The organism is Streptomyces sp. NPDC027962 (assembly GCF_055566095.1).
This window is the reverse complement of sequence record NZ_JBVHTA010000009.1, coordinates 79,255-191,594: the sequence shown is the minus strand read 5'-3', so window position 1 is coordinate 191,594 and position 112,340 is coordinate 79,255. Positions and strand designations below refer to the sequence as shown.

Below are 112,340 nucleotides of genomic sequence, written 5' to 3'. Positions count from 1 at the left end.
AAGTTTCCTTCAACTCCCTTGTGCAACTCCCCTGTCGAGCAAGGCCGGAAGGAGCACCACGTGCACGACCGGAACCTCTCCAGACGCACCCTTCTCACCGCGGCCGCCGTCGCCGCGGGCGCAGTCGCCAGTGCGGCGCCCGCCCTCGCCGCGCCCGCCGCCTCCCGCGGCACACGGGCCCGGCTCGAACGGCTCATCTCGAGGATGAGCCTCGAGGAGAAGGTCGGCCAGCTCTTCGTGATGCGGGTCTACGGGCACTCCGCCACCGATCCCGACCAGGCCGACGTCGACCTGAACCTCGAAGAGATGGGCGTGCGCAACGCCGCGGAGCTCGTCGCCGAGTACCACGTCGGCGGCATCATCTACTTCGCCTGGGCGCACAACACCCGCGAACCGCACCAGATCGCCGGCCTGTCCAACGGCATCCAGCGGGCCGGGCTCGCCCAGCCCACTCCCGTGCCGCTGCTGATCTCCACCGACCAGGAACACGGCATCGTCGCCCGCGTCGGCAAGCCGGCCACGCTCATGCCGGGCGCGATGGCGCTCGGCGCGGGCGGCTCCACGGCGTCCGCCCGCAAGGCCGCGCAGATCGCGGGCAGCGAGCTCGCCGCCATGGGCATCGTCCAGAACTACGCCCCCGTCGCCGACGTGAACGTCGATCCCGCCAACCCGGTCATCGGCGTACGGTCCTTCGGCGCGGACCCGGCAGCGGTCGCGGGACTGGTCGCCGCCCAGGTCAAGGGCTACCGACGCGCCGGCATCGCGGCGACGTCCAAGCACTTCCCCGGGCACGGCGACACCACCGTCGACAGCCACACCGGCATCCCGGTCATCACCCACACCCGCCAGGAGTGGGAGGAGATCGACGCACCGCCGTTCATGGCCGCGATCGCCGCCGGCATCGACTCGATCATGACGGCGCACATCCAGTTCCCCGCCCTGGACCCGAGCGACGACCCGGCGACGCTGTCCCGCCCGATCCTCACCGGCATCCTGCGCGAGGAGCTGGGCTACGACGGCGTGGTGGTCACCGACGCGCTCAACATGCAGGGCGTACGGGACAAGTACGGCGACCACCGTGTCCCCGTGCTCGCGCTGCTCGCGGGTGTGGACCAGCTGCTCAATCCGCCGGACCTGCCGGTCGCGTGGAACGCGGTGCTCGAAGCGGTCAAGAACGGCGAGCTGAGCGTGGCGCGTATCGAGGAATCGATCCTGCGCATCCTGCTGCTCAAGGAGAAACTCGGCCTGTTCCGTGACCCGTTCGTCTCGCACCGGGGAGTGGACCGCACCGTCGGCACCCCCGCGCATCTCGCCGCGGCCGACCGGATCGCCGAGCAGACGACGACGCTGCTCGCCAACCCGGACGGGCTGCTGCCACTGAGCCGCCGCAGCCACCGCGAGGTCCTGGTGGTGGGCGCGGACCCGGCATCACCCAGCGGTACGACCGGTCCGCCGACTTCCGTACTGGCGTGCGCGCTGGGCGAGTTGGGCTTCCGGACGACCGCGCTGTCGACCGGGACCGCGCCGAACAGCGCCGGGATCGCGGAGGCGGTGGCGGCGGCGGAGGGCAAGGACGTGGTCGTCGTCGGCACGTACAACGTCACCGCGACCAGCTCGCAACGCACGCTCGTCGCGGCGCTGGTGGCGACCGGCGTCCCGGTGGTGGCGCTCGCCATCCGCAACCCGTACGACATCGCCCGGCTGGACGGGGTCGCGGCGGCGGTGGCGAGCTACGCGTGGACGGACGTCGAACTGCGCGCCGCCGCCCGGGTGATCGCGGGCAGGGCGGAGCCGCGGGGGCACCTGCCGGTGCCGGTGCAGCGGGCGGACGACCCGTCACAGGTGCTGTTCCCGATCGGCCACGGGCTGTCGTACCGGTAGCGGATTCGGTAGCGGTCGAAGGGGCCGTGTCCGCCGTTGGTACGAACGGCGGACACGGCCCCTGAGCCGAGCGGTGAGCGGCGACTACGGACGCAGCAGCGGCTCGCGCTCCAGGTCGCGCTTGTCGAGCTTCGCGTCGGCCTTCGCCAGCGGCCTGGCCTTCGCCGGGTCCTCCTGGACCGCGGCCGGGGCGACGCCCGCCCAGCGCAGGATCGCGGCGGTCGCCTCGGCCTTCTCGTCCGCCACCAGGCCGGCGACGTTCGCGCCGTGGTTGGCGCCGGGCGCGGTGAAGACGTGGCTGTCGCGGGTGCCCTTGCCGACCCGGAACGGTTCGGCGCCCCACGGGTCGTTCTGGCCGTAGACGAACATCATTTGGTCGGCGTTGCGCCGCACCCAGCTGTCGACGTCCCTCATCGCCTGCGGCTTGAAGCGCATCGGGATGTCGCGCGGTACGAAGTTGCGCGGGGGCTGGTATCCGTAGCGGCTCAGGCCGTCCAGGTGGGGCTGCCGGATGTCCGGCGAGCCGAGCTCGGTGCCCGCCTGGTAGTAGTACGGCGTGTAGGTGGAAAGCCCCTGGTCGGCGTAGGCGGAGAAGCCGGAGATGGCATCGACCGTGTCGAAGATCTCCTGGTCGGACGCGGTGGCCGCGGCCGGGATCGCGTCGCAGTCGGAGAGGAGGCTGTACTGCCAGAACGCCCAGACGAAGTCGAGGACGACGGCCTCGTACGCCTTGTCCATGCTGCCGACGGTGTCGAAGGTGTAGCCGCCGTCCGCCGCGTACTTCTCGAAGAGCGCCGTCAGCGGCTCACGCCGCACGAGCGCCTCGCGCTGGACCGCGTTCAGCTTGGCGCGGCACTCGGCGGTGCCGACGTTCGCAAGGAAGCGGTCGTACGCCCGGTCCTCGTTGTTCACGACGTCGTTCGGCGCGACGTAGGCGACGACGCCGTCCATGTCGCGCGGGTGGAACCGCTCGTAGTAGGTGGCGGTCATGCCGCCCTTGGAGCCGCCGGTCGCGATCCACTTCCTCGTGTAGATCTTCTTCAGCGCCTTGAAGACCCGGTGCTGGTCGGCGGCGGCCTGCCGGATGTCCAGCTTGGACCAGTCGGCGGGCGCGGGCCGCGACGGCGTGAAGAAGCGGTACTCCAGGGAGACCTGGTTGCCGTCGACGATGGCCGTCGGCTCACTGCGGCGGGGCGTGGTGGACACGTTGTAGCCGGAGGTGAAGAAGACGGTGGGACGGGCCGTGTCCTTGTGCAGCAGGGTGATCCGCTGCTGGAACGTGCCGCGCCAGGGGTGCCGGTGGTCGACCGGCTGTGTGTAGTTGAGGACGAAGAACCGGTAACCCGGGTAGGGCTTCTCCTCGATGAGGCTCATTCCCGGGATCGACAGGACCCGGTCCTTGATGTCCGTGCCCGTAGCGGAGTCGGAACCGGAGTCCGTGCTGGAGACCGAACCGACGTGCGTGGCGATGTCCGTGCCGGTCTCCGGTCCGGCGGCGGTAGCCGCCTCGGCCGTCGCGCCGGCTGCGCTCACCGTGCCTATGAGCACCGCGAGCGACAGCAGCCATCTGAGCGCCTTGCGCATTCACCCTCCCCTTGATCTCAAGCGGTCGCGGTGAACCTAGCGGTGGTAACACCGGCCCCGCCAGACCCGGTTGGGACTCAGGGGCGCATCAGCACAGAATCCACCCGGTGGCCCGCGAGGTGCCCGAGACCGAACCCGAGGCGCGCACACAGCGGTTGCGGGCGTGCACCGTGACGGGCCCAGCCTGCCGGGTGAACCGCCCGCTGTCCGTCTCCGCCCAGCCGCCGCGGGGCTGGAGCGAGACGGACATGGAGCGCCTGGCGCCGGGGCGTTTGGCGAGGGTGACGGCACAGACGGAGTTGCCCTGCTTGTAGACGCGCAGTTCGCCGGTGGAGAAGGCGAGCTTCTTCACCAGCCGCCCGGGGCAGGGGGCGGCGGCCTCCGCACCGCCGACCGCCGGGCCGGCGACGGTGAGCACCGCGGCCGTCATGACCATGACCAGCAGGCGCCTCGCCAACCGCGCGGGCCGTCCTGTGCCCTTGTTCCCCACCACTTCGAACACGCCTGCTCCCCACTGCCTCGCACACATGCGTACGCCCCGTACACGCGTACGACGCATACGGGGCGTGCATGGTTGCGGCCCCTGCTGCCCCTCCGCTCCCACCTGCCACCGGCTTGCCGCCCGGCGGCGACGCACCGCGACGGCGCCGGCGCGCCCGCGACCACAGCAGATGCCGCGGCCGCGGCATCTGCGAGAGGAAGCGCCGAACCGGAGCCGCTGGAGGGCAGGTTGTCCCCGGCTGCGGCCAGGTTGCCGCCCGTGGAGGCCTTTGCACGCCGCCCGGCGGCCGTCACACGGCCGCGGGCTCGTCCTCCCCCAGGCCCTCTATGCCCTCCCCGACGAACGTGCGCCACAGCGCGGCGTACCGGCCGTCCCGGGCGAGCAGTTCGTCGTGTGTGCCGTCCTCCGCGACGCGCCCCTGGTCCATCACGACCACCCGGTCGGCGCGGGCCGCGGTGGTGAGGCGGTGGGCGACCACCAGGGTGGTGCGCCGGCCGGTCAGCCGGTCCGTCGCCTGGTTGACCTGTGCCTCCGTGGCCAGGTCCAGGGAAGCGGTCGCCTCGTCGAGCAGCAGCACGTCCGGGTCGACGAGTTCGGCACGGGCCAGGGCGATCAGCTGGCGCTGGCCGGCGGAAAGGTTGCGTCCGCGTTCGGAGACCTCGTGGAGGTAGCCGCCGTCGAGCGTGGCGATCATTTCGTGTGCGCCGACGGCACGGGCTGCGGCCTCCACCTCGGCGTCGCTCGCGCCGGGGCGGCCGTAGGCGATGGCGTCGCGGACCGTGCCGACGAACAGGTACGCCTCCTGGGGGACGACCCCGAGGCGGTGCCGGTAGGCGGTGAGGTCCAGATCCCGCAGGTCCCGTCCGTCCACGGTGACCCGGCCGCTCGTCGGGTCGTAGAACCGCGCCACCAGCTTCACCAGAGTCGACTTGCCGGCGCCGGTCTCGCCGACGAACGCGACGGTCTGTCCCGCCGGGATCCGCAGGTCGACACCGGTCAGGGCCTCCTCGTCGTCGCCGTACGCGAACGACACGTCCTCGAAGGCGATCTCCCCGGCTAGAGCGCTCACCTCGTGCGGCTCACGCGCCGGGGCCGTCGAGGTCGGCTCCCGCAGCAGTTCCTGCACGCGGCGCAGCGAGACAGCCGCCTGCTGGTAGCCGTCGAAGACCTGGGAGAGCTGCTGCACGGGCGCGAAGAACAGATCGATGTAGAGCAGGTAGGCCACGAGCGCGCCGGTGGTCAGCGTGCCCGCCTCGACCCTCGCCCCGCCCACGATCAGCACGGCGGCCGCGGCCACCGACGACAGCAGCTGCACGAAGGGGAAGTAGACCGAGATCAGCCACTGGCCGCGCACCCGGGCCTCGCGGTATCTGTCGCTGCGGGAGGAGAAGTTGCGCAGACCGTCGCGCTCGCGGCGGAACGCCTGCACGATCCGCAGCCCGGAGACCGACTCCTGGAGGTCGGCGTTGACGACGCTGATCCGGTCGCGGGCCAGCTCGTACGCCTTCACGCTCTGCTTGCGGAAGAAGTACGTGCCCAGGATCAGGACGGGCAGTGTCGCGAAGACCACGAGCGCCAGCTGCACGTCGATGACGAGCAGGGCGACCATGATGCCGAGGAACGTGACCACGGAGACGAACGCGGTGACGAGGCCGGTCTGCAGGAACGTGGACAGCGCGTCGACGTCCGTCGTCATCCGGGTCATGATCCGGCCGGTCAGCTCGCGCTCGTAGTAGTCGAGGCCGAGCCGCTGGAGCTGCGCGAAGATCTTCAGCCGCAGCGAGTACAGGACACGCTCGCCGGTACGGCCGGTCATCCGGATCTCGCCGGTCTGCGCAATCCACTGCACGACCACGGTCACCAGCGCGAGCAGCGAGGCCGCCCACACGGCGCCGAGCGCCGCCTGCTCGACGCCCTCGTCGATACCGTGCCGGATCAGTACGGGCAGCAGCAGGCCCATGCCCGCGTCGACCGCCACCAGCGCCAGGCTGACCAGCAGCGGCAGCCCGAAGCCGCTCAGCACGGCCCGAAGCCGGCCGCCCTCGCCCGCGCGCTCCGTGGCGGGTTCGGGGCGCGTGGCCCGTGCCTCGTCGATGTCGGGGGTGCCGGTCGCCGGGGGCAGCGCCTCGACCTGCGCGAGCAGTTCGGGTGTGGCGCCGGGCTCCTCCTTGGCCTCCTCTGCGTGCTCGTCGCGCACCCACAGGTGAGGGGTGATGCCACGCTCGACGTCGAACTCGGCGTCCAGCTCGTCCCGTACGGTGCGGTCCTCGACCGGCTCGCGCACCGCCTGCTGCAGGACGTGGCCGGGCGAGACGCCGCCCAGCTCGTCCGGGTCTGTCAACAGCCGCCGGTACAGGGCGGAGCGCTGCTCCAGCTCCTCGTGCGTGCCGATGTCGGCGAGCCGCCCGCCGTCGAGGACGGCGATGCGGTCGGCGAGGTTGAGGGTCGAGCGCCGGTGGGCGATGAGCAGCGTCGTACGGCCCGCCATCACGTGCTTGAGAGCCTCGTGGATCTCGTGCTCGACGCGGGCGTCGACGGCGGAGGTGGCGTCGTCGAGGAGCAGCAGCCGGGGGTCGGCGAGGATGGCCCGGGCGAGCGCGACGCGCTGGCGCTGGCCGCCGGAGAGGGTGAGGCCGTGCTCGCCGACCTTCGTGCCGTAGCCGTCGGGCAGCTCTGCGATGAAACGGTCCGCCTGGGCGGCGCGGGCCGCCTTATCGATCTCCTCGTCACTCGCCTCGGGATACCCGAACGCGATATTGGCGCGCACAGTGTCCGAGAACAGGAAGCTGTCCTCAGGTACGAGTCCGATCGCGGACCTCAGCGAGTCGAAGGTCAGCTCCCGCACATCGTGGCCGCCGACCAGGACGGCCCCGCGAGTGGCGTCGTAGAAGCGGGGCAGCAGCAGCGAAACGGTGGACTTGCCGCTGCCGGACGCGCCGACGACGGCGACGGTCTCACCGGCAGCGATCTCCAGCGAGAAGCCGTCGAGGACCGGCTTGCCGTCCGCGTACTGGAAGCTCACGTCGTCGAACTCGACCGTGGCCGGGGCATCCGCCGGCAGTTCCTTCGTCCCGTCCTTGATCGTCGGCTCTGTGTCGATGAGGTCAAGGACCCGCTCCACGCCGGCCCTGGCCTGTTGCCCGACGGTCAGCACCATGGCGAGCATCCGGACCGGGCCGACGAGCTGCGCGAGATACGTGGAGAACGCGACGAACGTACCGAGCGTGATCTCGCCCTTCGTCGCCAGCCAGCCGCCCAGCGCGAGCATGGCCACCTGCCCCAGCGCGGGGACGGCCTGCAGGGCGGGCGTGTACCGGGCATTGAACTTGATCGTCCGCAACCGGCCCGCGAAGAGCTTCCTGCTCACCTCGCGGAGCTTGCCGGTCTCCTGCTCCTCCTGCCCGAAGCCCTTCACGACCCGCACACCGCTGACCGCCCCGTCGACGACCCCGGCGACGGCCGCGGCCTGACTCTGCGCGTACCAGGTGGCGGGGTGCAGCCGGGTGCGGCTGCGCCTGGCGATGACCCACAGGGCGGGGGCGACGGCGAGCGCGATCAGGGTCAGAGGCAGTGACAGCCACGCCATGACGCCGAGGGAGATGCCGAACAGCAGAAAGTTGCCGATGGTCATCGGGAGCATGAAGAGCAGCCCCTGGATCAGCTGCAGATCGCTGGTGGCGCGCCCGACGACCTGCCCGGTGGACAGCTCGTCCTGCCGCCGCCCGTCGAGCCGGCTGATCGTCGCGTACATATCGGTCCGCAGATCGTGCTGCACATCGAGGGCGAGACGCCCGCCGTAGTAGCGGCGGATGTACGTCAGCACGTACACGGCCACGGCGGCCGCGATCAGCAGCCCGGTCCAGGTGGAGAGCGACCGCGTCTTCGTGCCGATGACATCGTCGATGACGACCTTGGTGATCAGCGGCACGAGCGCCATGACGGCCATGCCGCCCAGCGACGACCCGAGCGCGAGCACGACATTCCGCCGGTACCGCCAGGCGTACCCGGACAGCCGCCGCGCCCATCCTTGCGCTGCTGGTGCCGCCTCCACGCGATGCCTCCCCGTTGATTCTGCCCCGGCTCTCGGGGCCTGATCTTCCGGAATGCACCAACGCGGGGGACGGCGGTTTTCATCCCGCGCAACAAGGATCCGCCGCGGTACGGGTTCGGTGGTGACCTGGCGGCGGGCCCAGATGGTGCTGCTGTCTGCGCAGGGCATGCCGGTGGCGAAAATCGCCGAGGTGCCGTTGCACCGGCGACGACCGGGTCCGGGATGTGATCCACAACTTCAACGCCGACGGCTTCGAGTCGTTGTGTCCGAAGTACAAGGGTGGCCGGCCCAAGACGTTCACGCTGCCCGAGCGGCGCGAGATCAAGAAGATCGCGAAGTCCAAGCCGACCGAGCACGACCTGCCGTTTCTCGGCCTGGAGCCTGACCAGGCCGGCGAACTTCATGGTCGCCGAGGGGGTGGTCGACGACATCAGCCACGAGGGCCTGCGCATCCTGCTCCGCGAGGATGGCGCCTCCTTTCAACGCGTGAAGACCTGAAAGACCTCCCGCGACCCCGACTGCCCGGCCAAGAAGGCGCGGGTCGAGCACCTGTATGCGATCGCTGACGGAGAGGTCCTGCCCGAGGACGGCGAGCCCGAAGTCATCTTCAACATGGACGAGTTCGGCCCGCTCAACCTGATGCCCACCCGGGCCGGCAGCGGGCCGAGCGCGGCGGCAACCACAAGGACCCCGACCGCGAACCGCGCCGCCACCTACAACCGCGACGGCGGAGTACGGCACCTGCTCGCCGGAGCAGCCGTCGGCCGCCTCCCCGTCGCCGTGGCACCACTCGCGATCCTTCTGTCCGTCCGCGCCGAAGGCGGCTCCATGTTGGCCGGGCCGCACGGCGGGGGTGTCCCGTTCCGACAGGTGGTGCGTCAGGCCCGGCGGCCGGGTCCCTGGGAACCGGGGACCCGGGCCTGTGCCGGCAGAGGCGTTACCACCACACGACGACGTACGGGCCGCCGCCCGGTCCGCCCGGGCTACCGGCGGAGCCGACTGCTCCGCCCGCACCCCCGGTACCGCCTGAGGCACCGATGCCCGGCGGGGCGACGATGCCATCCGCCGGTTCGCCGCCCGCGCCGCCGGTCTGGCTGCCGGCGATCCCTGCGGAGCCGTTGTCGCCCGGCCGGGTCACGCCGTCCCCTGCGCAGGTTCCGCTGCCGCCTGCGCCGCCGGCACCGGGGGTACCATCGCCTGGGCCGCCGGCGCCTCCCCCGCCGCCGCCCTGCCCCCCGGTAGCGCTGACCAGGACGGTGGCATCGGGTGCGGTCAGGGTCGCATCGTCCCCCGGATTGCCGTCATCGCCGTCCTCACCAACTCCACCGCCGACGCCGCCGGCGCCGCCGAGGCCCCCATCGACCGTGTAGACGTCTCCGGGGGTGACCGGCACCAGGCACCAGGCAAAGCCCCCGGCTCCGCCTCCTCCGCCCCCTCCGCCGTTGCCTGGCTGCGGGGCGGCGGCGCCTCCGCCTCCGCCGCCCGCGCCTCCACCTCCTCCCCAGGCCTGGACGAAGACCGACGTGACGCCCTCGGGTGGGACGAAGGTTTCCTCGAAGGCGGTGAACTCCTCCAGCCCGTGCAGGTCGAGGCCGGCCGGACCCGTGGGACCGGTGGCGCCGGTGGGCCCAGCCGGGCCCGTGGGTCCGGTGTCCCCAGACGGGCCCGTGGGTCCGGTGTCCCCAGACGGGCCCGTGGGTCCGGTGTCCCCTGTAGGACCGGTGGGCCCGGTCGGACCCGTGGCCCCGGTCGGCCCCCGCCTGCACCCGTCGCGGTCGGGCGGCTCGTACAGCCCGGCCGCGGCGGATCCCACCCTGGGGTCCGGCTGGGCCGGCTCGCACTCCCCGCCGGTCAGATGCGCTGCCGCTCTCACACCCGTGGCCTGCGAGCCGGCCGCCAATGCGAACCCGGGACCTGCGATCCCGAAAAGTACGAGGGCCATGGAGGCCATGGCACCGCGGGCGGCCCACCGTCGCCGTCCGGGCAGTGGGCCCAGTGGCGACTTCGCCTTGCGCTCAAGACTCATACACAGCTCCCTTGTAAACCGATTCGACTGCTGCTCCGGAAGCCGGTACGAGCTTCCGTCGGAAACATCGGCATGCAGATGCGGCCGCTTGAGAAGCCGGCGCTGATATCAACGCATCGGCTTATCAAGAGCTGGTCATCTCGAGTGGCCTTCTCATCCTGGACGACTTCACCCAGCGCTGGGGCGTCGCGCACGAGCACCACTCCTTCGCCGGCACGACCGTCGGGGGTGGTGCCTGACGGGCGTTCCACGGCCGGCGGCCGTGGGTAGTGACTCACGGCAGTCGTCGGACGGACCGACGAGAAGGGGGACTCCCATGGCCGATGCCAAGCCCACGCCCGCGCACCTCTGCGGACAGCTGTACGCGACCTTGGAGGCGCTCTGCGCCATCGGCACCGGCAACCGCAAGCTCGCGGACCTGCAGCCCCGCGAGGAGGCGCAGCGCAGTCCGTCCAAGAAGATCCCGGGCCTGCTCCAGGACGCGGCAGAGCACCTGCTCCGGGCTCGAGCGCGGGGGCGGGATCATGTGAAGGTCGCCGAGGAGCTGTTCCGCTCCATACCGGATTTCCTGCCGGCGAACGGCAGGCACCTCCACAGCCTCGACGCGGCGCAGGTGACGCAGTTCCTCGAGGGCTACCACCAGCAGATGGTCAAGTACGCGCCCACGCACACCCTGCAGAAGAGGTGAGGAGCGGATCTCCATGGCGCCCCGGCGTGACCCGGCCCCGCCGCCCCAGGGGGGAAGGGGGTGGCGAGGCCGGGTGGCACACAGGTCCGTCACATGTGCGTCGGGGCGAACATCCGCAGCAGCGCCGGAAGGACCACCACCGACGGGCCCCGCCCGGCGAACGCCTTCGCCAGGTCTTCGCTCAGCGTCTCCGCGGACGTCCGTACCGCCGGGACGCCGAAGGACTCGGCGAGGGCGACGAAGTCCGGGCGTGCCAGCTCGGTCGCCGTGGCCTCGCCGAACGCGTCCGTCATGTACTCGCGCAGGATGCCGTAGCCCCCGTCGTCCACGATCAGCCAGGTGACCGGCAGGTCGTACTGCCGGGCGGTCGCCAGTTCGGCGATGGAGTACATCGCACCGCCGTCGCCAGAGACGGCGAGCACCGGACGCGTACGGTCGGCGGCTGCCGCGCCGAGCGCCGCCGGGAAGCCGTAGCCGAGTCCGCCCGCGCCCTGCGCGGAGTGCATGGTGTTGGGGCGGCGCGCGTCGAAGGCCGACCATGCCCAGTACGTCAGGATCGTCATGTCCCAGAAGCTGGGCGAGTCGTCCGGCAGAGCCGCCCGCACGGACTCGAGGATCTGCTGCTCCAGGGTCAGTTCCTGGGAGGCGATCCGGGTGCGGACCGCCGTGAGCACGTCCCGTACGGCGTCGGCGGCCGACGGGTCCGTACTCCCCCGTAGCCCTTCGGGCACGGGAGGTGCCCCCGCCTCGAGGGTCTCCAGCAGGGCGGACAGGGCCAGGCGGGCGTCCGCGTGGATGCCGAGTCCCGCGTGGTTCGACTCCAGCTTGCCGAGGTCCGCCTCGATCTGGATCACCCGGCCGCGAGGCGCGAAGGTGTGGTAGTTCGAGGACAGTTCGCCGAGCCCCGAGCCGACGACGAGCAGCACGTCGGCCGACTCCAGGAAGTCGGTGGTGTGCCGGTCCTCCAGCCAGGACTGGAGGGACAGCGGATGCTCCCAGGGGAAGGCGCCCTTGCCGCCGAAGGTGGTGACGACCGGCGCGTCGAGCTTCTCGGCGAGGGCGAGCAGCTTGCCCGAGGCGTCGGAGCGTACGACCCCGCCACCAGCGATGATCACCGGCCGCGCGGCGGACGACAGCAGACCGGCTGCCACGGCGGTCAGTTCGGGGCGGGGGACGACCTCGTCCGGGGTGGCGTCCATGGCGGTGACGACCGGCAGCGTGGTCTCGGCGAGGAGCACGTCCTGCGGGATCTCGACCCATACCGGGCCGTGCGGCGCGGTCAGTGCCGACTTCCACGCCGCGGCGAGGGCGGACGGGATCTGGGACGCGGTGCGCACGACGTGCACGGACTTGACGATGTCACGGAACGACGCCTGCTGGTCGCGCAGTTCGTGCAGGTAGCCGTGACGGCCGCCGCCGAGCCCGGCGGTGGGCACCTGGCTGCCGATCGCGAGCACGGGCGCCGACGCCGCGGCCGCCTCCTGCAGCGCGGCCAGGGACATCAGGGCGCCCGGGCCGGTCGACAGCAGCAGCGGCGCCGCCTCGCCGGTGACCCGGCCGTACGCGTCGGCGGCGAAGCCGGCGTTGTTCTCGACCCGCAGGCCGACATACGTCAGCGACGAGCGGCGCAATGCGTCGAACATGCCGAGCGCGTGCTGGCCGGGCAGGCCGAAGACCGTCGTGGCGCCGAGCCCGGAGAGGGTCTCGACGACCAGGTCGCCGCCGTTGCGGCCGGGCGGGGGGTTGAGGGCCGCGGCGGTCTGCGCGGGCGTGGGGCGAAGCACCAGGTCGTGGTCGTGGGTCACCTGGCGGCCCTCGCGGCTGCGATCTGCCGGGACATGATCGTCGTCAGCTCGTACGCGGTGTGCGACGCGGCGACCGACGTGATCTCGGCGTGGTCGTAGGCCGGGGCGACCTCGACGACGTCGGCGGAGACGAGGTTGCACGAGGCCAGGCCGCGGATGATCTCGAGCAGTTCGCGGGAGGTGAGGCCGCCCGCCTCGGGCGTGCCGGTGCCGGGCGCGTGCGCCGGGTCGAGCACGTCGATGTCGATGGAGATGTACAGCGGGCGGTCGCCGATGCGCTGGCGCAGCTGGTCGGCGACCTCGTCCACGCCGCGTCGCATGACGTCGGCGGAGGTGACGATGCCGAAGCCCATCTTCTCGTCGTCGTCGAGGTCCTGCTTGCCGTACAGCGGGCCGCGCGTGCCCACGTGGGAGAGGGCGGAGGTGTCGAGGATGCCTTCCTCGACGGCCCGTCGGAACGGCGTGCCGTGCGTGTACTCCGCGCCGAAGTACGTGTCCCAGGTGTCGAGGTGCGCGTCGAAGTGCAGCAGCGCGACCGGACCGTGCTTCTTGGCGACGGAGCGCAGCAGCGGCAGGGCGATGGTGTGGTCGCCGCCGAGCGTCATCATGCGGGCGCCGGTGCCGAGGAGGTCGTCCGCGGCGGCTTCGATGGTGTCGACGGCCTCGTTGATGTTGAACGGGTTGGCCGCGATGTCGCCCGCGTCGGCGACCTGGGCGAGGGCGAAGGGCGAGGCGTCCTGTGCCGGGTTGTACGGGCGCAGGAGCCTCGACGCCTCGCGGATGGCGTTGCCGCCGAAGCGCGCACCGGGGCGGTAGGAGACTCCGGTGTCGAAGGGAACGCCGACCACGGCGACGTCGGCGGTGCCGACCTCGTCGAGCCTGGGCAGCCGGGCGAACGTCGCGGGCCCGGCATACCGCGGGATGCGGGAGGAGTCGACGGGGCCGCGCGGCTGCTCGTTGCTGCTCATGTGAATTGCCTTCTTTCCTGCGCTTTGTGGCGCTTCATCGCGCTTCGGTGCGGTTGTACGACTTTAACTGTGCGCGGCCACCGGTTCGGCCGCCGGGGGCTCGGGCCGGGACTCGGGCTGCGCTTCCTCGTCGCCGCCCCGGCCCGCGAGCCGCTCGCGCCAGTTGGCGAGGACGGCCGCGTCGGTCGGCGGGGTGGCCAGGCTGACGATCACGTAGGCCGCCAGTGAGGCGAGCAGGCCGTAGTAGACGGGCTCGTTGGCGAGGATCCCGTACGTCGCCATGAGGCCGATGACCGAGCACCCGCCGACGACGACGGAGGACAGCGCGCCGTAAACGGTGCCGCGCTTCCAGAGCAGACCGCCGAGGATCGGAACGAGCAGACCGCCGACGAGGAGGTTGTAGGCGACGGTCAGCGCCTCGACGACGTTGTTGAGCGCGATGGCGATGCAGATGACTCCGATGCCCATGATCAGGATGAACGCGCGGTTGCCCTTCACCTCGTCACGCTGGGCGCCCTTGTGGGCCAGTCCGCGCAGCCGGGACCAGATGTCGTTGTTGGCGACGGTGGCGCAGGCGATCAGCGCGCCGGAGGAGGTGGACATGACGGCCGCGAGGGCGGCGGCCAGCACGAGGCCACGCACACCGATGGGGAGTTCGTCCTTGACGATGGTGGCGAAGGCGTCGTCGGCGTTGGCGAGGTTCGGGTAGAGGACCTTGGCCGCGGTGCCGATGACCGCGCCGGCGAGGGCGTAGACCAGGCAGTACGTGCCGGCGACCGTGCCGCCGTAGCGCGCGACCTTGTCGCCGCGGGCGGTGAACACCCGCTGCCAGATGTCCTGCCCGATCAGCATGCCGAAGGTGTAGATCAGGACGTACGTGAAGATCGTCTCGCCGCCGATGCCGAGCGGGGCGAAGTACTCGGTGGGCAGCGCGGCCTTCATCTCGCTGAAGCCGCCGGCCTTGACGACCGCGATCGGCAGCAGGAGCAGCAGCACGCCGATCGTCTTGACGACGAACTGCACCATGTCGGTGAGGGTGATCGACCACATGCCGCCGAGGGTCGAGTACGCGACGACGATGGCCCCGCCGAGGATGATCGAGACGGTGCGGTTGAGGTCGAAGAGGACGTCGAAGATCGTGGCGTACGCGATGGTCGAGGTGACCGCGAGCATCAGCGTGTACGCCCACATCACCACGCCCGAGATGACGCCCGCCTTGCCGCCGTAGCGCAGGTCGAGCATCTCGGAGACGGTGTAGACCTTCAGGCGGGCGATGCGCGCGGAGAAGAAGACCGACAGGACGAGCAGCCCGAGGCCGATGGTGAAGACCATCCAGGCGCCCGACAGCCCGTACTTGTAGCCGAGGCCGACGCCGCCGATCGTCGACGCGCCGCCGAGGACGATCGCGGCCATGGTGCCGGAGTACATCCAGGGGCCGAGACGGCGGCCCGCCACGAGGAACTCGCTCTTGGACTTGGCGCGGCGCATGCCCCACCAGCCCATGCCGAGCATGCCGGCCAGATAAACGACGATCACTGCGTAGTCGACAGCCATCGGCTTCCTTCCGTTTCGTCCCCCGGAACGGTCGTGAGTGCGCGCTTGTGAGAGACGACGGTAGGTGGCCGGAAAGCTTCCTTGAAGTGTACGTTTTATCCATTCCTCTCATCGTCGATGGATGGACCGTCCATGCCGGAGCCCACAACGGCACCCCCCACCCCGCCCGTCCCGTTGGCGGCCCTGCTCGCCGACGAGGAGCTGGGGCTGCGCCAGCTCGCGGGCCCGCCCGCGGACCGGGGCACGGCCGTCCACATGGTCCACACCTCGGAGATGGCCGACCCCTATCCGTACCTTCTCGGCGGCGAGCTGCTGCTCAGCGCCGGTGTCCTGCTCAAGGACCCGGACCGGTATGTGTCGCGCATCGTCGAGGCCGGGGCGGTCGCGCTCGGCTTCGGCGTGGCGCCGGTGCACGACACCGTGCCCGACGAGCTGGTCGAGGCGTGCGAGCGGCGTGGGCTGGCGCTGCTGGAGGTGCCGCCCGAGACCACGTTCACCGCCGTCGCGCGAGCCGTGTGGCGGCTGATGGCGGAGGCCCGCCACCGCGAGCTGCGCCGGGTCACCCAGGCCCAGCAGGGCCTGGCCACGGCGGCGGCCCGCCCCGATCCGGTGCCGGCGGTGCTGCACCAGCTGGCCGTACGGCTGGACGGCTGGGCGGTCCTGCTCGGCCCGGACGGAGCCCCGCTGTCCGCGGCCGGCCGCGGACCGTCCGACGAGGCAGTGGCGGGCGTGACCCGGCTGGCACATGTGGTGAACCCGAACCCCGGCGGGGCACTCCGGCCGTCCCCCGCGTCGGCGACGGACCTGACGGCGGCGGGCCATCTCTCCGCGTACGCCCTCGGCGGCAACCAGGGCCTCGTGCTCGGGCTGGCCACGCCGGGCCGGGCGGCAGGGGACCACACGGTCGCCGGGGTCGCCGTCGTACTGCTCTCCCTGCTCACCGCCCCGCACCAGGGCGCCAAGGCGACGGACCGCAGCGCCGCGCTCGTACGGCTGCTGCTCGGCAAGGCACCTGCCGAGACCGCGCCACTCCTGGGGCCGGGGCCGTGGACCGTCGTCCACGCGCGGGGCGACGACCGCTCCCCCTTCGCCGCGGCCGCGCTCGGCGCGGCCCTCGGCAGCGCGCTCGTCGACCCGGACGCGGACGGCTCCGTACGGGTCCTGCTGCCGGACGGCAGCGAAGCGGCCGCACAGCCCGGCTGGACCCTGGGCGTCAGCGCCCCCGCCGGCCCCGAGGAGCTGGCCGCGGCGGACGCGCAGGCCGCGCGGGCCGTACGCAGGGCGGCGGCCACCCGCAAGGACCTGGTCCGCCACCGGGAAACGGCCCCCTTCTCCCCTGACGCGGCTCGCCTGCGCCTCGCCCCGCTCACGGGCTCCCCCGCCCTCACCGAGACCCTGCGCACCTGGCTGTCGCTGCACGGCAGCTGGGACCGCACGGCCGCGGCGATGGAGGTCCACCGCAACACCGTCCGCCAGCGCATCGGCCGCTGCGCGGCCCTGCTGGACGAAGACCTGGACGACCCGGACATCCGCATGGAGCTGTGGTTCGCGCTGCGGCACGGGTGACGGGGCTTGCGGCGGCCGATGCAGCCGCCCCTGCGCCAAGCGGCATGAACCAGGATCTACTGGGCCGCTTCTCCCTGGGCGGTCTCCCGGCGCGAGCGTAGTTCGTTCACCGCCTCTGCCGCCTCCCTACGTACCTCGGCGTGGGGGTGCTGGAGGAACCGCGCGACCACCGGCAGCGCCGCCTGGTCGTGAGTCGAGCCGAGGATGGTAAGGATGTAGTCCAGGAGCAAGGGCTCAAAGGCATCCGCACCACCGGCGAGCGGCTCCACCACCCGGTAGGGAAGCTCGTAGCGCATGGCGGCGGTGCAGGCTGCGTGAAGCGCCGACTCCCGCACCGTGTAGCGCTCATCGGAAAGCGCGACTGTGACGAGGCGCTCGACGGCGCGCTCCGCGTCGTCCGTCGTCAAACGGCCCGTCTCCAGGACGTCGCCGACGACATCGAGGGAGAGGTCCCGGCGGCTCGCGTCGGAGCCGTTCAGCTCCTCCCAGGCCGATTCGATCAATTCCGTCAGACTCTGGTATCCGTCCACGGGCAGAGCGTAGGAGACAGTCGCAGCCTGGTCTCAGGGATATGGCGGGCCAGGGCGGTGAGGAGGCGGCAGCGTCGCTCGGCTCGGTCATGCTTCGCTATCGCCGCGGCGAGCAGCTCGGCGGTGAACCTGATATCGCGCCTGCGAGGTTCGTCGGCCTTTCCGGGGTCAGTGCTGGGGCATTTCACTGTGTGGTCCAACCCGCGCCTTCATCCGGCCCCCGCTCGGTCTGGTCGCAGCACAGCCAGCGGCTACGCGATGTCCCCCATCCACATGCGCCGTCCCAGCTCGTCGAGTTCCGTCCTGCGCTCCTCGAATTCGGGAAGGGCCCGCCCGAGCAGACCCCAGAAGTCCGGCCCGTGACCATGGATCCTGACATGGGCGAGCTCATGGGCGACGACGTAGTCCACCAGGTGCATGGGGAGCTGGAACAGCGGCCATCCGAGACTCATGTTCCCCTTCTCCCGGCTGTGCGGGCCGGGCCGGTAGCTGCCCCACCGTCCTCCGAGATCGGACACGTCCAGGGCGGGTTCGGACACCCCCATGCGAGCGGCCCATGGCTGGAGGCGCCCGCCGGCCCACCGTCGGCCGGCCCGGCAGTACCAGGCGACGAGCGCCGCCCGGCCGAGCACGGGATCGGTAGCTTGCGCCGCGCCCAGCACGAGCCGTCCGGCGACGAGCCGCACAGGGGCGTCCTCCGCGCGTTCCTCGTCAACGGTGAGCCGGTACGTGCGTCCCAGGTATCGGAAGACCTCGCCTTCAACGAGGCGCTTGGGCGGGGTGAGCGGTCGGGTCCGTTCGCGGACGGCGAGCTTGTCCGCCACCCATGCCCGGTGGGCCCGGACGAAGTCCGCCGCGTCGGCTGCCGGGCGCCCCTGAGGCGTGTGCAGCGTGATCTCGGAGTCCAGCTCGATCGTGAGCGCGAAGCGCTTGCGCCGGGGGCTGACGCGTACGTCCAGCACCATTCCGTCGACGGCGAGCCGGTCGCCCTCGGTGAGAGCGACCGGAGAAGCGGAGTCGACGGTGGTGGCGGTCATCCCGCCTATTCTCCCCTCCGCCTCGCCCGGAACGGCCCAGGGTTGGCGTTGGCGTGGGCCGCGAGTCCTTGGGCGAGCGCCCGCAGCGCCCCCCAGTCCGCACCGGCGGGCCGGACACGACCCTGCAGCAGCACCATCTCGATCCTGCCGGCGAGAAGGGTGACGTCCTGGTCCTGGCGCTGATAGGAGGCTTTGGTCATGGTCTCGGCAGCCGCGTCGCACACCGCTTCGACGACCGCCCGCAGGTCGGCCTCGCTGGTGTCCACGCCCGGGTTGTCCTCCGTGTCCCGCTCCAGGAGGCGGTAGACGACCTGCTCCAGGGGGGTGAGCCCCGCGAACCTGGGGTCCTCCTCGCTCCGGCGGCGCACCTCGTCGAAGAGCGGTCCGAACTCCCGGATCTGGTCGTCGAAGCGGCCGGGCATGTCCCGCAGGATCTCCTCCAGCCGCTCCGAGAGCCGGGTGTACTTCTCCGGGTCCTCCCGCTTGACCCGCTCCTCCAGGTGGAAGCGCAGGGCGTGCCCCATCTCGGCGGCGGCCTCGCGCGGGGGCATGGCCCGCACCCGCTCGTCGAAGACGGGCGACGCCAGTGAGACGGGTGCGATCACCTGGTCGATCTCCGGGCCCTCCAGGTGCTCGGCGATCAGAGCGCGGACCTTGCGGCCGATCCTGCGCATCGTGAAGCCGCCGTCCGCCGTGTCCCGGTGGAGGGTGCGGATGCGCTTCTGCAGCAGACCCCAGCGACGGGCCTCGGCGACATAGTCCAGGCCGCGCTCGTGCGGCAGCACCCGCTCCAGCGTGGTGAGGAAGCCGTGCAGCACGTCGTCGAAGCCCGCGCGCACGGACGCGTCCTCGAAGGCCAGGGCGGCGTTCCGCACGGCGGCGAAGTCGACGAGATCCGCGTCGATGACGCCGGCGTGGTCCCTGAGGTAACTGCGTACTTCCTCCACCGCCGGCTTCAGGCTGCCGACCTCGGCGGACATGCTGAGCATGGTGTCGTCGACGTCCGCCTTCTTGTACTCGGCGAGCGCGTCCTCCAGGTGCTGGAAGACACCGTAGTAGTCGACGACGTAGCCGATCTCCTTGCCGCGCATCGGACGGTTCACCCGGGCGACGGCCTGGAGCAGTTCCGCGTCCCGGATCGGACGGTCCATGTAGAGCGACTGCTCGCGCGGGGCGTCGAAGCCGGTGAGCAGCATGGATTTGACGATGAGGAAGGCGATCGGGCTGTCGGGGTGGACAGGGTCGGGCTGCGGATCGGCGGCCGGCTGCCCCGGCTGGTTTGCGTGCTCCTGGGACCAGGGATTGCCACCGGTGGACGCTGGAGCCTTGGGCTCGTTCACCGGAGGGTGGAAGGGCGTGGTGAGGACCCAGTCGGGCTCCGGGGGGAACGCCGGGAACGCCTGGTGGAAGCGCTCGATGTACGCGGCCTGCCTCACCGGGTCCGTCCAGTGGAGCCATTCGCGCCGCTTGCGCTCCGTGCCGGGCGAGACGACCGGCACGAAGTCGATCCGGCGCAGCAGCGAACGGAACCGGTGCGCCTGGAAGAGGTACCGGGTCCGCCGGTCCATGTCCTCGACCGGTGTCCCGCTGACCGCTTCCGGGCGGAACTCCGCCAGCTCCGCCAGCAGCGCGTCGCGCGCGGCACGCAGCGCGTGGTGGTACTCGACCGCGGCCTTCCGGCTGACTGCCGCGACCTGGGCCTTGAAACCGCCGCTCGCGAGCACGGTGGTCACCCAGTGCTCCAGCATGTCCTCGGCCTTGGCGCGGATCATCGGCTTGGACTCGGCGACGTCCCGCTCGCTGGGCCACCGGTTCAGAAGTTCGCGCTTCTGCTCGTCGTCGCGGTCGCGGATGAGGTCTTCGAACCGCCGGTCCAGACCCTCCTTATCGAGCACCGCCCCTTCGCCGGTGCGGCCCTCGTAGCGGATGCGGACGACCACGCCGTCGTTCTCGGCGTCCGCCATCCGGTACTCGTCCAGGAACTCCTGACCGGTATCACCGTGGAAGATCCGGCGGGTGTCCTCGGCCTTCCCGGTCATGATCGGGGTGCCGGTGAAACCGATCTTCGCCGCGTTGGGGATCGCCTTGCGCAGGGCCGCGTGCAGCAGGCTGGTGTGCGAGCGGTGCGCCTCGTCGACGAGGACGAGGATGTCGGGCGAGGTGTTGCACTCGGGGAAGTTCGGCACGGGCGGCAGCTTCGCCGCACGCCGCTCCCGCCGGGCCTTCTCCGCCTCCTCGTACTCGGCGGCGAAGTCCCGCTCGTCCCCGTCCTCCTCCGCCTCGGCGGCGAAGGTGAAGCCACCGGCCCCGTACTTCTGAATCATCGCGAACACCACCCGCCTGCCGCCGTCCCGCAGCAGGCCTTCCATCTGGGCGGCGTTCTGCGCGGTCTCCACCTCGGACTCGCTGAGGCGCAGGGTCTCCGCGAGCTGCCGCTGCAACTGGGTCCGGTCGGTGACGACGACCACCATGAACTCGCTGAGCCGGTGGTGCAGGTGCATCCGGCGGACGAGGAAAGTCATGGTGAGGCTCTTGCCGGAGCCCTGGGTGTGCCAGATGACGCCGCCGCGCTCGTCGTCGAGGACCGGACCGCCACGTGCATTGCCGGTGAGCAGCTTGCGGACCGCCTTCTCGGATGCCCGGTACTGCTGGTGTCGAGCGACGGCCTTGACCGTCCGCGCGCCGCCCGCCTCGGTCGGCACGGTCATCGGCACGATGTAGTGCCGGACGACTCTGAGAAGCGCGTCCGGGCGCAGGACGACACCGACCAGCTTGTGGCGCTCGTTGAGTTTGCGGGTCCCGTCCGGGAGTTCGGCGGTGAGCGTCGCCGGCTCCTCGGGCTCGACGCTGCGCCAAGGGTGGAAGTGGTCCGGGGTGGAGGTGATCGTGCCCAGGTGAGCGGTCTCCGCCGTGGCGGCGACGAGGAGCTGCACGGTGCGGAAGAGCTCCGGGACACCGGCGGGCAGCGGCGCCGACTCGCCGCCCCGGTCATCGTCGTCGGGGAGGGGGGACCCGGCGTAGTGCCTGAGGTCGACGACGGCGTCGTGGATCGGGTCGACGAGGTCGGGCCGCTTGCACTCGAAGGCGACGAGCGGGATGCCGTTCACGAAGAGGACGATGTCGAGGACCGACTCCTCACCGGACCGGTTCCGGACGCGGAGCTGGTCGACGACGGTGAACTCGTTGCGGTCGGCGCGCTCCTCGTGCCACTCGACGTACTGCACGGTGGCGGAGGGGCCGCCGTGCGCGGCGGACGGGCCGGGGAGCAGCAGACCGCTGAGGAGGAGGTCGGTGGTGGCGAGGTTGGCCTTCTCCACGCCCTCGCCGAGGGAGACGGACGCCAGAGCGTTGACCGCGCGCCTGACGTCGTCCTTCTCGTCCATCCACGGCAGTCCGTCGGCGGCACGGAGGTTGATCCGTCGCAGGGCCCTGGTGAGCTGATCGGTGAGGAACGGGGAATCGACGTCGAGCGTGCCGATGTCCGTGCCGGGGACGTGCTTCCAGCCCATGGCCTTGAGTTGGGCGACGGTCGGCCGCTCCACCTCGTCCCGCTCGGACTGCATCGTCGCCATGTCCCCACGCCCCTCGCCCGCTCACCGCACCCGTGCAGGTGATCCATTCTGCGTGATGGGCCGGGAACGGGCGAGGTTTCAAGCCGCTTGGCGGCGCGGGCTATTGGGGCTGATCGGCGCCTGCGGGGGCGGGTTTCAGCCGCGCACCCCTGCTGCGCGCGATGCGATGCAGCTCGCGCAGGGACTCCGCGAGGCGGGCAACGACGTAACGGAGCTGCTCGGACGTCGCCGAGGGGTCGCGCAACAGGTCCTCGACATGGCCGAGAAGGTCGGTGGCCATGCCGAGCTGCACGCTCTCGATGTTGTCGGCGACTCGGGAGACATAGCCCTCGCCGTCGGTGACGAGATAGCAGGGCTTGCCCTCGGGGCCCGTCCAGGGGAGCAGCCTCGCGGTGGTGGGGGTGTGCGGGCTCACGCCGCGACCTCCCGTCCGTGGATGAAGCGGGGGCCGATGTCGACACCGTGCACGGCCAGCCAGAGAGCACGGCGGCGGCCGCGCTGCCGCCGGGCCTCGGTCTGGGCGACCTGGCGGCGCTCTTGGGCGAGGAGGTAGGGACGCACGAGGGGGCTGTCCTCTCCCCGGAAGTACGGTTCGGGGGCCGGGGGTGGGACCGGGTCGGGCTCAAGCTCGGGCTGGTGCTGTACGAGGGGGCAGCGGGCGCACGGCGGACGGTGGCGTCCGGGCGGCGGAGGCCACAGAAGCCGCAGCAGCGGGTCCAGCATCTGGGCGATACAGTGCAACACGTCTTCGACTCCTGCGTAGTTGAGGGCCACGCCCCCGGACCGTTCACGTCGGTCGCGGGGGTCTCGCGTACTCGGCACCGGCGAACAGGACTGCCCGCCGAGACTTCGCTCTGTAGCGATTCCCTCACAGCGTGAGACCGGTCGGGCTACGCTGACCAGGGGGTTCGGTGTGACGGAGCTTTTGTCACGAGGGAGTTGACGATGACCAACGTCTACGGCGAGTGGCTGAGGGCCCAACGTGAGGCGGCCGGCCTCACCCAGCAGGAGCTGGCCGACGTCGCGATCATGACGCGCTCCCACATCGCCCACATCGAGGCGGGCCGCCGGATTCCCTCCCATGAGGACGCACGGCGGCTGGATCGGGCCCTGGGCACGGGGGATGTGCTCCAGAGCTTCCTGCCGAAGCAGGACGTGGCGGTCCCGGACTACTTCGAGTCGGCGCTGGCGCTGGAGCAACAGGCGACAGTGATCCATGAGTTCGCGCTGTCCCTGGTGCCGGGCGTCCTTCAGACGGAGGACTACGCGCGGGCGGTTCTGCGCCCCAGTGTCACTCCCCGGAGTGAGGAGGAAGGTGACAAGCTCCTCGTCACACGGCTCAAGCGCGGAAGCATCCTCACCGACCCTGTCACTCCGCTCTTCTGCGCACTACTTAATGAAGCGGTGGTGCGGCGGCTTGTTGGGAGCCCGAGGATCATGGCGAAGCAACTGGCCCACATCGTCGGCATGGTTGAGTGCGAGCGAGTGCGCGTGCATGTACTCCCCTTCGGCGCGGGCTACCACCCGCTGCTCCAGGGGATGTTGTCGCTGATGACGTTCGACGACCAGCCGCCGGTGGCCTATGGCGAAGGCGTTCTCATGGGCAAGCTGCACGACTCCCCCGCGCTGGTCGAGATTTTGCAGCGCACCTACACTCTCGCCTTGGGCGACGCGCTCCCCCGCAAGGAGACGCTCGCCCTACTGAGGGCGACGGCAGAGGAATACGGACACCATGACTGACCGCACCATCCCGAACGCGGCCGCGCTGAGCGGCTGGCGCAAGTCGTCGTACAGCAGCGGGGATGGCGGCAGTTGCGTGGAGGTTCAGGACGGCTACCCGTCGGGTGTCCAGGTCCAGGACTCCAAGTCCCCAGACAGACCCGCGATCGTGTTCGCGGCAGCTGACTGGGCGCTGTTCGTCACAGCGCTTCAGGGCGGAAATTTCACCGCCTGAGGATCCACCACCCTCTTCCCCTGAACGCAAAAGCGACTCTACCCTCGCTTACTCGGCGGTGGATCAGGATTCAATAGCCAGCAGGCCGTCCACAAGGCCCAGCCTTATGGAGCTCAGCTTGGTGATCTCCGTTCGCAAAGCAGCCACCTTGGCACGCTGCTCTTTAATGCGTGCAACGATTTCCAACTGCCTTGAGAGCTGCGGGAAGACAACCGGCAGCCGATGTACAGTGTTCCTGTTCAGCGTCGGGACAGAGGTGGCAGCGTCAAATCGCCCAAGGCGCATTTCCTGCATATACAGGGCAACAAAGTAGGGATCGTTGCCCTTAAAATCAGTCACCCAGAGGCTCGTGTCATGAGGCCAGTAGCTGGACTCCAGAAAGTAGACGTCTCCCAACTTTCCCTTTCGACCCGTGACTACACCGGGCCCGCCAGCCTTGGCGACATCGTGAAAGCTAGAGATGCCAGAAGAGGAAACAACAGGAACTCCCCCAGGCCGCTGTTGCGCCGCGGTGATGTCGAATCCCCGCTGAAGATGAGCAAAGTCAACGAAGAGCCCACGCCTCCACTCACCACCTGGATCCGATGCCGGATCCAATGAGCCCCTCAAGAGCCCTTCCTCGACAAATAGCTCCTTCTCAAGTTCCCAGCCAGTGTTCGAGATCGCACCCCGCATCGCGTCGATCATCTCGATGATCCGCCGCTGCTCAGACATGGGCCTCAGCGGAAACAGCAGGGCCCCGAAACGGTCTCCGCCGAGGTGGGCGATGCTTGTCGTCTGCTTCGCAATGGCTGCGAAAACACCAGTAGCCAGCCATCGCTCAAAGATGATCTGCGCATACGCGGATAGCACTTCACCCCCGGGCCGAAACCGTACAAGTGTGTTCTGGAAGCAGTACTCCCCCTCAGAGCCCTCGTAGATCGCACTTCGCCCGACAAGGTCCAGGCTCTGCCCCTCGTTCAGCAGGATATCGCCCGGCTTGAGACCATAGATTCTCCGCTCACCAGAGCTGAATCCCATGGAGTTCACGTCGGAGTAGTCGATGCGCCCCAGAAGCACGTTCGCGACACGCAGGTAGGGGAACTGCCCGGCGGCGTCCCTACTGCTCGGCGAGAGCTGCTTCCCCATGCGGACCTCGCCGACCTCCCGCACTGGCACCCAACGGATCTCGGCGTCAGTCGGCATAACCCAGCTCCTTCAGGAACTCGTCCAGCGTCGCCGCCGCCCGCTCCCGCAACGCGCGGATCTCCGTCAGCGAGACCGCGTACTTGTCCGTCCACACCCCGTACGCGTCGACCAACCCCCGCCGACGCCGCACCACATGCCCCTCCAGCTTCCCCGCCAGGTCGTCGCGAAGCAGCTCAAGGACCACGCGCCGCTCCCCCTCCGGGTCCTCCGCGAGGCGCTTCCGCGCCGCGATCAGCCTCGGCGGGTCCTCCGCCAACTTCGCCGGGTCCGGCCACGGGAACCAGAACTCCGCCTCCAGCTTCTTGACGCGGGCCGCCGCCTTCGTGCGTTCCTTCTTCACGTGCGCCAGCTCCGCCAGCTGCTCCACGCTCAGTTCGACCTGCTCGCGTGTGACAGCGTCCTCGTCACCCTCGGAGTCACCGTCCTCCGCCGACTCCGACGGCTCCGCAGTGAGCTCCTTCCAGCGCGCGTCCAGCTCCGCCTTGCGCGCATCCGCCTCCGCCAGCTCCGTCAGGAACTCCGGGACGATCGCCGCGACCACCTTGTGGTCGTATGCCTGACGGCGTTCCGCCGCCGTGCGCTTGCGCACCTTCCGCGTCTTCGGGTCCTGCTCGGGCGCGAGCAGCGTCTCGACGTTCTCGACCCAGCCGTCCAGCACCCCGGCGAAGCCGTTCTCCGACAGGGCCAGCAGGTCGTACTTGGCCTCGTACCACCAGCCGGCCACCGCGCCCGCGAGCGCGTACCGGTCGAGCAGGCCGATCCCGCCGAGCCGCTTCACAAACGACTCGATCAGCGACCCCCGCACCGCCATCAGCGCCGCCTTGCGCTCCGAGGCCGTCAGGTCCACCAGGCGCTCGTCCGTGGCGGCCACCGCCTCCAAGTGACGGGCCTCCTCGTCCCACCACTTGGCGAAGGCCCCCCGCAGCTCCTCTTCCCGAGGCCGCGCCAGCTCCGCCAGCCGTGCCGCGTCCGGGCGCTCGCCCTCCGGGAGGAAGTCGACGTACGCCGGGTCCACCGGGTCCCGCTCGGCGAACAGGTCCTCCAGGCTCACCCCGTACGCGTCCAGCAGTTCCTGCTTCGCCTCGATCTCCGCACGCGGCATCCCGCCCGTCAGATGCGCCCGCACGTCCTGCGGCTCCGGCGGGGGCGTGTTGTCCACGTAGCGGCGGATGTTGAGGTTGTAGTCGTTCTCCCTCAGCTCCTCGCGGTCGACCCACCGGGCGAAGCCGGGCACGTCGTCCTGTGCGCGGAACGTGGTGACGATCTTCTCCGCGTGCTCGGGCAGCAGCACGTTCTGTGCTCGCTCGGCGTGGTACTCGCGGTCGGCGTTGACGAAGAGGACCTTGCCCTCCCGATCACGGTCCTTCTTGCCGGGCGGGCGGAGCACCAGGATGCAGGCGGGGATGCCCGTGCCGTAGAAGAGGTTCGGGGCGAGGCCGATGACCGCCTCGATCGCGTCCTTCTCGATCAGCTCGGCGCGGATGTCCCGTTCGCCGCCGCCCCGGAAGAGCACGCCGTGCGGCATGACCGTGATGACCATGCCGCCGCGCCCTTCCTGCTTGGTCATCCAGAGCATGTGCTGGAGGAACATCAGGTCGGCCTTGCCGCGCTCGCTCGTCGCGCCGTACCTCGCGCGCTCCGCCTTGTGCGGGTAGTTCTCGTACGCGTAGTCCATGGAGAACGGCGGGTTGCTCAGTACGCCGTCGTACCGGTCCGCGTCGGACCTCGGGACGTGCGCCGGCTCCGACAGGGTGTCGCCGGTGCGCAGGTCGAAGCGGGTGCTCACACCGTGGAGCACCATGTTCATCGTGGACATGATCCAGGAGCCGCTGTTGGCGTCCTGGCCCGCGAAGAACATGTTCTCGGTGTCCCCGCCGTGTTCCTCCACGTACTCCTTGGCGTGGATCAGCATGCCGCCCGAGCCCACGCAGGGGTCGTAGATGCGGGTGCCGTCCTTGGGGTCGAGCAGCTCGACCATCATGCGGACCACGGCACGCGGGGTGTAGAACTCACCGCCCTTGCGGCCGGCTGAGTCGGCGAACTCCTTGATCAGGTACTCGTACGCGGCACCGATCAGATCCGGGAACTCGAAGTCGGCCGTCCGCAGCCGCACCCGCCCGAAGTGGGCGATGAGCAGCTTCAGCCGCTGGTCGGCGAGCTTCGCCGCACCGGCCGTGGCGCCCGAGCCGCCGATCCGGTTGAAGTCGAGCTGGTCGAAGAGGCCTTGCAGCTTGGCGTTCTGCGCCTCCAGTGCCTGGAGGGCGGGGCGCAGGCGCTCCTCGTTGACGTTCTGGGTGGCGGAGGAGATCCTCGCCCAGCGCGCCTCCTCCGGGACGAAAAGGACTCCCTTGTCGCTGTAGGGGGCCGGGTTCTCCAGCCAGCCTTCCATCTGCTCACCGGTCAGGCCGAGGGCCTTCTCGGCGTGCTCCCCGATCCGCTCCCGCGCCGCCTCGAACTCGTCGTTGGCCCGCTTCAGGAACAGCAGGCCGAAGATGTAGTCCTTGTACTCGGAGGCGTCCATCGTGCCGCGGAGGATGTCCGCGGCGGCGAACAGATGCCGTTCCAGCTGCGCGAGCGTGAGCTTGGCCACGTCACCGTCTTCCCTACGACCCGATACGACCAGGGAACCCTACGGCGATCCGGGGCACAGGGTCTAACCGCGAGCACGAACGGCCGTTTCACGTCAGTAGCCGGTGACCCTCAGGCCTTTCTCGACGAACTCGTACACGTCCGTGTACGGGTCTCGCTGGTCCTTCGCCACATGGTCGGCGTGCTGGGCGTTGATCTTCTGCGCCCACTTCTTCGCCTGGGCGTAGCTGCCCTTGGGGAGCTCGTCCGGCTTCATGTGCTTGAGCTGCTCGGGGCTGCCGGTAAAGGGGAGCTGGCGCACCACCTCCCCGCAGACGCCGCCGAACTGGCCGTGCACCGGCTTGTGGTGGAGCAGCCGCCACAGCTCGAAGCAGGGGTGCGAGAAGGCGACCTGGACCCCCGCCTCCTTCGCCGCTTTGAGGGCGTCGGGGATCTGGAGATGCTGGTCCCGGTCGAAGAGGCACCAGACCTCGGGCCAGAGCTTCTCGTCCAACTTCGCCTTCTTCGCCGCCCGCGTCTCCTCGCGCATCAGTCGCGCCGCGGCCTCGACCAGCGTGATCGGCTTGCGCTGCGAGCCGGGCGCCGACGCGTTCGCGATGCGGACCTCGACCCCGGTCTCGGCCGGTTTGCCGCGCACGATGTCGATGTACTGCGGCTCGGTCACCCGGCCCTCGGTGAAGACGTGAACGACCTTGTAGCGCCGCTGCCCCTTCTTCGCGGTTCCCAGCGCGTCCTTCCCCCTCGTGCGCCCCATCAGCCGTCGCTCCGCTCCGCCTCGTGCTCGCGTTCCCCTTCGGTGGCCGCCAGCAGCCGCCGGGCGATCTGGCCCTCCAGCAGTGCGGGGACGGCGCCGAAGGCCCCGGCCAGGTACGCCTTCATGAGGTCCTCGTCCTCCCCGGGGGAGGCGGCGGTCAGCGGATACAGCTCGGTGGCCCCGTCCTCGTCCTTCTCGGTGAGCCACACCTGGGCCGGCTCCAGCAGCCGGCCGCCGCTCGGTGTGGTGAGGACGGAGGGATCGTGCGAGGTGAACACGAGCTGTGCGCCCTTGGCGTTGGCCTCGGGGTCGTGGAAGAGCCGGATGACCTCGGCGGCGAAGCGCGGGTGGAGGCTGGCGTCCAGTTCGTCGACGAGGAGGACTGCGCCCTCGTCCAGTGCCAGCAGCAGGGGGCCGAGCAGGGCGAACCAGGAACGGGTGCCGAAAGACTCGTAACGCCATTCGAGCGGGGTGTCGCCCGTGCCGGACCGGTGGGTGAGCCGGACCTCCGGCACCCCCCGTGCGCCCTCGACGGCTTCCGCGCCGGTGATGCCGAGGTCCGCGACGCGCAGCAGTTCGTTGATGCGGCGGGCCCGACTGCCCGACAGCTCGCGGGTGGTGAACGCCTCCCGCTCCGGCCGCTCCTCCTCGGGGTTGATCAGCCAGAGGTTGCGGCGGAACCAGTGGAAGAGGGGGGTGAGCTGCGGGTGGTTGTCCGTGCCCGCCGTGGAGAGGACCAACGCGTTCGGCCGGGTGCGCCGCTCCAGGCCTGAACGGTCCTTCACCCGGGCGCCCGGCCAGTCGTAGACCTTGGCGCGCGAGGCGTCCCGGTCGAGCCACACCTGGCGGTGGCCGCGCGGATAGCTGTGCAGCCACTCAGCCTCGACCCGCTCGGGGCCGAGCTCGAAGCCGTAGGTCCAGCGCACGCCGTCGAGAACCAGGTCCACCTCGTAGAAACTCGGCTCCTCACCGCCCTTGCCGTCCAGTGCGAAAGGGATGCGGTCGGTGCCGTCGTACGAGGCCCAGCGTGCGTAGGAGTCCTGCACCGCACGGCTCATGTCGGTCATCGCGGCGAGGACGTTGGACTTGCCCGAGGCGTTCGCGCCGAAGATGCCCGCCAAGGGGAGGACGCCGACCGCTCCCCCGGCCAGCTCGACGCGCCGCGCGGCGGCGCTCGGCTCGTCCGCGGGCACGACGAACGTCAGCTCCTGCTCGTCGCGCAGTGACCGCACATTGGCCGTGCGGAATCTCAGCAGCATGCCGGCCCCTCTCCGGCGGCCAGCCTAGTCGTCACGGCGGACAGCGCCTCTTCACGGGCCCGCGCAGGCGGTGCGGTGACCCCGTCCGGCGTGACGGGGCCACTGTCACATCGCCCGCGCCGGGCGCGGACCGCCCCGTCTCAGCCCGCTCGGCGCCGCTGCGCGCCCACGACGCGGCCCGAGAAGAGGAAGATGCCGAGGAAGGTGCCCTCCAGGGAGCCGTAGCCGTGGTCCTGGCCCGGTCCGCGGCACGGGCGCGGGCACGTGGACACCAGGGTCGAGGAAGCGCGTGGGGGTCCCGAGAGTCGCCTGAGGGCTCACTTTCAAGTTGCCACCGGTTCAGGACACTTGCAGCAGGGCAAAGGGACACGAAGGTGTCCTAGGGCGTGTATCGAAAGTGGCTCTTGAGCATGAATGATCTTGGTTCGTGGCGCGTGGAGATCTGACAGAACAGCAATGGGCGGTGCTTGAGCCGCTGTTACCGCAGGGCAAAAAGTCCGGCCGACCGCCGATATGGACCAGGCGGCAGCTGATTGACGGCATACGCTTCCGAGTCCGCACCGGTATCCCGTGGCGGGATGTGCCGCAGGAGTACGGGCCTTGGGGCCGGGTGTACGACCTCTTCCGCCGGTGGCAGCGGAACGGCACCTGGCAGCGGATCGTCACCGATCTGCAGGCCCGGGCCGACGCCAAGGACCTGATCACCTGGGACATCAGCGTCGACTCCACCATCGTCCGGGCCCACCAGCACGCTGCCGGGGCGCGAAAAGGGGGGACATGCAGAAGGAGCCGCCCGGTGGCGTCACCACCGAGCCGGCCGACCACGGCCTCGGACGCTCGCGCGGCGGCCTGACCACCAAGCTGCACCTGGCCGTCGAACAGCGGCAAAAGCCAATGTCGATCGTCATCACTGCGGGGCAGCGAGGGGACTCCCCGCAGTTCGAGATCGTCCTGGGCCGCATCCGGGTCCCCCGCCTGGGGCCCGGCAGGCCCCGCACCCGGCCGCGCCGGGTTCGCGCGGACAAGGCGTACACCTCCCGCCAGAACCGCGCCTACCTGCGCAGGCACGGCATCGGCTGCACCATCCCGGAGAAGGTCGATCAGGTCCGCAACCGCAAGAAGCTCGGCTCTCGGGGTGGTCGGCCGCCGGCCTTCGACAAGGAGGACTACAAGGAGCGCCACGCGGTGGAGTGCGGAATCAATCGCCTCAAGCGCCACCGCGCAGTGGCCACGAGATACGACAAGCTCGCCGTCCGCTACGAAGCGACAGTGCTGATCGCAGCCATCAACGAGTGGCTGTGAACAGCCCTCTGCCCCCTTCGCTGGTCGCCCAGGACTCCTTCACCCAGATGGCCGCGGTTGGTGGCTGCCGATCTGTGCGCATCCAGCTATGCCTTACTTTGCCCGCTCAGCAGCTTTTCTGCGTACGCGTCCAGCAAGTCGCCCTCATCGTCGGGGAGCCCCAGGACGCGGGCCGCGGCTGGGAAGTCCCAGTCGGTTACCCGCTCCCGGACGGTGACACGGCCGAACGCGTTGTAGCGCTCGAAGTCGACGAGGACGTTGCCGTCGTACGACGCTGCACGTGCGGAGTAATCGTTGTGACCGAAGTAGAAGGTGCCCGGACACCGGATGCCGCCCAGCGCCAAGACCTCGCCTCCGGTGGCACCATCGACACACTCGATCTCCCTCGCGGCGACCACGGAGTAGGACGGCCTGCACACCAGCGCCCCACTCACCGAAAGTCTGCCCAGGACGAACAGCACTGCCCCTTCCTCCAGCACGAGGTCCCCATCGACCTGAACGTCGCCTGCGACAACATGGACCGCGTTCCCCGGCACCACGACGGGTCCTGCGAGTTCGTGCCGGTCGGCTGACGGATACGCCTCTACCAGGACCCGCAACACAGCCCATCGATAGTGCTCCGGACCGTCGAGCCAGTCCCACGACGTTCCGCTGTCCAGCCGGGCGGGCGGCTGCTGCATTCTCTGGTCAAGCTCGTCGACTGTGACGCCATACTGGGCTGCGTCCTGGATGAACAGTGCGTCATCGATGAGTGATGCCCTGACGCGGGCGTACGCGTCCTTGACCTGCTGTGCCGCAAGCGGGAAGGCTGCGGGCTGCCAGAGAAGGGCACGCGAGGAGCTGACCATCCTCCGAAGCTATCAATGCAGAGTGGCGAAAACATCGGTATATCCACGTAACCGCATGCCTAGGTTCTGGCCCAACGCCAGCGGCGCTTTCCGCTTCGCGGGCGCTGCGGCCCTGCGTCGGCAAGGTGTGACAAGTGCGACGGTCCAACCTCCAAGATCCACTTTCGCAACAGGCCCTAGATCGATGAAAACTTCGGAGTCACGCTCGGGCCACTGCCCTCACCACCCACCGAGCGGTGACCAGCGGGGCGTGACCGCAGTAAGGGGACCACCGCTTGCCGCTGGGCCGAGCCGTCACTGTCCCACTCCACTGCCGCGCGCCCCGCAGGGCCCATCCGCCCGCAGGCCAGGAACCGGCGGCGGCCACGCCCCCACCGGGGACACCTTCCTGCGGCCGCCCATCCAAAAGCGTTGAAAGCGGCGGAGGGGCGGGGTCAAGGGTGGGCAGCCCATCGCGCAGCGACGCGGCGAAGGAGCACCCTTGACCCACGCCCCGGAGCCGCGACGATCAAGACCAGGAGGGCGACCCCACACCACCCCAACGGACCGGACCGGGCCGGGACCGGGTCGAGCCGGGACCGAGCCGGGCGGAGCCCGGCCCGGAGCGGCGCCCTCCACTCAACCACCCACGCCCGTCCCGTTGTTCGGCGCCCCATCACCGGCCGGAGGCAGGTCGCCGCGTTCGACCGGTTGTCCGGCGTCCTCCCGCTCGGGCGGGAGCACGGCGTCGAGTTCCGCGTCGCTCGCGGCGTGCGCCGCTTCGGCAGCCTCGCGCAGGGTGGCGCGGTCCACCGCCTCCGCGTCGGCGTTGAGCCGCAGCAGGCGCCCGTCCACCTCGGTCGCGTACTCGTGCTGCGTGCCGCTCGTGCGGTACCAGCTGTTGCCGTCCTCCACGCACTCGGCGGCGCCGTCCAGACCGCCGCTGCCGACCCCGACCGGGGTCTTCGGGCAGCTCGCCGCGTCCATGGTGCCCCGGTCGACGCCGAGGCGTATCTGCGTGCCGGTGCCCTGTTTCACGTACGTCGCCGAGAACCCGTCCGCGCCGAGGACGCCCACGGACTGTTTGGCGATCTCGTATCCCGGCACCTCGGTGACGTAGACGTTCTCGATCGCCACCTGGGCGGCACGCGCGCGGGCCTCGAGTTCAGAGCGGTCGGCTCCACTTCCGGCGGTTTCCGTCCCGCAGCCGACGACGGCGACGGACACGACGGCAGTCACGGACAACAGAGGGCGCGGCAGCCGCGCGGCAGACTTCATACGGATCATGGTGTCGCACGGCGTTCGCCGCCCCCCGCGCCTTGTTCCGTTCGTTGCCGTGCCGGGACCTTCCTGGAAACGTTGACCGGCCCGGCGAGCCGCCGTAGCGTTCATCCGACAAGCGGACATTTCTCACATTGGGCGGACCATGGGCATCATTCACGCAACCCGCCACCGGACCGGCACATTCGCGGGCACCGCCCTTCTGGCGGCATGCCTGCTCCCGGCACTCTCCGCCTGCGGGGCACAGGCCGCCGCGTCCCAACCGCCTCCCCGCGCCTCCCATGTCTCCTTGCAGCTCGGGGGCGCCCCGCTCGGGACGGCTCTCGCGACCCAGGCCACGGCCCAGAACACGGCGGCACAAACGGCTGCGGAGAAGGCTGCCACCGGCCACGAGAACGTCTGCACCACGGACCCGGCCGATCGGCCGAACTGCCGCAATCCCAGCGGGGTCATCGATCCCAACGGCGGGGACATCGACGGCGACGGCGTGTTCGAGGACCACGAGCCGGTCGGCCCCGGATACAAGGACCCCCGCGCCTACGACGGCGGCAAGACATCCGGCGAGACGCAGTGCGAGTGGCTGCGCTCGAAGGGAATCGCCTGCTGAGGGCACACGCGGCAATGCTTCGAGCGACGTCCCCGTCCATGTGACGGGGACGTCGTCACATCCCGGCGTGCCCAGCATCACTCTGGACACTTTCAACAACTGCCGGGTAACTTAGTCTGAGCAAGCGCTTAGACATCGCAGCGTACCCACAGTCACGAGGAGGCGTCCGTGCGCCGTACCGTTTTCAACGAGGACCACGAGGCTTTCCGGGACACCATCCGGGCCTTCGTCGAGGCCGAGGTCGTCCCCGTCTACGACGAGTGGTTCGCGGCGGGCCAGGCGCCTCGCGACTTCTACTACAAGCTCGGTGAGCTGGGCATCTTCGGCATCAACGTGCCCGAGGAGTTCGGCGGGGCCGGCATGGACACGCACAAGTTCGAGGCCGTGCTCTACGAGGAGACCGCCCGTGCGGGCGTGAACTTCGGCGGCTCCGGCGTGCACGTGCTACTCGCCCTCCCTTACATCAAGGCGCTCGCCACCGACGAGCAGAAGAAGCGCTTCCTGCCCAAGTTCGTCTCCGGCGAGGAGATGTGGGCGCTGGCGATGACCGAGCCCGGCACCGGCTCCGACCTCGCGGGCATGAAGAGCACCGCCAAGCTCTCCGAGGACGGCACGCACTACGTCCTCAACGGCGCGAAGACCTTCATCACCGGTGGTGTGCACGCCGACCGCGTGATCGTGTGCGCCCGCACCGCCGCGCCGACCGCCGAGGACCGTCGCCACGGCATCTCGCTCTTCGCCGTGGACACCAAGGCCGAGGGCTACTCGGTCGGCCGCAAGCTGGACAAGCTCGGCCTGAAGACCTCCGACACCGCCGAGCTGGCGTTCGTCGACGTCAAGGTCCCCGTCGAGGACCTGATGGGCGAGGAGAACAAGGGCTTCTACTACCTCGGCCAGAACCTGCCGTCCGAGCGCTGGGGCATCGCGTTCGGCGCCTACGCGCAGGCCAAGGCCGCCGTCCGGTTCGCCCAGGAGTACGTGCAGGACCGTACGGTCTTCGGCAAGACGGTCGCGTCGTTCCAGAACACCAAGTTCGAGCTGGCCGCCTGCAAGGCCGAGGTGGACGCCGCAGAGGCCGTCGTCGACCGCGCCACGGAGGCGCTGGACGCGGGCGAGCTCACGGCCGCGGAGGCCGCGTCGGCGAAGCTGTTCTGCACCGAGGTCGCGCACCGCGTCATCGACAGGTGCCTCCAGCTGCACGGCGGTTACGGCTTCATGAACGAGTACCCGATCGCCCGCCTGTACGCGGACAACCGCGTCAACCGCATCTACGGCGGCACCAGCGAGGTCATGAAGATGATCATCGCGAAGGACATGGGCCTGTAACTCCTCTGAGTACCGTCACCCCATGAGCCCAGCACTCGACGATCTGCTCGATCTGCTCGACCTGGAGCAGATCGAGCAGAACATCTTCCGCGGACGCTCCCGTTCCGCCGTCGTCCCCAGGGTCTTCGGCGGGCAGGTCGCGGCCCAGGCCCTGGTCGCCGCCGGTCGTACGGTCCCCGCCGACCGCACGGCCCACTCCCTGCACTCGTACTTCCTGCGCATGGGAGACCCGGGCGCGCCGATCGTCTACACGGTCGACCGCATCCGCGACGGCCGCTCGTTCACGACCCGCCGTGTGGTCGCGGTCCAGCACGGGCAGCCGATCTTCCACCTCTCGGCGTCGTTCCAGACGTACGAGGAGGGCCTGGAGCACCAGACGGAGATGCCGGCCTCCCCGGACCCGGACACGCTGCCCACGGCGAAAGAGATGCTCCCGCGCTACGCGGACCGCTTCGTCGACCCGGGCGTCGTGGACCGGCTGCTCGAGGCCCGCGCGGCGGTCGACCTGCGCTACGTCGACGAGCCGCCGTACGGAACGGCCGGCGAGCCGCGCGAGCCGCGCTCCCAGGTGTGGTTCCGGGCGAACGGCAAGCTCGCCGACGACTCCCTGCTGCACGTCTGCCTCGCCACGTACGTCTCCGACATGACGCTGCTCGACTCGGTGCTGCTCGCGCACGGCCGGGGCGGCTGGGCGGTCGGCGACGTGGTCGGCGCGTCGCTGGACCACGCGATGTGGTTCCACCGGCCGTTCCGCGCGGACGAATGGCTGCTGTACGACCAGGAGTCGCCGTCCGCGTCCGGCGGCCGCGGCCTCGGCCAGGCCCGCATCTGGACACAGGACGGACGCCTGGCAATCACGGTCATCCAGGAGGGCGTGGTCCGCGTCCCCCGCGACTGAGGCCGGACCGACCGACCCGCTCGCCCCCTCGCCCGCTGCTCAGGCAGCGGGCGCGTGCGCGTTGAAGGCCACCCGTGAGGTGTCGCCGTCCGGTTCCAGGCTGGGCGCCGCGTCGAGGGCGCGCGCCAGGCGGGCCGGCAAGGGCGGCGTCGGCACGGTGCCGCCGAGTTCGAGCTTGGAGATCTGCGGCTGCGTCATCTCGGCGCGCCTGGCCGGCTCGGTCTGCGACATCCTGTGCTCGGTCCCGCGGTCGTACACGGCCTGGCCGAGGTCCCAGGACAGCCTTCTCAGGAGCGCGTAACCGACGACCCTGCCGCCACCGGCACCGGCACCGGCACCGGCACCGGCAGGGTCGCGTCCACCGCGAAGCCGCCGTCCGGTGTCGGGTTCGCCGTGAGGGCGCCGCCGAGGGCTGCCGCGCGGGTGCGGAGACCGGGCAGGCCGTGACCACCCTGGTCCGGCGCGGCGCATGGTCCCGACGACGGGGTGTTGCGGACCGTGATGTGCAGAGCGCCGTCCGCGCGGCGCACCGAGACCTCGGCCGAGGCGCCCGGGGCGTGACGGCGGATGTTGGTCAGGGCCTCCTGCACGATGCGGTACGCGGTGTGCTGGACGGCCGGGGGGCAGTCGCCCGGTGCGAGGTGGACCGAGTCCACGATGTCGGCCGCCGCCTCGAGCAGTTCCGGCAGCCGGTCCAGGCCGGGCCCGTCGTGGCGGATGGCCCGGCGCAGGTCGGCCGCTGCCCGGCGGCCGAGCTCGCCCAGCGCCGCGGCCTCCTCCCGGTACGGCGCGGAGTCGGCGGTCGTGGCCAGCGCGCCCGCGCGCAGGCTGATCAGGCTCAGGTGGTGCGCGGCCGTGTCGTGCACGTCGCGGGCCAGCCGCTCCCGTTCCCGCAGCGCGGCCTGTTCCGCGGCGTAACGGCGTTCGCGTTCGCGGGAGAGGGCCAGTTCGGCGAGGCGGGCGGCGAGTTCGGCGCGGGCGCGGCCCAGCAGGCCGAGGGCGACGGGGGCGACGGCCAGCAACCCGGCCAGCAGGATCGCGAGGGTGATGTCCGGCAGCGACCAGACGTATCCGTCCAGGTCCCGCCACGGGACGAACGCCACGACGGCGACGGCCGCCGACCCGGCGACCACTTCGCCGCGGCGGCGCTCGGACGCAGCGAGCGCGTGCAGCGCGCACAGCGCCGGCAGCCACAGCACCCCGGTCGCGAGGGTGGCCAGGGCGAGGGCGAGCACGGTGCGCGGGAAGCGCCTGCGCAGGACGAGCGCCCCGGCGACGACGAGCGCGCCCACCGTCATCCAGGGCTCCAGCCAGCCGCGGGTCGCCAGGACCTCGGCGACGGCGAGGGTGACGACGAGCGCTTCGACCACCCAGGTACGTGACGTCATCTCTGGTCCCGTCCGCCCGCCGACCGGTGGAGGACCGCCGCGAGGCCCACCCGGCTGGTCACGGCGAGCTTCCGCTTGAGCGCGCCGATGTGCGTCTTGACCGTGGTCACGCCCATGCCGAGGTGCTTGGCGATGTCCGCGTTGGCCAGTCCGGCCGCGATCAGGGCGAGGACGTCGCGCTCCCGGTCGGTGAGGCCGGTGAGGTCGTCCGGCCCGGTGGGTGCGGCCGGCGGCGCGGGTCGTGCCCAGCGGCACAGGACCGCGGCGCTGCCGGGCGGCGTGCAGATCACACCACCGGCGGCGAGCAGCCGCACGGCGTCGACGAACAGGCGCGGCTCGGTGGTCTTCAGCAGGAAGCCTGACGCGCCGTCGCGCAGCGCCTGCTCGACGTGGTCGGCCCGGTCCAGGGCGGTGAGCATGGCCACCACGGGCGGTTCGGGCAGGGCCCGCAGGTCGCGCAGTACGTCGAGGCCGCCGGCTCCCGGCATGTCGATGTCGAGCAGCACCAGGTCGGGGGCGAGCCGCCGGGCGGTGGCGACGGCGTCCGGCCCGTCGCAGGCGCCGGCGACGGTCACGGCGTCGGCGGCGTCGAGGATGCGGTGCAGCGCAGTGCGTACGAGTTCCTCGTCGTCGACGAGGAGCACACGCACCTGCGGCCTCGAGTCGTAGAGCAAAGGTCGTCCTGTGGTCTGAGCGATGCGCCGCCTGTGGCTGCGAGCCTGGATGCAGATCCTAGGACGCCACAAGCGCCCACCCGGATCCCCCCGGGGGGCTCGACCATTCCTCCGGGGACGCGCCGCCCGGGCCGCCGGGCCCCGTCCCAGTAGGGGAACTGATGAGTGCGGTACCCCCGGCCGAGGAGGAGCCGTCGCGCGCCGATGAACCGGCGCGCGACGCGGCCGGGACCGCCGGATGGGCGAAGGCGTCCCCCCACGCCCGGGCGGCGTGGACCGTCGGCGGCGCTGTCCTGATCGTCGGCGCGGCGGTGCTGTTGCTCGGCCTGCGTGAGTGGGTGGTCGAACTCGGCACCGGCCGGCGTTACGCCGTCGGCCTCACCCTGCGCGGCGCGCTCACCCTGTCGCTGCTCGCGGGCACGTACTGCGTCGTACGCGGCACCTGGCGGGAGTGAGCCCACCGGCAGTCACTCGGAGGGGGGCGAGCCCCGACGGGGCTCAGTCCGTCGGGGCGAGTCCCGCCGCGTCCAGCAGGTACGCCGTCATCGGGTCGTAGAACCGCGGGTCGGTGACGTGGTCGTCGAGCGGGACCGTCACCTGGAGGGTGCCCTCGGCCTCACCGATGAACAGCGCGGGGTCGTTGCAGTCCGCGTATCCGATGGAGTCGAGTCCGCGCTGGCCCGCGCAGCCCGCCCAGCCGTGGTCGGCGATCACCAGATCCGGCAGCGGCCTGCCCTCGCGCGCCAGGCCGTCGAGGATCGCGGCCATCGGCGCCGGCGAATGGGTGTGCCACAGGGTCGCGCCGCGCTCCAGCATGGCGACGTCGGCGAACTGGAAGACCATGCCCTCGTCCGCGAAGAGCCCGCCGGGAATGCGTACGATCTCGCATCCGGCGGCCCGCAGCGCGGCGGCGGTCTGCCGGTGCACGTCGAGCAGCCCGCCGGGGTGCCCGGTCGCGAAGAGTACCCGCTCCTTGGCGTCGGCCGCCTTGCGCAGCCTCGCGGCCATGCGCTCGAGCGCGTCGACCGTCAGCTCGGGGTCGATGGTGTCCTGTCCCTGCCGGTGCCCGGGGTCGTCGTTGACGCCGCACCGCTCGGCCATGACGGCCAGCACGTCCTGCTCGTCGCTCCAGCGGTCGCCGAGCTCGAGGCCGAGCCAGTAGTGGCGGTCACCGTTGGCGAGCTTGCGGTAGTGGGAGAGGTTGTTGTCGCGTGGTGTGGCGACGTCTCCGGCGATACGTGAGCGGACGAGATGGTCGACAAGGGCGGCGCGGCTGGGTATCGGCATGGACCCATTGTGCCGTGGGGTGCGCGGAGCGTGTCGACCGTATTGCCTGCTGGACCCGCCGGGCGGCGGTTCGGGCGGCCGCGCCCGGACCGGTCGGTCCGTCGGCGAGGGCGAACGCACCGCGCGCGAGGGCCCTACCAGGGCCCCGTGCCAGTCCGCCCGACCAGGACCCCCGTGCCGGTCCGCCCGCGAGGCGGCCCCGCGTCAGTCCGACAGCGAGGCGGCCCCGCGTCAGTCCGACAGCGACGCGAACGCGCCGTGCGCGAGGCGCCTGAGCAGGGCCTCCGTGGCGGCGCGGCGCAGGGGGCCGCCTCCGTTCGCGCCGAGATGCGGCGTCGAGTTCAGCAGGCCGAAGACGGCGTGGACGGCCGCCCGCGCCTCCGACTCCGCGATCTGCGGGTTCAGCTCGCGGACGACCGTCACCCACAGCTCCACGTACTGGCGCTGCAACTGGCGCACGAGCTTGCGGTCGCTGTCCCGGAGGCGGTCCAGCTCGCGGTCGTGCAGGGTGATCAGCGGGCGGTCGTCGAGTGCGAAGTCGATGTGGCCGTCGATGAGGGACGCCAGGACCGCCTCAGGGCCGGTGTCCGCCTCCTCGACCCGCAGCCGCCCCCCGCTCAGGAGGCGCTCACTGATGCCGACCAGCAGCTCCGCCAGCATCGCGTCCTTGCCCGCGAAGTGGCGGTACAGACCGGGGCCGCTGATGCCGACCGCCGCCCCTATCTCGTCGACGCCCACGCCGTGGAAGCCGCGCTCGGCGAAGAGGCGGGCGGCCTCCCTGAGGATCTGCTCACGGCGGGTCGGGGCCGCGGTCCTGGTGCTCATGAACATTCATTCTAGACAGGCGGGTTAGCGGTCGTTAACCTGGACGCAACACGTTAACGCTCATTAACCGAGCAAGGGAGCTCGATCAATGCAGCAGGCACCAGTGCTGGTGAGCGCCGCGGACCCGGCGTCCGAGGCCTGGCAGGCCAATGAGGCGGCGCATCAGGAGCTCGCCGACGGCCTGCGGACCCGCCTCGCGGCGGCCCGCCTCGGCGGTGGCGAGAAGGCGCGCGCCCGGCACACGGCACGCGGGAAGCTGCTGCCCAGGGAGCGGGTGGACACCCTGCTCGACCCGGGGTCGCCGTTCCTGGAGCTCGCCCCCCTCGCGGCCGAGGGGATGTACGACGGGCAGGCGCCGGCCGCCGGAGTCATCGCCGGCATCGGCCGGGTCAGCGGCCGCGAGGTCGTCGTCGTGGCGAACGACGCGACCGTCAAGGGCGGCACGTACTACCCGATGACGGTCAAGAAGCATCTGCGGGCGCAGGAGGTGGCGCTGGAGAACCGGCTGCCGTGCGTCTATCTGGTCGACTCGGGCGGCGCGTTCCTGCCGATGCAGGACGAGGTCTTCCCCGACCGCGAGCACTTCGGGCGGATCTTCTACAACCAGGCGCGCATGTCCGGAGCCGGCATCCCCCAGATCGCGGCGGTGCTCGGCTCGTGCACGGCGGGCGGGGCGTACGTCCCGGCGATGAGCGACGAGGCGGTGATCGTGCGCAATCAGGGCACGATCTTCCTCGGCGGCCCGCCTCTGGTGAAGGCCGCGACCGGCGAGGTCGTCACCGCGGAGGAGCTCGGCGGCGGCGAGGTCCACTCCCGGGTCTCCGGCGTCACCGACCATCTCGCCGAGGACGACACGCACGCGCTGCGGATCGTCAGGAACATCGTCGCGACCCTCCCTGAGCGCGGTCCGCTGCCCTGGAGCGTGGAGCCCGCGGAGGAGCCCAAGGCCGACCCGGCCGGGCTGTACGGCGCGGTGCCGGTCGACTCGCGCACGCCGTACGACGTCCGCGAGGTGATCGCCCGGATCACGGACGGCTCCCGCTTCGCGGAGTTCAAGTCCGAGTTCGGCCAGACGCTGATCACCGGCTTCGCCCGGATCCACGGCCACCCGGTCGGCATCGTCGCCAACAACGGCATCCTGTTCGCCGAATCCGCCCAGAAGGGCGCGCACTTCATCGAGCTGTGCGACCAGCGCGGCATCCCCCTCCTCTTCCTGCAGAACATCTCCGGCTTCATGGTCGGCAAGGACTACGAGGCGGGCGGCATCGCCAAGCACGGCGCCAAGATGGTGACGGCCGTCGCCTGCACCCGCGTCCCCAAGCTCACCGTCGTCGTCGGCGGTTCGTACGGCGCGGGCAACTACTCGATGTGCGGCCGGGCCTACAGCCCCCGCTTCCTGTGGATGTGGCCGAACGCCAAGATCTCCGTCATGGGCGGCGAGCAGGCGGCCTCCGTCCTGGCCACCGTCAAGCGGGACCAGCTCGAGGGCCGCGGCGAGGAGTGGTCCGCCCAGCAGGAGGACGCCTTCAAGGAGCCGATCCGTGCCCAGTACGAGCAGCAGGGCAACGCCTACTACGCGACGGCCCGCCTGTGGGACGACGGTGTGATCGACCCGATGGACACCCGGCAGGTGCTGGGTCTGGCTCTGACCGCGTGTGCCAACGCCCCGTTGGGGGACGCCGGCTTCGGCGTCTTCCGGATGTGAGGGACCTTTCACGATGACGATGTTCGACACCGTTCTGGTGGCCAACAGGGGCGAGATCGCCGTACGGGTCATCCGCACCCTGCGGTCCCTCGGCGTGCGCTCCGTGGCGGTCTTCAGCGACGCGGACGCCGACGCCCGCCATGTCCGCGAGGCGGACACGGCGGTCCGTATCGGCCCCGCGCCGGCCGCCGAGAGCTACCTCTCCATCGACCGCCTGCTGGACGCGGCGACCCGCACCGGCGCCCAGGCCGTCCATCCGGGCTATGGCTTCCTCGCGGAGAACGCGGGCTTCGCCCAGGCCTGCGCCGAGGCGGGGCTGGTCTTCATCGGGCCGCCCGCCTCCGCGATCTCCCTCATGGGCGACAAGATCCGGGCCAAGGAGACCGTCAAGGCGGCAGGCGTCCCGGTCGTCCCCGGCTCGTCAGGCAGCGGCCTGACCGACGACGAACTGGCCGCGGCGGCCCGCGAGATCGGTATGCCGGTGCTGCTGAAGCCGTCGGCGGGCGGCGGCGGCAAGGGCATGCGGCTCACCCGGGTCGAGTCCGCGCTGATGGACGAGATCGCGGCGGCCAGGCGCGAGGCCCGCGCCTCCTTCGGCGACGACACACTGCTCGTCGAGCGGTGGATCGACCGCCCGAGGCACATCGAGATCCAGGTCCTGGCGGACGGCCACGGCAATGTGGTGCACCTCGGTGAGCGCGAGTGCTCTCTCCAGCGCCGCCATCAGAAGATCATCGAGGAGGCCCCGAGCGTCCTGCTCGACGAGGCGACGCGCGCCGCGATGGGCGAGGCAGCCGTGCAGGCGGCCCGCTCCTGCGGCTACCGCGGCGCGGGCACCGTGGAGTTCATCGTCCCGGGCACCGACCCTTCGCAGTACTACTTCATGGAGATGAACACCCGTCTCCAGGTCGAGCACCCCGTCACCGAGCTCGTCACCGGCCTCGACCTGGTGGAGTGGCAGCTTCGGGTGGCGGCCGGCGAGCAGCTGGCCTTCTCGCAGGACGACGTCACGCTCACGGGCCACGCGGTCGAGGCCCGGATCTGCGCCGAGACTGTGTTCATCAAAGACGGGTCCCGCGGTTTCCTCCCCTCCGGCGGCACGGTCCTGCGGCTCCGGGAGCCGCAGGGCGACGGCGTGCGCACCGACTCGGGCCTGACCGAGGGCTCGGAGGTCGGCAGCCTGTACGACCCGATGCTGTCGAAGGTCATCGCGTACGGCCCCGACCGCGCCGCGGCATTGCGCAAGCTGCGCGCGGCCCTCGCGGACACGGTCACGCTCGGCGTCCCGACGAACGCGGGCTTCCTGCGCCGCCTGCTGGCCCATCCCGCGGTCGTCTCGGGCGAGATGGACACCGGCCTCGTGGAGCGGGAGGCGGACGGGCTGGTCCCGGACGGCGTGCCGGAAGAGGTCTACGAGGCGGCGGCCGCGGTCCGGGCCGACCGGCTGGCGCCCGCGCGTACGGGCGGCTGGACCGACCCGTTCTCGGTGCCGAGCGGCTGGCGCATGGGCGGCGAACCGGCCCCCCTCGCCTTCGCCCTGCGGGTGCCGGGAGCGGAACCGGTCACGCGCGCCGTGCGCCGGCAGGCGACGCCCCGGGTCGAGGAGCACACGGTCTCCGTCGAGATGCACGGCGTCACCCACACCTTCCACCGGGCCGGCGGCTGGCTCGGCCGGGACGGCGACAGCTGGCACGTGCTGGACCACGACCCGGTCGAGGCGTCCCTCAGCGGGGCCGCGCGCTCCGGAGTGGACACCCTGGCGGCGCCGATGCCGGGCACGGTCACCGTCGTCAAGGTCGCCGTGGGCGATGTGGTCTCGGCCGGGCAGAGCCTGCTCGTGGTCGAGGCGATGAAGATGGAGCACGTCATCTCCGCCCCGCACGCGGGGACCGTCACCGAGCTCGACGTCACCGCCGGGTCGACGGTCGCGATGGACCAGGTTCTCGCCGTGGTCACCCCCGACGAGACCGACGAGGAGCAGAAATGACGACCCTGCCCATGGCCGTGCGGGGCAAGGGTCTGCCCGCGCGGGTACGCATCCACGAGGTCGGCCCCCGCGACGGCCTGCAGAACGAGAAGTCGGTGGTGCAGACCGAGGTCAAGGCCGAGTTCATCCGCCGGCTCGCGGACTCCGGCCTGACCACCGTGGAGGCGACGAGCTTCGTCCATCCCAAGTGGGTGCCCCAACTGGCGGACGCGGAGAAGCTGTTCCCGATGGTGAGCGGCCTGCCCGGCGTGCGGCTGCCGGTCCTGGTGCCCAACGACCGGGGCCTGGACCGTGCACTCGGGCTGGAGGCTCGTGAGGTCGCCGTGTTCGCCAGTGCGACGGAGTCCTTCGCCAAGGCCAATCTCAACCGCACGGTCGACGAGGCGCTGGCCATGTTCGAGCCGGTCGTGACCAGGGCCGTCGAGCACGGCCTGAAAGTCCGGGGCTATCTGAGCATGTGCTTCGGCGACCCGTGGGAGGGTCCGGTCCCCATTGATCAGGTGGTCGGCGTCACCCGCCGCCTCGCGGACATGGGCTGCGACGAGCTGAGCCTCGGCGACACGATCGGCGTCGCCACTCCCGGCCATGTCGGCGCCCTGCTCACCGCGCTGAACGAGGCCGGTGTGCCGAACAGCCGGCTCGCCGTGCACTTCCACGACACCTACGGTCAGGCGCTCGCCAACACGCTCGCCGCGCTCCAGTACGGCGTGGGCGTCGTCGACGCGTCGGCGGGCGGCCTCGGCGGCTGCCCGTACGCGAAGAGCGCGACCGGAAACCTCGCCACAGAGGACCTCGTGTGGATGCTCCACGGCCTCGGTATCGAAACCGGGGTCGATCTCGGCCGGCTCACCGCCACGAGCGTGTGGATGGCCGAACAGCTGGGCCGCCCCAGCGCCTCCCGTACCGTCCGTGCCCTCTCCCACAAGGAGTGACTCCTGATGTCCCTTGACCACCGGCTCTCCGCCGAACACGAGGAACTCCGCCGTACGGTCGAGCAGTTCGCGCACGACGTGGTCGCGCCGAAGATCGGCGACTTCTACGAGCGCCACGAGTTCCCGTACGAGATCGTCCGCGAGATGGGCCGCATGGGTCTGTTCGGGCTGCCGTTCCCCGAGGAGTACGGCGGCATGGGCGGCGACTATCTCGCGCTCGGCATCGCCCTGGAGGAGCTGGCCCGCGTCGACTCGTCCGTGGCCATCACCCTGGAGGCGGGCGTATCGCTCGGCGCGATGCCCCTCCACCTCTTCGGCACCGAGGAGCAGAAGCAGCAGTGGCTGCCCCGGCTGTGCTCGGGCGAGCTGCTGGGCGCGTTCGGCCTGACCGAGCCGGACTGCGGCTCCGACGCGGGCGGGACGAAGACCACGGCCGTGCGGGACGGCGACGAATGGGTCATCAACGGCTCCAAGTGCTTCATCACCAACTCGGGCACGGACATCACGGGCCTGGTGACCGTCACCGCGGTGACTGGCCGCAAGGCGGACGGCCGCCCGGAGATCTCGGCGATCATCGTCCCGTCGGGCACGCCCGGCTTCACGGTCGCCGCGCCCTACTCCAAGGTGGGGTGGAACGCCTCAGACACCCGCGAGCTGTCGTTCGCCGACGTCCGTGTCCCGCTCTCCAACCTGCTCGGCGAGGAGAGCCGCGGGTACGCGCAGTTCCTGCGCATTCTCGACGAGGGCCGGATCGCGATCTCGGCACTGGCGACCGGACTCGCGCAGGGCTGTGTGGACGAGTCGGTGAAGTACGCCCGTGAACGGCATGCGTTCGGGCGGCCGATCGGCGCGAACCAGGCCATCCAGTTCAAGATCGCCGACATGGAGATGAAGGCGCACATGGCCCGAGTCGGGTGGCGTGACGCGGCGTCCCGGCTGGTGCGGGGCGAGCCGTTCAAGAAGGAGGCGGCCGTCGCGAAGCTGTACTCGTCGACGGTGGCCGTGGACAACGCACGTGAGGCCACTCAGATCCACGGTGGTTACGGTTTCATGAACGAGTATCCGGTGGCGCGTATGTGGCGCGACTCCAAGATCCTGGAGATCGGCGAGGGCACCAGCGAGGTCCAGCGGATGCTGATCGCAAGGGAGTTGGGGCTCTCCGGCTGACCCGGGCCCACTGCGGCGCGCGGCACCCGGCAGGGGGCCGCGCGCTGTCGCATGTGCCAGGTCACGTCCCGCACGGCGTGCGCGGCAGCGGGCGGCCCCTGGCGCAGTTCTGAGGTTAGGCTAACCTTCGTTCGAACTTGCCAGTGGCCGAATCGGCACGTACGAAAGTGGACATCGCCATGCCCAACGCCCGAGCTTCCCGTCTCACCCGCCGCGGCCTGCTGTCCGCCGGCGGCGCCCTCGGGCTCGGTGTCGCACTCGCCGCATGCGGCAAGGCCGACAAGAAGGACACGAAGGGCGCGTCGGACAAGGCGTCCCAGAAGCCGGGTCCCTGGTCCTTCACCGACGACCGGGGCCAGGAGGCCGAGTCGAAGGCCGCCCCGCAGAACATCGTGGCCTTCACCGGCACCGCCGCCGCCCTGTTCGACTACGGCATCGAGGTCACCGGGGTCTTCGGCCCGACCAGGACCGCCGACGGCAAGCCCGATGTCCAGGCCGGTGACCTCGACGTCAGCAAGCTCGAGATCCTGGGCAACGTCTGGGGCGAGTTCAACGTCGAGAAGTACGCGGCGCTCGCGCCGGAGCTGCTGGTGACGGACATGTGGGAGAAGAACGCCCTCTGGTACGTGCCGGACCAGTCGAAGGACAAGATCCTGAAGCTGGCCCCGAGCGTCGCCCTGTGGGCCGCGCAGATCAACATGCCGAAGGCCCTGCAGCGCCGGGCGGAGCTCGCCGAGTCCCTGGGCGCCGACCTCAAGGCCAAGAAGGTCACGGACGCCAAGGCCCGCTTCGAGAAGGCCGCCGAGCGTCTGCGCCAGGCCGCAAAGGCCAAGCCGAACCTGAAGGTCCTCATCGGCTCGGGCAGCCAGGACCTCTTCTACGTGTCCGTCCCCAAGATGTCCGCGGACACCCTCTACTTCCAGGAGCTCGGCGTGCAGTTCGTCGAGCCGAAGCCGAACGCGGCGGGCTTCTTCGAGGAGCTCAGCTGGGAGAACGCCGGCAAGTACGAGGCCGACGTCATCATCCTGGACAACCGCACGGGTACCCTGCAGCCCGACGCCCTCAAGGCGAAGCCCACCTGGGCCGGCCTGCCCGCCGTCAAGGCCGGTCAGGTCATTCCCCGCGTCACCGAGCCGATCTACTCCTACGACAAGTGCGCGCCGATCCTCGAGGACCTCGCCAAGGCCATCGAGAACGCGAAGAAGGCCGCCTGACGATGACGACCACGGCCGTGCTCGCCCCGTTCGGTCGGCCTGCGGGTCGCGCGGACCAGGCGGCTCGGCCCGTCGCTCGTCTGCGGCACCTTCACCGGGGAACCCGGCGACGGCCTGGGGGACTTCACGGCCGTCGGCCGCGACCAGTCCCTGTCCCTCTCCCTGCCGCACGCCGGCCAGGACGCCCCGGTCGTCCCCGTCGACGCGGGTGACCTCCACAGGGTCCTCCGGGCCTGGCGTGCGCTGCCCGAGGACGACTGGCGACCCGGCCTCCTGGGAACAGCCGGCGCCCGGTGGAGGACGGCCCTCGCCCGCTTCGCCCCTGGAACAGCCGTCGCCCGGCAGAGGACGTGCCTCCCGCCGGGCGCCGGTTTCTCACCTCACTGCGCCGGCCACGGCACCTGCGGCGAGCGGTGGTAGTCGATGCCGAGCGCCGACAGCCGCGGCCCCTGGGCCGCGAGGCGCACCTTGTAGGTGTCCCAGTCGTGCGTGGCCGCCGGGGACCAGCCCAGCTCCGCGACACCCGGCAGGCGCGGGAACGCCATGTGGTCGATGTGCTCGTTCTCCGAGATGGTCTCCGTCCACAGCGGGGCCTCGACGCCCTTGATCGCGTCGGCGGGCGCACCCGGCAGATACGTCCCCGGGTTCCAGTCGTAGGACCGCTGCACGGAGACATAGCCGGCCCACGCGAGGCCGAGCCTGGTGTCCTTGTTGTACTTCATGTCGAGGTAGATCCGGTCGGCCGGCGACAGAATCAGCCCGGTGCCGTTCTTCGCCGCCTCGGCGACCCGTGCCTTCTCGGCCTGACTCGTTCCGTCGAGACCCCAGTACTGGGCGAGTGCGCCCTTCGCGGGGCTCGCTCCGGTCAGCTGGTGCCAGCCGACGACGGTCTTGCCGTACTTGGCCACGATCGGCTGCACCTTGTCCATGAAGGCCACATAGTCCTCGTGGCTCGTCGAATGCGCCTCGTCGCCGCCGATGTGGATGTACCGGCCCGGCGTGAGCGCGGCCAGCTCGCGGATCACGTCGTCCACGAAGTCGTACGTCACCTGCTTCGGCACGCACAGCGAGCTGAAGCCGACGGCGGTGCCCGTGTAGAGGGGTGGGGCGAGGCCGTCGCAGTTGAGCTCGGCGTACGAGGCCAGAGCGGCGTTTGTGTGGCCCGGCATGTCGATCTCCGGCACGACCTCCATGTAGCGGGAGGAGGCATGGCGCAGGATCTCCCGGTACTCGGCCTTGGTGTAGTAGCCGCCGGGGCCGCCGCCGACCTGGGTGGAGCCGCCGTAGGTGGTCAGGCGCGGCCACGAGTCGACGGCGATGCGCCAGCCCTGGTCGTCGGAGAGATGGAGATGCAACTTGTTGATCTTGTAGAGGGCCAAGTGGTCGGTGTACCGCTTGACCTGGTCGACGGTGAGGAAGTGCCGTGAGACGTCCAGCATGGCGCCGCGGTACCCGTAGCGCGGGCTGTCGGTGATGGTGCCGCCGGCGACCTGCCACGGGCCGCTCTGGCGGGTGTTCTCCTCGACGGAGGCCGGCAGCAGCTGACGGAGCGTCTGGACGCCGTGGAACAGCCCGGCGGGCCTGAGGGCGGTGATGGTGACCCCGCCGGGCGCGGACTTCAGGCGGTAGCCCTCCTCGCCCAGGGCGCTCTCCCCGGAGCTCAGCCGCAGCCGGATGGACCGCGGCGCGGGACGCGTGGTGACGGGCAGGTCGTAGCCGGTGGACGGCCGGAGCACCTCCGCGAGGCGCTCCCCGACCGCCCGCGCCTCGGGAGCGGGGTCGGTCCGGATACGGGTCGCGGAGGTCAGGGTGTAGGGCGCGCCGCCAGGATTCACGGAGGCGGGCGCCGGGATGACCTGGCCGAGCGGCCGCACGGCGCCGACGCCCTCACCGGGGGCGGCAGCGGCCTGGCCGGTGGCCGCGCCCGAGCAGAGGGCGGCCGCCGTGACGAGCAGCAGCGAACCGAGCAGGCGGGGAAGCGGTCTGGGCTGACTCACAGGCTGGGGTCCCTTCGACGGGGTCTCGTCTGTGCGCAGAGCAACCGGGCTGTCACCATGCGTACCCTGAGCCTCAACTGCGGTCAAGGTGTAGACCACTTACTCATCCGGGCGGCAGAAGATTCCTCTTCGTGACGGAAACCATCCGGAAGGATGGGGAGCACCCATGGACGGATGTGACCTATCCCCTGCCCGGAATCGGGCAGAATTCTTGCGAAGAGGAGCCTTGGCACTCCAATATCTACGGGTGCTCGAAGCTCGCCAGTCTGTGCGCCCGTCGCACGACGACCTCATCGACCACCTGGTGCGCAGCACCGCGCTCCAGCGCGGTGAAGCAGCCCGGGTGGTGCTCGATGTGCTGGCGTACTTCGACGAGACGACCGAGGAGTTCGTCCGCCGCCGCCACCGCGAATTGCAGTCCGGCGGCGCCGTGAACACCCAGATCTTCGAGCGGATCGCGGCCGAGCTGCCACACCGTGCCGTGGCGCCGCCGGAGCTGTCGCTCCGCCAGCTGCGCCGCATGGTCTACGGCTGAGCAGCCCTACCGGGGGCCGGGCACACCACTGATCTATGGAGGGGAAGAACCTTTATGTGCGGAATTGTCGGATACATCGGCAAGCGTGACGTGGCTCCGCTGCTGCTGGAAGGTCTGCAGCGGCTGGAGTACCGGGGCTACGACTCGGCAGGCGTGGTGATCAACAGCCCCAAGTCCGCCGCACTGAAGATGGCCAAGGCCAAGGGCCGCGTGCGCGACCTCGAGGCCCGCGTCCCCAAGCGCTTCGCCGGCACCACCGGCATCGCACACACCCGCTGGGCCACCCACGGCGCCCCGAGCGACATCAACTCGCACCCGCACCTCGACGCCGAGAACAAGGTCGCCGTCGTCCACAACGGCATCGTGGACAACGCCGCCGGCCTGCGCGCCAAGCTGGAGGCCGACGGCGTCGTCTTCGTCTCGGAGACCGACACCGAGGTCATCGTCCACCTCATCGCCCGCTCCCAGGCCACCACCCTGGAGGAGAAGGTCCGCGAGGCCCTCAAGGTGATCGAGGGCACGTACGGCATCGCCGTCATGCACGCCGACTTCGCCGACCGCATCGTGGTGGCCCGCAACGGCTCCCCGGTGGTCCTCGGCATCGGCGAGAAGGAGATGTTCGTCGCGTCCGACGTCGCCGCCCTGGTCGCCCACACCCGTCAGATCGTCACCCTCGACGACGGCGAGATGGCCACCCTCAAGGCCGACGACTTCCGCACGTACACCACCTCCGGCACCACGACCACCGCCACCCCGGAGACTGTGGAGTGGGAGGCCGCCTCCTACGACATGGGCGGCCACGACACGTACATGCACAAGGAGATCTGCGAGCAGCCCGACGCCGTGGACCGTGTTCTGCGCGGCCGGATCGACGACCGGTTCTCGACGGTGCACCTGGGCGGCCTGAACCTGGACGCCCGCGAGGCGCGCGGCATCCGCCGGGTCAAGATCCTCGGCTGCGGCACCTCGTACCACGCGGGCCTCATCGGCGCGGGCCTGATCGAGTCCCTCGCCCGTATCCCCGCCGACGCGGAGCCGGCCTCCGAGTTCCGCTACCGCAACCCGGTCGTGGACCCCGACACCCTCTACATCGCCGTCTCGCAGTCCGGCGAGACCTACGACGTGCTCGCGGCCGTCCAGGAGCTCAAGCGCAAGGGCGCCCGGGTCCTCGGTGTCGTCAACGTCGTCGGCTCGGCGATCGCCCGCGAGGCCGACGGCGGCACCTACGTGCACGCCGGACCCGAGGTCTGCGTCGTCTCCACCAAGTGCTTCACCAACACGGTGGTGGCCTTCGCGCTGCTCGCCCTGCACCTGGGCCGCATCCGCGACCTGTCCGTCGCCGACGGCAAGCGGATCATCGAGGGCCTGCGCAGGCTGCCGGCCCAGATCAGCGAGATCCTCGAGTCCGAGGCCGAGATCAAGAAGCTGGCCGAGGTGTACGCGGACGCCAAGTCGATGATGTTCATCGGCCGGGTGCGCGGCTACCCGGTGGCGCTGGAGGCCTCCCTGAAGCTCAAGGAGATCTCCTACATCCACGCAGAGGCCTACCCGGCCTCCGAGCTGAAGCACGGCCCGCTCGCGCTGATCGAGCCCTCGCTGCCGACCGTCGCGGTCGTGCCGGACGACGACCTCCTGGAGAAGAACCGCGCGGCGCTGGAGGAGATCAAGGCCCGCAGCGGCCGCATCCTCGCGGTCGCCCACCGCGAGCAGGAGAAGGCCGACCACACCATCGTGGTTCCGAAGAACGAGGACGAGCTGGACCCGATCCTGATGGGCATCCCGCTGCAACTTCTCGCCTACCACACCGCTTTGACGCTGGGCCGGGACATCGACAAGCCCCGCAACCTCGCGAAGTCCGTGACGGTGGAGTAGTCGACCGGCCCCCGGTCGCTTGGACCCCCGCTCACGAGAACGCCCTGTGACCGACGGCCGTGAGAACGCCCTCCGTGCGCGCCACCGGCGCACGGAGGGCGTTCCCCTTTCGTCGGCCGGCGCCACCCGAAGCGCCGGCCCTCAGGGCTGCCGTGAGACCCGGGACGGCCCGGGCCTCAGCCGGTGGCCGTCACTCCCCGGCGGCCGGCAGCGCGTCCGGTGAAGGTCGGCCACTTGGCGAGCACCGCGGTCGCGCCGTACCAGGCCACCAGGCCCGCGACGGCACCGACCCAGCCGCCGGCCTTGGCCAGCCCCGCATTGCCCGCGAAGGCCGCTATGCCGCCCAGCAGCAGCGAGAGGCACAGCAGCCCGTACACACCCTGGCCGAGCACGCCGCTCCCGGAGGACGCGACGGTCAGGGTCAGCGCGAACAGCGCCCACAGCAGCAGGAACAGTCCTGCGGCCTCGGCCGAGGTCTCACCGCCGACGGCGGTGCCCCAGGTGAACCAGAAGGCGCCCAGACCGGCGAAGGCCGTGCCCGAAGCGCCGTTGCCCGTGCGGAACTCGAGCAGACCGACGATGAAGAGCGCCACTCCGCCGACCCAGGTGGCGAGGGCGGCCGCGTCGGCCGCCGTCACGTTGTCGATCACGCCGGTGTTGCCGACGCCGAACGCCAACAGGGTCAGTCCGAGGGCGAGATGGCCGAGAGTAGAAGTAGAACCAGCGCTTCCCGCAGAGACGTCGTTGTCCACGGCGGGCTCCCTTCCTGTCCTGTGCAGTTGTGCTGCAGTGCTGCTTCCCAGGACCGGTATGTACCCTTCACAAGCGCACAATCCACCTGCTACGGGCGGGTAGATTTCCTGCACACAAAGGAAGTTGACGCTGCCTCACCGGAAGCGGAAGGGGCGGCTACGGAATGACGACGACCGGGCGCTGCGCGCGCTTCGCGAGCCGCCCCGCGACCGAGCCGAAGAGCCGCCCGACGATACCGTGCGTGGAGCCGACCACGATCGCGTCGGCCGAGTACTCACGGCCGACCTCTTCGAGTTCATGGCAGATGTCACCGCCGCGCTCGACCAGGATCCACGGGACCTCACTGAGGTAGTCCGCGCAGGCCAGCTCCAGACCGAGGACCTCGGTGCGATGGTCGGGCACGTCCACGAAGACGGGCGGCTCGCAGCCGGCCCAGACCGTGGTCGGCAACCGGTTGGCCACATGGACGATGATCAGACCGGAACCGGTCCGCCTTGACATACCGATGGCATAAGCGAGCGCTCGCTCACTGGAGGTCGATCCGTCGAAGCCGACGACGACTCCGTGCCGGAAGGCGGGATCGCAGGAATGGCGTGCTTCTTCAGCCGCCCGCAGGTCCGACAGTGGATCGGCTACCTGCTTGCGGTCCGCGGGTTCGGGATTTTCGTGACCGGCCATCGGTGTCTCGGCGAAGAAGGTCCTCTGTTGAGGGATCGACTCAGGAAGTACGTCGGGTGGCTAGCGTGCGGAGCGGTGTCCGGGAATCGTCTTCCCAACCTCATACCCCAAGGGTACGGCGGCACTCCTCTCCTGCCCAGGGCCTGTGGCCCCCATGCGCGACATCCCAGGGAGCATGCCCGAGCGCGCTCAGGATGGCAATGCCGCTTGGCCACTACAGCCTTCCGGCCGACAACAGGTGACCGGAAGACCGCGGTACTCGTTGGCCACTCGGTCACCCCGCCACCCCCAGGAGCTTTCGTGCCCGCACGACCCGCCCGCCTCCCACTACCTGACCGCCTCGCAGACCTCGCGCACCTCGCACGACCCGGCCGCCTCGCGCACCTCGCACGACCTGACAACCTCGCGCACCTCGCACGACCTGACAGCCTCGCGCACCTCGCACGACCTGGCCGCCTCGCACACCTCGCGCACCTCGCACGACCCGGCCGCCTCGCACGCCTCGTACGACCCGGCCGCCCTTCCCGTACGGCACCGCCGCCCGGACTCGCCCTCTCGCCCCACCGCTCCCCCGGCCCTTCCGCCCGGACGTCCGACCCGGCGGGCGAAGTCGTCCGCTGGGCGGCGTTCAGCTGCCTCCTGGTGCCCGTCGTACTGATCGTCTGCGGCACGTCCGTCGGCGGAGCCGCCGCCGCGGCCCTCGGCCTCGCCGCCGTGACCGCCGCGTGCCGGGTGCTGCTGCGCCACTCGGAGCGGACGGCGGCCAGGTGCCGCGTCCAGGACGGCCGGCCGGCCCGAGGGCACCGTTCCCGCACCGTCCCGGGGGCGCGCCGCAGCGCGCGCCACGGTGCGGGAAGCGCGCGCGGCGACTGACGGTTTTGCACGCCCGCACCCGAACGTTTTCAGCCAACTTCCCCGCAGCGGCCGGTCCTTGCCAAAACGGCCTGCCAACCCCCTTGCCACCAGGGAAGAAAGACCCAGCAGCGGCTCCCGCACCCTACGGGGACGGGCCATGCCCGTGATGCGCACTTCCCTGCGGGCCCCGCGAGTGGAACGCTTCGTGATCGAATGCATCGCGCCAAGTTGCCATGTCGACATAGCGGGACATCCCGAACTTGTCACGTCGGCGCCACGGGACGCAGTAGATTCGATCATGAGTATCGAAGGCCGGGGGACTCGTGCAGAACCGAGGGGAAACGTGCAGGAGCGAAAGGCCCGAAACGAACGGGGAGACGCGTACTTCGAGGGGGGTTTAGCGTCATGAGTCAGGACTCCGTCGCACCGGAGACGGCACGGAAGCTGTCCGGGCGCCGACGGCGTGAAGTCGTCGCCGTGCTGCTGTTCAGCGGCGGCCCTATTTTTGAGAGTTCCATCCCGCTCTCGGTGTTCGGAATTGACCGTCAGGACGCCGGAGTTCCCCGCTACCGCCTGCTCGTGTGCGGTGGCGAGGACGGACCGCTGCGGACGACCGGCGGCTTGGAACTGACCACGCCGTACGGCCTCGAGGCGATCAGCAGAGCGGGCACCGTCGTGGTGCCGGCCTGGCGCTCGATCACCTCGCCGCCACCGCCCGATGCGCTCGACGCGCTGCGCCGGGCACACGAGGAAGGCGCCCGCATCGTCGGCCTGTGCACCGGGGCGTTCGTCCTGGCCGCGGCCGGCCTGCTCGACGGGCGCCCCGCCACGACGCACTGGATGTACGCGCCGACGCTGGCGAAGCGCTACCCGTCCGTGCACGTGGATCCGCGTGAGCTGTTCGTCGACGACGGCGATGTGCTCACCTCCGCGGGCACGGCGGCCGGAATCGACCTCTGCCTCCACATAGTGCGCACCGACCACGGCACGGAGGCGGCCGGAGCGCTCGCCCGCAGACTCGTCGTACCACCGCGTCGCACCGGCGGTCAGGAGCGCTATCTCGACAGGTCTTTACCAGAGGAAATCGGTTCGGACCCGCTGGCGGAGGTCGTCTCCTGGGCGCTGGAACACCTCCACGAGCAGTTCGACGTGGAGACACTTGCCGCGCGTGCGTACATGAGCCGGCGCACCTTCGACCGGCGGTTCCGCTCGCTGACCGGCTCCGCGCCGCTCCAGTGGCTGATCACCCAGCGGGTGCTGCAGGCGCAGCGGCTGCTCGAGACCTCCGACTTCTCGGTCGACGAGGTCGCGGGCCGCTGCGGCTTCCGGTCCCCGGTGGCGCTGCGCGGCCACTTCCGGCGGCAGCTGGGGTCCTCCCCGGCCGCCTACCGGTCCGCGTACCGTGCCCGGCGCCCACAGGGGGAGCCGGACCGGAACGCGATGGTCGAGCCGCTCGTGCCCGCCCAGGCGGGGCCGGGGGCCAGACGTGGCCCGGCGGGGCCGGCAGGGACGCCGGCCATGGCGTCGGCCGCCGCGGAGCTGGGTAGACCGGCTGCGGAGGTGTACGCGGCAGGCCACGGCCGTGCCGGACTGCCGGGTCAGCGGAGCGCGCCCTGAGAGTGGAGCAGTCCCGAGGGGACGTCGTTGTCCGCGGGAGCCATAAGGTAGGACGCATGAACGATCGCATGGTGTGGATCGACTGCGAGATGACCGGGCTCTCGTTGACGGACGACGCACTCATCGAGGTGGCCGCACTGGTCACCGACTCGGAACTGAACGTGCTCGGTGAAGGGGTGGACATCGTGATCCGCCCGCCGGACGCGGCGCTCGAGACGATGCCCGGGGTGGTGCGCCAGATGCACACCGCCTCGGGCCTCCTCGACGTCCTGGCGGGCGGCACGACGCTCGCGGACGCCGAGGAGCAGGTCCTTGCGTACGTACGCAAGCACGTCAAGGAGCCCGGCAAGGCTCCCCTGTGCGGGAACTCGGTCGGCACCGACCGCGGCTTCCTGCTGCGCGACATGCCGACGCTGGAGAGCTACCTCCACTACCGGATCGTCGATGTCTCCTCGGTCAAGGAGCTGGCCCGCCGCTGGTACCCGAGGGCGTACTTCAACAGTCCGGAGAAGAACGGCAACCACCGGGCGCTGGCGGACATCCGCGAGTCGATCGCCGAGCTGCGCTACTACCGCGAGGCGGTCTTCGTGCCGCAGCCCGGCCCGGACTCGGAGACCGCGAAGGCGATCGCGGCCAAGTACGTGCTGCCCGCCGGGTAGCACCGGACGGCCGTACCGTCCGGAAACCTGGGCGCGAGCACCCTCGCGGACCCTGTACACTTTTTCTCGGCCGGTCGGGAAAAAGACCGGTCGTGGTGGGTATAGCTCAGCTGGTAGAGCACCTGGTTGTGGTCCAGGATGTCGCGGGTTCGAGTCCCGTTACTCACCCTGAACGATCAAGGGCTGACCTGTGCAAACAGGTCAGCCCTTGATCGTTCCTGAGAACTGGGAACACGATGGAACACAAGGCCCGGATCCGGGCCTTTCGTCTGGCGATGGCGAGCGTCGTGGAGCGTCCGAAGAAGGACGGCAGCGGTCGACGATCTGCCGGACCGGGCGGAGGTACCGGTGCCGATCCCTGGGCCGCCCGGACCGGCCGGCGCACCGGGCAAGGACGGGGAACCGGGAGCCCCGGGCCCGACTGGCTCACCGGGTGAGGCCGGGGAATCCGGGCAGGACGGCGCGGACGGAGAACTGGGACCGACGGGCAGCTGGCCCCGACGGCCCGTCAGGACCACGGGGGCCCGCCGGACCGCAGGGCGAGCGCGGCGAGCAAGGCCCCCGAGGGGAGCGGGGCGAGCGCGGCCCGGCCGGACCATCCTGCCCCGACGGCTACAGCCTCCAGCCCCCGGCCGACGATCCCGACGCCCTGGTCTGCCGCCGAGACAGCGCACCACCACCCGGCGACGAACCGTCCATGCCGTCACCGCTCGCCCTGGACCCGAACCGCCGCCAATACCCCTGACACACCACGCCCCCTGCCCGGCCCTTCACGGGGCTGGGCAGGGGGCGCTTTCGTCGTGTCCGGAACGCACCCTTGCCCCACCCCGTCCCCTACTGCTGCAATTTCAAGAAATGTCAGCGAGAGGGGAAGCGTCATGAAGCTACGCTTTATCGGCACCACCTCGGGCGGAGGTAACTGCCCGACGCTGTACGAAACCGACCGCGGCACCATCGTCGTCCAGGGCTACCGAGTGACCGACGAGGAGGCCCTCAGCCAGCTGCGGGACGTCCTCGACGGCGAGACATTCGTCGAGGTCCCCCGCGAGCTGCTCACCCGCTACGCGCCCAAGGAGTGACGTGCCCGACCTGATCACCGGCGAGGCGTTCGGACGTCTCTTCGAGGACTTCGAGCACACCGCGTGGCGGCTGGAAACCCGCACGCTCTACACGGTCGACGAAGAGCAGGAGCCGTTCGCCCGGCACCGCCGGGGCGAGAACCCCGGAACCGACTGGTTCCAACCATGGCTCGACACCATGCGCTACGGCATCCAGCAGGGCAAGCGCATCGAGCGTGTGCGAATCGTCCCCGAAGTGCTCACCGAATACCTGGAATTCGAGCTCTGGCTCTGCCAGTTCAACGTCGAGGTCGGCGAGGACATCCGGTACCTGCGGCAAAACCAGGCGGACAAACTAGGGCTGCCCGGGTACGACTACTGGCTCTTCGACTCGCACCGCCTCGGGCGCATGCACTTCACGAACGACGGCGTCCCACTCGGCACCGAGATGATCGAAGACCCCGCCGAGGTCGTCCGACACAGCTACCTGCGTGACACGGCCTGGCACCACGCCATCCCGTATGCCGACTACGTTGCCGGGCGGACCATCACCCCGTGACAAAGATCCACGAAGCGCGTGAGGCGCTCGGCCAGCGCCTCCGTGAACTCCGCCGGGAAACAGCACTGAACGGTAAGGAGCTCGCGGAGGCCCTGGGCTGGCCGGCCAGCAAGGTCAGCAAGATCGAGCTCGGGCGGCAGAACCCGTCCGAGGCAGACATCGCCGCGTGGGCGGCTGCCTGCCACGCCCCCGGCGCGGCCCCGGGGCTTGTGGCAGCGCTGCGGAATCTGGAGACGCAGTACGCAGACTGGCGCCGGCAGCTCCGCAACGGGACCAAGCTCCGCCAGCGGGCCCTCGCCGAGGTCGATGCGACGACCCGTGTCATCCGTGCGTTCGAGAACGCGTGGGTGCCCGGTCTGCTACAGACGCCGGAGTACGCACGATGCCGACTCTCTGAAGTCGTCGACCTGTACGAGATCGAGAACGACATCGACGCCGGCGTGCAGGCACGTATGGAACGGCAGAACGCCCTCTACCAGCCGGGGCGGCGCTTCCACTTCGTCGTCACCGAGGCGGCATTGCGGTACGGCACGGCACCGCGCGAGGTCATGGCCGGGCAGATCGACCGGCTGGTGAGTGCAACGTCCCTGGCCTCGGTGCGGCTGGGCATCGTCCCCTTCGGTATCCGTCTCCCGGTGACCCCGCTGCATGGCTTCTGGCTGTTCGACGACCGGGTCATCATGGTCGAGACGTTCGCCGCAGAGATGCGCCTCACCCAGCCCGATGAACTCCGCCTGTATCGAAACGTGTTCGATCGCCTGGCGACGATGGCCCGCTACGGAGCGGACGCCCGCCGACTCCTCACCGATGCCCTCGACGCACTGGCGGAGCAATCCCCGGACGAGTTCGAGAAATAGCGAGCAATGCGCTCGGGCTTTCTGAGCAACGTCCCTACGGTCAGTGACAGGACAGTCACTGTGACCAGGGGGCGCCCGGATGATCTGCACCTACTGCGGCCTGCCAGATGCGGACCTGCTCGTCGGAGTCCTGGAGACGAACAGCGGCCCCGGGGTCGCGCAGCGAGCGCACTCCTCCTGCGCTGACGCCCGCGGCGTGCCGGCCCTCGAGGAGCGCGTGCCCGCCGAACAGGACCGTGCAGCCACGGGTAGGCCCGAATGATGACCGCGCCCGTCCGCGTGCTACCCCCCATCGGCACCCTGTCTCAGCGGCAGCAACGCGGCATGGACTGCGTGTTCTGCGGCATCGTCCTGACGCCGACCATCGCCGTCGACCTAGGCCCGCGGCGCCTACGCATCGCCGACCACGTCACCCACTGGTTCCCCCGCGCCTGCCGGCGGCACGACTCCGAGGCGGCGTCCCTGTGATCTGTGCACGCTGCCACCAGGCCATCCGGCCCGGCGAACGCTACGACGAGCTCGACAAGTTCTCGGCGTCCGGGGCGGGCACCACCGTCGTCACACACACGCCGGCCTGCCCGCAGAAACCCCACTGACCCCGCCCTGGCCGGCGATCCACGCCTGGAGACCGGCCAGGACGGCGAGGGCTCCTGCATGAGCCCAGCACGCGCACCACGACGCGCGGGAAGGCCGCGCGCCGAGCACGCACCCAAGGAGCATCGCATGACCGCTCTTGCAACAGAACTGGTCCACGGCCGCGAGCTGGTGGACGCCCGGCTCTTCGACCGGCTGTCGGCGTTCTGCGCCGAGGAGTACGGCTTGGAGCTGTCCGTCGCCGAGCGCGTGATGGACCAGGGCCTGGCATTCCTGGACGTCATGGGCAGCATCGGCGAGCCGCTGTCCCCCTCCAAGTCGGTCGACCCGGCCTGGCACACCTTCATGCTCCACAGCGCCGAGTACACCGCCTGGTGTCAGGAGCGCTACGGCCGCTACATCCACCACGCACCGAACTCCCGCTACCGGGACCGAGCGGCAATGGTCGACGTCGTCGGCAAGATCCGCGCGGCCGGCTACTCGGTCGACGAGTCGCTGTGGGGCACCGCGGCCGACTGCAACGAGCCCGCGTGCTGCGGAGATGGCCCCTGCTGCTAGCTGACCACCCGGGCGGGCCGCAGCAGCATCACGTGTGGCCCGCCTGCTCGACAGATCGGAGCAGCAGTGCCCACCATCGAAGCCCTCACCGCGACCAGCCGCCTCACCGTCTTCCCGCTGCACGGCCTGATGGTCGCGTACACGACTCAGTCCAGCGACCACCGCGGCCTGGGCGACGTCGGCATCGTCGCAGTCCTCGAGCCGGAGAGCGCATCGGGTGAGCACCTGTGGCGCATGGCCGCGTCGATGTACACCAACCCACCTACCGGCCAGACGCAGGCCCGCTGGATCCTCACCCAGTGCACCCGGGCCCGCATGTGCCGCGCCGCATCCCACCGCGATCTGCCGGAAGGGAAGTGGACCGCCGAGCTGGACCGCACTTTCCATCTGGACGACCTGTTCGCCAACCACGACATCCTGCGCACGGGCCGAATCGTCATCGACTAGCGCGCCCCTCACAGCCGGCCGGGCATTGAGCAACATCGGAAGGCGCCCGAATGTCCAGATTTCAGGGATGACCGCAGGTCACGACTGGGTTGAAAAGCGGGTTCGAGTCCCGTTAGAACCCAAGCTTCGGGCCGGGGCCCTTGGCGTGCCCCCGGCCGGGCCGGTGGCGGGCGGGCCACGACGACTCGGGCGCCACCGCCCCTGGGCCACTTCCGCCCACCATCTCCGGTCACGACGACTCGCGCACCACCAGTTCCGTCGGAAGCACGATCTGGGGAGGTTGCGCCGACCGCTCCGCGATCTCCTGGAGCAGCACCCGGGCCATGGTGCGGCCCATCTCCTCCGTCGGCTGACGCACGCTGGTGAGCGCCGGGTCCATGTGGCGGGCCACCGCCGAGTCGTCGAAGCCGACGAGCGCCACATCGTCCGGTGTGCGGCGGCCCGACTCGCGCAGCACCTGCCGGGCACCCGACGCCATGACGTCGGAGGCCGCGAAGACCGCGTCCAGGTCCGGGCGGGCCTCGAGCAGCGCGCGCATCGCGAGCCTGCCGCCCTGCTCGGTGAAGTCCGCCACGGCGGTCAGGCGCGGATCGGCGTCCAGCCCCGCATCGGCGACCGCGGAGCGGTAGCCGTCCAGCCGGCGCTGCGCGCCGTACACGTCGAGGGGGCCGGCGATCGTCGCGATCGTGCTGCGTCCTCGGGCCGTCAGGTGCGAGACGGCTTCCCGTGCGCCACCGAAGTTGTCGGAGTCGACCGCGGCCAGCGTCTCGTCCGCCGAGCGGCGGCCGCTGATCACCACCGGCATGGACAGCTGTTCCAGCAGGTCCGGCAGCGGGTCGCCCGCGTGCATCGAGACAAGCAGGACACCGTCGACGCGGTGCGCCGCCAAGTACTGGGCGAGCCTTTTGCGTTCCCGGTCGCCGCCGGCGAACGTGAGGAGCAGTTGCATCTCGGTGTCGGCGAGGGCCGCGCCGACACCGCGGACCATGCCGGAGAAGTACGGCTCGGCGAAGAAACGGTCCTCCGGTTCCGGGACGACAAGCGCGATCGCGTCCGTGCGGTTGCCGGCGAGCGCGCGGGCCGCACGGTTGGGCACATAGCCCAGCTCCGCGACGGCCGCCTCGACGAGTGCACGTGTCTCCTCGCTGACCCGCGGCGAACCGTTGATCACCCGGGAGACCGTGCCGCGCCCCACGCCTGCCCGTGCGGCAACCTCCTCGAGGGTCGGCCGGCCGGTGCCTCGCCCCCCGCTCCCCGTTCGGATGGTCCGAGACATCGCGTCCGCCTCCCCAAGGCTGTCCAGGCTGTCCAAGCTGTCCAAGCTGTCCAAGCTGTCCAAGCTGTCCAAGCTGTCCAGGCGGAGAACATAACGTGTCAGCTCCCTTGACGCCCCCTCCAGGAGCGGCCAACCTGACTCCTCACTGGTGGGAGCGCTCCCATACATTGTTCGACGCTCCCGCAGCATCCGCAATCCACCGCCCCCGACGTGGGCACGGCAGTCCGTGCTAGAAGTACGGCTCCGGCGGCTCCGACACAGGAGCGACGGGGGCGGCACGTCAGGGGCAGGGGTGGCGAACACCCCCGAAGGAGGACGCAATGCGCAGGACAGCAATCCTCGCGGTCGTCGCCGCGCTCGGAGCCGGGCTGCTCGCCGGCTGCGCCGAGGACGGCGAAGAACCCACCGGCAGCTCCTCCGGCAGCGGGGGCGGCAAGGGGGGAACCACCATCACCGTCGGCGTCTTCGGAGCCTTCGGCCTCAAGGAGGCGGGGCTGTACGAGGAGTACATGAAGCTCCACCCGGAGATCCGGATCGAGCAGACGTCGATCGAACGGAACGAGAACTACTACCCGCAGCTGCTCACCCACCTCAGCAGCCGCAGCGGACTCGCCGACATCCAGGCGGTCGAGGTCAACAACATCGCCGAGATCACCGCCACACAGGCAGAGCGGCTGGTCGACCTCGGCAAGGCCGAGGGAGTCCAGAAGGACGCCTTCCTCGACTGGAAGTGGTCCCAGGCCACCACCAAGGACGGCCGGACGGTCGGTCTCGGCACCGACATCGGCCCGCAGGGCATCTGCTACCGCAAGGACCTCTTCGAGAAGGCCGGGCTGCCCACGGACCGCGAGGCGGTCGGCGAACTGTGGGCCGGCGACTGGAAGAAGTACCTGGAGGCGGGCAAGAAGTACAAGGCCGCGGCACCGGAGGGGGCTTCCTTCGTCGACTCGGCGTCGGGTGTGATGGCGGCCATCACCGGGAGCAACGAGAAGCGCTTCTACGACGAGAACGGGGAGATCGTCTACAAGACCAACCCGGCCGTGAGGGAAGCCTGGGACACCGCCGCCGCATTCGCGACGGAGAAACTGACCGCGAGGCTCCAGCAGTTCACCCCGTCATGGGACCAGGGCTTCTCCAACGGCGCCTTCGCGACCGTCTCCTGCCCCGCCTGGATGCTCGGCTACATCCAGGACAAGGCCGGAAACGGCGGCAGGAACAAGTGGGACGTGGCCGCGGCGCCCAGGCCCAGCAACTGGGGCGGTTCGTTCCTGATCGTCCCCGAGGCCGGCAGGAACACGACGCAGGCGGCGAAGCTGGCGGCCTGGCTGACCGCTCCCGAGCAGCAGGCGAAGCTCTTCAGCGAGCGCGGCAGCTTCCCGAGCGCCAAAGCGGCCTACGAGCTTCCGGCCGTCGCCGATGCCAAGCACCCGTACTTCGCCGGCGCGCCCATCGGCCGGATATTCTCCGAGGCCGCCGAAGGGGTCCCGGTGCAGATCGTCGGCCCGAAGGACCTGGTCATCGCGCAGAACCTGGCAGACATCGGCATGCTGCAGGTCGATCAGAAGGGCCGGACCCCCGAACAGGGCTGGGAGGCGGCAGTGAAGGCGATCGACAACGCGCTGGACCAGTGAGCCGTGCAGCAAAATGCACGTGGCCTGCAGCGAAGCGCACGTGACCTGACCGCCCGGCGCTCCCGGCGCTACCGGCGCGACGTCAGGTGGAGCCCGTACGCCTTCGTCGCACCGTTCTTCGTCTTCTTCCTCGCCTTCGGCCTCTTCCCGCTGCTCTACACCGGCTGGGCGTCGCTGCACCGGGTGGAACTGACCGCACCCACGGACATGGAATGGGTCGGGCTGCGCAACTTCTCGAGGCTCCTCGAGGACGAGTTCTTCTGGAACGCGCTGAAGAACACGGTCACCATCGGGCTGATGTCCACCGTGCCGCAGCTGCTGATCGCCCTCGGCATCGCGCATCTGCTCAACTACCGGCTGCGTGGCTCGATGTTCTTCCGCGTCGCCGTGCTCACCCCGTACGCGACGTCCGTCGCCGCCGCAACCCTCGTCTTCGTGCTGCTGTTCGGCCGTGACTACGGGATGATCAACTGGGCGCTGGGGGTGGTCGGCATCGACGGCGTCGACTGGCAGAACGGCCGGTGGACCTCGCAGATGGCGGTCTCGACGATCGTGATCTGGCGCTGGACGGGCTACAACGCGCTGATCTATCTGGCCGCCATGCAGGCGATCCCGAACGACCTGTACGAGTCGGCGGCGCTGGACGGGGCGTCCCGCTGGCAGCAGTTCATCCATGTCACGGTGCCCTCGCTGCGCCCCACGATCCTGTTCACCTGTGTGGTCTCGACGATCGGCGCGACGCAACTGTTCGGCGAGCCCCTGCTGTTCAGCGGCGGCGGGGGCGCGACGGGCGGCCCGGAGCACCAGTTCCAGACGCTCGGCCTCTATATGTACGAGCAGGGGTGGGTGAACCTGCACCTCGGTCGTGCCTCCGCGATCGCCTGGGCGATGTTCCTGATTCTGCTGATCATCGGCTCGGCGAACTGGCTGATCACGCGCCGTCTGAGCAAGAGCACGTGAGGGGGCGACGGCATGACCGACACCGCACGCGCCGACGGCGTCGAGCAGCAGGCAGCACAGGCCGAAGCTCCCGACCGGGCCGAAAAGATCAAGCACGCCGAAGGAAGCAAGCGGGCGGGCCGGGCCGGGCGGCAGTTCCACGGCGGCCGGATCACCTACGCCGTCCTGATCGTGTTCACCGTAGGCTCCCTCTTCCCCTTCGTGTGGACGGCGGTCGCCGCCTCCCGCACCAACACCCGTCTCGCGCAGACTCCCCCGCCGTTCTGGTTCGGCGGCAACCTCTTCAAGAACCTCGAGATCGCCTGGAGCGACGCCGGCTTGGGCGTCGCCCTGCTCAACACCACGATCGTCGCCGGCTCCGTCGCCGCGGGGACCGTTCTCTTCTCCACGCTCGCCGGGTTCGCGTTCGCCAAACTGCGCTTCCGGCTGAAGAACACCCTGCTGCTGCTGGTGATCGGCACGATGATGGTGCCGCCGCAGCTCAGCGTCGTACCGCTGTACATGCTGATCGCCGAGCTGTCCTGGACCGACCAGCTGCAGTCCGTCATCCTGCCCACCCTGGTCAGTGCCTTCGGGGTGTTCTTCATGCGGCAGTACCTGAAGGAGGCGCTGCCGGGCGAACTCATCGAGGCCGCCCGGGTGGACGGCGCGAGCAGCCTGCGCGTGGTGTGGCACGTCGTCTTTCCCGCCGCACGGCCCGCGATCGCCGTCCTGGGCATGCTCACGTTCGTGATGGCCTGGAACGACTTCTTCTGGCCGATCCTCGCCCTGACCCAGAACGGCAACCCGACCGTCCAGGTGGCCCTGACCGGCCTGGGCCGCGGCTACATCCCCGACCAGTCGGTGATCATGGCAGGCGCCCTGCTCGGGACCCTGCCCCTGCTGATCGCCTTCGTGGTTTTCGGCAAGCAGATCGTCGGCGGAATCATGCAGGGCGCGGTCAAGGGCTGACCGCCCCGCCCCGCCTCCCGCACCCCATCACCCGTCGTTCATACACACGTTGGGAGTTCCGGCATGTCCGTAACCTTCCCGCAGGACTTCCTGTGGGGCACCGCCACCGCCGCGTACCAGGTCGAAGGCGCGGTACGGGAAGGCGGCCGCACCCCCTCCATCTGGGACACCTTCAGCCACACCCCCGGCAAGGTGCTGGGCGGCGACACCGGGGACACCGCGGTCGACCACTTCCATCGCCGCGCCGAGGACGTGGCGCTGATGGCGGACCTCGGTGTGGGCGCGTACCGCTTCTCCGTCTCCTGGCCCCGAGTGCAGCCCACCGGCCGCGGGCCGGCGGTGCAGCGCGGCCTCGACTTCTACCGGGCACTCGTCGACGACCTGCTGGAACACGGCATCCAACCGGCGCTGACCCTCTACCACTGGGACCTGCCGCAGGAGCTCGAGTCAGCGGGCGGCTGGCCCGGGCGTGAGACCGCCTACCGCTTCGCCGACTACGCGGGGCTCGTCGCCGAGGCCCTCGGCGACCGCGTCGAGATGTGGTCCACCCTCAACGAGCCCTGGTGCAGCGCCTTCCTGGGCTACGCCTCCGGGGTTCACGCCCCCGGCCGCACCGACCCGGTCGCCGCCCTGCGGGCCGCCCACCACCTCAATCTCGGCCACGGCCTCGCCGTGCAGGCGCTGCGCGGTGCGCTGCCCCGCCGCGCGCGGATCGGGATCAGCCTCAACCCGAGCGTCGTCAGGGCCGGTACCGACAGCCCCCGGGATCTGGACGCCCGGCGCCGTATCGACGCTCTCGCCAACCGGATCTTCTCGGGCCCGCTGCTGCGGGGCGCCTACCCGGACGACCTCCGCACGGACACCGCGTCACTCACCACCTGGAGCTTCGTCAAGGACGGCGACCTCTCCGCAATCGGCGGGCGGCTGGACTGGCTCGGGCTGAACTACTACGCCCCCGCCGTCGTCTCCGCCTCGGACGGCGGTCCCTCGCACGGCAACGACGGGCACGCCTCCGCCGAGCACTCGCCGTGGCCGGCCGCCGACTCGGTCTCCTTCCACCAGCCGCCCGGCGAGCTCACGGCGATGGGCTGGAGCGTCGATCCGACCGGCCTGTACGACCTGTTGATGCAGTACACCCACGAGGCGCCCGGCCTGCCGCTGGTGATCACCGAGAACGGCGCGGCGTACGACGACGAGTCGGCCGCCGACGGCACGGTCCACGACCCGGACCGCATCCGCTACCTGCACGGCCACCTGACCGCCGTCCACAAGGCGATCGCGGACGGGGCGGATGTCCGCGGCTACTTCCTGTGGTCCCTCCTCGACAACTTCGAGTGGTCCTACGGGTACAGCAAGCGCTTCGGTGCCGTGTACGTCGACTACGCCACCCGCACGCGCACGCCGAAGACGAGCGCCCGCTGGTACGGCCGACTGGCCCGGACGGGCGTGCTGCCGCAGCCCACGGGTGCTGCCCCCGCCCCCGAGTGACCGGACAGCCGGATGTCCCCCGCCGAACTGCCCGGCGCTTGTAGACAGCGCTCGAGGACACCGCGGCGCGCTGCGGACGCCGCGCACAGGGGTGCGCCCCGGCCGGGTGGGAGTGGGGGTCGGGCCCGGCCGGGGCGCTGCGGGGGGTGGGTGGGGGCTACTTGTACGCCGAGAACGCCTTCGTGAAGGCCAGCGGCTCCTGCAGGATCGAGCTGCACGTCGCGTCCGCGGCCGGCTTCTCCCCGCCCGCGCACTGCTTGTCCCGCGTCGAGGACCACATCGACAGCCAGCCCAGGTTCTTCGACGTGGCGAACTGCACCAGCTGCGTGGCGTCCTCGACCTTGAAGATCTCGGTCACCACGTCGTTCACGCCGATCATCGGCGTGACGGCGACCGTCTTCCACGCGGCCGCGTCGGACAGGCCGAGCACGCCCTTGATCTGGGCCTGCGTCGCCGTGGCCGCCTGGATCGCGTACTCGCCCATGTCACCGCTGTACGCCGGGCCGTAGTCCATCGCCATGATGTTGACCGCGTCGACACGGACGCCGTTCTTGTTGGCGTCGGCGAGGAGGTCGACGCCTGGCTGGGTCAGTCCCTCCGGCATCACGGGCAGGGTGAAGGAGACGTTCAGGTCCGGGTGGGACTTCTGGAGCTGCGCGACGGCCTGCGAGCGGCGCGAGTTCGCGGCGGTGTCGGGCAGCGCCGCTCCCTCGATGTCGAAGTCGACCTTGGTGAGCTTGTACGTGTCGACGACCTTGCCGTACGCCTTCGCCAGGTCGTCGGCGGACGAGCAGTTCAGCGCCAGTTCGCGACCGGCCGCACCGCCGAAGGAGACGCGGACGTCGCCGCCCTCGGCACGCAGTGCGCCGATCTGGGAGGCGACCTTGTCGTCGGCCAGTCCGGTGACGCCGCCCCAGAGCGGCGCGCAGCTGCCGCCGGAGGTGATGAAGGCGAGGTTGAACTCCTTGACACCGGTCTTCTCCGCCGTGTCGAGCATGTCGTAGGCCGGGTACAGCGAGGTGTCGATGTACGGGGCGTACCGGGCGGCCGTGCCGGGCTTCGGAGCCTGGGTCCGGGTCGCGGTGGGGGTCGGAGTCGGAGTCGGAGTCGGAGTCGGAGTCGACGGGGATGAGGGCGACGCCGTTGCCGTCGGGGTGGGGGTGGGCTGCTCCGTGGGCCGGCCGGTCGGCTGCGGCGTGGCGCCGCCGTCGGCCGAGCACTTGACCTCGTTGATGAGACACGAGGTCGGGTCGGCGGCCTTGCCGTTCGCGGTGGTGACGAAGCCGACGGTGACGGACGCGCCGGGGGCGAGGCTCTTGTTCCAGCTCGCGGGCTTCACCGTGACGTGCTGCCCGGTGGCCGTGTGCTCGCCGTTCCACAGCGAGCCGATCTTCGTCCCTGCGGGCAGGTCGAACTCCAGCGTCCAGTCCGACTGGGCCTTGTCGGTCTCGTTGGTGACGACGTACTGGCCGGTGTAGCCGCCGTCCCAGGCGCTGGTCCTGGTGTATGCGGCGCCGACGGCCGCGGCCTGGGCGGTGCCGGTGAGAACGATCGCCGCGCCGCCGGTCACCGCGGTCACGACGACCGCGCCGATCGCCTTCGTCCTGACGCTCGTCCTGCGCCGGTGCGTGCTGCTGCCCATCGCGTGCCTGCCTCTGCAAAACGGAAGTCGGGGGGTGGTGCGCTGCACGCTAGCGACCCGGAAACGGACAAACGACCGAACATGGACGGTGGTTGTGCTTCTTAGGGCGCGCTTAAGGAAGGCATCGGAAGCGATTAATGCTCGAGGCCCGACGGGTGTCGCGCCGCAATGTCGGAGCGCCTATCGGAGCGCTGCTCTGCGGCGGCGCCCGACCCGCCCGCGGTGTCCGCTCCTGCGCTCGCCGCGGGCCGCCTCGCGGGGGTCGAGACCGATCCAGATCCTGACCTCGGTGCCGCCGAGCACCGAGGAGCCGATCCGTACGTCCCCGCCGGTCGACTCTGCGACCCGCCGCACGATGTCCAGTCCCAGACCTGTCGAGCCGTCCCTGGCCCCGCTGTTGCCGCGGGCCATCGCGGCTGCCGGGTCGGCGATGCCGGGACCGGCGTCCGAGACCAGCACGATGACCGCGTCGTCGCCGTTGTGCACGTCGACGGAGAAGGCGGTGCCCTCGGGCGTGTGGCGGAAGACGTTGCCGAGCAGCGCGTCGAGCGCCGCGGCCACGTCGGGGCGGGCGACCGGGATGCGGACGGGCCTGTCGACGCCGGCGAGCCGCACCTTGCGGCCCTCGTCCTCCGCGAGCGCCGACCAGAAGCCCATCCGCTCCCGCACCACTTCGGAGACGTCGCAGCCGGCGCCGGGTCCGGTCGCCGCCGTCTGCGGCTTGGCTTCGCGGGCCGTGCGGATGATCGTGTCGACCTCGCGTTCCAGTTGCTCGACGGCCGCTCGCGTCTGCTCGGCGACGGCGCTCTCACCGAGCGACGCGGCGTTCAGCCGCAGCACGGTCAGCGGGGTGCGCAGCCGGTGCGAGAGGTCGGCGGCGAGTTCGCGCTCGTTGGCGAGGAGCTGGACGACCTGGTCGGCCATGGAGTTGAACGCGACGGCCGCGGAGCGCAGTTCGGGCGGGCCCTCCTCGGGGACGCGCGCCCCGAGCTTCCCCTCGCCCAGGTCGTGCGCGGCGCCCGCGAGCCGCTGCGCGGGCTGCACCATCCGTACGCCGAGCCGGTCGGCGACCGCGACCGAGCCGACGATCAGCGCGACACCCACGCCCGCGAGGACGAGCCAGGCGGTGTCCACACCGTTGGAGACCTCGCCCTCCGGTACGAAGATCTCGACGACCGCGATCTGGCCGGTGCCGATCGCCGTGGGCTGCAGCAGCGCGGACCCGCCGGACACCTCGGTGATCGAGGCGCGGCCGATCCGCTCGACGGTCTCCAGGTCCTTGCGCGCCGCACGGCGGGTGCCTATCTCCAGCCGCACGCTGCCCGCTTCACCGGTCGCCGGGATGTGCACGGCCATCCGGCCGACCGCGCCGGCGGGTGTGGACTCGACGGCCCGCTCCAGCGGACGACGTTCCGTGGTGACGGTCAGGGTGGGGCCGATCGTCGCGGCCTGCCGCTCCGCGTTGGAGAAGGCGCGGTCGCGGGCCATCTCCTTGATGACCATGCCCAGCGGCAGCGCGAACGCGAGCACGACCATCACCGTGACGGCCAGGGAGACCTTGACGAGGGCCCATCTCACGGCCGGTGTCCGTTCGGCTGCCCATCCGCGTGCCCGCCCGGGGACTCGAGCTTCACCCCGACGCCGCGCAGCGTGTGCAGATAGCGCGGCCGTGCCGCCGTCTCGCCGAGCTTGCGGCGCAGCCAGCTGAGATGGACGTCGATGGTCTGGTCGTCGCCGTAGCTCTGCTGCCAGACCTCGGCCAGCAGTTCCTTGCGGGGCACGACCACTCCGGGCCGCCCGGCGAGGAAGGCCAGCAGGTCGAACTCCCTGCGGGTGAGGTCGAGCCGGTGGCCGTCCAGCTCGGCCTGCCTGCGCAGCGGGTCGATGGACAGACCGCCGACCCGGATCACACGCGAGGGGTGCGTCTCGTCGGCCGACGACCGGGAACGGCGCAGCACGGCCGACATCCTGGCCGACAGGTGTTCCGGTGAGAAGGGCTTGGTGAGGTAGTCGTCGGCGCCGTCGTTGAGCAGCCGTACGATCTCCCTCTCGTCGTCCCGCGCTGTGGCGATGATCACGGGTACGTCGGTGATGCCGCGGAGCATCTTGAGCGCCTCCGCGCCGTCCAGATCAGGCAGCCCGAGGTCCAGGATGACCGCGTCGAACCGGTGATGGGCCACTTCGCGCAGCGCCTCGAGGGCAGTGCCGACGCTCCGTACCGTGTGGGAGGCCTCGGTCAGGTGCCTGATGAGGGCGGAGCGCACGAACTGGTCGTCCTCGACCACGAGCACACTTGCCATGGGCGGCACCGTACGCCATCCGGAGTACGCCGGTCCTGTCCGGGACAAGCCGGGGGCGGGTGGTGCACTATGGCCCGGATGCATCGAGGACTCGTACATGCCATGGCGTGGTCGCTGTCCACCGGCGCGGCTGTGACGCTGTCGTGGTGGGGCGTCCACGCGGTCATGGCCGGCACCGCGTACGACCGGCCGCGGGCCCTTCCGATCACGGCGCAGAACTCGACGACGCAGGCCGCGAAGCCGCAGGAGTCGTCGACGCGAGCCCCGAAGAGCCCGACGGCGTCCCCTTCGCCGAGCAAGTCGCCGACGACCGGCGCTCCACCGGCGCCGTCGAAGCCCAAGGCCCCGTCGCCGTCTCCTTCGGCCTCCTACTCCGCCGAGTCGGGGAACGTGAAGGGCTACAACGTCAAGGGCGGCCGCGTCGTGTTCGACATCGGCGACAGCTCGGCGGAACTGGTCTCGGCGACGCCGGCGGCCGACTGGCAGATGCAGGTGTGGAAGCAGCCGACATGGATCCGGGTGACGTTCACCCGGGACGGCCACGAGGTGTCGGTGTTCTGCACTTGGAACGGCCATCCCCCGATGGTCCAGTTCGACGAACGCTAGTGCTGTGACCGGAGAGGTTTGCCGGAAAGCTCGCGGCGTCCGGTGCGGTGCATCGCAAGGCGGAGGATCTCCCACGTACTGGATGTACTTGGGTGATGCGACAACGCAGCGAGGTGCCGTGCCGGGCGTCGCGAGCCGGTGAACCTCTCCGGTCACAGCACTAGACAGCCGTCGCTCCGCTCACCGGAAGACGGCGGGCGGGGGTACGGGCGACGGCTTGGCGCTCAGGTCCGTCACCGGCACCGCCCCGCCGGTGAAGTCGGCCAGTGACCGCCCGTGTTCGACGCGCCCGGCGTACGGGTCGCTCGCGACCCGGCGGGTGAGCTCGGCGACCGGCAGCTCCGCATCCGATGCCAGCAGTACGGCGTTGCCGAAACGGCGGCCGCGCAGCACGGTCGGGTCGGCGGCGAGCGCGAGCTCCGGGAAGACGGCGGCGGCGGTGGCGATCTGGGCCCGCAGATGCGCCAGCGGCGGGCCGTCGGCAAGGTTCGCGGCGTAGCAGCCGCCGGGTTTCATCGCCCTGCGCACCTCCGCGAGGAACTCCGTGCTGGTCAGATGCGCGGGAGTGCGCGCGCCGCTGAACACGTCCGCGATGACGAGGTCCGCCCAGCCCTCGGGCACCTTCGCGAGGCCGGCACGGGCGTCGGCCGACCTGACCCGTATCCGCGCGCCGGGATCCAGCGGCAGCTGCGCGCGGACGAGTTGGACGAGCGCGGCGTCCAACTCGACGACCTGCTGGGTGGATCGGGGGCGGGTCGCGGCGACGTACCGGGCGAGGGTGAAGGCACCGCCGCCGAGGTGCACGACCTGGAGGGGGCGGCCGGGCGGGGCCGCAAGGTCCACGGCGTGGCCCAGCCTGCGCTGGTACTCGAACGACAGATGGCCCGGATCGTCGAGATCCACGTGCGACTGGGGCGCCCCGTCGATGAGGAGCGTCCATGCCCGTGGGCGCTCCCGGTCGGGTATCAGCTCCGCGAGCCCGCCGTCCACGGCAGCGACGACGGCCTCCGCCACTCCGCCGCCCCGCCGCTTGCTCTTCGCCACGCGTTCATTATCGCCCCCGCCGACGCGCCCGCCGCACCCGCCCGGCGGTGCGGCTGCAGCGTCCAGGGCAGCGCCCCGACGGCGAAGCCCGGCAGCGTCGCGGCAGCTGGCGGAGGACGTCAGCGGCAGTTGTCCGCGGCCTCGATCAGGCGCGCTGCCTCACCCAGCGCCTCGCGCAGGACGACCGGGTCCGTGACAGGGTCCGCTTCGACGTCCGGCGGCAGCAGCCAGCCCGAGCCGGTGACCGGCGGCTCGGCCGGGATGCGCAGACCACGGCCCGCCGTCTGCGTACACGCGCTGCCCGGCACGTCCCAGGCGTCGGCCGTGCCCGGCGGGACAAGGAAACCGAGGGTGTCGCACGCCCCGTCGTGGAGCACCGGCCCGACCGCCGGCGCGGCGGCACGGCGCAGGATGTCCACCGCCTCGAGGCCCTGCCGGGCGGGGACGGTCACGAGGTCGCACGGCTCCACGGGCCCGACGGCGCCGGAAGCGGGCGGTGCGCTGCTGTCCGGGGTGGGGCTGTGTCGGGCCGTGGTCGCGGGCGTCGCAGACATCGCGGCGGGCGTCGCACTGCTCTCCATGCCGACCTCCAACAAGGGGATCCCCTCCTCGCTCGAGTGGAGACACGAAAAGCGCCTCCGTACGGTTCAACGCCTGTGCGCGTCAAGGGCTACGGCGGCACGCCGCCGCAAAGGATGGCAGTTCATGGCAGATCGCCTCCAAGATGTCCCTTTTGTAGGGAAACCCCGCGTGAGTGCCGCGTCACAGCAGGTACGTTCTTGCCCCGCCGGAACACGGCCGCACCAAGAGAGGGCTCGGCCATGGCGTCATCGTCAAAGGCTCCACCGGTCCCACCGGTTCCCAACCTGGCTTTCCGCCGGCTGCGCGGACAGCGCTCGCCGGGTGAGTTCGCGACGGCCGTACGCCGGGCCGCTCGCGAGATCGGTGAGCAGGTCTCCTGCGACGCCCGTTACATCGGTCGCGTCGAATCAGGCGAGATCCGCTGCCCCAACTACGCGTACGAGCGGGTGTTCCTGCACATGTTTCCCGGCCTGGCGCTCACCGACCTGGGCTTCACCGCCCGGGAACGCGTGCGGGGGCGGGGAGCCGGCAGGCAGGCCGGATCACCGTCACCGCAACCGCCGGACCGGGCACCGGATCCGGCCCGTCCGGACCATCATCCCTGCTGCCCGTTCCACCTCGGCAGCGGCAGAAATGACAGCAACGAGGAGAGCGACGTGCTGCGTCGCGCATTCATGACAAGCGGCACCGCCACCGTGGCGGCCGCGTCGCTGACGCTCGGACCGGGTTCCGTGCCCACACAGCGCAGAGTCGGAGAGGCCGAGGTCCACGCCGTCGAGGAGGCCGTGCGCCGCATCCGCCTCCTCGACGACCGGCACGGCGCCGACGGCCTCTACCGGCGGGCGGCCCAGCCGCTGCGGGCGGCCTACGCACTGCTCGACGCGGGGACGGCGGCCCGCAGATCGACGGCGGACAGGCTGCACGCGAGCGCCGGCGAGCTGGCCGTCTCCGTGGGCTGGCTCGCCCACGACTCGGGCCGCTTCGAGGACGCACGCTCGCACTACGCGGAGGCGCTGGCGACCGCACGCGTGGCGGGCGACCCGGCCCTGGAGGCGCATGCGTTCTGCAACACGTCGTTCCTGGCCCGGGATGCGGGCCGGCACCGGGAGGCCGTACGCACCGCGCAGGCCGGCCAGCAGGCGGCCCGGCAGATCGCCTCCTCGCGGCTGCTGTCGCTGCTGGCGCTCCGGGAAGCGGGCGGCTGGGCGGGGCTCGGCGACCGCGCCGGCTGCGAACGGTCGCTGGCGCGGGCCCATGCGTACTTCGAACGGGGCGGCTCGGACGCCGACCCGGAGTGGATGTCCTTCTTCGCGGAACCGGAACTCGAAGCCCTCCAGGCCCAGTGCTGGTCGGCGCTGGGCGAATGGGCCCGCGCGGCCCGCCACGCGCAGCGCGCGGCCACGCTCCAGGATCGGCGCTTCACCCGCAACCTGGCGCTGTACCGCGCGGAACTGGCCGCCGACCTGGCGCGCGCGGGTGCGCCCGACGAGGCCGCGGCGGCGGGCGAGCAGGTACTCGATCTGCTCGGCGAGGTCCGGTCGTCGCGCATCCAGTCGATGCTGGCGGACACGGCGAGGGTACTGCTCCCGCACAGCCGAACCCCGGCGGTCTCCACGTTTCTCCACCGCCACGCCTCGATGCCCCACCACGCCTGATTCCACTGTCGCGACAGCACCTACTGTCGCGAAAGCACCAGCGCCGGGCGCCTGCACCGTGTCGCGCCGACGTCACCCCTCCTGGTGCGCCGTGTCGTTCCAGCGCTCGATCGCCGGCTCCCCGTACGCCCACCCCAGCACCGACAAGCTCGTCGGGTCCAGCCGGATGCACGACCCGAAGGAGACGTGCTCGCCCAGCCACCGCGCCCCGAGCGAGCGCAGGATGTGGCCGTGCGCGAAGACCAGCACATCGCGGTCGGCCGAGCGCGCCCATTCGACGATCTCGTCCGCGCGTGCGGAGACGTCGGCCAGGCTCTCGCCGTCCGGGGCGCCGTCCTTCCACAGCAGCCAGCCCGGCTGGACCGCATGGATCTCGGGCGGTGTCAGGCCCTCGTACGCCCCGTAGTCCCACTCCATCAGCGCGTCACAGGGCTGTGACCGCTCTCCGAAGCCCGCGAGGGCGCAGGTCTCGCTCGCCCGTACCAGCGGGCTGGTGCGGACCTCGACACCGTCCAGTCCCGACCACGGCGCACGGTGCAGGCGTTCACCCAGCAGTTTCGCGCCGCGCCTGCCCTCCTCGAGCAAAGGGACGTCCGTCCTGCCGGTGTGCTTGCCGAGCAGCGACCATTCGGTCTGGCCGTGCCGGGCGAGGAGGATCCGCGGTGCCATGGGGGGCTCTCCTGAGGTTCATGATCGGGTGTTGTTCCATCTTCCCGCAATTGAGCGGGAGGCAACCTGCGGGGCGATCCCGGCGTCCCCTCTCCCGGAACGGGCCGGCCTCAACCGAAAACGGAGACACACGGGATGCCGCAGACCGCACCTCGCCACCGGCCCCGCTGGTGGACCGAGCTGCTGCTGATCGCCGTCGTCTACGCGGCGTACTCGGCCGGCCGGCTCCTCGCCCGCGGCGACGCGTCCACGGCGATCGACCACGGACTGGCGATACTCCGGGCCGAGAAGGCACTCCTGCTCGACGCCGAACATCCGCTGAACCGTCTCTTCACCCAGTTTCCGTCCCTCGGTGTACCCGCCGACTTCTTCTACGCCTCCCTGCACTACCTGGTCACCCCCGCGGTCCTCGTGTGGCTCTTCCGCCGCCACCCCCTCCGCTACCGCGCCGCCCGTACCTGGCTGATGATCGCGACACTCCTCGGGCTGGTCGGCTTCACGCTGATGCCGACCTGTCCTCCCCGGCTGCTGGACGCGAGCCACGGCTTCGTCGACACGATGGCGCAGTACAGCTCGTACGGCTGGTGGGGTGCCGAGGCGAGCGCGCCACGCGGGCTCGGCGGCATGACCAACCAGTACGCGGCGATGCCGAGTCTGCACGTCGGCTGGGCCCTGTGGTGCGGGGTGATGCTGTGGCAGCACGGCCGTACCCCGCTCAAACGGACGCTCGCCGTCGCCTACCCGCTGCTCACCACGATCGTGGTCATGGGCACCGCCAACCACTACTTCCTCGACGCGGTCGCCGGCGCCGCCGTCATCGGCGTCGGCGCGTTGCTGACCAGGCCCGCGATGCGGCTCACCGACCGGGTCCGGGGGCGGTTCGGCTTCGCCCGCGCCACCTCGTACTCCACCGTTGTCGGTGCCGGATGCGAGACTTCCGCGGGTGAGCGAATCCCTGGACAGCGGACCCCCTCCTCCGCAGGAGCCGACGGCGAGCGGCCCGGCGGCAGCCCGGCCGGCGACAGCACTCCGGCAGCGGCTCGCTGAGCTGCGCGGCCCCGCCGCGCAGCCCCATCCGCTGGACGCCCGCGCCCTCGCGGCCCTCGCCGCCAACCCCGGGTGCAGACGGCGGGCGCTGCTCGACGGCGCCGGCGTGGACAAGGCGGCCCTGGCCACCGCCCTCGGGTCGCCGGGGACGTTCGGGCAGTCGCAGTTCGCGTTCATGCGGGGCAATGCCTTCGAGGCCAAGGTCAAGGCCGACGGCGGCAAGGAGCTGCTGCGCCTGCTGGGCCCGGACGATCCGTCCGATGCCCTGGTGCCGGATCTGACGGCGGCGGGCCCCGAGGGCCGCGCGGCACGTACGGCCCTCGCGCTGCGCGAGGCCACGGCGGCCGGGGCCTGGACGCTGCTCGACCACCCGCTGCTCGCCCTGGACGTCGCCGGGTCCGCGGCCTACCTGGAGCCGGACGCGGTGGTCGTGCATCCCGACGGCCGGTGGACGGTCGTGGAGATCAAGTCGTTCCCCATGATCGACGCGTCGGCGGACGCGGCGAAGGTGGGCGCGGCCGCCCGCCAGGCCGCGGTGTACGTGCTGGCGCTCGAGCGGATCGCCTCGGTCACCGACGGCGCGCGGGTCGCGCACGGTGTTCTGCTGGTCTGCCCCAAGGATTTCTCCAACCTGCCGACCGCGTCCGTCGTCGACGTGCGCAAGCAGTTGTCGGTGACCCGCCGCCAGCTGGCGAGGCTCACCCGCGTCGAGGACATCGCGGCCACCCTGCCGGACGGCGTCACCTTCGACGTCAAGAGCTGCTCGTCCGAGGAGCTGACGGCCGCGGTCGAGTCGGTCCCGCACGCGTACGCGCCGGAGTGCCTGGCCGCGTGCGAGTTGGCGTTCCACTGCCGTGAGCGGGCCCGCGGGGCCGGTGCGGTGGAGACGCTGGGCCGCTCCGTGCGCGGCGAGCTGGGCGGTCTGACGACGGTCGGCGACGTGCTGGCGGCGGCGCGTGGAGAGGCGGGCGACCCGGACGACCCGGCGGTGGCGGCGCTGCGGCGGGCCGCGGCGCTTCGGGCGGAAGCCCTCACCGGCGCGTTCGGGACCCCGGCCGGCGCGGACCGGCCTCCTGCGCAGCGCGGCGGGCCGGACCCCGCCGACAGAACGCAGGAGGCGGGCGCATGTCGCTGATCGCCACCCTCGCCCGGCTGGAGGCCGTCGAGCGCGGCCGGGCGCAGCTGCTGGCGTCCGTCCGCCACCGGCACCTCTCGGAGCGCCCGCTCGTCGTCGTACCCCTGACCACCGCGGGCGAGGCGGGTGCGCCGCTCGGCGCGCTGGTCGGGACCCACGCCGAGGAGCCGCGGCTGCTGGTCGTGGCACAGCCCCGGGACCGGGACCTGCGCTCGGCGTTCCTGGCCGAGCTGGCCGACGTGGTTCTGCCGTATGTGGACGGGTTCGGGGACGACGTCGAGCTGGTCGAGCGCAAGGAAACCGACGCCGAGACCGGCAAGAAGGTCGCCGTCGAGACCGAACTGTGCGCGGACGCGCCACAGCTGATCGTTCCGAGCCGTGCGGGCGTGGAGTTCGTACGGCTGCTGGGGCGCTCGATGCGGTTTCGGCGCACGGCGGACCAGGACCCCGATACGCCCTACCCGGCACCCCCGCGGGTGCCCCTTCTCGGCCGCTGGCTCACGCACTACGGGGAGCGCGCCCGTGTGCCCGGCTCCTCGCTGCTGCTCGCCGCGACCGACCTGCTGGGCCGCCACTGGGCGACCGGCCAGTCGTCGCTGGAGGACCAGCACCTCGGCGCACTGCTCGCATGGATCGACCCGCCCGACGGGGAGTCGGGCGCCGAGGCGGCGCTGCGCGCCGAGCTCGGCCGGGACGGGGAAGGGCAGTTGCTCTGCCCGCCGGCGGGACCGGCGACCGACCCGGCGTTCGACAACAAGCTGCTGGCGCCCGCGACCGAGCGCTACGACCGGGCCCGCCAGCTGCTGGCGACGGCCGAGGACGGGGAGAGCGCCGACGCACGGCTCGGCGAGCTGCACCGCGCCGAGAGCGAGATCCGGCGCCTGGTCCTCAGCCGGACCCGGCCCACCTGGGACGCCGTGTGGCGTGCCGTCGGCCTCCTGCGCGAGCTCCCCGAGGGCGCCCGGGTCAGCGACCGCTGGACCCGCGACCGCTGGTCGTTCACGGCGCACCGCGACCGGGTCCGTGCCGGGGAACCGCCGCAGCCGAGGCGCGACGACGCCGTGACCGCCGCGCAGAAGCTCGCGGCCCGCGAAACGGCGCAGGCGCAGCTGGAGGCGCAGGAGGCGCTGGACGATCCACTGGTGCTGGCCGGCCGCCGCCTGTCGGGAGAGGCGTTCGTCTCCGAGGTGCTCGACGTGGAGATGGCCTGGTCGGAGTCGAAGCGGCCGAGCCCCCGCCCCCTGGTCACCGTCCGCACCGACGACAGCCCGCACCTCGGCGAGGGGGTCAAGGTCCATCGCTCGCTCGAAGGCAAGCCGCAGACCGCGGAGTTCGTACGGTACGAGGGCGACGGCACCCTGGTGCTGCGTGTCACCGACCGGATGGGGCGCTCCAAGGAGCCCGCGGAAGGGTCCGTGCCGGCCAAGGGGGACCACGTCGCGTGGACGCTCTTCGAGCACGACCAGCGGGGCGGGCCGAAGCTGCCCGGCCCGGAGGAGACCCCCTGGACGCACGGCGGTCCGCCGCGGTCCGATGCGGCCGAGATTCCCGACCTCGTCACCCCGGAGGACCTGCTGTGACGTTCGATCCTGCCGCGGAGGCCGCGCGCGCCACCGGCGACATCCTGCACGACACCCTGCACGGCTCCGCCAGGGGTGTTGTCGTCGACTCGCCTCCCGGCGCGGGCAAGTCCACGCTCGTCGTGCGCGCGGCGCTCGAACTGGCTTCGGCCGGGCGGCCGTTGATGGTGGTCGCGCAGACCAACGCACAGGTCGACGACCTGGTCCTGCGGCTCGCGGAGAAGGAGCCCGAGCTCCCCGTCGGCCGCCTCCATTCGAACGACTCCGATCCCTACGACAAGGCCCTCGACGGCCTGGACAACGTGCGCAAGTCGGCGAAGGCGGGGGACCTCGCCGGCCTGGACGTCGTCATCTCCACGGCGGCCAAGTGGGCCCATGTGCAAGGCGTCGAGCCCTGGCGGCACGCCATCGTCGACGAGGCCTACCAGATGCGCTCCGACGCGCTGCTCGCCGTTGCCGGGCTCTTCGAACGGGCACTGTTCGTGGGCGACCCGGGCCAGCTGGACCCGTTCTCGGTCGTCGGCTCCGAGCAGTGGGCCGGGCTGTCGTACGACCCGTCGGCCAGCGCGGTCTCCACACTGCTGGCCCACAACCCCGAGCTGCCTCAGCACCGGCTGCCCGTCTCCTGGCGGCTGCCGGCGTCGGCGGCGCCGCTGGTGTCCGACGCGTTCTATCCGTACACGCCGTTCCGCAGCGGCACCGGAGCCGGGGACCGGCGGCTCACCTTCGGCGTCCCCTCCGACGGCTCGGGCCCCGACCGGGTGCTCGACGAGGCGGCCGAGTCCGGGTGGGGGCTGCTGGAGCTGCCCACGCGGCGCACCCCGCGGACCGATCCCGAGGCGGTCCGGGCCGTGGCACTGGTGGTCCGGCGGCTCCTGGACCGCGGTGGCGCGGCGGTCTCCGAGCGCGCGGAGGACCCGGTGCCGCTCACCGCCGACCGGATCGCGGTCGGCACGGCCCATCGCGACCAGGCCGCGGCGGTCCGGGCGGCGCTGGCGGACCTGGGCGTCACCGGTGTCACGGTCGACACCGCCAACCGCCTCCAGGGCCGCGAGTACGACGTGACCGTCGTACTCCACCCCCTGTCGGGCCGCCCCGACGCGACGGCCTTCCACCTCGAAACGGGCCGCCTGTGCGTCCTCGCCTCACGCCACCGGCACGCATGCATCGTCGTGTGCCGGGAAGGTGTGGGCGAGCTCCTGGACGAGCACCCCTCGACGGAGCCGGTGCAGCTGGGTGTGACCGTGAAATTCCCGGACGGCTGGGAGGCGAACCACGCGGTCCTCTCCCACCTGGCCGAACACCGCGTGGCCTGGCGCCCGTGAGGCGGTCTTGCGCGGAGCGGGACAATGGATGGCGGCCCAGGAGCACCGGGCCGTGAAGCGAGGAGGAGTACGGACATGGCGGAACCCGAGCGGACGACCGAGCGCAGGACTCGGCCGGCCCCGCTGCTCTTCGAGCCGTCGGAAGCTGCCGCCGACCCCGAGCACTTCTTCGACCTGGAGTCCATGGACGATCCCCGCGAGCTGCTTTCCCGGTCGACGGAGCTGGCGCTGGCGTTCCGCGCGGCGACGGACCGCGCGGTCGAGTTCCAGGCCATCGCGGCGGCCCAGCTCGCCGACCCCCGCCGCTTCGACCGCCTGACCCCGGCGGACATCGGGGAGCGTGCGGGCTGGTCGGAGGACTACGCCAGAAAAATGATCGACTTCGGCACGGACCTGCTGCGCGGCGGGATCACGTAACGGGCCCGGCCGGCCTGGGACCGGCCGCCTCCTGACCGGGGTCCGGGACCTGCCGCCACCGGACCGGGGTCCGGGACCCATTCGCCCCCGGGCACGCCCACGCCCCACACTCCCCATGCGCCGCCGTCAACATCACTCCGCATATGCCGGGCGCGCAAGATACTCCCCTCCGCCCCACCCTGTCCTCGTTTCCGTCAACCAACTGAAATTGCAGTGTCACCGCGGGTAAGTCTTGGAGACATGACCGCATGGCTGCGAGACCCGTCCCTGCCGACCTCCGTCCTCCCTGACGTCGAGGAGCACCTGGCGGCCCGCGTGACACCCCCCGGCGCCGGGTGGCTCGCCTCCGCCGAGGCGTATCCGCGCTCCGCGCTCGCGCAGTGGGAGGCGCGGCCCACCGCTCCCGCCGTGCTGCCCTGCGGTGCGGTCTTCGACGTCGTCAACGTCCCCGCGATCTTCGGGCGGCGGATGCTCGACCGGTTGTGGACGGAGGGGCCTGGTTCCGGCCCTGTGGCCATGCACCGGGGCCGGACGATGCTGTTCGCCGCGCCCGGCACGGCGCAGCGTCTGCCGTCACTGCTCGACTGGGAGGAGTGGGGCGACGCCGTGCCGCCGCTGCTCTGCCACGGCGTGGGCGATGCGGTCACCGTCCCGCCCCTGACCCCGGCGAACACCACCTCCGAGCCCCGCTGGCTGATCGCCCCCGACACCCGTCAGCCCTGGCTCCCGGGCCCCGAGGTCCTGCTCTGGGCGTGCGTCCGGGCGGTGCGTGCGAAGGCCTCCGCAGAGGTGCGGGTATCGATTTTTCCTCGCGCCGATCAGGATGCTAAGGTCTACGACGTCAGCAGGCGCCGCTAGCTCAGTTGGTTAGAGCAGCTGACTCTTAATCAGCGGGTCCGGGGTTCGAGTCCCTGGCGGCGCACAGACGGGAAGAGGCCCCTCGCGAAAGCGAGGGGCCTCTTCCGTGTTGCCGGTCACGGCACTAGGCAGTCGTGATCTTCACGGTCCACGCCCCCGTCTGCGTCCGTTCCGCGACCTCCACCCGCGCCCGTCCGCCCGGCGGCCCCGGCATGGTGAAGGTCTCGCCGACCCCCAGCGGAGCGTCCGCGAGCGGCGGGTAGACCGACTCCTCCCAGCACGCCTCCGTCTCCGGGTGCGTGTCGACGACCTTGATGGGCCCGCCGCCGGACGCCGTCCCGCCCTCGACCCGGTAGAGCAGTACGCCCTCGGTGCAGGTGTACGCGTCGTTGCCGGTGGCTCCCCGGGCCTCGATCGCGAGCGCGGCGTCGGGGCCGGTGCGCACCACCGCAAGGCGGGTGCCGATGCTCCCGCCGCGTACGGGCGCGGCGGCCACCGGTTCGAGGGTCACCAAGTCGCCGCCCGGCTCCGCCGTGACGCACAGCACCTCGGCGCGGGTCAGCCAGCCCAGCTTCCATTTGTGCCAGGCGAACAGGTCGGGGGCGAGTCCGAACTGGCTGCCCATGACGTCCCAGTCGCCGACGTGGGTGTCCCAGTCGCCGTTGCCGTCCTCCGGCCGGTGATAGAGGTCGGGCAGGTCGAAGACGTGTCCGGTCTCGTGGGCGAGCACGTTGCGGTCCGGCGGGTGGCGCTCGAAGACGGTGACGACCCGGCTGATGTCGGTGTCGTCGGCCCGCAGGGGCCGGTCGAAATTGACGACCTTGGTCGCGTCGGAGTCGACGCCGGGGGCGTCGGGGTCGGCGACCAGGTAGACGATGTCGTACGCGGAGAAGTCGACCTGGGCGTCCGCCACGGCGACGGCGTCCCGCAGGTAGGCGGCTCGCCGCTCGGGTTCCCAGTCGCGCTTTATGGCGTATGCGACGGAGGGCTTCGGCATCTTCAGCCACTCGTTCAGCGGATGCGAGCGCAGCGCGAACTTCCCGTAGGAAGCCTGGCGGAAGAAGTCGCTGGTGGCGGGGAAGTGGTCGGCGGCCAGCTCCTCGGGCGTGTACAGCGGCTCGGAGTCCGGGAACGACAGGAAGATCATGACCGCGTCGAGGCGGGTGGCCGGCCGGGTGTACGCGCCGTTCCAGGTGTCGAGGCCGAGGGAGTGGTGGGCGGGGGTCCGGGGCAGCGCGCAGGGGCCGCCGGTGGTGGAGGCGACGGCGGGGCCCGCCACGAGGGAGGTGGCGGCGAACGCCATGAGAGAGGTGAGGGCGGCCGCGGCGCTTCGCAGACGCCCGCGTTCCACTCTCCCGAGTGTTCCCTCGGGCGACAGCTGACCCTCCACGTAGACCTCCGGCTGCGGAATGCGGGATGCCTCACCCACCCTGTGATGTTTTCTGGTGGTACGCCCTGTTCCGGTGCCCCACTCGGGTGACCGACCTGACACCCGCCCGATGCCGGGCCGAGACCTGACGACACTCCGATGGCTCACGGAAAGTCACATTCGGTCAGGGGTCGACAGAGCCCGGTCCAGACCCGCGCAGAAACGATCGACCGTCACCCCTGGAGGCCCTGTCGCATGATGGTCACGCTGGAACGGCCACCTCGGCTGCCCCTATGATCGGCACACTTTCCCCGAGTTCTTGCTGGATTTCTTCGCCGACTGCCTCGGCGGGCCATCCCTCGACCACATTTGTACGACCCTGTACGACACAACTGCACTGCGGGAGTGAGCGGTGAGCGGAACCTCCGAAGGACAAGGGCCCGCGGGCGTCGCAGTCCCCGGAAGCATCCGACAGCCGGTCACGGAGCGTCACAGCTTCGGCCGGAGCTCCACCGAACTGCGCGACTACCGGGCCGCCTTCAACGCGGCACAGCTGGCCATGGCCGTCGTCGACGGCAAAGGCATGGTGATCAGCGCCAACGACGCCCTCGCCACGCTGCTGGGCACCGGCGCGGCGGAGCTGCGCGACCGGTACGCGGCCGACCTGATCGACCTGGCCTCCGACGCCCGCACCTGGCACGCCTACCGCGAGGTGCTGCGCGGCCGGCGCTCCCGGTTCCGCTGCACGCGCCGCCTCAAGCATCCGGACGGGCGTGCCCTGTGGGCCGAGGTGACGGTCGCCCCGGTGCCGGACAGCACCACCGTGCTGCTGTCGGTCTCGGACATCAGCGACCGGCGCGAACTGCGGGCGAGGCTGCGCCACCTCCAGATGCACGACCCGGTGACCCGGCTGCCCAACCGGACCCTGTTCTTCGAGCGGCTCTCCGCCGCGCTCGAGTCGTCCCCGTACGACCAGGGCTCCACGGGCCGGATCGGTCTTTGCTACCTGGATCTCGACGGCTTCAAGGCCGTCAACGACACCCTCGGGCACCGGGTCGGCGACCGGCTGCTCGCGGCCGTCGCCACCCGGTTGACGGAGTGCGCGGAGGCCAACAACGGCGGGCGCAGCGGCGGGCATCTGGTGGCACGGCTCGGCGGTGACGAGTTCGCGATCCTCGTCGAGGACTCCACGGGCACGGAACAGGTCGCCGACCTGGCCAGGTCCGTGCTGGCCGCGCTCCGGCAGCCGTTCGACCTGTCCGGGCAGCGGCTTTCGGTCTCGGCATCGATCGGCGTGGTGGAGCGCGCGGCGGCGGGCACGAGCGCGACGGGGCTGATGCAGGCCGCGGACACGACGCTCTACTGGGCAAAGGAGGACGGCAAGTCCCGCTGGACGCTGTTCGACCCGGAGCGCAACGCGCACCGGATGACCCGGCAGGCCCTCTCGTCCATGCTGCGTCCGGCGGTGGAGCGCGGGGAGTTCACGCTCGAGTACCAGCCCCTGGTGGGCATGGCGGACGGGGTGACACGGGGCGTGGAGGCGCTGGTGCGCTGGAACCACCCGCAGTTCGGCACGCTCACGCCGAATCGGTTCGTCGCCATCGCCGAGGAGGACGGCTCGATCGTGCAGCTCGGGCAGTGGGTACTGCGCACGGCGTGCCGGCAGGCCAGGCAGTGGCAGCTCGACCACCCGGACGTGCCGCCGCTGTTCGTCAGCGTCAACGTCGCGGTGCGGCAGGTCTGGGACTCCGATCTGGTCGCCGATGTGGCGGGGATCCTGGCGGAGACGGGCCTGCCCGCGCATCTGCTGCAGCTCGAGCTCACCGAGTCGGCCGTGATGGGCTCCGCCGGCCGGCCGCTCCAGGCGCTGCAGGCCCTCAGTGACATGGGCGTGAACATCGCCATCGACGACTTCGGCACCGGTTACTCGAACCTGGCGTACCTGAGCCGACTGCCGGTATCCGTACTGAAGCTCGACGGAACGTTTGTCCGCGGCTTCCAGGACGAGGCCCACGCCAACCCGGCCGACGAGACGATCGTCCAGGCTCTGGTGGAGCTGGCCCACCGGCTGGGGCTGACGGTCACGGCGGAGTGCGTGGAGACCTCGGGGCAGGCCTCCCGGCTTCGCAGGATCGGCTGCGACACGGGGCAGGGGTGGCTGTACTCGCGGGCGGTGGGCCCGGACCGCATCGCGGAAATGCTCGGCGCGGACCCGCGACCGGCGCGAGCGGCGGCCCCGGGCTGAGTCCGCCCCGGACCCGCGGCGCGGCGGGGCACATGCGGCGCCTCCGGCGGCCGGCGCTCAGCGCCCCAGCCCGTACGCGTCCGCGATCAGCTCGTAGCTGCGCACGCGCGCCTCCCCGCCATGTGCGTTCGCCGTGATCATCAGCTCGTCCGCGCCCGTGCGCTTCTGGAGGTCGTCCAGGCCGGCCCGTACCGCGTCCGGCGTGCCGTGCACCACGTTGCTCAGCCAGCTGTCGACGAACTCCCTTTCCATGGAGCTGAATGCGTACTGCTCCGCCTCCTCCGGCGTGGGGATCAGTCCCGGCCGGCCGGTCCGCAGACGCACCATCGACAGCGCGCCCGTCAGGACCTGGCGCCGGGCCTCCTTCTCGTCGTCCGAGGCGAGCGCCGCGACGCCGATCAGTGCGTACGGGGCGTCGAGCACGGCGGAGGGCCGGAAGGACTCGCGGTACAGGTCCAGCGCCGGGATCGTGTTCTGCGCCGAGAAGTGGTGAGCGAAGGCGAACGGCAGCCCGAGCACACCGGCCAGCCGGGCGCTGAAGCCGGACGACCCGAGCAGCCAGACGGGCGGACGGGCCGGGGACTGGATGCCGCCGGGCGAGGTGGCCTGGACGGGGCCCGGCACGGCATGGATACGGGCGTAAGGGTGCCCGTCCGGGAAGTCGTCGTCCAGGAAGCGCGTCAGCTCGGCGAGTCGCTGGGGGAAGTCGTCCGCGCCTTCGTTCGGCCGGTCCGTGCGCCGCAGGGCAGCCGCGGTGGCCCCGTCCGTGCCGGGGGCCCGCCCGAGGCCGAGGTCGACGCGTCCCGGGGCGAGCGCCTCCAGGGTGCCGAACTGCTCGGCGATCACCAGCGGCGCGTGGTTGGGCAGCATCACGCCGCCGGAGCCGAGGCGGATGCGCTCGGTGTGGGCGGCCAGGTGGGCGAGGATCACGGCCGGGGACGAGGAGGCGACGCCGGGCATGGAGTGGTGCTCGGCGACCCAGTGCCGGTGGTAGCCGCGGCGCTCGGCGAGCCGGGCGATGTCCACGCTGGTGCGCAGCGCGTCCGTGGCGGTGCGTCCGCTGCCGACCGTCACGAGGTCGAGCACGGACAGAGGCACGGGGGCGTGTCCGGCCGCCGTGCCTCGTATCTCGTCCACTGCGTCTGTGTTCACCGGTGGTGCCCTCCTGCGTCTGTCGTACTACGTCGAACAGTCAACAGGAGGGTCTCTCCGTTTATTCCCTCAGGCCGGTTCCGCCGCGAATTGCGCCGCGGTCGGGGTACGCCGCGATCAGATCCGCGATCACTTACCGTCCACCAGGTCCGCCACATGGTCCGGTCGGGCGAACAGCGCGCCGAGACCGTCCGCCCATGCACGCCGGTCGGCCAGCCGCAGGCCCTCCCACACGGTCACCTGATTGGCGGTGACGACCGGCTTGCCGAGCTCCGCCTCCAGGTCGGCGACGTACGCGACGCTGTGCAGGGCCGTGTCCGGCATCAGCAGCACGTCGGCGTCCCGGTGATCGGCCGAGCGTGCGAGCTCCAGCACCTCCTCGCGGCCCCAGGTGCCCACCTCCGCCGCCGTGAGGATGCCGGCGTCCCTGCCGGAGACGACCACGGCGCCGGACTTCTCGAGGAACGCCGCGAAGTGCTCGGTGACGTCCGCCGGGTAGGTGGCGGCGATCGCCACCCGCGGCGTACCCAGATGCCGCACCGCGTGCACGAAGCCGAACGAGGTGCTGGACGCGGGCATCCCGGCGGCCTCGGCGAGGGCGCGGACCTGCTCGTGCGCGCCCTCCCACCCGTAGACGAAGCTGCCGCTGGTGCATGCCCACACCACCGACTCGGCTCCCTCCAGGCGCAGCGCCTCGACGCCCGCGGCGAGCCGCTCGGGAGATCCCATCTTCAGCAGCGCGTCGACGCGGTGCGCGTCCTCACCGATGTCGGTGTGCACGGTGGCGAGCCTGATGTCGCTGTCGAGCAGTACTTCGAGCCGTGGGTAGTCGTCCTCCGCGGAGTGTCCCGGGTAGAGAAGTCCGACCGTGGTCATGTCCAGCCTTCCTGTTCTTCGGGCTGTGTCTCGGGCTGTGCGTCGGGCAGCGTCCCGGTCAGGGCCTCCGGCTCCATCAGCAGTGCCTGGTAGGGGCCGACGGCGCGGACGCCGACGGTGCGCAGCGCGGCCCACATCGTCACCTGGTTGGCGGACAGCACCGGCATCCGCAGCTCGGCCTCCAGCTGCGGGATCGCGTCGTACGTCGGCAGATTGGTGCAGCTGATGAACAGCGCGTCGGCCGCGCCGACCACCGCCTCCCGCGCCATGTCGACCACCGCCCGGTACGGCACTTTCCAGATGTGCCGGGTCAGGCCGAGAAAGGCGCAGCCCGTCACCGTCACTCCAGCTTCTCCCAGATATTCCTCCAGCGCCCGGGTGACGGATTCGGTGTAGGGCGTGAGCAGGGCGATCCGGCCGGCGCCCAGCTCGGCGAGCGCTTGGAGCAGCGCCCCGGAGGTGGTGAGTGAGGGCACTTCGCCCGCGGCGTTCATCACCTCGCACATGGCGCGTTCCCCTGCGATGCCCCCGACAAAACTGCCGGAGGTGCAGGCGTAGGCGACGACCTCGGGCTCGGAGGCCCCAAGGGCCCGCACCGCCTCGCGCAGCGTCTCGTGCTCGCTCACTATTCGGGCCAGGTCGAGGGAGACCCCGACGGGCACAAAAGGGGTGCGTGTCAGCCTCAGCGAGACGTCGTCGGGAACCCAGCGCCACAGCTCTCGGTCCAGCGCGAAGTCGAACGGGGCAACCACACCGACGCCGTGCTGCGGCTGCGGTCCGCCGATAAAGGAGACATCCATCGCCAGGCCCCCTAAGTGTCTTGTTGACGACGGTAGGTTCGGGTGCGAGCGTGGTCAATCCGTACAAGTCAGACGTGAGGAAGCGGTTTCCGCCCGATGTCCGAACCGAAACTTCTCGTACTGGCCGCGGACCCTCCTCCGCGGCTCGGCAGGCTCACCGGTCGGGTCCGCGTCAGCTACGCGGACGAAGACACGCTCGCCGCCCAACTCCCCACCGCGGACGCCCTGTTGGTGTGGGACTTCACCTCCGACGCGGTCCGCCTCGCCTGGCCCGGCGACGGGCCCCGGCCGCGCTGGGTGCACACCCCGAGCGCGGGCGTGGACCGGTTGCTCTGTCCGGAACTGGCCGAATCCGACACCGTCGTGACGAACGCCCGCGGCATCTTCGAGGCCCCGATCGCCGAGTACGTGGCGGCCCTTGTCCTGGCGATGGCCAAGGACCTGCCGGGCACACTGGAGCTCCAGCGGCAGCGGCGCTGGCGGCACCGCGAGGGCCTGGGCGTGGCCGGGACGCGGGCCGTGGTGGTCGGCGCCGGGCCCATCGGCCGGGCGGTGGCGCGCATGCTCAAGGCGGTCGGTGTCAGGACCGCGCTCGTCGGCCGCACCGCGCGCAACGGCATCCACGGCGTGCGCGACCTCGACCCGCTGCTGGCGCGGGCCGACTGGGTGGTGTGCGCGGCGCCGCTCACCGACGACACGCGCGGCATGTTCGACGCGCGGCGCTTCGATCTGATGCAGCCCTCGGCTCGCTTCATCAACGTGGGCCGAGGCCCGCTCGTCGTGGAGAGCGACCTGGCGGCGGCACTGGACAAGCGGTGGATCGCGGGCGCGGCCCTCGACGTGTTCGAGCACGAGCCGCTCGCCCCCGACAGCCCGCTGTGGGATGTGCCCGGCCTGATCGTGTCCCCGCACATGAGCGGCGACACGGTCGGATGGCGGGACCGGCTGGGTGAGCAGTTCGTGGAGATGTACGAACTCTGGTCGGCCGGAAAGCCCCTGCCGAACGTGGTCGACAAGAAACGTGGGTACGTCCCCATGCATGACGACTCGCCTGACTGACCTCACCGCACGTCAACTGCTGGCCGGCTACGAGAAGGGCGACTTCTCCCCCGTCGACGCGACCCGTGCGGCGCTGGAACGGATCGAGGCCGTGGAACCACTGGTGAACGCGTTCGTCCGGGTCGACGCGGAAGAGGCCCTGGCCCAGGCCGGGGAATCGGCGCGGCGATGGCATCGGGGCGAGCCGCAGGGGCTGCTCGACGGGGTGCCCGTCACGGTGAAGGACATCCTGCTCCAGCGCGGCGGGCCCACTCTGCGCGGCTCGAGGACGGTCCGCGCGGACGGTGCCTGGGACGAGGACGCGCCGTCGGTGGCCCGGCTGCGCGCGCACGGCGCCGTGTTCCTCGGGAAGACGACGACGCCCGAGTTCGGCTGGAAGGGCGTCACCGACTCGCCGCGGCACGGCGTGACCGGCAATCCGTACGACCCCACGCGCACCGCGGGCGGCTCCAGCGGCGGGAGCGCGGCGGCCGTGGCGCTGGGCGCGGGCGCGCTGTCGGTCGGGACGGACGGCGGGGGCTCGGTGCGCATCCCGGCCTCCTTCTGCGGGATCCTCGGGCTGAAGCCGACGTACGGGCGGGTGCCGATGTACCCGTCCAGCCCGTTCGGGACGCTCGCGCACGCCGGGCCGATGGCGCGGGACGCGGCCGACGCGGCGCTGATGCTCGACGCGATGAGCGGCGAGGACTGGCGGGACTGGTCGCACCTGGGGCCGGCCACGGAGGTGGCCGGGGGCCTGGGCGAGGGGATCAAGGGCCTGCGGATCGCCTACTCGCCGTCGTTCGGCGGCCAGGTGGCGGTGCGCGCCTCGGTCGCGGCGGCGGTACGGCGGGCCGTGGGCACGCTGGCAGAGGCCGGCGCCTACATCGAGGAGTCCGATCCGGACGTCCCGGACCCGGTGGAGGCCTTCCACACCCTGTGGTTCGCCGGTGCCGCCCGGCTGGTCCAGCACCTGGGCAGGGACCAGCGCGAGCTGCTGGACCCGGGGCTGCGGGAGGTCGTCGCGGCCGGCGAGCGCTACAGCGCCCTGGACTATCTGGCGGCGGTGGACGCGCGAATGGCGCTGGGCCGGCGGATGGGCCGCTTCCACACCTCGTACGACCTGCTGGTCACGCCGACGCTGCCGATCACCGCGTTCGAGGCGGGCGCGGAGGTGCCGGCGGGCTCCCGGCACCACCGCTGGACGGGGTGGACGCCGTTCACCTACCCGTTCAACCTGACGCAGCAGCCCGCGGCTTCGGTGCCGTGCGGCGTGGACGAGGACGGCCTGCCGATCGGTGTCCAGCTGGTCGGTCCCCGGCACGCGGACGCCCTCGTGCTGCGCGCCGCCCACGTCCTCCACGAGTCGGGCACGGCCCGGATTCCGGCGCCCGTGCCCGGCGGACACTGAGCGTCTCACCTGCCGGGAACCGAACGGCGCCTACGCCCGCCGGAAGCTGAGCGTCTCGCCCGCCGCGCCCGCGCGCCACAGGTCCTGGCAGGCCTCCGCCATCTCGTCGAGGCCCTCGACGACGGTGCCCCAGACAATGCCGGGCACCCAGCCGGTGTCGCCGTTGAGCAGCAGGTTGTTGCGTTCGTAGAAGAGCGCGAGGTCGACGACGGTGGGGCGGCCGCGGTGGGTGGCCTGCTCCTCGTAGCCGTACGACGCCGTGCCCAACTGCACGTCGGTGAAAGTGAAATAGCACAGATCGCCGGGGATGGGGGTCACCGTCGGGTTCTCCAGCGGCGGCTCCTGCTCGGCGAAGGCCGGCAGCAGCGCGTAGATCTCATTACGCGCATATTTCGCATGGTAGACATCTCCGGCGAGCGGTAGCGCGTCCCAAACGGCGTCGCAGGTCAGAGGGGCTTTGTCGGACAGCAGCCGGGCGGTGCAGCGCACTCCGCGCTTGTCCAGGGCAACGGTCAGGTATCGGTCGGCCATTTCATACGCATACCCCGCGAGGACTCGGGTAGCCGCGCGCCCATGGCTCGTACAAGACAAGCAGGATCGATGAGCAGACGCAGTCTGCTGCTCGGCACCGCGGCCCTCGGGGCGCTCGGTGTCGCGGGCACAGCAGGCTGCAGTCGCGTCTCCTCCGGTGATGCGCTTGCCCGGCTGAAGACGCAGGGAACCGTGCGACTCGGCATTGCGGGCGAAGTGCCGTACGGCTTTGTCGACGACCAGGGCGAGTTCACGGGCGAGGCCCCTGAGCTGGCCCGGGTCATCTTCAAACGGCTCGGCATAGACAGCATCCAGCCGGTGGCAACGGACTTCGCGTCCCTCATACCAGGCCTCAACTCGCAGCAGTTCGATGTCGTCTCCGCCGGGATGTACATCAACAAGGAACGGTGCGAGCAGGTCATCTTCTCCGACCCCGAGTACCAGATGCTCGACTCGTTCATCGTACGCAAGGGCAATCCGAAGAACCTGCGCAGCTACGAGGACGTGGTGAAGGCCAAGGCGAAATTCTCCACCGGAACGGGCTACGCGGAGATCGGTTACGCGGTCGCCGCCGGCATCCCGGAGAAGGACATCGTCATCCTGCAGGACCAGGTGGCCGGACTGAACGCCGTCGAGTCCGGGCGCGTCGACGTCTTCGCCGGCACTGCGCTGACCACCCGCGAGGTGGTGAAGAAGAGCTCGAAGGCCGAGGCGACCGAGCCGTTCGCGGCGGTCGTCGACGGCGAGAAGCAGATCGACGGCGGCGGCTTCGCCTTCCGCCCCACCGACACCGAGCTGCGCGACGCGTTCAACGTCGAGATCCACAAGATGAAGAAGAGCGGCGAGCTCTTCCGCATCCTGAAGCCGTTCGGCTTCACGAAGAACGAGATGACCACACTCACTGCCGAGGAGCTGTGCCGATGACAGCCGGACTCTGGCAGAACTGGGTGCTGCCCGGTATATGGATCACCGTTCAACTGCTTGTCTACAGCGCGGCGCTGGCCGCTCTCGTCGCCTTCACGGTCGGCATCGCCCGCACCCACCGCTCGCGTGCCGTCCGCTTCCTCGCGGGCCTCTACACCGAGGTCTTCCGCGGCACCTCGGCGCTGGTCCTGATGTTCTGGCTGTTCTTCGTGGTGCCGCCGCTCGCGGGCTGGCAGCTGGTGCCGATGTGGGCCGCGGTGCTCGCCCTCGGCCTGTCCTACGGTGCGTACGGCGCCGAGATCGTCCGTGGCGCCCTGAACTCGGTGGCTGTCTCCCAGCGCGAGGCGGGCGTCGCGCTCAGCTTCACGCCCTGGCAGCGGATGCGGCTGGTCCTGCTGCCGCAGGCGGTCCCCGAGATGGTTCCGTCGTTCTGCAACCTGCTGGTGGAGCTGCTCAAGGGCACGGCCCTGGTGTCGCTGCTCGGCGTCGGTGACGTCTCGTTCGCCGCCTACCTGGTGCGGCTCGCCACCCAGGAGAGCGCGCAGATCTACACCATCAGCCTGGTGATCTACTTCGTGCTCGCGTTCATCCTGACGCGTTCCATGAAGGCGCTGGAACGGAAGACGAAGCGGAACATCGGCATCGAGCCGGAGCCGGGGCTGCTCGGCGGCATGTACGCCAAGCGCGCCGAGAACAAGCTCGCCGGCACGGCCGTGGCGGGGGGTGCTTCGAAGTGACCTGGGACTGGTCCGCGATCGCGGACTTCATGCCGCGCTTCTGGGACGGCGTGCTGATCACGCTGCAGGTGCTGGTGCTCGGCTCGCTGATCTCGTTCACGCTCGGTCTGGTCTGGGCGTTGGCGTTCAGGGCGCCGACCCGGTTCGTGCGCTGGCCGGTGAATCTCGTGACCGAGTTCATCCGCACGACTCCGCTGCTGGTGCAGTTGTTCTTCCTCTACTTCGTGCTGCCGGAGTGGGGCATCCAGTTCTCCGCCCTGACCACCGGCACGATCGCGATCGGCCTGCACTACTCGACGTACACCGCGCAGGTCTACCGGGCCGGTATCGACGCCGTGCCGCCCGGCCAGTGGGAGGCGGCGAAGGCACTGAGCCTGCCCGCCCACCGCACCTGGATCGCGGTGATCCTTCCGCAGGCGATCCGCCGGATCACCCCGGCGCTCGGCAACTACGTCATCGCGATGCTCAAGGACACTCCGCTGCTCGCCGCGATCGGCGTGCTGGAGATGCTGCAGCAGTCCCGGCTGGAGAGCGCGTCGACGTTCCAGTACACCGAGCCGCTGACCCTCATCGGCATCGCCTTCATCCTCATCGCCTACCCGGCTTCTCTTCTCGTACGAGCCCTGGAGCGCCGCCTTGTCCGCTGACCTCACGATCCCGACCCCCCGCGACGCCGACGACGTACTGATCCGGTTCGACAACGTCACCAAGAGATTCGGCGACCACACCGTCCTCGACGACCTCTGCTTCACGGTCCGCCCGGGCAAGCACGTCACGCTGATCGGACCGTCCGGCTCCGGCAAGACCACGATCCTGCGGTTGCTGATGACGCTGGAGAGCCCCGACGAGGGCACGATCCAAGTGAACGGCAACCGGCTGTTTCCGGCGGCGGAGAAGGAGCGCCGCGAGGCGCGCAAGAAGATCGGCATGGTCTTCCAGCAGTTCAACCTGTTCCCCAACATGTCCGTGCTGCGCAACCTCACGGAGGCGCCGGTGCGGGTGCTCGGACTCTCCAAGGACGAGGCGGAGCAGCGCGCCAAAGAGCTCCTCGACCTGGTGGGCCTGGCCGACCGCTGCGACGCGAAGCCGGCGCACCTGTCCGGCGGCCAGCAGCAGCGGGTGGCGATCGCCCGGGCGCTGGCGATGCGGCCGCAGGTGCTGTTGCTGGACGAGGTGACGTCGGCGCTCGACCCCGAGCTCGTCGCCGGCGTGCTGGACCTGCTGCGGGACATCGCGCGCACCACGGACATCACCATGCTCTGTGTGACACACGAGATGAATTTCGCCCGTGACATCTCGGACGAGGTGCTGATGTTCGACGCCGGGAAGGTGATCGAGTCCGGTTCGCCGGAGAAAATCTTCTCCGATCCGGAGCACGAACGTACGCGCGAGTTCCTCGGCGCGGTGCTCTGACCTCTCGCTCCGTCGGGCAGGTCTGCCACTGGCATATGCCAATGCGATGCGCCCCAGCGTATGGCGCTGGGGCGCCGCATCATTTGCGCCAACAGCGGCCCCTCAAACGGCTCTTGCCCGCTATCGTGGTACGGAAGCTTGCGGTAACAACCTGGTAGGGGGAAACCGTGGCGCTGAAGCCCGAGCCGACCGCGCCGTTCCACTCGGTGCAATACGTCTTGCGCGTCCTGGAGACGATCTCCAAGCACGGTGGCGGTGTCACCGACGTCCAGATCGCACGGGAGACCGGCCTGCCGACCGGCCATCTCGCCCCCATGCTGGCGATGCTGCGCCGCGAGGGCTACGTCGAGCAGGTCTCCGACGGCGCTTATGTGATCGGTGACTCGCTGATACTTCTCGGCTCGGGCGCGACGCGCCAGGAGGCACTGGAGGCGAAGCTCCAGGACACCCTCACCGAGCTCCGCGACTCGGTGGGCGCCGCCGTCTACATCAGCCGTTACATCGACGGCGAGGTCAAGATCACCCAGTTCGCCGACGGCCCGCGCACGCCGAAGGTCAACGAGTGGGTGGACTTCCGCTCCGCGGCCCACGCGAGCGCGGTCGGCAAGTGCTTGCTGACCCAGCTCGATGTGAACGGCCGCCGCGACCACCTCTCCCGTCACAAGATCGCCCGCCTCACCTCGCGGACGATCACCAGCGAGCGTCTGCTCTTCTCCAAGCTGGACAGCCAGCCGCCGACCGTTCCCGTGCTGGATCTCCAGGAGTACGCGGTGGGCACGGTCTGCGCGGCCGTGCCGCTGACGGCCGGCGCCGCGGTGGGCTGCCTGGCGCTGTCCCTCCCGATCGAGCACGCCCACCGGCTCCGCTCGGCGGCCGACACACTGAACCGCAGAGCGGCTCCGGTGGTGCTCTCCCTGGCGATATAGGGCTCTCCGGAGGCTGCTGTACCTGGTCCGAAGCACCGCTGCGGACCAGGTACTATTTACGTGTCGGCCGCCGAGCGGCAGACAAAGAGGCGCCGCTAGCTCAGTTGGTTAGAGCAGCTGACTCTTAATCAGCGGGTCCGGGGTTCGAGTCCCTGGCGGCGCACAACCAACCCTGTGGGGCTTCTCGGATCACCGAGAAGCCCCACAGGGTTTTCGGGGTCCGTTGGTCCGGTCCTTCACCTCTTGTACGGATTTCACAGCTCGTACGGATACAGGGCGACCTTCTCCCGCTCGGCGAGTACGTCGATCCACGTCCCGACGATCCCCTCGGGCAGCGGGTCGGCCAGATCCAGCAGGATCCGCGTTCCGGCGAGGTCCAGGATCGCGGCCGCGCGTGCGATCTCGTCGAGCCGGCCCCGCAGCAGCACACCGCCCGGGTGCGGGGACAGCAGATAGGCCGGGTCCGGGGCGGGGCGCGTGTTGCCGAGCCAGGTCACGTCCTCGTCGACCGTCCACTCGGCGTCGTACGGGCCGGGCAGCGCGTCGGGATCACCGCACCAGCGGGCGACCACCGGGCCGATGGGGGTGCGGGCGTGGGCGAGGCACAGGCCGCCGGGAAGTTGTTCGGTTTTCTCCAGATCGATCAGCATGACTGCGGGCGGTCCTCCGGATTGCGGAGGGATCGTTCAACGGTCATCCGATGATCCTGCCAGGTGCGCCCGCGTTTGGTGATCCAACGCGAAGGAACGCGAGGGACAACGGGCACACGACCGCGGCGACCCCAGGCGGAAGGGGCCGCCGCGTCCGTGACGGGTCTAGCTTTAAGCTAGAACTGCACGTCGGAACAGGCGTAGAACGCGTTCGCCGTGTCGTGCACCGTCCACACCGCCAGGATCAGATGGCGGCCCGACCGCTGGGGAAGGTTGCCGGAGTGGGACAGCGTGGCCGGCGGCTGCTGGCCGCCGTACGGGATGGTGAGGAACGGCTGCGACTCCAGCGCCGCCCTGGTCAACGGCTGGTTGGGGTTCCAGCCGGGCTTGGTGATGAAGTACTTGAAGTCGGTGGTGCGGTGCCTGGCGGTGAACTGCCAGCGGAAGGTGTAGTTCTGGCCCGAGCTGACCTTGGTGGTGGGCCATGCCCCGCCGCGCGGGTCGTCGAGCTGGGCGAACTGGCCGTTGCCGCCGGCACAGATCCTTCCGTCGGCGGGGCCCGCGGCCGGGAAGCCCTTCGGGCCCTCGACGCTCTGCGGCTCCCATTGGATCTGGCCGCAGTTGCTCACCGTCTGGTTGTTGCAGAGCTTCTGGCGGCTGATCGGTGAGTCGGTGTAGCCGTGGCTGCTCGCGCTGCCGGTGGCGAGCAGAGTCGCACCCGTCACGGCGAGGCCGACCACGGCCGCACCTATCTTGTTTCGCATGCTTGGCTCCAGTAGAACGTGGGGGAGTTCCGAGGCACTTGCTGCACGCGTGCGGTAGGGCATCTTCCGGTCTAGACCAAGTCTCAATGTATTGACGGTACTTGCGCTTGTCCAGACCAATCACGGGGCGTCGACCGCGCCGGCCCGACCCGTGTAGAAGGCAACGGTCAGGTCCTTCACCAGCACCCTGCGCTCGTAGTCGTCCAGCTCGACCAGACCGCGCGCGGTCAGCCGGCTCACCGTCTCGTCCACCGCGTCCACGACCGAAGTCAGCACGCTGTCGCGGTGCTTGGCGTCGATCGCCGCCACCCGCCGCCGCTGCATGGCGGCCGCCACCTCGGGCGCGTACTCGACGACCACGGGCTGGGCGGAGAAGACCTCGATCCCCACGGCGGCGCACTCCGCGGCAAGCGTCTTCGTCAGCGCGCTCCCGACCGCCTCCGCGTTGCGCAGCGTCGGGACCGACGGGAGGAACGCGTCGGCGGGCAGCTGCGAGACGACGCGGGTGGTCGCCGCCTCCACCTGCTCGCGCAGGTACGTCTCGTGGTTCGCGACGCCGAGCGCCGCACGGACCGTGTCACTCACCCGCCACACCACCAGCACCACCACCCGCAGCGCCGTGCCCTCTGCGTCGACCGCCGCCATCGGCTCACTGCGCCAGTGCCGGATCCGTACATCGACGCGCCGGCGCAGCACCAGCGGGCTCACCCACACCAGACCCGTGCGGCGCACGGTGCCCCGGTAGTCGCCGCAGAGGGTGAGCACCCACGCCTGTCCGACCTGGCCGCGGCCCAGACCGCCGAGGGCGAAGAGCGCGAGGACCACCCCGAGCGCGAGCAGGCACCACAGCCAGATCCCAATGCCCCGGTACGGCGGTGGGGTCGCCCCGAACAGCGCCGCGAACGCGTCCGGCACGGCACCGGTCCCCCAGAGCACCGCGCCGATGCCCGCGAGCGAGCAGGCACCCGCCACCAGCGCGGTCCAGCCGGACAGCGCGGGCCCCGGCCGCTCGGCAAGCTCCGGGTCGACCGGCGGCGCGGACCGGGCGGAGGACTTCGGGGGGACGGGCGGCTCGTGGTGGCCGACCTTCGGCTGCTCCCCCGTGCCCTGCCGCCGGGCCACCACGGCGGGGCGCAGGGCGCGGGGGCCTGCGTCGTCCCGGAAGAGCAGGTGCACCGGGATCTCGGTCGTCGTCTCGCTCGCGATGACGAAATTGCGCCGCGGGGTTTCGGACGGCACGGTGCCGTCCGGCTCCGACGTCGTGGTGTTCATGCCTGCCGCCTTAGTTGGTCGCTCTGTTCTGTCGTCGTCGTGTCTGTCGGGGAGCCGGCCCGGCCGGTGTCAGGACCGGCCGGTGTCAGGAGAAGAGGCGCCGCCAGGTCTCCGGGCCGGGGTGGCCGTCGGCCTCCTTGCCGCGCCAGCCCTGGGCCCGCTGGAACGCCTCGACGTTGCGCCGGTCGGCCTCGCGCCAGCGAGTGCTCGGGCCGACCGTGTAGTGCTCGCCGTATCCGCGCTCGACCAGCCGCCGGCCGAGCCGGATGACGTGGGCATTGGTCTGGCCGGGCCGGAAGTGGTCCGGCCTGGGGAAGGACGGCGCCTTGGTCCGCGGCTTCTTCGGACCGGCGGCGCCGGCGGCCGGGAGGTCCTTGCCCTGCTCGTTCACCAGCAGACGCCAGGTGTGCGGCCCCGGCAGGCCGTCCGCCTCCTTGCCGCGCCAGCCCTGAGCGGCCTGGAAGGCCTGGGTGGCGCGCCGGTCCGCGTCACTCCAGCGGCTGCCCGCCGCGTCGGGGTAGAAGCGCTTTCCGCCGCGCGCCAGGAGCATCTCGCGCAGACGGGCGACGGACTTGGTGTTCGCGCCGGGTCCGAAGGCCGACGCGCCAGGGAAGGCGGCGGCCTCCCGCTTGCCGCCGTCGGTGCTGGTGACCAGCCCCTTGTAGCGGTAGGCGACGTAGGAGGCGGAGTGGCTCCAGTAGGCCATGGGCGTGGCCTGTTTACGGGTGTGCGGCTTGGCCTGCTCGTAGGCGATGTAGTAGTCGTGCGTGTAGTCGGTCCAGCCGCCGAAGATCGTGACGTGCGAGCCGCCCCCGGGGTCGGCCGGATTGTGGAAGAGCAGGATGTCGCCGGCCTGCAGGTCCTCGCGGGAGATCCGGTGGCCGAACTGCGCGAGGCTTCCCGTCCACTCGTTCTTCGCCAGGTTCCAGGCCATCGATACATAGCCGGAGCAGTCCTGGCGGTATCCGTCGGTCCAGTATTTCGACATGCTGTAGGGCACCTTGGCGGCCACCCACTTCTTGGCGCGGTTGACGATCTCGGCGCGCGTGATGGCGGGCAGCGGTTTCGCGCCGGTGATCGTTTTGCCCGACGGACCGTGCAGCGGCGAGGTGGTTCCCTGCTCGGTCGGAGGCACCGTTTCCGATGCCGCTCCGTGCGTCCGGACGGAAGCCGGAGGCACCGTTTCCGATGCCGCCCCGTGCGTCCGGACGGAAGCCGGAGGCACCGTTTCCGACACCGCCCCGTGCGTCCGGACGGAAGCCGCAGGCGCCGTTTCCGACACCGCCCCGTGCGTCCGGACGGAAGCCGCAGGCGCGCTCTTCGCCGCGGCGCTCGCCCCGGTGGCGCCCAGCACAACGCCTGCTGCGGTGACCAGGACCAGCGCTCCGCGGCAGCCCTGTGCCGAGGGGTGCTCCCCCGCCGCGAGGGCCCGGCGCCGGTGGGCGCACCCGGCACAGTCGCAGTCGTCGGCCGGCTCGAACTCCTCGAAGGCCGGTACGGCAGCCATACGCGTCCCCTCCGCGCTCGGCGAGATTCTCTGACGATGTTTCACGGGCGGCACCGTCCCTACAGTATGGGCATAACGCATTTTGACTGATGAAAGGGAAAAAATGATGACCCGACAGGCCGTCGCGCGCGTCGGACGTCACACGGCGGGGCGGAGCGGTGCGGCTCGGCGCAGTGGCGCGGAGCACCCCGGGCCGTCCGGTAAACTTCTCGGGTCAGCAGGCGCCGCTAGCTCAGTTGGTTAGAGCAGCTGACTCTTAATCAGCGGGTCCGGGGTTCGAGTCCCTGGCGGCGCACGCGGAGCGAAAGCCCCCTCGTCACGGACGAGGGGGCTTTCGCCGTATGCACAGTCACACCTACGATCATTTTCGGCCAAGACCTACCGGCCGGAAACCCCCGTCACAAGGGCACCCCAATGCGCGCGTATGGCCGTTTACCGGCCCGTTCCGCCCTTGCGATCATGACGGGGCTCCGAGAACCTATGCTGGAGCCGGTGGCCCCAAGTGGGCGCCCGTTTTTGCGTAGTTGGGGGCGGTTCGGCGGGGACGTTCCCGATGCCGGGGCCGAGGGCCGGGGGCCCGTTCACGGACCGAACACACGACGGGCATCATGCAACCGACAGGTGACCGTTTCATGTCTGTAGGGACGGTGGCCAGCCACCATTGACGCGCCCGGGATCGCAGGTAACAGGGGACCATGCGGCCCCGGGGTGACACAACCGACCATTGCACGTGCCAACCACGCGTGCGGGGGGATGACACATGATGTCGACGCCGGACGGCGCCGGGCAGCCGAACGACCCTTCGCGGACCACACAGCTCCGGGTGCCCGCGCACCTGCGCGCCGCCACGGCGCGGCTGCGGCCCAAAAAGGTGACGCTGCCGCGTTACGACTACGAGCACTACAGCCGACTGGCGGGCCCCCTGACCCAGCCGGACGCGACCAAACCGTACAAGGTGCAGTACCGCTCGCTGATCTCGCAGGAGCCCCACCGCATACGCGCGGCGCTGCTGCTCGGCGCCGCACCGCTGGTGTCGCTGGGCCTGTTCGCCTGGCTGATGCAGCCGCAGCACTGGACCGAGCGCGACCCCAACCTGCAGAACGACCTGCTGCTCGCCCTCGACATCGTCATGCTCGTCTCGATCGGCCTGATCGAGCTGTTCCGGACGATGAACGTGCTGTCCAACGCCCATGCGACGCTGGTGGCACGCGACCCCGTGCCCGTGGTGCCGGAGTCCGGCACCCGCGTCGCCTTCCTCACCTCCTTCGTGCCGGGCAAGGAGCCCCTGGAGATGGTGACGAAGACTCTCGAGGCGGCGGTGAAGATCCGCCACCGCGGCCTGATGCACGTCTGGCTGCTCGACGAGGGCGACGACCCGGCGGTCAAGGAGGTCTGCGCCCGTCTCGGCGTCCACCACTTCTCCCGCAAGGGCGTCGCCAAGTGGAACCAGGCCAAGGGCGCGCACCGGGCCAAGACCAAGCACGGCAACTACAACGCCTGGCTCGAGGCCCACGGCGGCAACTACGACTTCTTCGCCTCTGTCGACACCGACCACGTCCCGATGCCCAACTACCTGGAGCGGATGCTCGGCTACTTCCGCGATCCGGATGTCGGCTTCGTCATCGGCCCGCAGGTCTACGGCAACTACGACACGTTCGTCACCAAGGCGGCCGAGTCCCAGCAGTTCCTCTTCCACGCGCTGATCCAGCGCGCGGGCAACCGGTACGGCGCGCCCATGTTCGTCGGCACCTCCAACGCCGTGCGTATCAAGGCGATCAAGCAGATCGGCGGGCTGTACGACTCGATCACCGAGGACATGGCCACGGGCTTCGAGATGCACCGCGCCAAGAACCCGGACACCGGCAACAAATGGCGCTCCGTCTACACCCCCGACGTGCTGGCCGTCGGCGAGGGCCCCTCCGCCTGGACCGACTTCTTCACCCAGCAGCTGCGCTGGTCGAGGGGGACGTACGAGACGATCCTCAAGCAGTACTGGAGAGGGTTCGGCACGCTGCCGGCCGGCAAGCTCTTCAACTACACGATGATGATCATCTTCTATCCGATGTCGGCCCTCAACTGGATCCTCGCGGCCCTGAGCTGCGCCCTGTTCCTGGGCATGGGCGCCTCCGGTGTGCAGATCGACCCGGCGATCTGGATGATGCTCTACGGCAACGCCTCCGCCCTCCAGATCGGCCTCTACATCTGGAACCGCCGGCACAACGTCTCGCCGCACGAGCCCGAAGGCTCCGGCGGCCTCGCCGGCATGGTGATGTCGGCGCTGTCCGCGCCGATCTACGCCCGTTCGCTGATGGACGCCGTGCTGCGGCGCAAGAGCAAGTTCGTGGTGACCCCCAAGGGCGACTCCTCCAGCCCCGACACCCTGTTCGGGACGTTCCGCATCCATCTGTTCTTCATCGCCGTGTTCGGTGGTTCACTCGGCTCCTCGTTCTACTTCGGGCACGACCATCCGGCGATGATCACCTGGGCCTCGCTGGCCCTGCTGATCACGGCGGCACCCATCTTCGCCTGGCGGCACGGCATCGCCACGGAGAAGAAGAAACGCAGGCGGCGTCATGCGGGCGGCGGGGCACCCGCCGGTCCCGGCTCCGGCGGCGGCCATGTGCCGCAGCAGCGGCCCCACTTCACCGCCACCGACGCAGCCACAGATCAGACCATGCAGATCGCCCTTGGGGGACGTAAGAAATGAGCACGATGCCCGCGCGGCCGAACCACCGCAGGAACCGCGCCCGCCGAATAGCCATCGGCGCCGCGGTGATCGTGGTGGTCGCCGGGTTCAACGGCCCCGCCATGTGGCGTTTCGGGTCGGAGAAGTTCCACGACTACACGATCAACAAGCCCGAGTACAAAGCCGAGAACGGCCACTGGGACTTCCTCGAGGTCCCGTCCGAGTTCAAGATCAACACCATTCACGCGGCGCTGCTGCACACCGGCAAGGTGCTGCTGATCGCCGGGTCCGGCAACAACCAGAAGAACTTCGACGCGAAGAAGTTCGAGTCGGTGCTGTGGGACCCGAAGACGAACGACTTCAAGAAGATCCCCACCCCCAAGGACATGTTCTGCGCCGGGCACACCCAGCTGCCCGACGGCAAGCTGCTGGTCGCGGGCGGCACCAAGCGGTACGAGAAGCTCAAGGGCGACGTCACCAAGGCCGGCGGCCTGATGATCGTCCACAATGAGGACCCGGACGCGCCCAAGACCCTGCCCGCGGGCACCAAGTTCACCGGCAAGGAGAACGGCAAGACGTTCGTCTCCAAGGACCCGGTCCTGGTGGAGAAGGCAAAGAAGGTCTTCGACCCGAAGACCGGCGCCTTCCTGCGCACGGAGGCGGGGCTCGGCCGCATCTACGTCGAGGCCGAGCAGTCCGGCAAGCAGTACGAGACCGGCACCGAGGACAACTACCGGGTCCAGGGCATGAAGGGCTCCGACAGCCGCAACGTCTACGGGATCGCCCAGAAGCTCGCCCTCGACAAGAAGGACTTCCAGGGCATCAAGGATGCCTACGAGTTCGACCCGGTCGCGGAGAGGTACATCCCCGTCGACCCCATGAACGAGGCCCGCTGGTACCCGACGCTGACCACCCTCGAGGACGGCCGGGTCCTCTCGCTCTCCGGCCTCGACGAGATCGGGCAGATCGTCCCCGGCAAGGACGAGATCTACGACCCGAAGACCAAGACCTGGGAGTACACCGGGATCACACGGAAGTTCCCCACCTACCCGGCGATCTTCCTGATGGACAACGGCAAGCTCTTCTACTCCGGCTCCAACGCCGGTTACGGGCCGGCGGACGTCGGCCGCGACCCCGGCGTCTGGGACCTCGACACGAATAAGTTCAACAAGATCCCCGGCCTGTCCGACCCCGACCGGATGGAGACCTCGGCGACGGTCATGCTGCCGCCCGCGCAGGACCAGAAGTTCATGGTCATCGGCGGCGGCGGCGTCGGCGAGTCCGAGAAGTCGAGCGAGAAGTCCCGGCTGGTCGACCTCAAGGCCGACAACCCCCGCTTCAAGGACGGCCCCTCGCTGGACAAGGGCACCCGCTACCCGAGCGCCTCGCTCATGCCCGACGACACCGTCCTGGTCACCGGCGGCTCGGAGGACTACCGCGGGCGCAGCGGATCCAACGTGCTCGAGGCCCGCACGTACGACCCGAAGACCCAGACCTACAAGCGCGTCGCCGACCCGCAGGTGGGGCGCAACTACCACTCGGGGTCGGTGCTGCTGCCCGACGGACGGGTCATGATCTTCGGCTCCGACTCGCTCTTCTCCGACGCGGCCAACACCCGGCCGGGCGTCTTCGAGCAGCGCATCGAGATCTACACACCGCCCTACCTCTACCGGGGCAGCAAGCCCGCGGTGACCGGTGGCCCGAAGACCGTCGAGCGCGGTGAGAAGGGCACCTTCGAGGTCAAGAGCGAGAAGGCCCTGAAGACGGCGAAGCTCATGCGGCCGAGCGCTGTCACGCATGTCACCGACGTCGACCAGCGCTCCATCGCGCTGGAGATGAAGAAGACCGCGAACGGCGTGGAGATCACCGTTCCCGAGAACCGGGCGCTGGTCCCGTCGGGGCACTACATGTTCTTCGTGACGGACGAGGCGGGCACACCGTCCGAGGCGGTGTGGGTGGAGGTCCCGTAGACCCCGTCAGGGAGGAGGGCCCGGCAGCGCGTCCCCGGCTGCCGGGCCCCCTTGTGTCCGCGTCACGCGTGGTGCGGGCACCTTCTCCGGTCAGGACACCGTCGTCGACGCTGCCGTACGAGCAGCCCGCTACTTGGTGTTCCGGGCGAGATCGAGCGCGTACTCGGGCCACCATTCGCCGGCCTTCGGGCCGCCCTTGCAGTCGCCGTCGGACTCGCCGGGGCGCTTGACCCACAGGTAGGAGTCGACCAGCGGGTCGCCGGTTCTGGTGGTCGGCGCCTCGCCCAGCGCACGGCCGGGCGGGTTGCACCAGTTCTCCGCCGGATCGCCTTCGGTGTAGGGACCGTTGCCGTTGCGGCTGGTGTCGATGACGAAGTGCTTGCCGCCGGTCTTCTCCGAGAGTTTCCTGCCGAACTGCTTGCTCGCGCCGGTCGGATAGAAGTTGGAGACGTTCACCGCGAAACCGTCGGCCCGCTCGATGCCGGCCCGCTTCAGCGGCTCCTGGAGTGCGTCGGGGTTCGACCAGCCGGCATTGCCGGCGTCCAGGTAGACCTTCGTGGCGGGCTGCTGCTTCAGCCGCTCGACGGCGCCCTTGAGAAGGTCGTACCGCTCCTCGTGGAACTCCTGCGGGGTGCAGTTGTCCACCAGGTGCAGCACCGCGTCCGGTTCCAGGATCACCGTGGCGCGCCGGTTGCCGATGCCCTTGGCGACGCTGTCGACCCAGGCCCGGTAGGCGTTGCCGTCGGCCGCGCCGCCCTTGGAGAACTGGCCGCAGTCGCGGTGCGGGATGTTGTAGAGCACGAGCAGGGCGTCACGGTCGGCCTCCGCGGCCGCCTCGGTGAAGCCCTTGGCCTCCGCCTCCGGCTTGTCGGGGCTTATCCATTCGCCGACGGGCTGCTCGGCGATCTTCTTGATGAGTTCGGCGTTCTGTGTGTCGCCCGCGTCGCGGTAGGCGGCGACCTGCTTCGCCGCATTTCCGTCCGGGTTGACCCAGTAGGGGTCCTCCGCCTTGGGCTGCTGGCTGACGACCGGCCCCTTGTCCTCGCCGCCGTCGCCGCCGTCGCCGCCGGAGGAACAGCCCGCCATCAGCAGCACCGCCCCCGCGGCGGCCAGACCCGCAGCTGTGCGGGTACGCCGGCCGGCCAAACTGCGGTACATCCACTCCCCCTTGGTGCACTTTGCGTTCGGTCCGGCGCCCGAGCTCCCCGGACCGGACCGGTCGAACCATCCTGGCACACGCCCGCCGACGGTCTCGAGGTTCGCCGGATCTTCGTACGCGTACCGTGACGCCTTCCGGCGCCACACCGACCGGGGCCCTGCCCGGGGCCCTGGTCAGGGCGGGGACGGCCCAAGTGCCAGGTGGTACGCACGGCCAGGAGTCTCCGTTCATGGAGACGCCGCGAGGTGTCCCAGGTGTCCCAGGTGTGCCGCTCACCGCGGTGGAGCCGTTCCAGGGCCTGTACCCCACGACGCCCGAGACGAGCGCGCCGTCCGGTTCGGGCCCGACGGCGTCCAGGAGGGCGGGGCGGACCGTGTCGGATCCGAGCGCGGCGCGGTACAGCTCCCGGCGGACGTCCCCGCCGGGAGCCTCGGACAGGGACCTGCCGAGGTGCTCCGCCACCCGCCGCAGGGCGTCCTGCAGCACGGGAGGGAGCTCAGCATCCGTCATGGGCCTTGAACCTTTCCATGGCGACCCGGACGGTCTCCCTGAGGGCACGGACGTCGGTCAGGCTTCGGAGACGCCCGTCAGATACGCCGAGACGACCACGTTCGCCGTGTACGTGCCCTTGTCCCGGTCGAACGCGCCGCCGCAGGTGATGAGTCGCAGTTCGGCACGGCCCTCCTGGTGCGGGCCGTAGACCTTGTGCGGGTCGAAGCGGTCCCGGCCGAAGACGCGGACGTCGTCGACGGTGAACTCCGCGACGGAGCCGTCGGCCCGGGTCACCTCGATCTTCCCGCCCGGGCGGGCGGCGCTCAGTCCGTAGAACACCGCCGGCTTCGTCTCGGTATCCACGTGCCCGACCAGCAGCGCGGCACCGGGCTCCCCGGGGCGGGTGCCGTCGCCGTACCAGCCGACCACGTTGGGCGTCTCGTACGGGGGCGGGTCCACCGCTCCCTGGGCGTCGAGGCCGCGCGCGACGACTGACGCGTCGATGCCGAGGGCGGGAACGGCGACGCGGCTCGGCCGCGCGGCGTCGACCGGCTGGTGCGCGGGTGGCATCGGGATGCCGGGCGGGCGGCCCACCGCGGCGATGTCGCCGGTGGTGGGCGCGGAGCTGCCGCTGAGGGCGCCGGGGGCGTCGCGCCCCCACAGCCAGAGCACGAGGACCAGGACCGCCCAGACGACTCCGGTGAACAGCCGGCCGTTGCCGGCGGCCGGAGCGGCCGGAGCGTCGGTGCCGGACATGTCAGTCGGCGTTCGTACGGCGCCGGCGGCGGGCGCTGCGCAGGGCCACGGCGATCGCCGCCACGGCCGCGAGGATCAGGCCGACGACGGTCTGCGGAGTGCTGGGGCCCGCCTCGTCGTTGTCGACGGTGGAGACGGGGGCCGCGAGGACGGCAGCACCGCCGCCGCCTGCGCTGACGGGGGCGACGGGCGATTCGTGCGGCTGCGGCTCGTGGTCCTGCTCGTCCGCGTCCTGCTCGTCCGCGTGGTCCGATTCATCGTGCCGCTCGCCCTCCGACGGACGCGGCTCTGGCTTCGACGGCTCCGCGAGGGCCCCCGCCTTGTGCAGGTTGCGGTCGACGGTGACGCGGCCGGCTCCGGGGTGGTCACGGAAGTCGCAGCGCACCCGGACGTCGTACGAACCCGGCTTCACGTCCGCTCTGAGCTTCGCCGCGCCGACGAGCCAGCCGTCACCCCACCCTTTTGTCGTCAGTTTCGCGTCCTGGGCGAAGGCGTCGGAACGGGCGACCCCGTTCCTGCCCTTGCAGCCCACGGCCCGGATCTCGACCTTGCCGTCCGGCGCGGTGGCCGCCGGGTTCACCGTGGCCTTCACGGAGCTGCCGGCGAATGCGGCGGTGGCGGGCGCCATGACGAGTACGGCGGCCACCCCTGCCACACGGAAAGCTATGGAACCAGTACGCATCGTGAACCTCCTGCCGACAGGGTCACGCGTCTGGGTCGTTTCCGCATCCGCAGGGGCGGCAGCCGAAGTCCGGTGAAGGGGCCGACCTGCTCAGATGCGGTCGACGAGGTCCGCGATCGAGTCGACCACCGTGGAGGGCCGGAAGGGGTAGCGGTCGACGAGGGCGGGCGTCGTGGAGCCGGTGAGCACCAGGAACGTCTCCATTCCGGCCTCGAGCCCGGCGAGCACGTCGGTGTCCATCCGGTCACCGATCATGGCGCTGGTCTCGGAGTGGGCGCCGATGGTGTTCAGGCCGGTCCGCATCATCAGGGGGTTGGGCTTGCCCGCGAAGTACGGGTCCTTGCCGGTCGCCTTGGTGATCAGCGCGGCCACCGAGCCGGTCGCCGGCAGCGGGCCCTCGGTGGACGGGCCGGTGCTGTCGGGGTTGGTGCAGATGAACCGGGCGCCGGCGTTGATCAGCCGGATCGCCTTCGTCAGCGACTCGAAGCTGTACGTGCGGGTCTCCCCGAGGACCACGTAGTCGGGGTCGTGGTCGGTGAGGATGTATCCGATGTCGTGCAGCGCCGTGGTCAGCCCCGCCTCGCCGATGACGTAGGCGGTGCCGCCGGGCCGCTGGTCGTCGAGGAACTGGGCGGTGGCGAGCGCCGAGGTCCAGATGTTCTCCACCGGGACGTCCAGGCCCATGCGGGCCAGGCGGGCGTGCAGGTCGCGGGCCGTGTAGATGGAGTTGTTGGTGAGCACCAGGAACGGCTTCCCGGTCTCCCGCAGTTTCTTGATGAACGCGTCGGCGCCGGGAATCGGGACGCCCTCGTGGATGAGGACACCGTCCATGTCGGTGAGCCAGGATTCGATCGGCTTGCGCTCTGCCATCAGACGGACTCCTGCCGGTGCATGTGTGCGTGCTGGGGCGCCGCGACTGCGCTGTGGCGACGCCCCCAGCCTAAAGCCTGCCCAGGGCGGTCAGAATGCCTCGATCTTGACTCCGTCGATGACCCAGTACCAGTTGTTCGCGCCGGTGTAGTGGCAGCGGAAGCTCACGCTGGAGACCCCGGCCGGCACCGGGACACTCAGCGACTGCGGCTGGGAGACCACATCGGCGGTGTAACTCCTGACGACCGCGGGCGTACCGCCGTTGAAGGAGGCCGGCACCCTGGCGCTCTGGCTGCCCTCCTGCCGGTGGAACGTGGTGAAGTCCAGCCGTACCGTGCTCTTCCCGGAGACGTCGTACGCCGACGAGACGAGCGTCGAGTCGTACTGCCCCGAGTTCGTCCTGTCGTCCCACGCGTTCGTCGTCCGCGAGCAGCACGCGCTCCATGTGCCACACGGGCTCGCCGCGCCGCACGCCGATCTCGGCGGCGAGGGCTTCGGGACAGGGGAACCGGTCCAGGGTGATCAGGCTGCGGCCGGGCCTGCGTCCCTGCCTGCGGACGCCTTCCGTGTAACTGGCCAGGGAGAGCGGCTGCTATAGCTTGGGCCCCGCCACCACCGTGCCGCGGCCCTGCCGGCGCAGCCGTCCCTCCAGCAGCAGCTCACGCAGCGCCTGGCGGACGGTCTCGCGGGAGACCTCGAACCGCGGCGCCAGAGCCCGCTCGGGCGGCAGCAGTCCGCCCTCGCCGAGCTCGTCGATCAGCTGGGAGATGCGCGCCTTGACGGCGTAGTACTTGGGGATGCGTCCGTGCTCCGGCTGCCGGAGCACGGGAGCGCCGGGCGCCTGGTCGTTCGGGTAGTCCACCCGCCGGGTGATCGCAGACGCCGGTGAACGGACGGTCAGCGTCGGCGCGGTCCGAAATGCCGGCGAGCCGCCAGGACCAGCAGCCCGGCGGCCAGCAGGATCACGGCGGAACCGACGCCGATACGGGTCAGGGAGTCGGAACCTGTGGTGGCCAGTTGGTCGGCGCTGCTCCGCGGTGACTGTGAGGCGGGAGCGGCCGGCTCCCTGCCCGGCCGCTCGGGGGTGGGCTTCACGGCCTCGCCTTCGTCCTCCCGGTCACCCTGGGCGTCGCCCTCCACGACGGCGAAGCGGTAGTCGCCGGATTCCCCGACCCAGTCGCCGTCGTCGCCCTGGCGCTGCACGATCGCGGCGTTGACGGTGACCGTGTTCGGGGTGGTGCCTGCGGCGAACGAGAGCCTGGTCCGTACGGTGACCGTCCCGCCGGCCGGTACGACGAACCCGAGGAAGCCGTCGTCGAAGGCGCCGACGATCTCGTCCTCCGCCGTCCGCTCCAGCGTGACGGGACGCCAGCGAGCCGCTTCCTCGTCGTAGAACTCCAGCGTGACGCGGTCGCCGGTCAGTCCGCGGTCCCGGGCGGTGAGGACGAGCACCGGGTGGATCCGGTGACAGGCCTCGCGGGTGGTGTTGGTCAGGTCCACGGACCACGACCGGAAGCCGCCACCGGCCCGGACCGTGGCGGGGCCGCCGTGGATGCGGCTCTTGATGGGGAAGTTCGGGTCCGACGCCTTGCCACAGGTGGGCGCGCGCTCGGCGGGGCTTTCCCCGGGCCGCTCCTCCGACCGTTCCTCCGCGCGGAATGCGCGGTCCTCCGGCCGGCCCGCCGCGCGGAATGCGGCGGGAGGCCCGGCGAGCGGCGAGGCGAGCGAGGTACGGAGGGGCGCCGCCGCCATGGCGGCCGGTCCGCTGATCACCGCGGGCGCGATCAGCACCGTGGCGGTTCCGAAGGCGAGGGCATTGCTCGTTCGCATGAGGAGGGCCTTTGCTTGCTCGCGTACTGCCGGAATCGCCCGAACGAGGCCGGGCGATCCCATGCTGCGCCGGTCGCCCGGCCGCCGCAGGCGCCGTACGGCCGATCAGCGGCGCAACGCCCCTCGTGTCAGCGTTTTTCCGCGCCGCCGTGATTGGCCGCGGGCCGGTGCTGGGACGCGGGCCGGTGCTGGGACGAGGGCGGGGCGACGGCCTCCGACCGCCCGAAGACCGGGGCGAGCACGAGCTGCGCGGCGCCGTCCGCGACGGTGTGCGCGCCGCCGTCGGCGGGGACGACGGGGACGCGGGTGCGCGCGGCGAGCACCCGCGCCACTCCTCGTACGAACTCGTCCTCGGCAGCGGCGACGACACGACCGCCGAGAAGCACCCGGTCGATGTCGAGCAGCTCGACGAGGTTCGTGGCGCCGGTGCCGAGGACACGGGCGGCGGAGGCGATGTCGCCTCGGGAGACGGCGGCGAGGCACAGCGCCTCGATACAGCCGCGGTTGCCGCAGGTGCACGGTGGCCCGTCGAGCTGGATGACCTGATGGCCGAACTCGCCCGCCCCGGTCCGGGCGCCACGGTAGAGCGCGCCGCCGAGCACAAGACCGGCGCCGAGGCCGGTGCCGAGATGGAGGTAGGCGAAGGAGCCGCCCGGGCCGCGCAGGGCGAGGCCGAGGGCGGCGGCGTTGGTGTCCTTGTCGACGACAACGGGCAGCCCGAGCCGCGCGGCGAGCGCGTCCCGCACCGGAAAGCCCTCCCACTCCGGGAAGCCGGTGACCCGCTGCGCCACCCCGAGGAGGTGATCCAACGGCCCCGGCATGGCCACGCCGACCCCGAGCACCCGCAACCCCGAGCCCGCCGCCCTCACACCTGCCGGCAGCGCATCCGTCTCCGCCGCCGCGCCCGCACCCGCCCTCACACCTGCCGGCAGCGCTTCCGTCTCCGCCGCGCCCGCCGCCCTCACACCTGCCAGCAGCGCATCCGTCTCCGCCGCCGCGCCCGCGACGACCGCCTCCGCGCCCGCGCCCAGGTCCATCGGCACCGTGCGGTCGGCGACGCGCGAGCCGGCGAGGTCGAGGAGGACGACCGTCAGCTCGTCGCGGTCCAGATGGAGACCGATCGCGTGGCTGGCCGACGGCACGAGCCGCAGCACCGTCCGGGGCTTGCCACCGGTCGACGCCCGGCGGCCCGCCTCCGTGACCAGGCCCTCTTCGCGCAGCCGGGCGACAATCTTGCTGACGGCCTGCGGTGTGAGCCCCGTGCCCTCGGCCAGCTCGAGCCTGCTGATACCGCCCTCGCCCGCCGTGCGCAGCAGGTCGAGGACGAGCGCCGCGTTGTGGCTGCGCAGCGCGGGCAGATTGGCTCCGGCTCCCGTCATGGTCCTGTTCACCCTGCCATTCTCCGCAGCGCTTGCACTTTGGCAACACCGTTGCTTAAGTGTTTCTCATGACTGGTACCGGCTCTCCCCTCCGCGTCGCCCTCGTCGGCTACGGCCTGGCGGGCTCCGTCTTCCACGCCCCGCTGATCGCCGCCACCGACGATCTCGTCCTCGACACGGTCGTCACGTCCTCCCCGGAGCGGCAGGAGCAGGCCCGCGCCGAGTTCCCGGATGTCCGTTTCGAGGCCTCCCCCGACGACCTGTGGGCCCGCGCCGACGAGCTCGACCTGGTCGTGATCGCCTCGCCGAACAAGACACACGTCCCGATCGCCCGCGCCGCCCTCGGGGCAGGTCTCGCGGTCGTCGTCGACAAGCCGATCGCCGGCACCGCCGCCGAGGCACGCGAGCTGGCGGCCCTCGCCGCGGAGCGCGGCCTTGTACTGTCCGTCTTCCAGAACCGCCGCTGGGACAACGACTTCCTGACTCTGCGCAAGCTGATCACGGACGGCGAGCTCGGCGACGTACAGCGCTTCGAGTCCCGCTTCGAGCGCTGGCGCCCGCAGCTCAAGGGCGGCTGGCGCGAGTCCGGCGACCCGCTGGAGATCGGCGGCCTGCTGTACGACCTCGGCAGCCATGTCGTCGACCAGGCGCTGACCCTCTTCGGCCCGGCGGCGCGGGTGTACGCGGAGTCGGACGTGCGCCGCCCCGGCGCGATGACCGACGACGACACCTTCATCGCGATTACGCACGCGAACGGCGTGCGCTCGCATCTGTACGTCAGCGCGACGACCGCTCAGCTCGGCCCCCGATTCCGGGTTCTCGGCTCGACGGGCGGGTACGTGAAGTACGGCTTGGACCCGCAGGAGGACGCTCTGCGTGCGGGACGCCGCCCGGCGCCCGGCGACGCATGGGGCGTGGAGCCGGAATCGATGTGGGGCCGAGTCGGTGCGGGAGAGTCGCCGCTGACCGGCGGGGGCGTTCCCGTGCAGACCGTGCCGGGCGACTACCCCGCGTACTACGCGGCGGTCGCCGCCGCCGTGCGCGACAAGACCGCTCCGCCGGTCACCGCGGAGGAGGCCGCCGCCGCCCTGGACGTGCTGGAGGCGGCCCGCCGTTCCGCCCGTGAAGGGATCACCGTCACCGTGGAGGTCACCGCATGAGCACGATGAACTCGATCCCGCATCTCACCGTCGACGAGATCGTCGAGCAGGAGCGCCGGCTGACGCTGCGCCGGTTCACGCACTCCGACGCGTGGGCGCTGGGCAGCATGCTGGTCGAGATGGCGCACCTGCGGGAGGCGCCCGTCGCGATCGACATCCGCCGCGGCGCCCAGCAGCTGTTCCACTGCGCCCTGCCCGGTTCGAGCGCCGACAACGACGCGTGGATCGACCGCAAGCGCCGGGTCGTCGAGAGGTACGGCGAGAGTTCGTATCTGGTGGGGGCGCGGCATCGCGCCAAGGGCACGACGTTCGAGGAGTCCTCGCGCCTGGACCCGAATCTGTACGCGGCGCACGGCGGGTCGTTCCCGATCACGATCGCCGGTGTGGGCGTCGTCGGCTCGGTTACGGTCTCCGGTCTGCCGCAGGCGGAGGACCACGCGATGGTGGTCGAGGCGCTGGAGCGCTTCATCACCGCCTGAGCCCGTTCCGGGGGTGGGGGGGGGGGGGGGGGGGGGGGGGGGGGGGGGGAGAGGGGGGGGGGGGGGGGGGGGGGGGGGGGGGGGGCAGAGAGAGAAACCTCCGATGGCTGTTTTTGTGAAAAAAAAAAA

Annotated in this window: 99 protein-coding genes, 4 tRNA genes and 5 pseudogenes; 57 read left to right on the top strand and 51 right to left on the bottom strand. The window is 70.8% G+C overall.

Annotation, left to right across the window (positions count from 1 at the left end; translation table 11 throughout):
- Nucleotides 1-60 precede the first annotated feature (60 nt).
- Nucleotides 61-1,881 (top strand): glycoside hydrolase family 3 protein, encoded by a 1,821-nt coding sequence (locus ACZ4SA_RS11975; RefSeq protein ID WP_468272748.1) that lies wholly within the window; start codon nt 61-63, stop codon nt 1,879-1,881.
- An 84-nt stretch (nt 1,882-1,965) separates the two neighbouring features.
- Here ACZ4SA_RS11975 and ACZ4SA_RS11970 read toward each other — a convergent pair whose 3' ends face one another.
- The 3 genes from ACZ4SA_RS11970 to ACZ4SA_RS11960 form a co-directional block, all read right to left on the bottom strand.
- Nucleotides 1,966-3,465, bottom strand: a complete 1,500-nt coding sequence (locus ACZ4SA_RS11970) for a S28 family serine protease (RefSeq protein WP_468272745.1) — start codon at nt 3,463-3,465, stop codon at nt 1,966-1,968.
- A gap of 88 nt (nt 3,466-3,553) precedes the next feature.
- On the bottom strand, nt 3,554-3,901 hold the full coding sequence (locus tag ACZ4SA_RS11965; protein WP_468272794.1) for a hypothetical protein: 348 nt from the start codon (nt 3,899-3,901) through the stop codon (nt 3,554-3,556).
- Nucleotides 3,902-4,256: 355 nt separating this feature from the next.
- On the bottom strand, nt 4,257-8,018 hold the full coding sequence (locus ACZ4SA_RS11960; protein ID WP_468272743.1) for an ABC transporter ATP-binding protein: 3,762 nt from the start codon (nt 8,016-8,018) through the stop codon (nt 4,257-4,259).
- 52 nt (nt 8,019-8,070) lie between these two features.
- Here ACZ4SA_RS11960 and ACZ4SA_RS11955 point away from each other — a divergent pair.
- Nucleotides 8,071-8,786, top strand: a pseudogene (locus ACZ4SA_RS11955) (helix-turn-helix domain-containing protein); the annotation flags it as partial.
- Between the two features lie 169 nt (nt 8,787-8,955).
- Here the strand turns inward: ACZ4SA_RS11955 and ACZ4SA_RS11950 are convergent.
- Nucleotides 8,956-9,411: a hypothetical protein gene (locus tag ACZ4SA_RS11950; RefSeq protein ID WP_468272801.1), complete on the bottom strand. Its 456-nt coding sequence runs from the start codon at nt 9,409-9,411 to the stop codon at nt 8,956-8,958.
- A gap of 949 nt (nt 9,412-10,360) precedes the next feature.
- Between ACZ4SA_RS11950 and ACZ4SA_RS11945 the strand changes: the two genes are divergently transcribed.
- A complete protein-coding gene (locus ACZ4SA_RS11945; RefSeq protein ID WP_468272740.1) occupies nt 10,361-10,732 on the top strand; it encodes a hypothetical protein in 372 nt (123 codons plus the stop codon).
- An 89-nt stretch (nt 10,733-10,821) separates the two neighbouring features.
- Here the strand turns inward: ACZ4SA_RS11945 and ACZ4SA_RS11940 are convergent, their stop codons facing one another.
- From ACZ4SA_RS11940 to ACZ4SA_RS11930, 3 genes are all read right to left on the bottom strand, one after another.
- Nucleotides 10,822-12,537 carry a thiamine pyrophosphate-binding protein gene (locus ACZ4SA_RS11940; RefSeq protein WP_468272738.1) on the bottom strand — a complete coding sequence of 572 codons (1,716 nt, stop codon included), beginning with the start codon at nt 12,535-12,537 and terminating at the stop codon, nt 10,822-10,824.
- Complete coding sequence (speB, locus tag ACZ4SA_RS11935) at nt 12,534-13,505, bottom strand: agmatinase (protein ID WP_468272735.1); 972 nt, start codon at nt 13,503-13,505, stop codon at nt 12,534-12,536. The genes ACZ4SA_RS11940 and speB overlap by 4 nt, the downstream gene beginning before the upstream one ends.
- A gap of 63 nt (nt 13,506-13,568) precedes the next feature.
- Nucleotides 13,569-15,059, bottom strand: coding sequence for a sodium:solute symporter family protein (locus ACZ4SA_RS11930; protein ID WP_468272732.1), 1,491 nt, complete (start codon nt 15,057-15,059; stop codon nt 13,569-13,571).
- A 132-nt stretch (nt 15,060-15,191) separates the two neighbouring features.
- Here ACZ4SA_RS11930 and ACZ4SA_RS11925 point away from each other — a divergent pair, with 132 nt between their 5' ends.
- The gene (locus ACZ4SA_RS11925; protein ID WP_468272729.1) at nt 15,192-16,625 is read left to right on the top strand and encodes a PucR family transcriptional regulator; all 1,434 of its coding nucleotides are present in this window, start codon (nt 15,192-15,194) and stop codon (nt 16,623-16,625) included.
- A 56-nt stretch (nt 16,626-16,681) separates the two neighbouring features.
- Here the strand turns inward: ACZ4SA_RS11925 and ACZ4SA_RS11920 are convergent, their stop codons facing one another.
- The 5 genes from ACZ4SA_RS11920 to ACZ4SA_RS11900 all read right to left on the bottom strand — a co-directional run bounded on the left by ACZ4SA_RS11920 (nt 16,682) and on the right by ACZ4SA_RS11900 (nt 22,508).
- Entirely contained in the window at nt 16,682-17,155 is a 474-nt protein-coding gene (locus ACZ4SA_RS11920) for a HEAT repeat domain-containing protein (RefSeq protein WP_468272727.1), read from the bottom strand.
- 251 nt (nt 17,156-17,406) lie between these two features.
- On the bottom strand, nt 17,407-18,192 hold the full coding sequence (locus ACZ4SA_RS11915; protein WP_468272724.1) for a M48 family metallopeptidase: 786 nt from the start codon (nt 18,190-18,192) through the stop codon (nt 17,407-17,409).
- Between the two features lie 5 nt (nt 18,193-18,197).
- On the bottom strand, nt 18,198-21,764 hold the full coding sequence (locus tag ACZ4SA_RS11910) for a type I restriction endonuclease subunit R (RefSeq protein ID WP_468272722.1): 3,567 nt from the start codon (nt 21,762-21,764) through the stop codon (nt 18,198-18,200).
- Between the two features lie 100 nt (nt 21,765-21,864).
- Nucleotides 21,865-22,179 (bottom strand): hypothetical protein, encoded by a 315-nt coding sequence (locus ACZ4SA_RS11905; RefSeq protein WP_468272720.1) that lies wholly within the window; start codon nt 22,177-22,179, stop codon nt 21,865-21,867.
- The gene (locus ACZ4SA_RS11900; RefSeq protein WP_468272717.1) at nt 22,176-22,508 is read right to left on the bottom strand and encodes a hypothetical protein; all 333 of its coding nucleotides are present in this window, start codon (nt 22,506-22,508) and stop codon (nt 22,176-22,178) included. The genes ACZ4SA_RS11905 and ACZ4SA_RS11900 overlap by 4 nt, the downstream gene beginning before the upstream one ends.
- A gap of 201 nt (nt 22,509-22,709) precedes the next feature.
- Here ACZ4SA_RS11900 and ACZ4SA_RS11895 point away from each other — a divergent pair, with 201 nt between their 5' ends.
- Together ACZ4SA_RS11895 and ACZ4SA_RS11890 are read left to right on the top strand one after the other, a co-directional pair.
- Nucleotides 22,710-23,504, top strand: coding sequence for a helix-turn-helix domain-containing protein (locus tag ACZ4SA_RS11895; RefSeq protein WP_468272716.1), 795 nt, complete (start codon nt 22,710-22,712; stop codon nt 23,502-23,504).
- Nucleotides 23,497-23,718 (top strand): DUF397 domain-containing protein, encoded by a 222-nt coding sequence (locus tag ACZ4SA_RS11890; protein ID WP_468272713.1) that lies wholly within the window; start codon nt 23,497-23,499, stop codon nt 23,716-23,718. The genes ACZ4SA_RS11895 and ACZ4SA_RS11890 overlap by 8 nt, the downstream gene beginning before the upstream one ends.
- A gap of 63 nt (nt 23,719-23,781) precedes the next feature.
- On the opposite strand, the gene ACZ4SA_RS11885 is transcribed toward ACZ4SA_RS11890, so the two are convergent.
- The 5 genes from ACZ4SA_RS11885 to ACZ4SA_RS11865 all read right to left on the bottom strand — a co-directional run bounded on the left by ACZ4SA_RS11885 (nt 23,782) and on the right by ACZ4SA_RS11865 (nt 29,780).
- A complete protein-coding gene (locus tag ACZ4SA_RS11885; protein ID WP_468272710.1) occupies nt 23,782-24,903 on the bottom strand; it encodes a restriction endonuclease subunit S in 1,122 nt (373 codons plus the stop codon).
- Nucleotides 24,893-27,496, bottom strand: a complete 2,604-nt coding sequence (locus tag ACZ4SA_RS11880) for a type I restriction-modification system subunit M (protein ID WP_468272708.1) — start codon at nt 27,494-27,496, stop codon at nt 24,893-24,895. Before ACZ4SA_RS11880 ends, ACZ4SA_RS11885 begins: the two co-directional genes overlap by 11 nt.
- Nucleotides 27,497-27,589: 93 nt before the next feature.
- Complete coding sequence (locus ACZ4SA_RS11875; protein ID WP_468272707.1) at nt 27,590-28,249, bottom strand: RloB family protein; 660 nt, start codon at nt 28,247-28,249, stop codon at nt 27,590-27,592.
- Entirely contained in the window at nt 28,249-29,508 is a 1,260-nt protein-coding gene (locus ACZ4SA_RS11870; RefSeq protein ID WP_468272705.1) for an AAA family ATPase, read from the bottom strand. Before ACZ4SA_RS11870 ends, ACZ4SA_RS11875 begins: the two co-directional genes overlap by 1 nt.
- Before the next feature lie 140 nt (nt 29,509-29,648).
- The gene (locus ACZ4SA_RS11865) at nt 29,649-29,780 is read right to left on the bottom strand and encodes a hypothetical protein (protein WP_468272799.1); all 132 of its coding nucleotides are present in this window, start codon (nt 29,778-29,780) and stop codon (nt 29,649-29,651) included.
- A gap of 155 nt (nt 29,781-29,935) precedes the next feature.
- Here ACZ4SA_RS11865 and ACZ4SA_RS11860 point away from each other — a divergent pair.
- Nucleotides 29,936-30,810 (top strand): IS5 family transposase gene (locus ACZ4SA_RS11860; RefSeq protein WP_468272703.1). Its coding sequence is split into 2 segments (ribosomal slippage): nt 29,936-30,293 and nt 30,293-30,810, totalling 876 coding nucleotides; the frame shifts between segments, so codons are not numbered across the junction.
- An 86-nt stretch (nt 30,811-30,896) separates the two neighbouring features.
- Here ACZ4SA_RS11860 and ACZ4SA_RS11855 read toward each other — a convergent pair.
- Together ACZ4SA_RS11855 and ACZ4SA_RS11850 are read right to left on the bottom strand one after the other, a co-directional pair.
- Nucleotides 30,897-31,658 carry a hypothetical protein gene (locus ACZ4SA_RS11855; RefSeq protein WP_468272702.1) on the bottom strand — a complete coding sequence of 254 codons (762 nt, stop codon included), beginning with the start codon at nt 31,656-31,658 and terminating at the stop codon, nt 30,897-30,899.
- Between the two features lie 618 nt (nt 31,659-32,276).
- Complete coding sequence (locus tag ACZ4SA_RS11850) at nt 32,277-32,915, bottom strand: hypothetical protein (protein WP_468272700.1); 639 nt, start codon at nt 32,913-32,915, stop codon at nt 32,277-32,279.
- A gap of 148 nt (nt 32,916-33,063) precedes the next feature.
- On the opposite strand from ACZ4SA_RS11850, the gene ACZ4SA_RS11845 reads away from it, so the two are divergent.
- The 3 genes from ACZ4SA_RS11845 (at nt 33,064) to tesB (ending at nt 35,749) form a co-directional block, all read left to right on the top strand.
- Complete coding sequence (locus ACZ4SA_RS11845) at nt 33,064-33,525, top strand: hypothetical protein (RefSeq protein WP_468272699.1); 462 nt, start codon at nt 33,064-33,066, stop codon at nt 33,523-33,525.
- A gap of 168 nt (nt 33,526-33,693) precedes the next feature.
- The gene (locus ACZ4SA_RS11840) at nt 33,694-34,851 is read left to right on the top strand and encodes an acyl-CoA dehydrogenase family protein (protein ID WP_468272697.1); all 1,158 of its coding nucleotides are present in this window, start codon (nt 33,694-33,696) and stop codon (nt 34,849-34,851) included.
- Between the two features lie 22 nt (nt 34,852-34,873).
- Nucleotides 34,874-35,749, top strand: coding sequence for an acyl-CoA thioesterase II (gene tesB, locus ACZ4SA_RS11835; RefSeq protein ID WP_468272696.1), 876 nt, complete (start codon nt 34,874-34,876; stop codon nt 35,747-35,749).
- A gap of 39 nt (nt 35,750-35,788) precedes the next feature.
- Here the strand turns inward: tesB and ACZ4SA_RS11830 are convergent.
- The 3 genes and pseudogenes from ACZ4SA_RS11830 to ACZ4SA_RS11820 all read right to left on the bottom strand — a co-directional run.
- A pseudogene (locus ACZ4SA_RS11830) lies at nt 35,789-36,031 on the bottom strand (helix-turn-helix domain-containing protein); the annotation flags it as partial.
- Between the two features lie 5 nt (nt 36,032-36,036).
- The gene (locus ACZ4SA_RS11825) at nt 36,037-37,137 is read right to left on the bottom strand and encodes a sensor histidine kinase (RefSeq protein WP_468272695.1); all 1,101 of its coding nucleotides are present in this window, start codon (nt 37,135-37,137) and stop codon (nt 36,037-36,039) included.
- Nucleotides 37,134-37,811 (bottom strand): response regulator, encoded by a 678-nt coding sequence (locus tag ACZ4SA_RS11820; protein ID WP_468272693.1) that lies wholly within the window; start codon nt 37,809-37,811, stop codon nt 37,134-37,136. The genes ACZ4SA_RS11825 and ACZ4SA_RS11820 overlap by 4 nt, the downstream gene beginning before the upstream one ends.
- 161 nt (nt 37,812-37,972) lie before the next feature.
- On the opposite strand from ACZ4SA_RS11820, the gene ACZ4SA_RS11815 reads away from it, so the two are divergent.
- Nucleotides 37,973-38,266: a hypothetical protein gene (locus tag ACZ4SA_RS11815; RefSeq protein WP_468272692.1), complete on the top strand. Its 294-nt coding sequence runs from the start codon at nt 37,973-37,975 to the stop codon at nt 38,264-38,266.
- Nucleotides 38,267-38,309: 43 nt separating this feature from the next.
- Here the strand turns inward: ACZ4SA_RS11815 and ACZ4SA_RS11810 are convergent, their stop codons facing one another.
- Both ACZ4SA_RS11810 and ACZ4SA_RS11805 read right to left on the bottom strand, forming a co-directional pair.
- The gene (locus ACZ4SA_RS11810) at nt 38,310-39,098 is read right to left on the bottom strand and encodes a phosphatase (protein WP_468272689.1); all 789 of its coding nucleotides are present in this window, start codon (nt 39,096-39,098) and stop codon (nt 38,310-38,312) included.
- A 231-nt stretch (nt 39,099-39,329) separates the two neighbouring features.
- Nucleotides 39,330-39,923, bottom strand: a complete 594-nt coding sequence (locus tag ACZ4SA_RS11805; RefSeq protein WP_468272687.1) for an SACE_7040 family transcriptional regulator — start codon at nt 39,921-39,923, stop codon at nt 39,330-39,332.
- Between the two features lie 88 nt (nt 39,924-40,011).
- Here ACZ4SA_RS11805 and ACZ4SA_RS11800 point away from each other — a divergent pair, with 88 nt between their 5' ends.
- From ACZ4SA_RS11800 to ACZ4SA_RS11775, 6 genes and pseudogenes are all read left to right on the top strand, one after another.
- The gene (locus tag ACZ4SA_RS11800; RefSeq protein ID WP_468272684.1) at nt 40,012-41,628 is read left to right on the top strand and encodes a carboxyl transferase domain-containing protein; all 1,617 of its coding nucleotides are present in this window, start codon (nt 40,012-40,014) and stop codon (nt 41,626-41,628) included.
- A 19-nt stretch (nt 41,629-41,647) separates the two neighbouring features.
- On the top strand, nt 41,648-43,615 hold the full coding sequence (locus tag ACZ4SA_RS11795) for an acetyl/propionyl/methylcrotonyl-CoA carboxylase subunit alpha (protein ID WP_468272791.1): 1,968 nt from the start codon (nt 41,648-41,650) through the stop codon (nt 43,613-43,615).
- Nucleotides 43,612-44,547 (top strand): hydroxymethylglutaryl-CoA lyase, encoded by a 936-nt coding sequence (locus ACZ4SA_RS11790; protein ID WP_468272681.1) that lies wholly within the window; start codon nt 43,612-43,614, stop codon nt 44,545-44,547. Before ACZ4SA_RS11795 ends, ACZ4SA_RS11790 begins: the two co-directional genes overlap by 4 nt.
- A gap of 6 nt (nt 44,548-44,553) precedes the next feature.
- Nucleotides 44,554-45,714 carry an acyl-CoA dehydrogenase family protein gene (locus ACZ4SA_RS11785; protein ID WP_468272679.1) on the top strand — a complete coding sequence of 387 codons (1,161 nt, stop codon included), beginning with the start codon at nt 44,554-44,556 and terminating at the stop codon, nt 45,712-45,714.
- A gap of 179 nt (nt 45,715-45,893) precedes the next feature.
- Entirely contained in the window at nt 45,894-46,928 is a 1,035-nt protein-coding gene (locus tag ACZ4SA_RS11780) for an ABC transporter substrate-binding protein (RefSeq protein WP_468272676.1), read from the top strand.
- 2 nt (nt 46,929-46,930) lie between these two features.
- Nucleotides 46,931-47,183, top strand: a pseudogene (locus ACZ4SA_RS11775) (siderophore-interacting protein); the annotation flags it as partial.
- A gap of 125 nt (nt 47,184-47,308) precedes the next feature.
- Here ACZ4SA_RS11775 and ACZ4SA_RS11770 read toward each other — a convergent pair.
- Complete coding sequence (locus ACZ4SA_RS11770) at nt 47,309-48,925, bottom strand: beta-N-acetylhexosaminidase (protein ID WP_468272674.1); 1,617 nt, start codon at nt 48,923-48,925, stop codon at nt 47,309-47,311.
- A 268-nt stretch (nt 48,926-49,193) separates the two neighbouring features.
- Between ACZ4SA_RS11770 and ACZ4SA_RS11765 the strand changes: the two genes are divergently transcribed.
- Nucleotides 49,194-49,460, top strand: a complete 267-nt coding sequence (locus ACZ4SA_RS11765; RefSeq protein WP_403860520.1) for a hypothetical protein — start codon at nt 49,194-49,196, stop codon at nt 49,458-49,460.
- A gap of 54 nt (nt 49,461-49,514) precedes the next feature.
- Nucleotides 49,515-51,332, top strand: a complete 1,818-nt coding sequence (gene glmS / locus ACZ4SA_RS11760; protein WP_468272672.1) for a glutamine--fructose-6-phosphate transaminase (isomerizing) — start codon at nt 49,515-49,517, stop codon at nt 51,330-51,332.
- A gap of 176 nt (nt 51,333-51,508) precedes the next feature.
- On the opposite strand, the gene ACZ4SA_RS11755 is transcribed toward glmS, so the two are convergent.
- Both ACZ4SA_RS11755 and ACZ4SA_RS11750 read right to left on the bottom strand, forming a co-directional pair.
- On the bottom strand, nt 51,509-52,084 hold the full coding sequence (locus ACZ4SA_RS11755) for an acetate uptake transporter (protein ID WP_468272669.1): 576 nt from the start codon (nt 52,082-52,084) through the stop codon (nt 51,509-51,511).
- A 157-nt stretch (nt 52,085-52,241) separates the two neighbouring features.
- The gene (locus tag ACZ4SA_RS11750) at nt 52,242-52,763 is read right to left on the bottom strand and encodes a universal stress protein (protein WP_468272665.1); all 522 of its coding nucleotides are present in this window, start codon (nt 52,761-52,763) and stop codon (nt 52,242-52,244) included.
- A 300-nt stretch (nt 52,764-53,063) separates the two neighbouring features.
- Here ACZ4SA_RS11750 and ACZ4SA_RS11745 point away from each other — a divergent pair, with 300 nt between their 5' ends.
- The 11 genes from ACZ4SA_RS11745 (at nt 53,064) to ACZ4SA_RS11695 (ending at nt 59,967) form a co-directional block, all read left to right on the top strand.
- Nucleotides 53,064-53,636: a hypothetical protein gene (locus ACZ4SA_RS11745; RefSeq protein WP_468272663.1), complete on the top strand. Its 573-nt coding sequence runs from the start codon at nt 53,064-53,066 to the stop codon at nt 53,634-53,636.
- Nucleotides 53,637-54,023: 387 nt separating this feature from the next.
- Nucleotides 54,024-55,235 (top strand): helix-turn-helix domain-containing protein, encoded by a 1,212-nt coding sequence (locus ACZ4SA_RS11740; RefSeq protein ID WP_468272661.1) that lies wholly within the window; start codon nt 54,024-54,026, stop codon nt 55,233-55,235.
- Nucleotides 55,236-55,291: 56 nt separating this feature from the next.
- Nucleotides 55,292-55,894 carry an oligoribonuclease gene (gene orn / locus ACZ4SA_RS11735; protein ID WP_468272658.1) on the top strand — a complete coding sequence of 201 codons (603 nt, stop codon included), beginning with the start codon at nt 55,292-55,294 and terminating at the stop codon, nt 55,892-55,894.
- A 95-nt stretch (nt 55,895-55,989) separates the two neighbouring features.
- Nucleotides 55,990-56,062 (top strand) — tRNA-His (locus ACZ4SA_RS11730).
- A gap of 710 nt (nt 56,063-56,772) precedes the next feature.
- On the top strand, nt 56,773-56,973 hold the full coding sequence (locus ACZ4SA_RS11725) for a hypothetical protein (RefSeq protein ID WP_468272656.1): 201 nt from the start codon (nt 56,773-56,775) through the stop codon (nt 56,971-56,973).
- A gap of 1 nt (nt 56,974) precedes the next feature.
- Nucleotides 56,975-57,511 (top strand): DUF6879 family protein, encoded by a 537-nt coding sequence (locus ACZ4SA_RS11720; RefSeq protein WP_468272653.1) that lies wholly within the window; start codon nt 56,975-56,977, stop codon nt 57,509-57,511.
- The gene (locus tag ACZ4SA_RS11715; protein ID WP_468272650.1) at nt 57,508-58,368 is read left to right on the top strand and encodes a helix-turn-helix domain-containing protein; all 861 of its coding nucleotides are present in this window, start codon (nt 57,508-57,510) and stop codon (nt 58,366-58,368) included. Before ACZ4SA_RS11720 ends, ACZ4SA_RS11715 begins: the two co-directional genes overlap by 4 nt.
- A gap of 324 nt (nt 58,369-58,692) precedes the next feature.
- A complete protein-coding gene (locus tag ACZ4SA_RS11710; protein ID WP_468272648.1) occupies nt 58,693-58,836 on the top strand; it encodes a hypothetical protein in 144 nt (47 codons plus the stop codon).
- Nucleotides 58,833-58,964, top strand: a complete 132-nt coding sequence (locus tag ACZ4SA_RS11705) for a hypothetical protein (protein WP_468272645.1) — start codon at nt 58,833-58,835, stop codon at nt 58,962-58,964. Before ACZ4SA_RS11710 ends, ACZ4SA_RS11705 begins: the two co-directional genes overlap by 4 nt.
- A gap of 127 nt (nt 58,965-59,091) precedes the next feature.
- On the top strand, nt 59,092-59,520 hold the full coding sequence (locus ACZ4SA_RS11700; protein WP_468272643.1) for a glycine-rich domain-containing protein: 429 nt from the start codon (nt 59,092-59,094) through the stop codon (nt 59,518-59,520).
- Between the two features lie 66 nt (nt 59,521-59,586).
- On the top strand, nt 59,587-59,967 hold the full coding sequence (locus ACZ4SA_RS11695; RefSeq protein ID WP_468272641.1) for a hypothetical protein: 381 nt from the start codon (nt 59,587-59,589) through the stop codon (nt 59,965-59,967).
- Nucleotides 59,968-60,196: 229 nt separating this feature from the next.
- On the opposite strand, the gene ACZ4SA_RS11690 is transcribed toward ACZ4SA_RS11695, so the two are convergent.
- Entirely contained in the window at nt 60,197-61,243 is a 1,047-nt protein-coding gene (locus ACZ4SA_RS11690; protein WP_468272638.1) for a LacI family DNA-binding transcriptional regulator, read from the bottom strand.
- A gap of 320 nt (nt 61,244-61,563) precedes the next feature.
- On the opposite strand from ACZ4SA_RS11690, the gene ACZ4SA_RS11685 reads away from it, so the two are divergent.
- The 4 genes from ACZ4SA_RS11685 (at nt 61,564) to ACZ4SA_RS11670 (ending at nt 66,273) form a co-directional block, all read left to right on the top strand.
- Nucleotides 61,564-62,874: an ABC transporter substrate-binding protein gene (locus tag ACZ4SA_RS11685; RefSeq protein ID WP_468272636.1), complete on the top strand. Its 1,311-nt coding sequence runs from the start codon at nt 61,564-61,566 to the stop codon at nt 62,872-62,874.
- 3 nt (nt 62,875-62,877) lie between these two features.
- A complete protein-coding gene (locus ACZ4SA_RS11680) occupies nt 62,878-63,834 on the top strand; it encodes a carbohydrate ABC transporter permease (RefSeq protein WP_468272633.1) in 957 nt (318 codons plus the stop codon).
- A gap of 12 nt (nt 63,835-63,846) precedes the next feature.
- Entirely contained in the window at nt 63,847-64,785 is a 939-nt protein-coding gene (locus ACZ4SA_RS11675) for a carbohydrate ABC transporter permease (protein ID WP_468272631.1), read from the top strand.
- A 63-nt stretch (nt 64,786-64,848) separates the two neighbouring features.
- Nucleotides 64,849-66,273: a GH1 family beta-glucosidase gene (locus ACZ4SA_RS11670; protein WP_468272628.1), complete on the top strand. Its 1,425-nt coding sequence runs from the start codon at nt 64,849-64,851 to the stop codon at nt 66,271-66,273.
- 157 nt (nt 66,274-66,430) lie between these two features.
- Here the strand turns inward: ACZ4SA_RS11670 and ACZ4SA_RS11665 are convergent, their stop codons facing one another.
- From ACZ4SA_RS11665 to ACZ4SA_RS11655, 3 genes are all read right to left on the bottom strand, one after another.
- Complete coding sequence (locus ACZ4SA_RS11665) at nt 66,431-67,915, bottom strand: glycoside hydrolase family 18 protein (RefSeq protein WP_468272625.1); 1,485 nt, start codon at nt 67,913-67,915, stop codon at nt 66,431-66,433.
- Nucleotides 67,916-68,095: 180 nt separating this feature from the next.
- Nucleotides 68,096-69,493 carry a sensor histidine kinase gene (locus tag ACZ4SA_RS11660; protein ID WP_468272623.1) on the bottom strand — a complete coding sequence of 466 codons (1,398 nt, stop codon included), beginning with the start codon at nt 69,491-69,493 and terminating at the stop codon, nt 68,096-68,098.
- Nucleotides 69,490-70,215 (bottom strand): response regulator transcription factor, encoded by a 726-nt coding sequence (locus ACZ4SA_RS11655; RefSeq protein ID WP_468272620.1) that lies wholly within the window; start codon nt 70,213-70,215, stop codon nt 69,490-69,492. Before ACZ4SA_RS11655 ends, ACZ4SA_RS11660 begins: the two co-directional genes overlap by 4 nt.
- A 78-nt stretch (nt 70,216-70,293) precedes the next feature.
- Between ACZ4SA_RS11655 and ACZ4SA_RS11650 the strand changes: the two genes are divergently transcribed.
- Nucleotides 70,294-70,821: a hypothetical protein gene (locus ACZ4SA_RS11650; RefSeq protein WP_468272617.1), complete on the top strand. Its 528-nt coding sequence runs from the start codon at nt 70,294-70,296 to the stop codon at nt 70,819-70,821.
- Nucleotides 70,822-71,001: 180 nt separating this feature from the next.
- Here ACZ4SA_RS11650 and ACZ4SA_RS11645 read toward each other — a convergent pair whose 3' ends face one another.
- Nucleotides 71,002-71,865: a spermidine synthase gene (locus ACZ4SA_RS11645; protein ID WP_468272615.1), complete on the bottom strand. Its 864-nt coding sequence runs from the start codon at nt 71,863-71,865 to the stop codon at nt 71,002-71,004.
- 119 nt (nt 71,866-71,984) lie between these two features.
- A complete protein-coding gene (locus ACZ4SA_RS11640) occupies nt 71,985-72,446 on the bottom strand; it encodes a hypothetical protein (protein WP_468272613.1) in 462 nt (153 codons plus the stop codon).
- Between the two features lie 240 nt (nt 72,447-72,686).
- On the opposite strand from ACZ4SA_RS11640, the gene ACZ4SA_RS11635 reads away from it, so the two are divergent.
- Complete coding sequence (locus ACZ4SA_RS11635) at nt 72,687-74,102, top strand: tetratricopeptide repeat protein (protein ID WP_468272610.1); 1,416 nt, start codon at nt 72,687-72,689, stop codon at nt 74,100-74,102.
- 72 nt (nt 74,103-74,174) lie between these two features.
- On the opposite strand, the gene ACZ4SA_RS11630 is transcribed toward ACZ4SA_RS11635, so the two are convergent.
- On the bottom strand, nt 74,175-74,771 hold the full coding sequence (locus ACZ4SA_RS11630; RefSeq protein ID WP_468272608.1) for a histidine phosphatase family protein: 597 nt from the start codon (nt 74,769-74,771) through the stop codon (nt 74,175-74,177).
- A gap of 135 nt (nt 74,772-74,906) precedes the next feature.
- On the opposite strand from ACZ4SA_RS11630, the gene ACZ4SA_RS11625 reads away from it, so the two are divergent.
- The 7 genes from ACZ4SA_RS11625 to ACZ4SA_RS11595 all read left to right on the top strand — a co-directional run bounded on the left by ACZ4SA_RS11625 (nt 74,907) and on the right by ACZ4SA_RS11595 (nt 81,197).
- Nucleotides 74,907-75,818, top strand: a complete 912-nt coding sequence (locus ACZ4SA_RS11625; protein ID WP_468272605.1) for a phosphatase PAP2 family protein — start codon at nt 74,907-74,909, stop codon at nt 75,816-75,818.
- Nucleotides 75,715-76,953 (top strand): hypothetical protein, encoded by a 1,239-nt coding sequence (locus tag ACZ4SA_RS11620; protein ID WP_468272603.1) that lies wholly within the window; start codon nt 75,715-75,717, stop codon nt 76,951-76,953. Before ACZ4SA_RS11625 ends, ACZ4SA_RS11620 begins: the two co-directional genes overlap by 104 nt.
- Nucleotides 76,944-78,533 (top strand): hypothetical protein, encoded by a 1,590-nt coding sequence (locus ACZ4SA_RS11615; protein WP_468272600.1) that lies wholly within the window; start codon nt 76,944-76,946, stop codon nt 78,531-78,533. The genes ACZ4SA_RS11620 and ACZ4SA_RS11615 overlap by 10 nt, the downstream gene beginning before the upstream one ends.
- A complete protein-coding gene (locus tag ACZ4SA_RS11610) occupies nt 78,530-79,858 on the top strand; it encodes an AAA domain-containing protein (protein WP_468272598.1) in 1,329 nt (442 codons plus the stop codon). The genes ACZ4SA_RS11615 and ACZ4SA_RS11610 overlap by 4 nt, the downstream gene beginning before the upstream one ends.
- A 75-nt stretch (nt 79,859-79,933) precedes the next feature.
- Nucleotides 79,934-80,275 carry a hypothetical protein gene (locus tag ACZ4SA_RS11605; RefSeq protein ID WP_468272595.1) on the top strand — a complete coding sequence of 114 codons (342 nt, stop codon included), beginning with the start codon at nt 79,934-79,936 and terminating at the stop codon, nt 80,273-80,275.
- 240 nt (nt 80,276-80,515) lie between these two features.
- Complete coding sequence (locus ACZ4SA_RS11600; RefSeq protein ID WP_468272592.1) at nt 80,516-81,133, top strand: bifunctional DNA primase/polymerase; 618 nt, start codon at nt 80,516-80,518, stop codon at nt 81,131-81,133.
- Nucleotides 81,124-81,197: transfer RNA gene (locus ACZ4SA_RS11595), tRNA-Lys, on the top strand. Before ACZ4SA_RS11600 ends, ACZ4SA_RS11595 begins: the two co-directional genes overlap by 10 nt.
- Before the next feature lie 60 nt (nt 81,198-81,257).
- Here ACZ4SA_RS11595 and ACZ4SA_RS11590 read toward each other — a convergent pair.
- The gene (locus tag ACZ4SA_RS11590; protein ID WP_468272788.1) at nt 81,258-82,523 is read right to left on the bottom strand and encodes a M6 family metalloprotease domain-containing protein; all 1,266 of its coding nucleotides are present in this window, start codon (nt 82,521-82,523) and stop codon (nt 81,258-81,260) included.
- A 391-nt stretch (nt 82,524-82,914) separates the two neighbouring features.
- Between ACZ4SA_RS11590 and ACZ4SA_RS11585 the strand changes: the two genes are divergently transcribed.
- Nucleotides 82,915-84,747, top strand: coding sequence for a putative bifunctional diguanylate cyclase/phosphodiesterase (locus tag ACZ4SA_RS11585; RefSeq protein WP_468272590.1), 1,833 nt, complete (start codon nt 82,915-82,917; stop codon nt 84,745-84,747).
- Nucleotides 84,748-84,804: 57 nt separating this feature from the next.
- Here the strand turns inward: ACZ4SA_RS11585 and ACZ4SA_RS11580 are convergent, their stop codons facing one another.
- The 3 genes from ACZ4SA_RS11580 to ACZ4SA_RS11570 all read right to left on the bottom strand — a co-directional run bounded on the left by ACZ4SA_RS11580 (nt 84,805) and on the right by ACZ4SA_RS11570 (nt 87,575).
- Entirely contained in the window at nt 84,805-85,899 is a 1,095-nt protein-coding gene (locus ACZ4SA_RS11580; RefSeq protein WP_468272587.1) for an LLM class flavin-dependent oxidoreductase, read from the bottom strand.
- 129 nt (nt 85,900-86,028) lie between these two features.
- Nucleotides 86,029-86,775, bottom strand: a complete 747-nt coding sequence (locus ACZ4SA_RS11575; RefSeq protein WP_468272585.1) for a maleate cis-trans isomerase family protein — start codon at nt 86,773-86,775, stop codon at nt 86,029-86,031.
- Nucleotides 86,772-87,575 (bottom strand): maleate cis-trans isomerase family protein, encoded by an 804-nt coding sequence (locus ACZ4SA_RS11570; RefSeq protein WP_468272582.1) that lies wholly within the window; start codon nt 87,573-87,575, stop codon nt 86,772-86,774. The genes ACZ4SA_RS11575 and ACZ4SA_RS11570 overlap by 4 nt, the downstream gene beginning before the upstream one ends.
- Before the next feature lie 96 nt (nt 87,576-87,671).
- On the opposite strand from ACZ4SA_RS11570, the gene ACZ4SA_RS11565 reads away from it, so the two are divergent.
- Both ACZ4SA_RS11565 and ACZ4SA_RS11560 read left to right on the top strand, forming a co-directional pair.
- The gene (locus ACZ4SA_RS11565) at nt 87,672-88,634 is read left to right on the top strand and encodes a D-2-hydroxyacid dehydrogenase (RefSeq protein ID WP_468272580.1); all 963 of its coding nucleotides are present in this window, start codon (nt 87,672-87,674) and stop codon (nt 88,632-88,634) included.
- The gene (locus ACZ4SA_RS11560) at nt 88,615-90,024 is read left to right on the top strand and encodes an amidase (RefSeq protein WP_468272577.1); all 1,410 of its coding nucleotides are present in this window, start codon (nt 88,615-88,617) and stop codon (nt 90,022-90,024) included. The genes ACZ4SA_RS11565 and ACZ4SA_RS11560 overlap by 20 nt, the downstream gene beginning before the upstream one ends.
- 30 nt (nt 90,025-90,054) lie before the next feature.
- On the opposite strand, the gene ACZ4SA_RS11555 is transcribed toward ACZ4SA_RS11560, so the two are convergent.
- Nucleotides 90,055-90,555, bottom strand: coding sequence for a DUF3830 family protein (locus tag ACZ4SA_RS11555; protein ID WP_468272575.1), 501 nt, complete (start codon nt 90,553-90,555; stop codon nt 90,055-90,057).
- Between the two features lie 69 nt (nt 90,556-90,624).
- Between ACZ4SA_RS11555 and ehuB the strand changes: the two genes are divergently transcribed.
- From ehuB to ACZ4SA_RS11525, 6 genes are all read left to right on the top strand, one after another.
- Complete coding sequence (gene ehuB, locus ACZ4SA_RS11550) at nt 90,625-91,479, top strand: ectoine/hydroxyectoine ABC transporter substrate-binding protein EhuB (protein ID WP_468272572.1); 855 nt, start codon at nt 90,625-90,627, stop codon at nt 91,477-91,479.
- A complete protein-coding gene (ehuC, locus tag ACZ4SA_RS11545) occupies nt 91,476-92,216 on the top strand; it encodes an ectoine/hydroxyectoine ABC transporter permease subunit EhuC (protein ID WP_468272570.1) in 741 nt (246 codons plus the stop codon). The genes ehuB and ehuC overlap by 4 nt, the downstream gene beginning before the upstream one ends.
- The gene (ehuD, locus tag ACZ4SA_RS11540) at nt 92,213-92,863 is read left to right on the top strand and encodes an ectoine/hydroxyectoine ABC transporter permease subunit EhuD (RefSeq protein ID WP_468272568.1); all 651 of its coding nucleotides are present in this window, start codon (nt 92,213-92,215) and stop codon (nt 92,861-92,863) included. Before ehuC ends, ehuD begins: the two co-directional genes overlap by 4 nt.
- Nucleotides 92,853-93,629 (top strand): ectoine/hydroxyectoine ABC transporter ATP-binding protein EhuA, encoded by a 777-nt coding sequence (gene ehuA, locus ACZ4SA_RS11535; RefSeq protein WP_468272566.1) that lies wholly within the window; start codon nt 92,853-92,855, stop codon nt 93,627-93,629. The genes ehuD and ehuA overlap by 11 nt, the downstream gene beginning before the upstream one ends.
- Nucleotides 93,630-93,796: 167 nt before the next feature.
- Nucleotides 93,797-94,555 (top strand): IclR family transcriptional regulator, encoded by a 759-nt coding sequence (locus tag ACZ4SA_RS11530; protein ID WP_468272564.1) that lies wholly within the window; start codon nt 93,797-93,799, stop codon nt 94,553-94,555.
- An 89-nt stretch (nt 94,556-94,644) separates the two neighbouring features.
- Nucleotides 94,645-94,718, top strand: a tRNA-Lys gene (locus tag ACZ4SA_RS11525).
- Between the two features lie 91 nt (nt 94,719-94,809).
- Here the strand turns inward: ACZ4SA_RS11525 and ACZ4SA_RS11520 are convergent.
- The 4 genes from ACZ4SA_RS11520 to ACZ4SA_RS11505 form a co-directional block, all read right to left on the bottom strand.
- The gene (locus ACZ4SA_RS11520; protein ID WP_468272561.1) at nt 94,810-95,205 is read right to left on the bottom strand and encodes a hypothetical protein; all 396 of its coding nucleotides are present in this window, start codon (nt 95,203-95,205) and stop codon (nt 94,810-94,812) included.
- 176 nt (nt 95,206-95,381) lie between these two features.
- Nucleotides 95,382-95,969, bottom strand: a complete 588-nt coding sequence (locus ACZ4SA_RS11515) for a lytic polysaccharide monooxygenase auxiliary activity family 9 protein (RefSeq protein ID WP_468272559.1) — start codon at nt 95,967-95,969, stop codon at nt 95,382-95,384.
- A 120-nt stretch (nt 95,970-96,089) separates the two neighbouring features.
- Nucleotides 96,090-97,241 (bottom strand): SPFH domain-containing protein, encoded by a 1,152-nt coding sequence (locus ACZ4SA_RS11510; RefSeq protein ID WP_468272556.1) that lies wholly within the window; start codon nt 97,239-97,241, stop codon nt 96,090-96,092.
- An 85-nt stretch (nt 97,242-97,326) separates the two neighbouring features.
- Nucleotides 97,327-98,748, bottom strand: a complete 1,422-nt coding sequence (locus ACZ4SA_RS11505; RefSeq protein WP_468272554.1) for a peptidoglycan-binding protein — start codon at nt 98,746-98,748, stop codon at nt 97,327-97,329.
- 221 nt (nt 98,749-98,969) lie between these two features.
- Between ACZ4SA_RS11505 and ACZ4SA_RS11500 the strand changes: the two genes are divergently transcribed.
- The 3 genes from ACZ4SA_RS11500 to glxA all read left to right on the top strand — a co-directional run bounded on the left by ACZ4SA_RS11500 (nt 98,970) and on the right by glxA (nt 103,404).
- Nucleotides 98,970-99,043: transfer RNA gene (locus ACZ4SA_RS11500), tRNA-Lys, on the top strand.
- 465 nt (nt 99,044-99,508) lie between these two features.
- Nucleotides 99,509-101,455 carry a glycosyltransferase family 2 protein gene (locus ACZ4SA_RS11495; protein WP_468272551.1) on the top strand — a complete coding sequence of 649 codons (1,947 nt, stop codon included), beginning with the start codon at nt 99,509-99,511 and terminating at the stop codon, nt 101,453-101,455.
- A complete protein-coding gene (gene glxA / locus ACZ4SA_RS11490) occupies nt 101,452-103,404 on the top strand; it encodes a radical copper oxidase GlxA (protein WP_468272549.1) in 1,953 nt (650 codons plus the stop codon). Before ACZ4SA_RS11495 ends, glxA begins: the two co-directional genes overlap by 4 nt.
- A 129-nt stretch (nt 103,405-103,533) precedes the next feature.
- On the opposite strand, the gene ACZ4SA_RS11485 is transcribed toward glxA, so the two are convergent.
- The 8 genes and pseudogenes from ACZ4SA_RS11485 to ACZ4SA_RS11450 form a co-directional block, all read right to left on the bottom strand.
- Nucleotides 103,534-104,562: a glycoside hydrolase family 6 protein gene (locus ACZ4SA_RS11485; RefSeq protein WP_468272546.1), complete on the bottom strand. Its 1,029-nt coding sequence runs from the start codon at nt 104,560-104,562 to the stop codon at nt 103,534-103,536.
- A gap of 568 nt (nt 104,563-105,130) precedes the next feature.
- Nucleotides 105,131-105,811, bottom strand: coding sequence for a class F sortase (locus ACZ4SA_RS11480; RefSeq protein WP_468272544.1), 681 nt, complete (start codon nt 105,809-105,811; stop codon nt 105,131-105,133).
- Between the two features lies 1 nt (nt 105,812).
- Nucleotides 105,813-106,493, bottom strand: coding sequence for a hypothetical protein (locus ACZ4SA_RS11475; protein ID WP_468272541.1), 681 nt, complete (start codon nt 106,491-106,493; stop codon nt 105,813-105,815).
- Nucleotides 106,494-106,583: 90 nt separating this feature from the next.
- Nucleotides 106,584-107,363, bottom strand: a complete 780-nt coding sequence (locus ACZ4SA_RS11470) for an HAD-IIA family hydrolase (protein ID WP_468272538.1) — start codon at nt 107,361-107,363, stop codon at nt 106,584-106,586.
- A gap of 90 nt (nt 107,364-107,453) precedes the next feature.
- Nucleotides 107,454-107,783, bottom strand: a pseudogene (locus tag ACZ4SA_RS11465) (alkaline phosphatase family protein); the annotation flags it as partial.
- Nucleotides 107,710-108,225, bottom strand: a pseudogene (locus ACZ4SA_RS11460) (GntR family transcriptional regulator); the annotation flags it as partial. The pseudogenes ACZ4SA_RS11465 and ACZ4SA_RS11460, both read right to left, overlap by 74 nt.
- 35 nt (nt 108,226-108,260) lie before the next feature.
- Nucleotides 108,261-109,193, bottom strand: coding sequence for a hypothetical protein (locus ACZ4SA_RS11455; RefSeq protein WP_468272536.1), 933 nt, complete (start codon nt 109,191-109,193; stop codon nt 108,261-108,263).
- A gap of 128 nt (nt 109,194-109,321) precedes the next feature.
- Nucleotides 109,322-110,572, bottom strand: coding sequence for an ROK family transcriptional regulator (locus ACZ4SA_RS11450; protein WP_468272533.1), 1,251 nt, complete (start codon nt 110,570-110,572; stop codon nt 109,322-109,324).
- A 68-nt stretch (nt 110,573-110,640) separates the two neighbouring features.
- Here ACZ4SA_RS11450 and ACZ4SA_RS11445 point away from each other — a divergent pair, with 68 nt between their 5' ends.
- Nucleotides 110,641-111,732, top strand: coding sequence for a Gfo/Idh/MocA family oxidoreductase (locus tag ACZ4SA_RS11445; protein WP_468272530.1), 1,092 nt, complete (start codon nt 110,641-110,643; stop codon nt 111,730-111,732).
- Nucleotides 111,729-112,211, top strand: a complete 483-nt coding sequence (locus ACZ4SA_RS11440; protein WP_468272528.1) for a heme-degrading domain-containing protein — start codon at nt 111,729-111,731, stop codon at nt 112,209-112,211. The genes ACZ4SA_RS11445 and ACZ4SA_RS11440 overlap by 4 nt, the downstream gene beginning before the upstream one ends.
- The last annotated feature ends 129 nt before the right edge of the window (nt 112,212-112,340 follow it).

Excerpts from the sequence above, each read along its gene's own strand:
- ACZ4SA_RS11970 (WP_468272745.1), bottom strand. The coding sequence starts at position 3,465 with ATGCGCAAGGCGCTCAGATGGCTGCTGTCGCTCGCGGTGCTCATAGGC.
- ACZ4SA_RS11965 (WP_468272794.1), bottom strand. The coding sequence starts at position 3,901 with ATGGTCATGACGGCCGCGGTGCTCACCGTCGCCGGCCCGGCGGTCGGC.
- ACZ4SA_RS11945 (WP_468272740.1), top strand. The coding sequence starts at position 10,361 with ATGGCCGATGCCAAGCCCACGCCCGCGCACCTCTGCGGACAGCTGTAC.
- speB (WP_468272735.1), bottom strand. The coding sequence starts at position 13,505 with ATGAGCAGCAACGAGCAGCCGCGCGGCCCCGTCGACTCCTCCCGCATC.
- ACZ4SA_RS11930 (WP_468272732.1), bottom strand. The coding sequence starts at position 15,059 with ATGGCTGTCGACTACGCAGTGATCGTCGTTTATCTGGCCGGCATGCTC.
- ACZ4SA_RS11925 (WP_468272729.1), top strand. The coding sequence starts at position 15,192 with ATGCCGGAGCCCACAACGGCACCCCCCACCCCGCCCGTCCCGTTGGCG.
- ACZ4SA_RS11915 (WP_468272724.1), bottom strand. The coding sequence starts at position 18,192 with ATGACCGCCACCACCGTCGACTCCGCTTCTCCGGTCGCTCTCACCGAG.
- ACZ4SA_RS11910 (WP_468272722.1), bottom strand. The coding sequence starts at position 21,764 with ATGGCGACGATGCAGTCCGAGCGGGACGAGGTGGAGCGGCCGACCGTC.
- ACZ4SA_RS11895 (WP_468272716.1), top strand. The coding sequence starts at position 22,710 with ATGACCAACGTCTACGGCGAGTGGCTGAGGGCCCAACGTGAGGCGGCC.
- ACZ4SA_RS11890 (WP_468272713.1), top strand. The coding sequence starts at position 23,497 with ATGACTGACCGCACCATCCCGAACGCGGCCGCGCTGAGCGGCTGGCGC.
- ACZ4SA_RS11885 (WP_468272710.1), bottom strand. The coding sequence starts at position 24,903 with ATGCCGACTGACGCCGAGATCCGTTGGGTGCCAGTGCGGGAGGTCGGC.
- ACZ4SA_RS11875 (WP_468272707.1), bottom strand. The coding sequence starts at position 28,249 with ATGGGGCGCACGAGGGGGAAGGACGCGCTGGGAACCGCGAAGAAGGGG.
- ACZ4SA_RS11870 (WP_468272705.1), bottom strand. The coding sequence starts at position 29,508 with ATGCTGCTGAGATTCCGCACGGCCAATGTGCGGTCACTGCGCGACGAG.
- ACZ4SA_RS11855 (WP_468272702.1), bottom strand. The coding sequence starts at position 31,658 with ATGGTCAGCTCCTCGCGTGCCCTTCTCTGGCAGCCCGCAGCCTTCCCG.
- ACZ4SA_RS11850 (WP_468272700.1), bottom strand. The coding sequence starts at position 32,915 with ATGAAGTCTGCCGCGCGGCTGCCGCGCCCTCTGTTGTCCGTGACTGCC.
- ACZ4SA_RS11845 (WP_468272699.1), top strand. The coding sequence starts at position 33,064 with ATGGGCATCATTCACGCAACCCGCCACCGGACCGGCACATTCGCGGGC.
- tesB (WP_468272696.1), top strand. The coding sequence starts at position 34,874 with ATGAGCCCAGCACTCGACGATCTGCTCGATCTGCTCGACCTGGAGCAG.
- ACZ4SA_RS11825 (WP_468272695.1), bottom strand. The coding sequence starts at position 37,137 with ATGACGTCACGTACCTGGGTGGTCGAAGCGCTCGTCGTCACCCTCGCC.
- ACZ4SA_RS11815 (WP_468272692.1), top strand. The coding sequence starts at position 37,973 with ATGAGTGCGGTACCCCCGGCCGAGGAGGAGCCGTCGCGCGCCGATGAA.
- ACZ4SA_RS11810 (WP_468272689.1), bottom strand. The coding sequence starts at position 39,098 with ATGCCGATACCCAGCCGCGCCGCCCTTGTCGACCATCTCGTCCGCTCA.
- ACZ4SA_RS11805 (WP_468272687.1), bottom strand. The coding sequence starts at position 39,923 with ATGAGCACCAGGACCGCGGCCCCGACCCGCCGTGAGCAGATCCTCAGG.
- ACZ4SA_RS11800 (WP_468272684.1), top strand. The coding sequence starts at position 40,012 with ATGCAGCAGGCACCAGTGCTGGTGAGCGCCGCGGACCCGGCGTCCGAG.
- ACZ4SA_RS11795 (WP_468272791.1), top strand. The coding sequence starts at position 41,648 with ATGTTCGACACCGTTCTGGTGGCCAACAGGGGCGAGATCGCCGTACGG.
- ACZ4SA_RS11790 (WP_468272681.1), top strand. The coding sequence starts at position 43,612 with ATGACGACCCTGCCCATGGCCGTGCGGGGCAAGGGTCTGCCCGCGCGG.
- ACZ4SA_RS11785 (WP_468272679.1), top strand. The coding sequence starts at position 44,554 with ATGTCCCTTGACCACCGGCTCTCCGCCGAACACGAGGAACTCCGCCGT.
- ACZ4SA_RS11780 (WP_468272676.1), top strand. The coding sequence starts at position 45,894 with ATGCCCAACGCCCGAGCTTCCCGTCTCACCCGCCGCGGCCTGCTGTCC.
- glmS (WP_468272672.1), top strand. The coding sequence starts at position 49,515 with ATGTGCGGAATTGTCGGATACATCGGCAAGCGTGACGTGGCTCCGCTG.
- ACZ4SA_RS11750 (WP_468272665.1), bottom strand. The coding sequence starts at position 52,763 with ATGGCCGGTCACGAAAATCCCGAACCCGCGGACCGCAAGCAGGTAGCC.
- ACZ4SA_RS11740 (WP_468272661.1), top strand. The coding sequence starts at position 54,024 with ATGAGTCAGGACTCCGTCGCACCGGAGACGGCACGGAAGCTGTCCGGG.
- orn (WP_468272658.1), top strand. The coding sequence starts at position 55,292 with ATGAACGATCGCATGGTGTGGATCGACTGCGAGATGACCGGGCTCTCG.
- ACZ4SA_RS11725 (WP_468272656.1), top strand. The coding sequence starts at position 56,773 with ATGAAGCTACGCTTTATCGGCACCACCTCGGGCGGAGGTAACTGCCCG.
- ACZ4SA_RS11710 (WP_468272648.1), top strand. The coding sequence starts at position 58,693 with ATGGACTGCGTGTTCTGCGGCATCGTCCTGACGCCGACCATCGCCGTC.
- ACZ4SA_RS11700 (WP_468272643.1), top strand. The coding sequence starts at position 59,092 with ATGACCGCTCTTGCAACAGAACTGGTCCACGGCCGCGAGCTGGTGGAC.
- ACZ4SA_RS11690 (WP_468272638.1), bottom strand. The coding sequence starts at position 61,243 with ATGTCTCGGACCATCCGAACGGGGAGCGGGGGGCGAGGCACCGGCCGG.
- ACZ4SA_RS11685 (WP_468272636.1), top strand. The coding sequence starts at position 61,564 with ATGCGCAGGACAGCAATCCTCGCGGTCGTCGCCGCGCTCGGAGCCGGG.
- ACZ4SA_RS11675 (WP_468272631.1), top strand. The coding sequence starts at position 63,847 with ATGACCGACACCGCACGCGCCGACGGCGTCGAGCAGCAGGCAGCACAG.
- ACZ4SA_RS11670 (WP_468272628.1), top strand. The coding sequence starts at position 64,849 with ATGTCCGTAACCTTCCCGCAGGACTTCCTGTGGGGCACCGCCACCGCC.
- ACZ4SA_RS11665 (WP_468272625.1), bottom strand. The coding sequence starts at position 67,915 with ATGGGCAGCAGCACGCACCGGCGCAGGACGAGCGTCAGGACGAAGGCG.
- ACZ4SA_RS11655 (WP_468272620.1), bottom strand. The coding sequence starts at position 70,215 with ATGGCAAGTGTGCTCGTGGTCGAGGACGACCAGTTCGTGCGCTCCGCC.
- ACZ4SA_RS11650 (WP_468272617.1), top strand. The coding sequence starts at position 70,294 with ATGCATCGAGGACTCGTACATGCCATGGCGTGGTCGCTGTCCACCGGC.
- ACZ4SA_RS11640 (WP_468272613.1), bottom strand. The coding sequence starts at position 72,446 with ATGGAGAGCAGTGCGACGCCCGCCGCGATGTCTGCGACGCCCGCGACC.
- ACZ4SA_RS11635 (WP_468272610.1), top strand. The coding sequence starts at position 72,687 with ATGGCGTCATCGTCAAAGGCTCCACCGGTCCCACCGGTTCCCAACCTG.
- ACZ4SA_RS11630 (WP_468272608.1), bottom strand. The coding sequence starts at position 74,771 with ATGGCACCGCGGATCCTCCTCGCCCGGCACGGCCAGACCGAATGGTCG.
- ACZ4SA_RS11625 (WP_468272605.1), top strand. The coding sequence starts at position 74,907 with ATGCCGCAGACCGCACCTCGCCACCGGCCCCGCTGGTGGACCGAGCTG.
- ACZ4SA_RS11615 (WP_468272600.1), top strand. The coding sequence starts at position 76,944 with ATGTCGCTGATCGCCACCCTCGCCCGGCTGGAGGCCGTCGAGCGCGGC.
- ACZ4SA_RS11605 (WP_468272595.1), top strand. The coding sequence starts at position 79,934 with ATGGCGGAACCCGAGCGGACGACCGAGCGCAGGACTCGGCCGGCCCCG.
- ACZ4SA_RS11600 (WP_468272592.1), top strand. The coding sequence starts at position 80,516 with ATGACCGCATGGCTGCGAGACCCGTCCCTGCCGACCTCCGTCCTCCCT.
- ACZ4SA_RS11575 (WP_468272585.1), bottom strand. The coding sequence starts at position 86,775 with ATGACCACGGTCGGACTTCTCTACCCGGGACACTCCGCGGAGGACGAC.
- ACZ4SA_RS11570 (WP_468272582.1), bottom strand. The coding sequence starts at position 87,575 with ATGGATGTCTCCTTTATCGGCGGACCGCAGCCGCAGCACGGCGTCGGT.
- ACZ4SA_RS11565 (WP_468272580.1), top strand. The coding sequence starts at position 87,672 with ATGTCCGAACCGAAACTTCTCGTACTGGCCGCGGACCCTCCTCCGCGG.
- ACZ4SA_RS11560 (WP_468272577.1), top strand. The coding sequence starts at position 88,615 with ATGACGACTCGCCTGACTGACCTCACCGCACGTCAACTGCTGGCCGGC.
- ACZ4SA_RS11555 (WP_468272575.1), bottom strand. The coding sequence starts at position 90,555 with ATGGCCGACCGATACCTGACCGTTGCCCTGGACAAGCGCGGAGTGCGC.
- ehuB (WP_468272572.1), top strand. The coding sequence starts at position 90,625 with ATGAGCAGACGCAGTCTGCTGCTCGGCACCGCGGCCCTCGGGGCGCTC.
- ehuC (WP_468272570.1), top strand. The coding sequence starts at position 91,476 with ATGACAGCCGGACTCTGGCAGAACTGGGTGCTGCCCGGTATATGGATC.
- ACZ4SA_RS11520 (WP_468272561.1), bottom strand. The coding sequence starts at position 95,205 with ATGCTGATCGATCTGGAGAAAACCGAACAACTTCCCGGCGGCCTGTGC.
- ACZ4SA_RS11515 (WP_468272559.1), bottom strand. The coding sequence starts at position 95,969 with ATGCGAAACAAGATAGGTGCGGCCGTGGTCGGCCTCGCCGTGACGGGT.
- ACZ4SA_RS11510 (WP_468272556.1), bottom strand. The coding sequence starts at position 97,241 with ATGAACACCACGACGTCGGAGCCGGACGGCACCGTGCCGTCCGAAACC.
- ACZ4SA_RS11505 (WP_468272554.1), bottom strand. The coding sequence starts at position 98,748 with ATGGCTGCCGTACCGGCCTTCGAGGAGTTCGAGCCGGCCGACGACTGC.
- ACZ4SA_RS11495 (WP_468272551.1), top strand. The coding sequence starts at position 99,509 with ATGATGTCGACGCCGGACGGCGCCGGGCAGCCGAACGACCCTTCGCGG.
- glxA (WP_468272549.1), top strand. The coding sequence starts at position 101,452 with ATGAGCACGATGCCCGCGCGGCCGAACCACCGCAGGAACCGCGCCCGC.
- ACZ4SA_RS11485 (WP_468272546.1), bottom strand. The coding sequence starts at position 104,562 with ATGTACCGCAGTTTGGCCGGCCGGCGTACCCGCACAGCTGCGGGTCTG.
- ACZ4SA_RS11480 (WP_468272544.1), bottom strand. The coding sequence starts at position 105,811 with ATGTCCGGCACCGACGCTCCGGCCGCTCCGGCCGCCGGCAACGGCCGG.
- ACZ4SA_RS11475 (WP_468272541.1), bottom strand. The coding sequence starts at position 106,493 with ATGCGTACTGGTTCCATAGCTTTCCGTGTGGCAGGGGTGGCCGCCGTA.
- ACZ4SA_RS11470 (WP_468272538.1), bottom strand. The coding sequence starts at position 107,363 with ATGGCAGAGCGCAAGCCGATCGAATCCTGGCTCACCGACATGGACGGT.
- ACZ4SA_RS11455 (WP_468272536.1), bottom strand. The coding sequence starts at position 109,193 with ATGCGAACGAGCAATGCCCTCGCCTTCGGAACCGCCACGGTGCTGATC.
- ACZ4SA_RS11450 (WP_468272533.1), bottom strand. The coding sequence starts at position 110,572 with ATGACGGGAGCCGGAGCCAATCTGCCCGCGCTGCGCAGCCACAACGCG.
- ACZ4SA_RS11445 (WP_468272530.1), top strand. The coding sequence starts at position 110,641 with ATGACTGGTACCGGCTCTCCCCTCCGCGTCGCCCTCGTCGGCTACGGC.
- ACZ4SA_RS11440 (WP_468272528.1), top strand. The coding sequence starts at position 111,729 with ATGAGCACGATGAACTCGATCCCGCATCTCACCGTCGACGAGATCGTC.